The organism is Streptomyces ardesiacus, from assembly GCF_003112575.1.
Taxonomy (GTDB): domain Bacteria; phylum Actinomycetota; class Actinomycetes; order Streptomycetales; family Streptomycetaceae; genus Streptomyces; species Streptomyces ardesiacus.
This window is the reverse complement of record NZ_BEWC01000003.1, coordinates 57,672-172,337: the sequence shown is the minus strand read 5'-3', so window position 1 is coordinate 172,337 and position 114,666 is coordinate 57,672. Positions and strand designations below refer to the sequence as shown.

General features: G+C 72.7%; 98 protein-coding genes, 2 tRNA genes, 1 pseudogene and 1 riboswitch (2 of these 102 running past the window's edge). Of the genes and pseudogenes, 62 read left to right on the top strand and 39 right to left on the bottom strand.

All coding sequences use genetic code 11. The features are described 5' to 3' along the window. On the bottom strand, positions 1-37 hold the start of the coding sequence (locus Sdi02f_RS13670) for a MerR family transcriptional regulator (RefSeq protein WP_108933326.1). The gene continues 626 nt to the left of window position 1, outside the view; only the first 37 of its 663 coding nucleotides appear in the window; it begins with the start codon at positions 35-37; its stop codon lies beyond the left edge, outside the window. A gap of 151 nt (positions 38-188) precedes the next feature. On the opposite strand from Sdi02f_RS13670, the gene Sdi02f_RS13665 reads away from it, so the two are divergent. The 4 genes from Sdi02f_RS13665 (at position 189) to Sdi02f_RS13650 (ending at position 3,880) form a co-directional block, all read left to right on the top strand. Continuing rightward, complete coding sequence (locus Sdi02f_RS13665; RefSeq protein ID WP_031087185.1) at positions 189-1,742, top strand: flavin-containing monooxygenase; 1,554 nt, start codon at positions 189-191, stop codon at positions 1,740-1,742. Beyond that, entirely contained in the window at positions 1,739-2,683 is a 945-nt protein-coding gene (locus tag Sdi02f_RS13660; protein WP_031087183.1) for an alpha/beta fold hydrolase, read from the top strand. The genes Sdi02f_RS13665 and Sdi02f_RS13660 overlap by 4 nt, the downstream gene beginning before the upstream one ends. After that, a complete protein-coding gene (locus Sdi02f_RS13655) occupies positions 2,680-3,573 on the top strand; it encodes an SDR family oxidoreductase (protein ID WP_055468419.1) in 894 nt (297 codons plus the stop codon). Before Sdi02f_RS13660 ends, Sdi02f_RS13655 begins: the two co-directional genes overlap by 4 nt. Positions 3,574-3,661: 88 nt before the next feature. Further along, entirely contained in the window at positions 3,662-3,880 is a 219-nt protein-coding gene (locus tag Sdi02f_RS13650; RefSeq protein ID WP_030399223.1) for a hypothetical protein, read from the top strand. A gap of 87 nt (positions 3,881-3,967) precedes the next feature. On the opposite strand, the gene Sdi02f_RS13645 is transcribed toward Sdi02f_RS13650, so the two are convergent. Then, positions 3,968-7,363, bottom strand: a complete 3,396-nt coding sequence (locus tag Sdi02f_RS13645; RefSeq protein ID WP_108933325.1) for a S41 family peptidase — start codon at positions 7,361-7,363, stop codon at positions 3,968-3,970. 170 nt (positions 7,364-7,533) lie between these two features. Here Sdi02f_RS13645 and Sdi02f_RS13640 point away from each other — a divergent pair, with 170 nt between their 5' ends. The 5 genes from Sdi02f_RS13640 (at position 7,534) to Sdi02f_RS13620 (ending at position 12,310) form a co-directional block, all read left to right on the top strand. Continuing rightward, positions 7,534-8,133, top strand: coding sequence for a TetR/AcrR family transcriptional regulator (locus Sdi02f_RS13640; RefSeq protein ID WP_031087178.1), 600 nt, complete (start codon positions 7,534-7,536; stop codon positions 8,131-8,133). A gap of 101 nt (positions 8,134-8,234) precedes the next feature. Continuing rightward, positions 8,235-10,475 carry an MMPL family transporter gene (locus tag Sdi02f_RS13635; protein WP_108933324.1) on the top strand — a complete coding sequence of 747 codons (2,241 nt, stop codon included), beginning with the start codon at positions 8,235-8,237 and terminating at the stop codon, positions 10,473-10,475. 139 nt (positions 10,476-10,614) lie between these two features. Further along, positions 10,615-11,127 (top strand): YbaK/EbsC family protein, encoded by a 513-nt coding sequence (locus Sdi02f_RS13630; protein WP_030399219.1) that lies wholly within the window; start codon positions 10,615-10,617, stop codon positions 11,125-11,127. Further along, positions 11,124-11,969, top strand: coding sequence for an EamA family transporter (locus Sdi02f_RS13625; RefSeq protein ID WP_030399218.1), 846 nt, complete (start codon positions 11,124-11,126; stop codon positions 11,967-11,969). Before Sdi02f_RS13630 ends, Sdi02f_RS13625 begins: the two co-directional genes overlap by 4 nt. A 65-nt stretch (positions 11,970-12,034) precedes the next feature. After that, positions 12,035-12,310: a DUF1876 domain-containing protein gene (locus Sdi02f_RS13620; protein ID WP_030399217.1), complete on the top strand. Its 276-nt coding sequence runs from the start codon at positions 12,035-12,037 to the stop codon at positions 12,308-12,310. Here Sdi02f_RS13620 and Sdi02f_RS13615 read toward each other — a convergent pair. The 4 genes from Sdi02f_RS13615 to Sdi02f_RS13600 form a co-directional block, all read right to left on the bottom strand. After that, positions 12,290-13,498, bottom strand: coding sequence for a serine hydrolase domain-containing protein (locus Sdi02f_RS13615; protein ID WP_031087174.1), 1,209 nt, complete (start codon positions 13,496-13,498; stop codon positions 12,290-12,292). The two genes, Sdi02f_RS13620 and Sdi02f_RS13615, sit on opposite strands and share 21 nt — an antisense overlap. 77 nt (positions 13,499-13,575) lie before the next feature. Beyond that, positions 13,576-14,343 carry an energy-coupling factor ABC transporter ATP-binding protein gene (locus Sdi02f_RS13610; RefSeq protein ID WP_031087172.1) on the bottom strand — a complete coding sequence of 256 codons (768 nt, stop codon included), beginning with the start codon at positions 14,341-14,343 and terminating at the stop codon, positions 13,576-13,578. Further along, on the bottom strand, positions 14,331-15,122 hold the full coding sequence (cbiQ, locus tag Sdi02f_RS13605) for a cobalt ECF transporter T component CbiQ (protein ID WP_051783149.1): 792 nt from the start codon (positions 15,120-15,122) through the stop codon (positions 14,331-14,333). The genes Sdi02f_RS13610 and cbiQ overlap by 13 nt, the downstream gene beginning before the upstream one ends. A gap of 1 nt (position 15,123) precedes the next feature. Beyond that, positions 15,124-16,185 carry an energy-coupling factor ABC transporter permease gene (locus Sdi02f_RS13600; RefSeq protein ID WP_031186040.1) on the bottom strand — a complete coding sequence of 354 codons (1,062 nt, stop codon included), beginning with the start codon at positions 16,183-16,185 and terminating at the stop codon, positions 15,124-15,126. A gap of 226 nt (positions 16,186-16,411) precedes the next feature. On the opposite strand from Sdi02f_RS13600, the gene Sdi02f_RS13595 reads away from it, so the two are divergent. Next, positions 16,412-16,795 carry an SsgA family sporulation/cell division regulator gene (locus Sdi02f_RS13595; RefSeq protein ID WP_030399212.1) on the top strand — a complete coding sequence of 128 codons (384 nt, stop codon included), beginning with the start codon at positions 16,412-16,414 and terminating at the stop codon, positions 16,793-16,795. A gap of 38 nt (positions 16,796-16,833) precedes the next feature. Here the strand turns inward: Sdi02f_RS13595 and Sdi02f_RS13590 are convergent, their stop codons facing one another. The 4 genes from Sdi02f_RS13590 to Sdi02f_RS13575 form a co-directional block, all read right to left on the bottom strand. Next, positions 16,834-18,549, bottom strand: a complete 1,716-nt coding sequence (locus Sdi02f_RS13590) for a penicillin-binding transpeptidase domain-containing protein (protein ID WP_167458170.1) — start codon at positions 18,547-18,549, stop codon at positions 16,834-16,836. A 120-nt stretch (positions 18,550-18,669) separates the two neighbouring features. Then, the gene (locus tag Sdi02f_RS13585; RefSeq protein ID WP_108933322.1) at positions 18,670-20,295 is read right to left on the bottom strand and encodes a penicillin-binding transpeptidase domain-containing protein; all 1,626 of its coding nucleotides are present in this window, start codon (positions 20,293-20,295) and stop codon (positions 18,670-18,672) included. A 161-nt stretch (positions 20,296-20,456) separates the two neighbouring features. Further along, a complete protein-coding gene (locus tag Sdi02f_RS13580) occupies positions 20,457-20,669 on the bottom strand; it encodes a DUF397 domain-containing protein (protein WP_063839738.1) in 213 nt (70 codons plus the stop codon). Then, the gene (locus Sdi02f_RS13575) at positions 20,666-21,538 is read right to left on the bottom strand and encodes a helix-turn-helix domain-containing protein (protein ID WP_245962185.1); all 873 of its coding nucleotides are present in this window, start codon (positions 21,536-21,538) and stop codon (positions 20,666-20,668) included. Before Sdi02f_RS13575 ends, Sdi02f_RS13580 begins: the two co-directional genes overlap by 4 nt. Positions 21,539-21,848: 310 nt before the next feature. On the opposite strand from Sdi02f_RS13575, the gene Sdi02f_RS13570 reads away from it, so the two are divergent. Beyond that, the gene (locus tag Sdi02f_RS13570) at positions 21,849-22,085 is read left to right on the top strand and encodes a hypothetical protein (protein WP_051783145.1); all 237 of its coding nucleotides are present in this window, start codon (positions 21,849-21,851) and stop codon (positions 22,083-22,085) included. Next, positions 22,082-22,819 (top strand): ATP-binding protein, encoded by a 738-nt coding sequence (locus tag Sdi02f_RS13565; RefSeq protein WP_108933320.1) that lies wholly within the window; start codon positions 22,082-22,084, stop codon positions 22,817-22,819. Before Sdi02f_RS13570 ends, Sdi02f_RS13565 begins: the two co-directional genes overlap by 4 nt. 65 nt (positions 22,820-22,884) lie before the next feature. On the opposite strand, the gene Sdi02f_RS13560 is transcribed toward Sdi02f_RS13565, so the two are convergent. Then, entirely contained in the window at positions 22,885-23,457 is a 573-nt protein-coding gene (locus Sdi02f_RS13560; protein ID WP_108933319.1) for a hypothetical protein, read from the bottom strand. 148 nt (positions 23,458-23,605) lie between these two features. Next, positions 23,606-25,351, bottom strand: coding sequence for a dolichyl-phosphate-mannose--protein mannosyltransferase (locus Sdi02f_RS13555; RefSeq protein WP_108933318.1), 1,746 nt, complete (start codon positions 25,349-25,351; stop codon positions 23,606-23,608). Between the two features lie 96 nt (positions 25,352-25,447). On the opposite strand from Sdi02f_RS13555, the gene rsmI reads away from it, so the two are divergent. The 9 genes from rsmI to Sdi02f_RS13510 all read left to right on the top strand — a co-directional run bounded on the left by rsmI (position 25,448) and on the right by Sdi02f_RS13510 (position 36,866). Next, positions 25,448-26,350 carry a 16S rRNA (cytidine(1402)-2'-O)-methyltransferase gene (gene rsmI / locus Sdi02f_RS13550; RefSeq protein ID WP_053637581.1) on the top strand — a complete coding sequence of 301 codons (903 nt, stop codon included), beginning with the start codon at positions 25,448-25,450 and terminating at the stop codon, positions 26,348-26,350. Positions 26,351-26,534: 184 nt separating this feature from the next. Beyond that, a complete protein-coding gene (locus Sdi02f_RS13545; RefSeq protein ID WP_108933317.1) occupies positions 26,535-26,999 on the top strand; it encodes a hypothetical protein in 465 nt (154 codons plus the stop codon). Positions 27,000-27,042: 43 nt separating this feature from the next. After that, entirely contained in the window at positions 27,043-27,933 is an 891-nt protein-coding gene (locus tag Sdi02f_RS13540) for a TatD family hydrolase (RefSeq protein ID WP_030399203.1), read from the top strand. Positions 27,934-28,231: 298 nt separating this feature from the next. Beyond that, on the top strand, positions 28,232-29,098 hold the full coding sequence (gene rsmA, locus Sdi02f_RS13535) for a 16S rRNA (adenine(1518)-N(6)/adenine(1519)-N(6))-dimethyltransferase RsmA (protein WP_031186038.1): 867 nt from the start codon (positions 28,232-28,234) through the stop codon (positions 29,096-29,098). A gap of 7 nt (positions 29,099-29,105) precedes the next feature. Continuing rightward, positions 29,106-30,005, top strand: coding sequence for a 4-(cytidine 5'-diphospho)-2-C-methyl-D-erythritol kinase (locus Sdi02f_RS13530; RefSeq protein ID WP_030399201.1), 900 nt, complete (start codon positions 29,106-29,108; stop codon positions 30,003-30,005). Positions 30,006-30,062: 57 nt separating this feature from the next. Beyond that, complete coding sequence (locus tag Sdi02f_RS13525; protein ID WP_030399200.1) at positions 30,063-31,877, top strand: ABC-F family ATP-binding cassette domain-containing protein; 1,815 nt, start codon at positions 30,063-30,065, stop codon at positions 31,875-31,877. Positions 31,878-32,139: 262 nt separating this feature from the next. Further along, on the top strand, positions 32,140-33,975 hold the full coding sequence (locus Sdi02f_RS13520; protein WP_108933316.1) for an outer membrane protein assembly factor BamB family protein: 1,836 nt from the start codon (positions 32,140-32,142) through the stop codon (positions 33,973-33,975). Positions 33,976-34,057: 82 nt separating this feature from the next. Continuing rightward, on the top strand, positions 34,058-35,950 hold the full coding sequence (locus Sdi02f_RS13515) for an outer membrane protein assembly factor BamB family protein (protein WP_174843346.1): 1,893 nt from the start codon (positions 34,058-34,060) through the stop codon (positions 35,948-35,950). 241 nt (positions 35,951-36,191) lie between these two features. Continuing rightward, positions 36,192-36,866, top strand: coding sequence for a response regulator transcription factor (locus Sdi02f_RS13510; protein ID WP_030399197.1), 675 nt, complete (start codon positions 36,192-36,194; stop codon positions 36,864-36,866). A gap of 404 nt (positions 36,867-37,270) precedes the next feature. On the opposite strand, the gene Sdi02f_RS13500 is transcribed toward Sdi02f_RS13510, so the two are convergent. Then, the gene (locus Sdi02f_RS13500; RefSeq protein ID WP_030404913.1) at positions 37,271-37,579 is read right to left on the bottom strand and encodes a hypothetical protein; all 309 of its coding nucleotides are present in this window, start codon (positions 37,577-37,579) and stop codon (positions 37,271-37,273) included. 21 nt (positions 37,580-37,600) lie between these two features. After that, positions 37,601-39,289 carry a sodium:solute symporter family protein gene (locus tag Sdi02f_RS13495; protein ID WP_030404914.1) on the bottom strand — a complete coding sequence of 563 codons (1,689 nt, stop codon included), beginning with the start codon at positions 39,287-39,289 and terminating at the stop codon, positions 37,601-37,603. A 193-nt stretch (positions 39,290-39,482) separates the two neighbouring features. Here Sdi02f_RS13495 and galT point away from each other — a divergent pair, with 193 nt between their 5' ends. The 4 genes from galT to Sdi02f_RS13475 all read left to right on the top strand — a co-directional run bounded on the left by galT (position 39,483) and on the right by Sdi02f_RS13475 (position 43,810). Further along, positions 39,483-40,541 (top strand): galactose-1-phosphate uridylyltransferase, encoded by a 1,059-nt coding sequence (gene galT / locus Sdi02f_RS13490; protein ID WP_030404915.1) that lies wholly within the window; start codon positions 39,483-39,485, stop codon positions 40,539-40,541. Beyond that, positions 40,541-41,503 carry a UDP-glucose 4-epimerase GalE gene (gene galE / locus Sdi02f_RS13485; RefSeq protein ID WP_030404916.1) on the top strand — a complete coding sequence of 321 codons (963 nt, stop codon included), beginning with the start codon at positions 40,541-40,543 and terminating at the stop codon, positions 41,501-41,503. Before galT ends, galE begins: the two co-directional genes overlap by 1 nt. Before the next feature lie 38 nt (positions 41,504-41,541). Then, positions 41,542-42,705 carry a galactokinase gene (galK, locus tag Sdi02f_RS13480; RefSeq protein ID WP_030404917.1) on the top strand — a complete coding sequence of 388 codons (1,164 nt, stop codon included), beginning with the start codon at positions 41,542-41,544 and terminating at the stop codon, positions 42,703-42,705. A 190-nt stretch (positions 42,706-42,895) separates the two neighbouring features. Then, positions 42,896-43,810 (top strand): alpha/beta fold hydrolase, encoded by a 915-nt coding sequence (locus tag Sdi02f_RS13475; protein WP_030404918.1) that lies wholly within the window; start codon positions 42,896-42,898, stop codon positions 43,808-43,810. 80 nt (positions 43,811-43,890) lie between these two features. On the opposite strand, the gene Sdi02f_RS13470 is transcribed toward Sdi02f_RS13475, so the two are convergent. After that, complete coding sequence (locus Sdi02f_RS13470; RefSeq protein ID WP_030404919.1) at positions 43,891-44,346, bottom strand: GNAT family N-acetyltransferase; 456 nt, start codon at positions 44,344-44,346, stop codon at positions 43,891-43,893. A gap of 279 nt (positions 44,347-44,625) precedes the next feature. Between Sdi02f_RS13470 and Sdi02f_RS13465 the strand changes: the two genes are divergently transcribed. Beyond that, positions 44,626-45,393, top strand: a complete 768-nt coding sequence (locus tag Sdi02f_RS13465; RefSeq protein ID WP_030404920.1) for a response regulator transcription factor — start codon at positions 44,626-44,628, stop codon at positions 45,391-45,393. Here Sdi02f_RS13465 and tamR read toward each other — a convergent pair. Further along, positions 45,352-45,849, bottom strand: coding sequence for a MarR family transcriptional regulator TamR (gene tamR, locus Sdi02f_RS13460; RefSeq protein WP_007450665.1), 498 nt, complete (start codon positions 45,847-45,849; stop codon positions 45,352-45,354). The two genes, Sdi02f_RS13465 and tamR, sit on opposite strands and share 42 nt — an antisense overlap. A gap of 118 nt (positions 45,850-45,967) precedes the next feature. Here tamR and Sdi02f_RS13455 point away from each other — a divergent pair, with 118 nt between their 5' ends. Continuing rightward, on the top strand, positions 45,968-46,789 hold the full coding sequence (locus Sdi02f_RS13455; RefSeq protein WP_030404921.1) for a trans-aconitate 2-methyltransferase: 822 nt from the start codon (positions 45,968-45,970) through the stop codon (positions 46,787-46,789). A 78-nt stretch (positions 46,790-46,867) separates the two neighbouring features. On the opposite strand, the gene Sdi02f_RS13450 is transcribed toward Sdi02f_RS13455, so the two are convergent. Genes Sdi02f_RS13450 through Sdi02f_RS13440 form a run of 3 tightly spaced genes read right to left on the bottom strand, consistent with a single transcriptional unit; the run spans position 46,868 to position 49,743 of the window. After that, complete coding sequence (locus Sdi02f_RS13450) at positions 46,868-48,043, bottom strand: CaiB/BaiF CoA transferase family protein (protein WP_108933315.1); 1,176 nt, start codon at positions 48,041-48,043, stop codon at positions 46,868-46,870. Positions 48,044-48,061: 18 nt separating this feature from the next. After that, positions 48,062-48,736, bottom strand: a complete 675-nt coding sequence (locus Sdi02f_RS13445) for a TetR/AcrR family transcriptional regulator (protein ID WP_030404923.1) — start codon at positions 48,734-48,736, stop codon at positions 48,062-48,064. Beyond that, positions 48,733-49,743: an acyl-CoA desaturase gene (locus Sdi02f_RS13440; protein WP_030404924.1), complete on the bottom strand. Its 1,011-nt coding sequence runs from the start codon at positions 49,741-49,743 to the stop codon at positions 48,733-48,735. The genes Sdi02f_RS13445 and Sdi02f_RS13440 overlap by 4 nt, the downstream gene beginning before the upstream one ends. A 292-nt stretch (positions 49,744-50,035) precedes the next feature. Here Sdi02f_RS13440 and ppc point away from each other — a divergent pair, with 292 nt between their 5' ends. After that, a complete protein-coding gene (gene ppc, locus Sdi02f_RS13435; RefSeq protein ID WP_055468406.1) occupies positions 50,036-52,771 on the top strand; it encodes a phosphoenolpyruvate carboxylase in 2,736 nt (911 codons plus the stop codon). 97 nt (positions 52,772-52,868) lie between these two features. Here ppc and Sdi02f_RS13430 read toward each other — a convergent pair whose 3' ends face one another. From Sdi02f_RS13430 to Sdi02f_RS36385, 7 genes and pseudogenes are all read right to left on the bottom strand, one after another. After that, positions 52,869-53,432 carry a hypothetical protein gene (locus Sdi02f_RS13430; protein WP_108933314.1) on the bottom strand — a complete coding sequence of 188 codons (564 nt, stop codon included), beginning with the start codon at positions 53,430-53,432 and terminating at the stop codon, positions 52,869-52,871. Between the two features lie 52 nt (positions 53,433-53,484). Next, complete coding sequence (gene pth / locus Sdi02f_RS13425; RefSeq protein ID WP_030404927.1) at positions 53,485-54,081, bottom strand: aminoacyl-tRNA hydrolase; 597 nt, start codon at positions 54,079-54,081, stop codon at positions 53,485-53,487. A 110-nt stretch (positions 54,082-54,191) separates the two neighbouring features. Beyond that, positions 54,192-54,782: a 50S ribosomal protein L25/general stress protein Ctc gene (locus tag Sdi02f_RS13420; RefSeq protein WP_030404928.1), complete on the bottom strand. Its 591-nt coding sequence runs from the start codon at positions 54,780-54,782 to the stop codon at positions 54,192-54,194. A gap of 211 nt (positions 54,783-54,993) precedes the next feature. Continuing rightward, positions 54,994-55,968, bottom strand: coding sequence for a ribose-phosphate diphosphokinase (locus Sdi02f_RS13415; RefSeq protein ID WP_030404929.1), 975 nt, complete (start codon positions 55,966-55,968; stop codon positions 54,994-54,996). 132 nt (positions 55,969-56,100) lie between these two features. Then, positions 56,101-57,549, bottom strand: coding sequence for a bifunctional UDP-N-acetylglucosamine diphosphorylase/glucosamine-1-phosphate N-acetyltransferase GlmU (gene glmU / locus Sdi02f_RS13410; RefSeq protein WP_031087139.1), 1,449 nt, complete (start codon positions 57,547-57,549; stop codon positions 56,101-56,103). A gap of 119 nt (positions 57,550-57,668) precedes the next feature. Continuing rightward, positions 57,669-57,744, bottom strand: a tRNA-Gln gene (locus Sdi02f_RS13405). A gap of 143 nt (positions 57,745-57,887) precedes the next feature. Beyond that, a pseudogene (locus Sdi02f_RS36385) lies at positions 57,888-58,112 on the bottom strand (hypothetical protein); the annotation flags it as partial. Between the two features lie 133 nt (positions 58,113-58,245). Between Sdi02f_RS36385 and Sdi02f_RS13395 the strand changes: the two are divergent. Next, positions 58,246-59,565 carry a sensor histidine kinase gene (locus Sdi02f_RS13395; RefSeq protein ID WP_108933312.1) on the top strand — a complete coding sequence of 440 codons (1,320 nt, stop codon included), beginning with the start codon at positions 58,246-58,248 and terminating at the stop codon, positions 59,563-59,565. Positions 59,566-59,592: 27 nt separating this feature from the next. On the opposite strand, the gene Sdi02f_RS13390 is transcribed toward Sdi02f_RS13395, so the two are convergent. After that, positions 59,593-60,087: an SUKH-3 domain-containing protein gene (locus Sdi02f_RS13390; RefSeq protein WP_030404933.1), complete on the bottom strand. Its 495-nt coding sequence runs from the start codon at positions 60,085-60,087 to the stop codon at positions 59,593-59,595. A gap of 46 nt (positions 60,088-60,133) precedes the next feature. After that, positions 60,134-60,664, bottom strand: a complete 531-nt coding sequence (locus Sdi02f_RS13385; RefSeq protein WP_030404934.1) for a YwqJ-related putative deaminase — start codon at positions 60,662-60,664, stop codon at positions 60,134-60,136. Positions 60,665-60,955: 291 nt separating this feature from the next. Here Sdi02f_RS13385 and Sdi02f_RS13380 point away from each other — a divergent pair, with 291 nt between their 5' ends. The 6 genes from Sdi02f_RS13380 (at position 60,956) to mfd (ending at position 73,404) form a co-directional block, all read left to right on the top strand. Next, entirely contained in the window at positions 60,956-61,948 is a 993-nt protein-coding gene (locus Sdi02f_RS13380) for an SMI1/KNR4 family protein (RefSeq protein ID WP_063839802.1), read from the top strand. Between the two features lie 7 nt (positions 61,949-61,955). Next, positions 61,956-64,616 carry an SUKH-4 family immunity protein gene (locus tag Sdi02f_RS13375; RefSeq protein ID WP_108933311.1) on the top strand — a complete coding sequence of 887 codons (2,661 nt, stop codon included), beginning with the start codon at positions 61,956-61,958 and terminating at the stop codon, positions 64,614-64,616. Positions 64,617-64,804: 188 nt separating this feature from the next. Beyond that, on the top strand, positions 64,805-65,695 hold the full coding sequence (locus Sdi02f_RS13370) for a coiled-coil domain-containing protein (RefSeq protein WP_053639348.1): 891 nt from the start codon (positions 64,805-64,807) through the stop codon (positions 65,693-65,695). 429 nt (positions 65,696-66,124) lie between these two features. Beyond that, on the top strand, positions 66,125-66,913 hold the full coding sequence (locus Sdi02f_RS13365; RefSeq protein WP_030404938.1) for an ABC transporter ATP-binding protein: 789 nt from the start codon (positions 66,125-66,127) through the stop codon (positions 66,911-66,913). Further along, positions 66,910-69,477 (top strand): ABC transporter permease, encoded by a 2,568-nt coding sequence (locus Sdi02f_RS13360; protein ID WP_031087130.1) that lies wholly within the window; start codon positions 66,910-66,912, stop codon positions 69,475-69,477. Before Sdi02f_RS13365 ends, Sdi02f_RS13360 begins: the two co-directional genes overlap by 4 nt. 372 nt (positions 69,478-69,849) lie before the next feature. Further along, a complete protein-coding gene (gene mfd, locus Sdi02f_RS13355) occupies positions 69,850-73,404 on the top strand; it encodes a transcription-repair coupling factor (protein WP_030404940.1) in 3,555 nt (1,184 codons plus the stop codon). Between the two features lie 114 nt (positions 73,405-73,518). On the opposite strand, the gene Sdi02f_RS13350 is transcribed toward mfd, so the two are convergent. Continuing rightward, on the bottom strand, positions 73,519-73,716 hold the full coding sequence (locus Sdi02f_RS13350; RefSeq protein ID WP_030404941.1) for an antitoxin: 198 nt from the start codon (positions 73,714-73,716) through the stop codon (positions 73,519-73,521). 147 nt (positions 73,717-73,863) lie between these two features. Between Sdi02f_RS13350 and Sdi02f_RS13345 the strand changes: the two genes are divergently transcribed. After that, positions 73,864-74,637, top strand: a complete 774-nt coding sequence (locus Sdi02f_RS13345; protein WP_053666286.1) for an HNH endonuclease family protein — start codon at positions 73,864-73,866, stop codon at positions 74,635-74,637. Positions 74,638-74,662: 25 nt separating this feature from the next. On the opposite strand, the gene Sdi02f_RS13340 is transcribed toward Sdi02f_RS13345, so the two are convergent. Continuing rightward, positions 74,663-75,166 (bottom strand): hypothetical protein, encoded by a 504-nt coding sequence (locus Sdi02f_RS13340; protein ID WP_108933310.1) that lies wholly within the window; start codon positions 75,164-75,166, stop codon positions 74,663-74,665. 269 nt (positions 75,167-75,435) lie between these two features. Between Sdi02f_RS13340 and Sdi02f_RS13335 the strand changes: the two genes are divergently transcribed. The 14 genes from Sdi02f_RS13335 to Sdi02f_RS13270 all read left to right on the top strand — a co-directional run bounded on the left by Sdi02f_RS13335 (position 75,436) and on the right by Sdi02f_RS13270 (position 92,225). Then, positions 75,436-77,457: an N-6 DNA methylase gene (locus tag Sdi02f_RS13335; protein WP_108933309.1), complete on the top strand. Its 2,022-nt coding sequence runs from the start codon at positions 75,436-75,438 to the stop codon at positions 77,455-77,457. 132 nt (positions 77,458-77,589) lie between these two features. Further along, positions 77,590-78,156 (top strand): hypothetical protein, encoded by a 567-nt coding sequence (locus Sdi02f_RS13330; protein WP_108933308.1) that lies wholly within the window; start codon positions 77,590-77,592, stop codon positions 78,154-78,156. A 38-nt stretch (positions 78,157-78,194) separates the two neighbouring features. Further along, on the top strand, positions 78,195-79,685 hold the full coding sequence (pkaE, locus tag Sdi02f_RS13325) for a serine/threonine protein kinase PkaE (protein ID WP_391103634.1): 1,491 nt from the start codon (positions 78,195-78,197) through the stop codon (positions 79,683-79,685). 222 nt (positions 79,686-79,907) lie between these two features. Next, a complete protein-coding gene (locus Sdi02f_RS13320) occupies positions 79,908-80,555 on the top strand; it encodes a SurA N-terminal domain-containing protein (protein WP_031087014.1) in 648 nt (215 codons plus the stop codon). Between the two features lie 76 nt (positions 80,556-80,631). Then, positions 80,632-81,609, top strand: coding sequence for a nucleoside triphosphate pyrophosphohydrolase (locus tag Sdi02f_RS13315; protein WP_031087016.1), 978 nt, complete (start codon positions 80,632-80,634; stop codon positions 81,607-81,609). Then, positions 81,606-82,913 carry a cytochrome P450 family protein gene (locus Sdi02f_RS13310; RefSeq protein WP_030404376.1) on the top strand — a complete coding sequence of 436 codons (1,308 nt, stop codon included), beginning with the start codon at positions 81,606-81,608 and terminating at the stop codon, positions 82,911-82,913. Before Sdi02f_RS13315 ends, Sdi02f_RS13310 begins: the two co-directional genes overlap by 4 nt. Positions 82,914-83,056: 143 nt before the next feature. Further along, the gene (locus Sdi02f_RS13305; protein ID WP_108933306.1) at positions 83,057-84,091 is read left to right on the top strand and encodes a LysM peptidoglycan-binding domain-containing protein; all 1,035 of its coding nucleotides are present in this window, start codon (positions 83,057-83,059) and stop codon (positions 84,089-84,091) included. Positions 84,092-84,274: 183 nt separating this feature from the next. Continuing rightward, positions 84,275-84,441, top strand: a riboswitch (cyclic di-AMP (ydaO/yuaA leader). Between the two features lie 3 nt (positions 84,442-84,444). Then, complete coding sequence (locus Sdi02f_RS13300) at positions 84,445-85,176, top strand: transglycosylase family protein (protein ID WP_030404374.1); 732 nt, start codon at positions 84,445-84,447, stop codon at positions 85,174-85,176. 272 nt (positions 85,177-85,448) lie between these two features. Then, positions 85,449-86,729 carry a phosphopyruvate hydratase gene (gene eno, locus Sdi02f_RS13295; protein WP_030404373.1) on the top strand — a complete coding sequence of 427 codons (1,281 nt, stop codon included), beginning with the start codon at positions 85,449-85,451 and terminating at the stop codon, positions 86,727-86,729. A 98-nt stretch (positions 86,730-86,827) separates the two neighbouring features. Then, entirely contained in the window at positions 86,828-87,310 is a 483-nt protein-coding gene (locus Sdi02f_RS13290; RefSeq protein WP_030404372.1) for an FtsB family cell division protein, read from the top strand. A gap of 49 nt (positions 87,311-87,359) precedes the next feature. Continuing rightward, entirely contained in the window at positions 87,360-87,899 is a 540-nt protein-coding gene (locus Sdi02f_RS13285; protein WP_030404371.1) for a DUF501 domain-containing protein, read from the top strand. Continuing rightward, entirely contained in the window at positions 87,896-88,837 is a 942-nt protein-coding gene (locus Sdi02f_RS13280) for a Ppx/GppA phosphatase family protein (protein ID WP_108933305.1), read from the top strand. Before Sdi02f_RS13285 ends, Sdi02f_RS13280 begins: the two co-directional genes overlap by 4 nt. 441 nt (positions 88,838-89,278) lie before the next feature. Then, the gene (locus Sdi02f_RS13275; RefSeq protein ID WP_037800503.1) at positions 89,279-90,682 is read left to right on the top strand and encodes an NAD(P)/FAD-dependent oxidoreductase; all 1,404 of its coding nucleotides are present in this window, start codon (positions 89,279-89,281) and stop codon (positions 90,680-90,682) included. 226 nt (positions 90,683-90,908) lie between these two features. Further along, a complete protein-coding gene (locus Sdi02f_RS13270; RefSeq protein WP_108933304.1) occupies positions 90,909-92,225 on the top strand; it encodes an SAM-dependent methyltransferase in 1,317 nt (438 codons plus the stop codon). Between the two features lie 72 nt (positions 92,226-92,297). Here Sdi02f_RS13270 and Sdi02f_RS13265 read toward each other — a convergent pair whose 3' ends face one another. Next, complete coding sequence (locus tag Sdi02f_RS13265) at positions 92,298-94,829, bottom strand: ABC transporter permease (RefSeq protein ID WP_108933303.1); 2,532 nt, start codon at positions 94,827-94,829, stop codon at positions 92,298-92,300. A gap of 47 nt (positions 94,830-94,876) precedes the next feature. Continuing rightward, positions 94,877-95,647 carry an ABC transporter ATP-binding protein gene (locus Sdi02f_RS13260; RefSeq protein ID WP_030404366.1) on the bottom strand — a complete coding sequence of 257 codons (771 nt, stop codon included), beginning with the start codon at positions 95,645-95,647 and terminating at the stop codon, positions 94,877-94,879. A gap of 501 nt (positions 95,648-96,148) precedes the next feature. Here Sdi02f_RS13260 and Sdi02f_RS13250 point away from each other — a divergent pair. Beyond that, a tRNA-Leu gene (locus Sdi02f_RS13250) sits at positions 96,149-96,235 on the top strand. Between the two features lie 6 nt (positions 96,236-96,241). On the opposite strand, the gene Sdi02f_RS35615 is transcribed toward Sdi02f_RS13250, so the two are convergent. Next, positions 96,242-96,397, bottom strand: coding sequence for a hypothetical protein (locus Sdi02f_RS35615; RefSeq protein WP_159046829.1), 156 nt, complete (start codon positions 96,395-96,397; stop codon positions 96,242-96,244). A gap of 264 nt (positions 96,398-96,661) precedes the next feature. On the opposite strand from Sdi02f_RS35615, the gene Sdi02f_RS36725 reads away from it, so the two are divergent. The 3 genes from Sdi02f_RS36725 (at position 96,662) to Sdi02f_RS13240 (ending at position 99,261) form a co-directional block, all read left to right on the top strand. Next, positions 96,662-96,790: a hypothetical protein gene (locus tag Sdi02f_RS36725; RefSeq protein ID WP_267889861.1), complete on the top strand. Its 129-nt coding sequence runs from the start codon at positions 96,662-96,664 to the stop codon at positions 96,788-96,790. Between the two features lie 218 nt (positions 96,791-97,008). After that, positions 97,009-98,178: a 4-hydroxybenzoate 3-monooxygenase gene (locus Sdi02f_RS13245; protein ID WP_108933302.1), complete on the top strand. Its 1,170-nt coding sequence runs from the start codon at positions 97,009-97,011 to the stop codon at positions 98,176-98,178. A gap of 162 nt (positions 98,179-98,340) precedes the next feature. Further along, positions 98,341-99,261: a Bax inhibitor-1/YccA family protein gene (locus Sdi02f_RS13240; RefSeq protein WP_031186019.1), complete on the top strand. Its 921-nt coding sequence runs from the start codon at positions 98,341-98,343 to the stop codon at positions 99,259-99,261. Between the two features lie 91 nt (positions 99,262-99,352). On the opposite strand, the gene Sdi02f_RS13235 is transcribed toward Sdi02f_RS13240, so the two are convergent. Further along, positions 99,353-99,583, bottom strand: coding sequence for a DUF4287 domain-containing protein (locus Sdi02f_RS13235; RefSeq protein WP_030404352.1), 231 nt, complete (start codon positions 99,581-99,583; stop codon positions 99,353-99,355). Positions 99,584-99,685: 102 nt separating this feature from the next. Here Sdi02f_RS13235 and Sdi02f_RS13230 point away from each other — a divergent pair, with 102 nt between their 5' ends. Then, positions 99,686-99,997: a hypothetical protein gene (locus tag Sdi02f_RS13230; RefSeq protein WP_030404351.1), complete on the top strand. Its 312-nt coding sequence runs from the start codon at positions 99,686-99,688 to the stop codon at positions 99,995-99,997. 25 nt (positions 99,998-100,022) lie between these two features. Here the strand turns inward: Sdi02f_RS13230 and Sdi02f_RS13225 are convergent, their stop codons facing one another. The 3 genes from Sdi02f_RS13225 to Sdi02f_RS13215 form a co-directional block, all read right to left on the bottom strand. Beyond that, complete coding sequence (locus Sdi02f_RS13225; protein WP_108933301.1) at positions 100,023-100,823, bottom strand: hypothetical protein; 801 nt, start codon at positions 100,821-100,823, stop codon at positions 100,023-100,025. 282 nt (positions 100,824-101,105) lie between these two features. Beyond that, positions 101,106-102,326: an acetyl-CoA C-acetyltransferase gene (locus Sdi02f_RS13220; protein WP_030404349.1), complete on the bottom strand. Its 1,221-nt coding sequence runs from the start codon at positions 102,324-102,326 to the stop codon at positions 101,106-101,108. A gap of 299 nt (positions 102,327-102,625) precedes the next feature. Further along, positions 102,626-103,666 carry an SGNH/GDSL hydrolase family protein gene (locus tag Sdi02f_RS13215; RefSeq protein WP_030404348.1) on the bottom strand — a complete coding sequence of 347 codons (1,041 nt, stop codon included), beginning with the start codon at positions 103,664-103,666 and terminating at the stop codon, positions 102,626-102,628. Positions 103,667-103,833: 167 nt separating this feature from the next. Here Sdi02f_RS13215 and Sdi02f_RS13210 point away from each other — a divergent pair, with 167 nt between their 5' ends. After that, complete coding sequence (locus Sdi02f_RS13210; protein WP_030404347.1) at positions 103,834-105,219, top strand: cystathionine beta-synthase; 1,386 nt, start codon at positions 103,834-103,836, stop codon at positions 105,217-105,219. Between the two features lie 326 nt (positions 105,220-105,545). On the opposite strand, the gene Sdi02f_RS13205 is transcribed toward Sdi02f_RS13210, so the two are convergent. Beyond that, complete coding sequence (locus tag Sdi02f_RS13205; RefSeq protein ID WP_030404346.1) at positions 105,546-105,971, bottom strand: hypothetical protein; 426 nt, start codon at positions 105,969-105,971, stop codon at positions 105,546-105,548. Positions 105,972-106,134: 163 nt separating this feature from the next. Here Sdi02f_RS13205 and Sdi02f_RS13200 point away from each other — a divergent pair, with 163 nt between their 5' ends. Both Sdi02f_RS13200 and Sdi02f_RS13195 read left to right on the top strand, forming a co-directional pair. Continuing rightward, entirely contained in the window at positions 106,135-106,995 is an 861-nt protein-coding gene (locus Sdi02f_RS13200) for a MurR/RpiR family transcriptional regulator (protein WP_030404345.1), read from the top strand. Between the two features lie 94 nt (positions 106,996-107,089). After that, positions 107,090-107,677, top strand: a complete 588-nt coding sequence (locus Sdi02f_RS13195) for a hypothetical protein (RefSeq protein ID WP_030404344.1) — start codon at positions 107,090-107,092, stop codon at positions 107,675-107,677. An 85-nt stretch (positions 107,678-107,762) separates the two neighbouring features. Here Sdi02f_RS13195 and Sdi02f_RS13190 read toward each other — a convergent pair whose 3' ends face one another. Then, the gene (locus Sdi02f_RS13190) at positions 107,763-109,136 is read right to left on the bottom strand and encodes a type III PLP-dependent enzyme domain-containing protein (protein ID WP_037800558.1); all 1,374 of its coding nucleotides are present in this window, start codon (positions 109,134-109,136) and stop codon (positions 107,763-107,765) included. Between the two features lie 180 nt (positions 109,137-109,316). Here Sdi02f_RS13190 and hutU point away from each other — a divergent pair, with 180 nt between their 5' ends. The 4 genes in view from hutU to hutI are tightly spaced (at most 38 nt apart) and all read left to right on the top strand, a layout consistent with a single transcriptional unit that may run on beyond the window. Beyond that, positions 109,317-111,017, top strand: a complete 1,701-nt coding sequence (gene hutU / locus Sdi02f_RS13185; RefSeq protein ID WP_051783671.1) for a urocanate hydratase — start codon at positions 109,317-109,319, stop codon at positions 111,015-111,017. Further along, complete coding sequence (locus tag Sdi02f_RS13180; RefSeq protein ID WP_030404341.1) at positions 111,014-112,231, top strand: allantoate amidohydrolase; 1,218 nt, start codon at positions 111,014-111,016, stop codon at positions 112,229-112,231. Before hutU ends, Sdi02f_RS13180 begins: the two co-directional genes overlap by 4 nt. Further along, a complete protein-coding gene (locus tag Sdi02f_RS13175) occupies positions 112,228-113,577 on the top strand; it encodes a formimidoylglutamate deiminase (RefSeq protein ID WP_108933300.1) in 1,350 nt (449 codons plus the stop codon). Before Sdi02f_RS13180 ends, Sdi02f_RS13175 begins: the two co-directional genes overlap by 4 nt. Before the next feature lie 38 nt (positions 113,578-113,615). After that, a protein-coding gene (gene hutI, locus Sdi02f_RS13170; RefSeq protein WP_031186015.1) for an imidazolonepropionase crosses the window boundary here: on the top strand, positions 113,616-114,666 show its 5' portion. Its footprint extends 125 nt past the window's final position; 1,051 of the gene's 1,176 nt are visible here — the first part of the coding sequence; it begins with the start codon at positions 113,616-113,618; the stop codon falls past the right edge of the window.

Genomic DNA, 114,666 nt, shown 5'->3' with positions numbered 1-114,666 from the left:
CCAGTTCCTCCATGCGGTATTCGCGCTTCTCGGTCACGTCACGACCTTAGGGCGTACCCCCGGTAACTTTCCCGCGCGTACCCCCTACCCATGAGTACGGAGCTGTTCTACGCTCCCATTGCGCCAGTGTTCACTGGCATGGTTCGAGACGGGTTCCAGACGGTCCAGGCAAGCGTGGAGGCTCCGGGATGGCCGAGCACGAGCAGGTTCACGAACACGTACGGGTGGCGGTGGTCGGGTCCGGCTTCGGCGGGCTGGGGGCCGCCGTGCGGCTGCGGCGCGAGGGGATCACCGACTTCGTCGTCCTGGAGCGGTCCGGCAGCGTCGGCGGCACCTGGCGCGACAACAGCTACCCCGGCTGCGCCTGCGACGTACCGTCCCACCTGTACTCCTTCTCCTTCGCGCCCAACCCCGAGTGGCCGCGCACCTTCTCCGGGCAGGAGCACATCCGCGCCTACCTGGAGCACGTCACCGACACCTTCGGGCTGCGTCCCCACCTCCGCTTCGACTCGGAGGTCAAGCGGATGACGTGGGACACCGAGCGGCTGCGGTGGGAGATCGAGACCGTGCGCGGGACGCTGACCGCCGACGTCGTCGTGTCCGCGACCGGGCCGCTGTCCGACCCCAAGGTCCCCGACATCCCGGGGCTCGACTCCTTCCCGGGCAAGGTCTTCCACTCGGCCCGCTGGGACCACGACTACGACCTCACCGGCAAGCGCGTCGCCATGATCGGCACCGGCGCCTCCGCCATCCAGATCGTGCCGTCCATCCAGCCGAAGGTGGGCCGGCTCACCCTCTTCCAGCGCACCCCGGCCTGGGTGATGCCCCGCATGGACCGGGCCATCAGCGGCGTCGAACGCGCCCTGCACCGGGCCGTGCCCGCCACCACCAGGCTCCGCCGCGGGCTGCTGTGGGGCATCCGGGAACTCCAGGTGCAGGCCTTCACCAAGCACCCCGACGAGCTGGGCTTCGTCGAGCGGATCGCCAAGCGCAACATGGGCGCCGCCATCAAGGACCCGGCCCTGCGCGCCAAGCTCACCCCCGACTACCGCATCGGCTGCAAGCGGATCCTGCTGTCCAGCACCTACTACCCGGCGCTCGCCCGCCCCAACGTCGACGTGGTCGCGAGCGGGCTCGGCGAGGTGCGCGGGTCCACCCTGGTCGCCGCCGACGGCACCGAGGCCGAGGCGGACGCGATCATCTTCGGCACCGGCTTCCACGTCACCGACATGCCCATCGCCGAACGCGTCGTGGGCGCGGACGGACGCACCCTCGCCGAGACCTGGAAGGGCGGCATGGAGGCACTGCGCGGCGGCACGGCGGCCGGGTTCCCCAACTTCATGACCGTCATCGGCCCCAACACCGGCCTCGGCAACTCGTCCATGATCCTCATGATCGAGTCCCAGTTGAACTACATGGCGGACTACCTGCGCCAGTTGAACGTCCTCGGCGGCCGCACCGCCCTCGACCCGCGCCCCGCCGCCGTGCGCAACTGGAACCACCGCGTGCAGGAGCGCATGAAGCGCACGGTGTGGAACACCGGCGGCTGCACGAGCTGGTACCTGGACGCCAGTGGCCGCAACACCACCGTCTGGCCCGGCACGACCGCCGAGTTCCGGCGCGAGACCCGGCGCGTGGACCTCGCCGAGTACCAGGTGCTGCGCCCCGCCCCGGCCGAGAGCACGGCGACGGCCACGCCCACGGCGACGGCCGCCGACGCGGACGCCGGGGTGAGCGCGTGAGCCGCCTGCTGCACGTCGCCGACGGGCCGTACGCCCCGCCCGTGCCCGCCCACGAGCTGACCGTCACCGCCGCCGACGGCGCCCGCCTCCACGTCGAGGTGCACGGCCCCGAGGACGCCCCGGCGGTCGTCCTCGCGCACGGCTGGTGCTGCTCCACCGCCTTCTGGGCCGCGCAGATCCGCGAACTGGCCGCCGGGCACCGGGTCATCGCCTACGACCAGCGCGGCCACGGCCGCAGCCCCGCCAACCCGGCGTACGGCACCGAGCCGCTCGCCGACGACCTCGAAGCCGTCCTGGAGGCCACCCTCGCGCCGGGCGAGCGGGCGGTGATCGCCGGGCACTCCATGGGCGGGATGACGCTGATGGCGGCGGCGACGCGGCCCGCGGTGCGCGCACACGCGGCGGCCGTCCTGCTGTGCAGCACGGGCAGCGCGCGGCTGGTGGCCTCCGCCACCGTGGTGCCGATGCGGGCGGGCCGGGCGCGCACTTGGCTGACCCGGCGGATCCTCGGCTCCCGGGCACCGCTCGGCCCGGTCACGCCGCTGGCCCGGCGGATCCTCAAGTACGGGACGATGGGCCCCGGTTCGAGCCCGCACATGGTCGAGGCCTGCGCCAGGATCGTGCACGCCTGCCCGAGCCGGGTGCGGCACGGCTGGTCCCAGGTGCTCGACCTGCTCGACCTCGACCACGGCGTACGGGAGTTGCGCATGCCCGTGGAGATCGTCGTCGGCACGGCGGACCGGCTGACACCGCCCGTGCACGCCCGCGCGCTGGCCGCCGCGCTGCCCAACTGCGTGGGCCTGACCGAACTGCCGGGCCTCGGCCACATGACGCCGGTGGAGGCCCCGGACCTGGTCACCGGGAAGATACGGGCCCTCGCCGCCACCTACATACCGACCGCACGCCAGGAGCGTGCCGTACACGCCGAGGAGAGCGCATGAGCAGGGTGAGCCTGGAAGGGCGGGTCGCCGTCGTCACCGGAGCGGCGCGGGGCGTGGGGGAGTTGATGGCCCGCAAGCTGTCCGCGCGCGGGGTGAGGGTCGCGCTGGTCGGCCTGGAGCCCGACGAACTCAAGCAGGTCTCCGCGCGGTTGCACAGCGACAGCGACCACTGGCACGCCGACGTCACCGACCACGAGGCGATGGCGCGCGTCGCGGCGGAGGTCAAGGAGCGGTTCGGGAAGGTCGACATCGTCGTCGCCAACGCGGGCGTGGCCACCGGCGGTCCCTTCGTCGACTCCGACCCCGACGCCTGGCGGCGGGTCATCGAGGTCAACCTGATCGGCTCGGCCGTCACCGCCCGCGCCTTCCTGCCCGCGCTGCTGGAGACCCGCGGCTACCTGCTCCAGATCGCCTCGCTGGCGGCCCTCACCCCCGCCCCGATGATGAGTGCCTACTGCGCCTCCAAGTCCGGCGTCGAGGCGTACGCGCACAGCCTGCGCGGCGAGGTCGGACACCGGGGCGTGAAGGTCGGCGTCGGTTATCTGTCGTGGACCGACACCGACATGGTCCGCGGCGCCGACCGGGACGACGTGATGCGGGAGTTGCGGCAGCGGCTGCCCTGGCCGTCGAACAAGACCTATCCGCTGGGCCCGGCGGTCGACCGGCTCGTGGCGGGCGTCGAGCGCCGGGCCGCGCACGTGTACGGGCAGTGGTGGCTGCGCGGCATGCAGGGCGTGCGCGGCTACCTGCCGGCCGTCATCGGCACCGTCGGCCAGCGCGAGATGCGGCGCTTCGGGGACCGGCTCGACGGCCTGCGGGTCGGCCTCGTCGGCGCCGGCGGAGCGGCCGACGAACAGCGCCGGACCGGGGCGACTACGGTCGGTAAGTGATCGACATGCGCAGGGTCACGGCCCGTGTGAATCTGATCGAGCGCCCGGCCGATCCGGTCGGGCCCGATCACCACAGGAGTGAACCCACATGGGTATGAAGGACCAGTTCCAGGACAAGGCCGAGCGCATGCAGCAGCAGGGCAAGCAGCGTGCCGAGCAGGCGCGGGACCAGTTCCAGAACCGCGACCGCCGTCGCGGCGAGGACGAGGCGGACCCGGCCGCGCGCCGCCGCGAGTCGCAGCACCAGGACCCGTCCTCGCGCCGCCGCGACGAGGACGAGCAGCTCCAGGACAGCTTCGACGCCTGACGCGCCGCCGCTGCAGTGAGAGGGCGCCCCCCGTTCCGCGGGTGGGCGCCCTTTCCCGTGCCGCCGCGGGCCCCGCGGAGGAAGGCGCTACGCCCGCGGCGGCAGCGGCGGGCGCGAACGGTCCGGTACGGCGTCGTAACCGGGCGGTGTCGCGGGCGGGTTGGTCTCCAGCAGCTCCAACGCGAGGCGGACCGCCTCGTCGAGGACCGGGTAGCGGCCCTCCGCCCAGTCCAGCGGGGTGCGCAGCGCCTCGACGTCGGGGGCGACGCCGTAGTTCTCCACGGACCAGCCGTAGGCGTCGAACCAGGCCGCGTTCATCGGCACCGTGATCACCGTGCCGTCGCCGAGCCGGTGCCGGCCGGTCATGCCGACCACCCCGCCCCAGGTGCGCTGCCCGACCACCGGGCCGAGCCGCAGCAGCTTGAACGCCGCCGTGATCATGTCGCCGTCGGAGGAGGTCGCCTCGTCGGCCACCGCGACGACCGGTCCGCGCGGGGCGTTGGAGGTGTACGACACCGGCTGGGCGTCCCGGGTGAGGTCCCAGCCCAGGATCGTCCGGGTCAGCTTCTCGATGACCAGCTCGCTGATGTGTCCGCCCGCGTTGCCGCGCACGTCCACGATGAGCGCGGGCCGGGACACCTCCATGCGCAGGTCGCGGTTGAACTGCGCCCAGCCGGAGCCGCCCATGTCGGGGATGTGCAGGTAGCCGCAGCGTCCGCCGCTCAACTCCCGTACCACCTCGCGCCGTTTGGCCACCCAGTCCTGGTAGCGCAGCGGGCGTTCGTCGACGAGCGGGACGACGGCGACCCGGCGGGAGGGCCCCCGGCACCCCTCGGCTGGTGCGAAGGTCAGCTCCACCGTCGTACCGCCCGCGCCCGCCAGCAGCGGGGACGGGCCGAGGACCGGGTCGACCGGGCGGCCGTCGACGTGGGTGAGGACGGCCCCGTCGCGGATGCCCGTGCCGGCCAGCGGAGAGCGGGCCTTCGAGTCGGACGAGTCGCCCGGCAGGATGCGCCCCGCCACCCACCGCCCGTCCCGGTGGACGAAGTTGGCGCCGAGCAGGCCCTGCCAGCGCTGGTAGTGCGCCGGGCCCTCGTTGCGCCGGGCGGCGACGACGTAGGCGTGCGAGGTGCCCAGCTCGCCGAGCACCTCGCGCAGCAGGTCCGCGAACTCGTCGGGGGACGCCACCCGTTCGAGCAGCGGGCGGTACTGCTCCAGGACCGCGTCCCAGTCGATGCCGCACATGCCCGGGTCCCAGAAGTAGGCGCGGATCAGGCGGCCCGCCTCGTCGTACGCCTGGCGCCACTCGGCGGCCGGGTCGACCTCGTGCAGGATGCGCCGCAGGTCGATCCACGTGGTCGAGTCCCCGTCGCCGGCCTCGGTCGCCGGTACGGCGCGCAGGTCGCCCTCGTCGAGCACGACCAGGCGGCTGCCGTCGCCGCTGGCCCGGAACCAGTCCAGGTGGTCGACCAGTTCGGACTTCTTCGCCTTGGCCAGGTCGAAGTGCTCCAGCGTCGGCCGTTCGCTCGGGTCGGCCGGGTTGGCGAAGGTCTCCCCGAGCGCGCCCGAGATCGGCCAGCGCAGCCAGACCAGGCCGCCGCCCGCCACCGGCTCCAGCGCCGAGTACTTGGAGGCGGGGACCGGGAAGGGCGTCACCCGGTTCTCCAGCCCCTCGACCTCGACGGTCACCGCGCCGCCCTCGCCGCTCTCGTCCTCCAGGGGGTCCAGGCCCCCGGCCGCGGGACGGCCCTCGGGGTTGAGGGCGAAGGGGGAGGGGGTCGCCGAGGACAGCGGCACCAGGTAGGGGCGGCAGCCCAGCGGGAAGGACAGGTCGCCGGTGTGCACGTCGTACACCGGGTCGAAGCCGCGCCAGGACAGGAAGGCGAGGTAGCGGCCGTCCCGGGTGAACACCGGGTTCTCGTCCTCGAAGCGGCCGTTGGTGACGTCGACGACGAGGGTGCCCTCGGGGCCGTCGATCCGGGCCATTTTGATCTGCCGCAGGGTGCGTCCGATGCCCGGGTGCGACCAGGTGAGCCAGGCCCCGTCGGGGGAGAAGGCGAGGTCGCGCACGGGGCCGTTGACGGAGCGGATCAGCTCGGTGACGGTGCCCGTGCCGCCGGCGGTCGCGGGCGTGCCGGGACCGGCGCCGCCGTGCGGGGCACCAGCGTCCTCGGCGTCCTCGGCGTCCTCGGCGTCCGGCGCGAACCCCGCCTCCACCGCCTCCAGGGTCCGCGCGACCTCCGTGTCCGGTTCCGAGACGTCGAGGATCAGCAGGCGTCCGTCGTGCGAGGCGACGGCGAGACGGTCGCCCGCCGGGTCCGAGACCAGCTCCAGGACCCGGCCGAGGAGTCCCGAGGCGAGCCGCCGGGCCGCGCGGCCGCCGGTCGCCCGGGGCAGGTAGGAGATCTCGACCGCGTCCTCGCCCTCCGCGTCCGTCACGTAGGCGATCCGCCCGCTCTCCCCGAGCATCTCCGGCAGCCGCACCCGTACCCCCGGGGTGTCCGCGATGGTGCGGGCCGGGCCGTCGCGGTGGGTGAGCCAGTACAGGCTGCCCCGTACGACGACGGCGCTCGCCCGGCCCGTCTCGTCCACGGAGACGCCGCCCACGTGCTGCGCGGCCGGCACCTGGTACGTGCGCCGCCCCGCGCGCGGACCGCTCAGCCGCACGTCGAGCCGGCGCGGCGCCGAACCCGGCGCAAGGTCGTCCACGAGCCACAGGTCGCCCGCGCACTGGTACACCACCCGCGTGCCGTCGCTGGACGCGTTGCGGGCGTAGAACGCGTCGTGGTCGGTGTGGCGGCGCAGGTCGGTGCCGTCGTGGGCGCAGGAGTAGAGGTTGCCGACGCCCTCGTGGTCGGAGAGGAAGGCGATCCGGCCGCCGACGAACATGGGGGCGGCGAGGTGTCCGCCGAGGTCGGGCAGGAGCCGTTCGCCGTGCAGCCAGAGCCGGCCCGTGGCGCCGCCCCGGTAGCGCTTCCAGGCGGCGGGCTCGTGCGGCGGGGTGCCCGTCAGGAGCAGGGTCCTGCGCTCGCCGTCCAGGTCGGCGGCCTGGATGTCGGTGACCGGGCCCCAGGGCAGCTTGCGGCCGGGATCGCCGTCGGGGGTGACCTTGTAGGCCCAGGTCAGGTGCGAGAAGGGCTCGCCGTGCGAGGCGACGGCGAGGACGGCGGTGGTGCCGTCGGCGTCGGGGGGCGACCAGCCGCAGACCCGGGTGTCGAAGCCGCCCCAGTGGGTGAGCTGCCGTCCGGGACCGCCGTCGACCGGCACGAGGTGGACCTCCGGCACGAGGCTGCGCCAACTGGTGTAGGCGATGTGCCGGCCGTCGGGGGAGAAGCGGGGGTGACCGGCCTTGGTGCGGTCGACGGTGAGCCGCCAGGCCCGGCCCGGACCGTCGAGGGAGGCGAGCCAGAGGTCGTCCTCGGCCACGAAGCACAGACGGTCGCCACTGAGGTGCGGAAGGCGCAGATAACTCACCCGCCCCATGCTTTGACGGGTGCCGGGTACCGGCAACTTATGCGATGCCGACAACCGTGACCCAGAACACGAACGAAACCGTTTCGTTTCGCTAGGGGGGCGGGGTACATTCGTCATGTGCGAAACGGTGTCGTTCTGACGGACGCCGGACGGAACGGGAACGGAGAGGAGTGAGCGAGATGACCGAGGTCGCCACCGCGCGCCGCAGTCGGATCACTCCCGAGCGCGAGGCCGAGCTGTACGAAGCCGTGCTCGACCTGCTCCGCGAAGTCGGCTACGACGCCCTCACCATGGACGCCGTGGCCACCCGCACCCGCTCCAGCAAGGCGACGCTCTACCGCCAGTGGGGCGGCAAGCCGGAGCTGGTCGTCAAGGCCATGCGGCACAACAAGCCGGGCAAGGTCGGCGACGTCGACACCGGCTCGCTCCGCGGCGACCTGCACGCCCTCCTGGCGCGGGAGGACGACTGCACCATGGAACAGAACTCCGCGCTGATGCGGGGCGTCGCCATGGCGCTGCACCAGAACCCGGACCTGCGCCAGGCGTTCCGGGGCCAGCTCATCGAACCGGAGATGGCGGAGTTCCAGCGTGTGCTGCAGCGTGCCGTCGACCGCGGTGAGATCAGACCGGACTGTCCGGCCCTGGACTTCCTCGTCCACATGATGGTCGGCGGTTTCGCCACCCGCACACTGCTGGACGACCAGCCGCCCACCCGGGCGTTCCTCGTTTCCTACATCGACGCCGTGATCCTCCCCGCCCTCGGCGTCTCCACCCACTGACACGTCCCTGTAGCTGAGCCCCACCTGACGTAACCGCTCACGTCGTCGGGCCGATCATCCCTGCCCCGAAGATCCCACGACCTGACCGGGAGTACGCCCCCGTGGCCACGTTCCTCTACAAACTCGGCCGGCTGGCCTTCCGCCGACGGCACTTCGTCGCCCTGATCTGGGTGGCCCTGCTGACGCTCGCCGGCGTCGGCGCGGCCAGCGCCCCGCCCGCCGGCAACTCCTCCTTCTCCATCCCGGGAACGGAGGCCCAGAAGGCCTTCGACCTGCTGGAACAGCGCTTCCCCGGAGCGAGCGCCGACGGGGCGACCGCACGCGTCGTCTTCAAGGCACCGTCCGGCGAGAAGATGACGGACGCCGGCAACAAGGCGACCGTCGAGAAGACCGTCGGCGACCTCGCGGACGGTTCCGAGGTCGCCTCGGTCGCCGACCCCTACACCGGCAACGCCGTCAGCAAGGACGGCACGATCGCCTACGCCTCGGTGAAGTACGACGTCTCCGGCATGGAGCTGGAGGAGTCCACCAAGGACGCCCTGGAGGACGCCGCCCAGCAGGCGCGTGACGCCGGGCTGACCGTCGAGGTCGGCGGCGACGCGCTCCAGGCCGTCCCGGAGACCGGCGCCACCGAGGTCATCGGCATCGCGGTCGCCGCCGTCGTCCTGGTCATCACCTTCGGCTCGCTGGTCGCCGCCGGACTGCCCCTGCTCACCGCCCTGATCGGCGTGGGCATCGGCGTCTCCACGATCACCGCGCTGGCCAGCGCGCTCGAACTGGGCTCGACCACCTCGATCCTGGCCATGATGATCGGCCTCGCGGTCGGCATCGACTACGCCCTGTTCATCGTCTCCCGCTACCGCGCCGAACTCGCCGAGGGCCGGGAGCGCGAGGAGGCCGCCGGACGGGCGGTCGGCACGGCGGGCTCCGCGGTCGTCTTCGCCGGCCTCACGGTCGTCATCGCCCTGGTGGGCCTCGCGGTCGTCAACATCCCGATGCTCACCAAGATGGGCGTCGCGGCGGCCGGCACCGTCGCCATCGCGGTCCTGATCGCCCTGACGATGATCCCGGCGCTGCTCGGCTACGCCGGCCGCAGGGTCAAGCCGGCCGGTGCCAAGGGCAGGCTGCTCGGCCGTGCCCGCAAGAGCGGCGAGCCGAAGCCGGCGGAGACCGGCGGGCAGCCCAGGGCCAACCTCGGCACCCGCTGGGCGAGCTTCGTCGTCCGCCGTCCCCTGGCCGTGCTCCTCCTGGGCGTCGTCGGCCTCGGTGCCGCCGCCGTCCCCGCGGCCTCGCTGGAGCTGGGCCTGCCCGACGACGGCTCCCAGCCCACGTCCACCACCCAGCGCCGCGCCTACGACCTGCTCTCCGAGGGCTTCGGCCCCGGCTTCAACGGCCCGCTGATGGTCGTCGTCGACGCCAAGGGCAGCGACGCGCCCAAGGACGCCTTCCACGACGTCGCGGGCACGATCGAGGGCCTCGACGGCGTCGTGGCGGTGACCCCGCCCGCACCCAACAAGGGCGGCGACACCGCGACGATCACCGTGATCCCGGACTCCAAGCCGTCCTCCGTGCAGACCGAGGACCTGGTGCACGCCATCCGCGACGCGGGCGGCGACATCGAGGCCAAGACCGGTGCGGAGACCCTGGTCACCGGTTCGACGGCGATGAACATCGACGTCAGCGAGAAGCTCAACGACGCGCTCGTGCCCTACCTGGTCCTGGTCGTCGGCCTGGCCTTCCTGCTCCTGATCGTGGTCTTCCGCTCGATCCTGGTCCCGCTGAAGGCGGCCCTCGGCTTCCTGCTCTCCGTCATGGCGGCGCTCGGCGCGGTCGTCGCGGTCTTCCAGTGGGGCTGGCTGTCCGGCCTGATGGGCGTCGAGGAGACCGGTCCGGTCATGTCGATGATGCCGATCTTCATGGTCGGTGTGGTCTTCGGCCTGGCCATGGACTACGAGGTCTTCCTGGTCACCCGCATGCGGGAGGCCTTCGTCCACGGCGAGAAGCCCCACCAGGCGGTCGTCACCGGCTTCAAGCACGGCGCCCGGGTCGTCACCGCCGCGGCCGTGATCATGATGGCGGTCTTCGCGGGCTTCATCGGCTCCAGCGAATCCATGGTCAAGATGATCGGCTTCGGCCTCGCGATCGCCGTCTTCTTCGACGCGTTCGTCGTCCGCATGGCCATCGTCCCGGCGGTCCTCGCGCTGCTCGGCAAGCGCGCCTGGTGGCTGCCGAAGTGGCTGGACCGCGCGCTGCCCAACGTGGACGTCGAGGGCGAGGGCCTGCGCACGGCCGACGAGCGGGGCGCCGACCCCGACGAGGACCGGGAGCTGGTACGCGCCTGACCCGCCGCCTCTGAACGGAGGACGACGAAGACCAGCCGGTGAGGGCCCGTGGGGACGGGGCTGCCCTCACCGGCTTCCTCCGTTCCGGGCCCCGCAACCCGGTCGCCCGGGGGACGCCAGGCCCGCTACGGTGCCCCTCATGACCACCACCGACGACGCCTCCGAGTCCTCCGCCGCCCACCCCCGCTTCGCCGCCGCCCTGCGCGAACTGGGCCTCGGCGAACTGGCCGTGCGGGCCCGGCGCTTCCCGGAGGCCACCCGCACCGCCGCCGAGGCCGCCGCCGCCATCGGGTGCGGGCTGAGCCAGATCTGCAAGTCGCTCGTCTTCGCCGCCGACGGCGTCCCCGTGCTCGTCCTCATGGACGGCGCCTCCCGCGTCGACCTGGACCGGGTCCGCGAGGAACTCGGCGCCGGGAAGGTCACGCGGGCCAAGGCCGACGTCGTGCGGGAGACCACCGGGTTCGCGATCGGCGGGGTGCCGCCCTTCGGGCACCGGACCCGCACGCGGGTCCTCGCCGACCGGTCGCTGCTCGCCCACGACGTCGTGTGGGCCGCCGCCGGCACGCCGTACGCCGTCTTCCCGATCGAGCCCAAGGAACTCGTCGCCACCGCCGGTGCCACCCTCGTGGACGTGCGCGAGCGCTCCGAGTGACCCCCCTGGTCACCGCCGCCGTGCTGCTCGCGGCGGTCACCCACGCCAGCTGGAACGCCATCGCCCACCGGATCACCGACAAGCTGACCGGCTTCGCGCTGATCTCCGGCGGCGGGATGCTCATCGGGCTCGCCCTGCTGCCGTTCACGGCGTTCCCGGCGGCCGGGGCGTGGCCGTACCTCCTGGCCTCCGCCGCCGTCCACATCGCGTACTACGTCCTGCTGATGCGCTCCTTCCGGCTGGGCGACTTCGGCCAGGCCTACCCGATCGCCCGCGGCAGCGCGCCGCTGCTGGTCACCGTCCTCGCCGCCCTCTTCGCCCACGAGGTGCCCGACGGCTGGGCGGCCGGGGGCGTCCTGGTCTCCTGCGCGGGGCTGACCGGCGTCGCCCTGTGGGGGCTGCGCGGGCGCCGGCCCGACTGGGCGGCCATCGGCGCGGCCCTGGCGACCGGTGTGACCATCGCCGCGTACACGGTCGTCGACGGCCTGGGCGTACGCGCCTCCGGCTCCTCCCTGGGGTACATCGCCTGGCTGATGGCGTTGCAGGGGGCGGTCCTCCCCGCGTACTTCCTCCACCGGCACCGCGCCGGGTCCTGGGCGCTGCTGCGGCCGCACGCCCGCCTCGGACTGCTCGGCGCGGCCCTGTCCGTGGCCGCCTACGCCCTGGTCCTGTGGGCGCAGACCCGCGCCGAACTCGCGCCCATCGCGGCCCTGCGCGAGTCGTCCATCCTGGTCGGCGCCGCCATAGGAGCCGTCTTCTTCAAGGAGCGGTTCGGCGCCCCCCGGATCGCGGCCGCGGGCCTGCTGGTCCTCGGGATCGGGCTGATGCTGCACACCGGCTAGCCGGGGCCGTGCGGACCGCCGCGCCGAGGCGCACCCTGGAAGGAGACGTTCCGGAGGTGATCCTCATGATGCACACCACAGTGGGTTGGCACGTCGAGATGGAGTTCATGGAGGACGACCAGCACACGCGGGCGGTCGCCATGGTGCGCCTGCCCGACGGCACCGAGATGCGCGCGCACGGCCACGCCAGCCGTCACCGGGTCGACTCCCAGCAGCCACGGGTCGGCGAGGAGGTCGCGGGGGCACGCGCGTTGAACGAACTGGCGATGCGCCTGCTCACCAAGGCGCACGAGGAGATCGACGCCGCGTCCGGCCGGACCTCACACCCCATCCACGTCTGAGCCGGACCCGGCGAGCGACGCGCGTACCGCCCGGACCAGCGCCTGCGCGCGCGGGTCCGCCGTCACGGTCTTGCGGAAGCCGTTGGTGACGTAGCCCAGGGCGATGCCGGCCTCCGGGTCGGCGAAGCCGAGGGAGCCGCCGCGGCCCGGGTGGCCGAAGGAGCCGGCGGACAGGAACGGGGACGCGCTGCCGTGCAGCATGTAGCCGAGGCCGAACCGGGTGTTCACGACCAGGACCCGGTCCGGCCCGGCGGACTCCTCGGCGCGGGCCAGCTCCGTCGTCGCCGGGTCGAACAGCCGCACGCTCCGCGTCACGCCGTCGACCTCGCCGATCAGCGCCGCGTAGAAGCGGGCCAGACCGTCCGCCGTCGCGATGCCGTTGGCGGCCGGGAGGGCGGCGGCGCGGTACACCGGGTCGTTCTGGTCCGGGAACGGGGTGATCGCGGCGAAGGCGCGGCGGGTGAGGGAGTCCGGGTCGCCGTAGGCCTCGGTCACCGCGCGCTTGGGCCGCAGCCGCGGGCCGTTCGCCGACGGCTCGGGCTCCTCCAGGCGCCCGACGCGACCGGCCCGGCCGGCCGCCTCCTCCGCCGCCGGCAGCCCCACCCACAGGTCCAGGCCGAGCGGGCCGGCGATCTCGTCCGCGATCCACTCTCCCGCGCCCCGCCCGCCGGTCACCCGGCGGACCAGCTCGTCGAGCAGCCAGCCGTAGGTCAGCGCGTGGTAGCCGTGGTCGGTGCCCGGCTCCCACACGGGCGCCTGCGCGGCGACGGCCGCCGGACCCCGCAGCGGGTCGAGCACGTCCTCGGGGGTGAGCGGACGGTCCAGGACCGGCAGTCCGGCCCGGTGGTTCAGCACGTGCCGGACCAGTACCCGCTCCTTGCCGTGCGCCTTGAACTCCGGCCAGTACTCGCCCACCGGCGCGTCCAGGTCCAGCTCCCCGCGCCGGTGCAGCAGCAGCGGTACGGCGGCGGCGACGCCCTTGGTCGCCGAGCGGACCACCTGGGCGGTGCCCCGGCGCCAGGGCGCGGTGCCGTCGACGTCCCGGGTGCCGGCCCACAGGTCGACGACCTTGCGCCCGTCCCGGTAGACGGCGACGGCCGCGCCCCGCTCGCCGAGCGCGGTGAAGTTCCGCACGAACGCGTCCCTCACCGGCTCGAAGCCCCCGGCCACCGTGCCGTGCACGTCCACGTCCGCTCCCACTACCGTCCGTCCCTTCCGGTCCCTGGCGACAGTGGGTGCAACGGCCGCGGACCGTCCCCCATTCCTCAGCCGCCCGCCGGCACCGACCGCGGGTCGAAGCCGAACGGCAGCTCCAGGCGGTGGGCGCGCATCAGCGCGTCGTCCGACAGCAGCCGTGCCGTCGGACCGTCGGCCGCGATCACGCCGTCGCTGAGGATCAGGGCGCGGGGGCACAGCTCCAGGGCGTAGGGCAGGTCGTGGGTGACCATCAGCACCGTGACGTCCAGGGACCGCAGGATGTCGGCGAGTTCGCGGCGGGAGGCCGGGTCGAGGTTGGAGGAGGGCTCGTCCAGGACCAGGATCTCCGGCTCCATGGCGAGCACGGTCGCCACGGCCACCCGGCGCCGCTGGCCGAAGGAGAGGTGGTGCGGCGGCCGGTCCTTGAACTCCGCCATGCCGACCAGGGTGAGCGCCCGGTCCACGCAGGCCTCCAGCTCCGGCCCCTTCACCCCGGCCGCCGCCGGTCCGAAGGCCACGTCCTCGCGCACCGTCGGCATGAAGAGCTGGTCGTCGGGGTCCTGGAAGACGATGCCGACCCGGCGCCTGATCTCGGCCATGTTCCGCCTGTCGACCGGCAGTCCGGCGACGGAGACCGTGCCGGTGCCGCCGGTCAGGATGCCGTTGAGGTGGAGGACGAGGGTGGTCTTGCCCGCGCCGTTCGGCCCGAGCAGCGCGACCCGCTCGCCGCGCGCGACGGAGAAGTCCACGCCGAACAGGGCCTGGTGCCCGTCGGGGTAGGCGAAGGCGAGACCGGAGACGTCGAGGGACGCCGGGAGAGCTGTCACAGCACCCATCCCAGCAGACACACGACGAGGGCCGCACAGGGGAGGGCCAGCGCGGACGACCACTGCGCCCGGGACGCGGTCGCCTCGTCGATCACCGGCATCGCACCGGCGTAGCCGCGGCTGACCATGGCCAGGTGGACGCGTTCGCCGCGTTCGTAGGAGCGGATGAACAGCGCCCCCGCCGACTTGGCGAGCACGCCCCAGTGCCGTACGCCCGTCGCCTCGAAGCCCCGGGACTCCCGGGCGATCCGCATCCGCCGCATCTCGTCCGTGATCACGTCGCCGTACCGGATCATGAACGAGGCGATCTGCACCAGCAGCGGGGGAAGTTTCAGCCGCTGGAGGCCCAGCAGGAGTTCCCGCAGCTCGGTCGTGGCGGCCAGGAGCACGGAGGCGGCAACGCCCAGGGTGCCCTTGGCCAGCACGTTCCAGGCGCCCCACAGGCCGTTGACGCTCAGGGACAGACCCAGCACGTCGATCCGCCCACCCTCCGCCACGAACGGCATGAGCACCGCGAACGCGACGAACGGCACCTCGATCAGCAGCCGTTTGAGCAGGAAGGCGGCCGGGACGCGGGCCGCGTACGCCACCGCCGCGAGCAGCAGCGCGTACACGCCGAAGGCCCACATCGCCTCGCGCGGTGTGGAGACCACGACGACCACGAAGGCGAAGGCCGCGGCGAGTTTGGTGTGCGGCGGCAGCCCGTGCACGGGGGAGTGTCCGTGCCGGTAGAGCCGGTGGGCTCCCCCACCGCTGAACGCGTGGGAGGTACCTCCGACGGCGCCCACGTCAGACGGTCGTTTCCGTGCGGGCCGGGGAGGCGTCGTCGCTGCGGCGCCTGCGCACCGCCCAGAACACGGCGCTGCCCGCGACGACGGTGACGCCGACGCCGATCACGCCCGCGAGGCCGCCGGAGATCCGGGCGTCGGCGACGTCCTTGACGCCGTAGTCGGCGAGCGGGGAGTCGGCGGAGGCGTGCTCCTCGGCCTTCTTGTCGATGCCCTTGTCGGAGGCGACCTTCTCCAGGCCGTCGGGGTCGGCGGAGGCGTAGAAGCTGACGAAGCCGGCCAGGACCAGGGAGGCGACGAGGCCGGTGAGCCACACCGCGCGGTGCGAGCGGGCGGCGGCGGGCGCGGGGGCCGGGGACGGCGCGGAACCGTTGGCGTCGACCAGCTCGCCGTTGACCCGCAGCCTGAGCCGCTGCCGCAGCCCGCGCGCCCCGTACACCAGGTCCGGGCGTACGGCGACGACGGCGCCGACGGTCAGGGCGGTGATCACGGCCTCGCCGATGCCGATGAGCACGTGCACGCCGATCATCGCGGTGGCGACCTTGCCGATGGCGACGTCGGTGGTGCCGCCGATCCAGTACAGGAGCGTGAAGGCGAGGGCGGCGGCCGGGACGGAGACGAGCGCGGCGACGAAGGAGGCGACGGTGACCGAGCGCCGGGTGCGCGGCAGGACCTTCACCAGGCCCCGGAAGAGGGCGTAGGCGACGACGGTGGTGACGATCGCCATGTCGGTGATGTTCACGCCGAGCGCGGTCAGGCCGCCGTCGGCGAAGAGGATGCCCTGCATGAGCAGGACGACGGAGACGCACAGCACGCCTGTGCAGGGACCCACGAGGATGGCGGCCAGCGCACCGCCGAGCAGGTGCCCGCTGGTCCCGGCCGCGACCGGGAAGTTCAGCATCTGCACCGCGAAGATGAACGCCGCGACCAGCCCGGCCAGCGGCGCCGTCCGCTCGTCCAGTTCGCGGCGCGCGCCGCGCAGGCTGACCGCGATGGCGCCCGCGGCGACGACTCCGGTCACCGCGGAGGTCGGGGCGTTGATGAATCCGTCGGGTACATGCACGGTCCGATGATAGGGACCAATTGCAACTCGTTCGCAAGAGCGAGGTAAAGGCTGGTGCGCGCTCCGGTGTGCGCGAGGATGCGCGAGCGGTCCGATCCCGCACGCGAGCGGCCCGATCTCACATGTGATATTCGGCCCACAGGGCGTGAGCCGGGAAATATGGGACATTGGAGTGGGGGTGGACGCACAGCTTCAACACAGGTGGCAGAGCGTAAGGGGCGACCCCATGTCCGTAGTCGAACAGTACGCACGAGCCCACATCCTGACGGACGCGGATCTCCCCGACCAGGACGACGGCGGAGCGATACCCGTCGTCCTGCGCTACGACCCCGAGCGGGACCCCTCGACGGTGCGCGTCGCCCTCCCGGGCAGGGGCGGCCGTGCCTCCCGCTCCCGCGAGTGGACCTTCTCCCGCGCGCTGCTGGAACAGGGGCTGCGCGCGCCGGCCGGAGAGGGCGACGTGCGGGTGTGGCCGTGCGGGCGGGTGCAGGCCGTGATCGAGTTCCACTCCCCGCAGGGCTGCTCGGTGGTCCAGTTCGAGAACAAGGCACTCGTGCGGTTCCTGCGCCGCACCCACCAGGCCGTCGCCGCCCAGCCGGTGGCCCACTGAGCGCCGCCCAGCCGGTGGCCCGCTGAGCGAAGGGCCCGTCAGCCGGCCGCCTTGAGCAGGGCCGCGACGATGGGTCCCGCCGTGTCGCCGCCGTGCCCGCCCTGCTGGACCACGCCCGCCGCGGCGACGTCGCCCCGGTACGCCGTGAACCACCCGTTGGGCTGCTCCTGCCCGTCGACCTCCGCCGAGCCGGTCTTCGCGCCGACGTCACCGCCGACCCCGGCCATCGCCTCCGCCGCGGTGCCGTAGGCCGCCGTGTAGGACATCAGCTCGCGCAGCGCGCCGAGGGTGGCGGCCGACATCGTCCGGGAGGCCGTGGCGAGCGCCCGCCCGTCCACCGACGGGGCGACCAGGTACGGCTGGTGGAAGCTGCCCGACTTCACGGTCGCCGACACCGACGCCATGTTCAGCGGGTTCATCCGCACGCCGCCCTGGCCGATGAGGGAGGCCGCCATCTGGGCCTTGCTCTGCACCGGCACCCGGCCGTCGAAGGTGGGCACGCCGACCGACCAGTTGTTCATGGACAGGCCGAAGACCTGCTCGGCCTGCCGGGTCAGGTCGTCGTCCTTCAGCTCCGGGGCCTGGCTGATGAAGGCGGTGTTGCAGGAACGGGCGAAGCTCGCCTTGAAGGTGCCGTCCTTGATCTCGAACTCGTCGTCGTTCTGGAACTTCCAGCCGCCGTAGCTGAAGTACTTCGGGCACGGGTGCTTCTCGTTCACGGACGCCAGGTCCTTCTCGAGCAGCATCGAGGCGGTGACGACCTTCATGGTGGAACCCGGGGCGAGCGAGCCGAGGAAGGCGGTGTTGAAGCCGTGCCCGCCGTTGGCCACCGCGAGGATCTCGCCGGTGGAGGCGCGCAACAGGACCACCGACGCACCCTTCTTGCCGTCCACCTGGTGCTCGGCGGCGGCCTGGAGGGCGGGGTCGAGCGTCGTCTTCAGCGTGCCGGGCGTGCCCTTGCTCAGCTCCAGCAGCGTCTTGTCGGCGACGTCACCGGCCCCGGAACCCTTGGCTTCCTTGGATCCCTTCCCGTCACCGTCCGCCGCCTTCGCGCGCACCACGCGGAGTTCGACGCCGGGGGTGCCGCCGGCCTTCTTGCCGTACTTGTCGCGCAGGCCGTCCAGGACGGTGCCGAGGGAGGGGTAGGCGGCGGCGGTGATCTCCCCGCCGTTGCGGTCCAGCGCCTTCACCGGCGGGTCGCCTGCCTTCCCGGTGACCAGCCGGTCGCCGTCGCGCAGGTCCGGGTGCACGACGGCGGCGTGCCAGTCGACGCGGGGTTCGCCGTCGCCGGCCCGGCGGACGACGGTCAGCGCGCTGTCGTACGCGAGCGGCGCGGTCTTCTCGTCGTAGGCGACGGTGGCCTTCACGGAGAACGGGACCTTCTCCCCGGCCGGGGTGCCCGCGGTGAAGGCGGCGTCCTTGATGCGGGCGTCCTTGGCGTACCCGGTGAGCAGGGCCTTCGCGGCCTCGGCGTCGTCGGTCGCGGCGGCGGCGCCGGCCACGTCGCCCTGCTGCCAGGCGGTGAGGAACCGCTGGGCCGTCGAGGTGACCTCGGCCGCCGTCAGCGGACCGGACTTCACCTTCTCCGCGGCCGCCGCGGACCTGGTGCGGGCGCCGTCGTCGTCACCCGCCCCGCCGCCGTACATCGCGTAGGCACCGAAGCCGGCTCCGGCCACGACCACCGCGGCGACGCTGCCGATCACGGCGGGTTTCGTCCTGCGCCGCTCGGCGGCGGCGCCCCTTCTGCTGCCCACGGTGTCCGTTCCTCGGTGCCTTCGATGCGGTGCCCACGTGTCTACGGGGACGCGCGGGGCTTCGGTGCCGGTTCCGGCAACGGCGACCACAGTACGGCCATCCATGGCCACCGGTCTGCGTCAGCCGCCGACTCGTAGCACGTCCGCGACGATCGGTCCGGCCGCGTCGCCGCCGTGGCCGCCCTCCTCGGTCATCGCCGCCGCCGCGACGTCGTTGCGGAAGCCGGTGAACCAGCTGTTGGAGACCGCCTGCCCGTCGACCTCGGCCGACCCGGTCTTGGCGCCGATGTCGCCGCCCAGCCCGGACATGGCCTCGACGGCGGTGCCCTGGGTGGCGGTGAGCCGCATCATCTGCTTGAGCTGGGCGACGGTGCTCTGCGGCAGTCCCTTGGCGGTGGCCGGCTTGCGGTCGTCGAGGTCGAACGGGACCAGGTGGGGCTGGCGGAACGCGCCGGTGACGGCGGTCGCGGTGACCGAGGCCATGTTCAGCGGGTTCATCTGGACCTGGCCCTGCCCGATGGCGTTGGCGGCGCGGTCGGGGCCGCTCACGGCGGGGACCTTGCCGTCGAAGGAGGTGATTCCGGTCTGCCAGTTGTTCCGCCCGAGCCCGAAGCGCTCCTCGGCCTCCTGGGTCAGGGAGGAGTCGGTGAGCGGCTCCTCGTCGATGAGCTTGATGAAGCCGGTGTTGCAGGAGCGCATGAAGGTGGTGGCCAGGGTGGCGCTCAAGTCGGGCTTCATCGTGGTGATGTTGCGGAAGGTCTGACTCTGCCAGGTCGCCGTCTCGGGGCAGGGCGCCGGGCCGTTCATCGAGGTCACGCCGTTGTCGATGAGCATGGCCGCGGTGATGATCTTCATGGTGGAGCCGGGCGCGACGGTTCCCTGGAAGGCCGCGTTGAACCCGTCCTCGCGGTGGTTCGCCACGGCCAGGACCTCGCCGGTGCTGGGCTTCACGGCGACCACGGAGGACTCGCCGTACCGTTTCACCGCCTTCTCGGCCGCGGCCTGGACGCTCGCGCTGAGCGTGGTGCGCAGCTTCCCGGGCCTGCCCTCGGTCAGCGTCAGCAGCGGGGTGTCCGGAGCCTCCGTGGTGGTGTGCCGGACCGCCAGTTCGACGCCGGGGGTGCCGCCGGCCTGGTCGCCGTACTTCTCCCGGAGTTTGGCGAGGATCGGACCGAGCGAGGGGTACTTCTCCCTGCTCAGCACGGCACCGTCCCGTCCGACGGCCTGGATCTGCGGCGTCGCCGACTCCGCGGTGACCAGGGTGTCCCCGTCCTTGAGGTCCGGGTGGACGACGGACGGATCCCAGTCGACCAGCGCGCGTCCCGTGGTCTCCCCGCGCACCACGGTCAGTCGGCTCGCATAGCTGAGCGGCTTGGCCGTCCCCTCGTACGACACCTTCGCCTTCACGGTGAACGGCACGGAGGTCCCGGCCGCCGTGCCCGGCGTGATCTGCACGCCGGTGATGTGGGCGTCCTCGCCGTAGGCGGTCAGCAACGGCCCGGCAGCGGAGGCGTTGTTGGTGTACGAGGCGGCACTCGTCGCGTCGCCCTTCTCCCAGGCCGCGAAGAACTTCTCGGTCGTCTCCGCGACCTCGTCCCCACTCGGCGGCCCGCTCTTGGCCTCCGACCCGGCGGACCCCCCGCCCCCGTCCAGCGCCGACACCACGTTGTAGGCGCCGTACCCGGCACCGCCCACCATCACGGCCAGCACCCCGCCTATGACGGCGGCCTTCACCCCCCTGCCCATCGGCAGTCCCCTCCCCGTCGGACCTTCCGCCCGCCTTCTTGAACGCGTTCAGAAGTAGTTGTAGGTCGCACCCTATGCGGCGGGGGTGAACGGCGGTACGGGTGTTGCCGTTTGGTGGCCGAAAGGAGACCGGGGGCGGCGCGTGCCGGGATCGCAGGCGATCAGCGATGAGCGTTCGACAGGCCTTCGACGAATGCGACGAAGACGGGGGTGGAGAAGGTGAGGGTCTTACGAGGCGCCTTCGAGTCTCGGATCGCCACCCGCGGACCGCGGTCGGCGACTTCGACGCACTCGTTGCCCTCGCCGCCGCTGTAACTGCTCTTGAACCACTGTCCGCTCGTGGGTTCGGGCGGGGAAGGCGCTATGCCGGTCATGAGGACAGCTCCTGACGTGCTCTGGCGACCAGCCGCGACGAGAGGGTGACGTCGGCAGCCTGCGAACGAAGGTAGTCGAACGTCAACTTATAGGCACTGACGTCCTCCGCGTCATCCAGATATACGCCGCGACGGCGCATCTCGATGTACACGACCGCCATGGAGTTGAGCGGTTCCCTCTCGTCGTCACGTCCGAGGATCACGAAGTGCCCGGCCCCGGCGGCGTGCGCCCCCGCGCTGAACGGCAGGATCTGAAGGTCGACGTTGGGGCTCTCGGCCGTCTCGTGCAGATGCTTGAGCTGCCGGTCCATGACGTCGGGGTCTCCTACGGTCCTGCGAAGCACCGCTTCGTCCAGGACCACCCACAGGTGCAGGGCCGGATCGCGCATCAGGATGGTTTGACGTTGCATGCGCGCCTCGACCATCCGCTCGATGCTCTCGTTCGGGCTGCGAACCTCCCTGGCCTGATGGATGGCGAGGGCGTACTCCCGTGTCTGCAACAGGCCCGGAACTACGGTGTTCGCGAAGACGTGTTCGTAGGCCGCCTGGTGCTCGAACGAGACGAGCGGATCCAGCCACTCGGGCACGGCGTTATTGCCGACCCACCATCCGTCGGCTTGCGACTTGGCCACTGCTACGAGGGCGTCGCGTTCCTGGGGTGTGGCGTCGCATGCGTCGGCCAGGGCCTTCACCGTTGCCCAGCGGATGCGGGCGCGATCCTGCCATGCCTCATGCCGGCTGACCGTGGTGGTGCTGACGCCCGCACGGGCCGCCACTTGCGTCTGGGTGAGTCCGCATCGTTCGCGCAGTGAGGTCAGGCCCCGTGCGATCTGCATCCGACCGGCCGGTCCCGTCTGCGTGGCGCTCACGTCGCATCCCCCTCCGCCTGTGAAACGTGCGGCTCGGCTTGCCGGCGCCGGCCAACGCCCCGACCCTATGGACTTCTCCAGAACGTCGGACGGGGATTCGAGCTTCGTCACCCACATCAGTGAACTCCCCTCATGAGGGCGCCCATTATGGGAATCCCATGAGAGTTTTCCCCTGCATTGTTCCCGGAGGTGACGAGGAGTTGAGGGCATGGCTGGACTTACGCGATTCCTGATCCGTTGGCTGGGAGCGGTGGTCCTACCTTCTGGGCGCCATCGAGCGAGACGGCCGCCGAAGGTGCGTCCCGTCGACATGCCCGCCGGTGCGCCTGCCGCGGCGCCATCGCGCTTCCGCGCCTCCGCCGCCCGCCACTGGAACGAGCCGATCGACGGTACGTCCACCCCCCTCGTCCGCCCCTACCTCACTGCCTACGAGCGCGACGAGAAGGCCCGTATCCAGCGGCTGCGTCGCGACATCCTCTGGTGCGCCACGTACGGCGTCGACCTCGACACCCGTGACATCCACGCCCGTCCGGAGGTGGCGGCGTGAGCGCCGGGGCGGGCCGCGTACGGATCCTGCCGCGCGCTGACGGGCAAGGGCGCACCGCCCTGCTGCTCACGGACGGGGACGGTCCCGTTTCCCGGCTCGCCGACCGTATGGAGGTGGCGCAACTGGGCTTGGGAGAGCGGCTCCTCGCCAAGGCACGGGCAACGCTGGAGGAGCAGCGACCGACGGTCCGGGAACTCCGGCTCCTGACCGGCCAGTTGACGGACGCGCTGGCGGACACCCTGCTCATCGCCGAGTCCCGGGGCGCTCGCCTCAGGGATACGGAACCCGAGCCCGTGGACGCACACTTGGCGGAACTCCGTGCGTACGCCATGCTTGCGCTCCCCGGTGAGGACCTGGCCTCCGCCCGAACCGCACGGCACTACGTCCGTGACACGTGCCGGTCGTGGTGTCTGCCGACCGGCATGACGGACGACCTTGTGTCCGTCACCGGGGAATTGGTCGCCAACGCCCTGGAACACACGGACAGCCCCACCATCGCGATCACCTGCTGTCTCACCGGCGACACCGCCACGCTCGGCGTGACCGACGACGGCAGAGGCGGCGGTACGCCGGTGATCTCCGCGTCGACCGGTGCGTGCGAAGGCGGACGAGGGCTTCTGATCACCGACGCGCTGGCCACCCGGTGGGGGACGCGGCGAACGGGCGGAGGGCTGACGGTCTGGGCCGAGTTCGCCATCGGGGCCGGTGCGGATACGCCGGCCTGTCTCGGTTGAGCCCCGCTCGGATCCTCCGTCGGCGGACACGGGGGCGGGGCGAGTCCCTCATACCCGGCGGGCCGTCAGGGACCGGTGGGATCGGAGGGGCCGACGGGATCGGCGGGACCGGCCGAGGTTATCGCCCCGGTCACCGCCCGCCGCAGCGCACGGCTCGTGATCCAGCTGTTCTTCCCGCCGGTGAGGGACACCACGGCGCGGCCCACCCATTCCGGGTCACCGAGGAGCTGAGGCCTTCCTTCGTCCACGAGCTGCCGCATCAGACTCTCCAGCCGGAGGGCGTCCACCGCCCGGTAGGGGCGCTCGTGCTGGTCGAAGCGCAGCGCCTGGTCCTCGTACGGGTGGCGCAGCGTCAGGTGCATCCAGCCGCCGGCGCGCCCCGCGACCGTCCCCTTCAGCGTGTACATGCCCCGGCTGTTCGTGCTCCAGGAGTGCTTGCCCCAGGTGAGCCGGACGCCGGTCATGATCCTCGGCCAGGGGATCGACCGTCCCTCGGAGTCCGGCTCGTGCTGGTGGAGTCCGTCCGGGCGGAACTCCACCCAGTGGGTGTCCGGGCGGGAGGCGTCACCGACTCCCCAGCGCCCGCCGAACAGTTCCAACGGCCCCAGCGACGTACCGTCCCCCACCATGCGCGTCATTGAATCACGCGTTCCGCCCACGCGTGCGCGGTCGGGCGGCCCGCTCCGTCGGCGGCCCGGTGGCGGGTGCCCGTGGGGTGCGTCCGGTACCGGCGACGACCGTCAGGGCACGCCGCCGTGCCGCCGTGCCCCTGGCATCCGCGGCCGTCTAGACCCACGTGTCCAGCCACATCCGCGCTCTCCACTCCTCCATCGGGATCGCCGTGCCCGTGTACAGGGGCCAGAAGTAGATGAAGTTCCACGCGATGAGGAGGACCAGGACGCCCGCTCCCGTAGCGCCCGCGACGCGGCGAGTGTCGCTGCAGCCCGGGCGGCCGATGATCGCCCCCAGGAGCATCGCCACCGCCAGGCACAGGAACGGGACGAAGACGACGGCGTAGAAGAGGAAGATCGTGCGCTCCTGGTACAGGAACCAGGGCAGGTACCCGGCGGCCAGGCCGCAGGCGATCGCGCCCGCGCGCCAGTCGCGGCGGAAGAACCAGCGCCACAGGACGTAGAGGAGGGCGAAGCAGCCCACCCACCACAGCAGGGGCGTGCCCAGGGCCAGGACCTCGCGGGCGCACTTCTCGCCCGCGTCGACCGGGCAGCCGTCCGAGCCCGCCGACGGGGACTCGTAGAAGTAGGAGACCGGGCGGCCCAGGACGATCCAGCTCCACGGGTTCGACTGGTACGTGTGCGGCGAGGTCAGGTGGGTGTGGAATTCGAGCACCTGGGTCTCGTAGTGCCACAGGCTGCGCCACCAGTCGGGGAACAGCCACGACCAGGAGCTGTGCGCGCCGTCCTTCGCGGCCCAGTCGCGGTAGTAGCCGCCGGTGCCGTCGGAGGGGGAGAGGATCCAGCCGAGCCAGGACAGGAGGTACGTGGCCAGGGCCACCGGGACGGTGGAGAGGAAGGCCCAGCCCAGGTCGTGGCGGAGTACGGCGCGGTAGGGGCGGGGGGCGCCCGCGACCCGGCGGGAGCCGACGTCCCACAGGACGGCCATCACGCAGAAGGCCGCCATGACGTACAGGCCGTTCCACTTGGTGGCCGCCGCCAGGCCCAGCATCAGGCCCGCCGTCAGCCGCCAGGGACGCCACCCCAGGCGCAGGGTCTGGGCGACGTGCGCGTCGGGGCGGACGCGGCCGTCCTCGTCCACCGGGAGGGCGGCGGCGAGCCGGGCCCGCGCTCGGTCGCGGTCCACGACCAGGCAGCCGAAGGCGGCCAGGACGAAGAACATCAGCACGCTGTCCAGCAGCGCGGTGCGGCTCATCACGAAGTGCAGGCCGTCCAGCGCCATCAGGGCGCCCGCCAGGCAGCCGAGGAAGGTCGAGCGGAACAGGCGGCGGCCGATCCGGCACAGCAGCAGCACCGAGAGGGTGCCGAGCAGCGCGGTCATGAAGCGCCAGCCGAACGGGTCGAAGCCGAACAGCAGCTCGCCCAGGCCGATGACGTACTTGCCGACCGGCGGGTGCACCACGTACGCCGCGTCGGTCGGGATCGGGACGTGGCCGCCCGAGTTCAGGATCAGGTCGTTGGCGTTCTTGTCCCAGTTGACCTCGAAACCGCGGTGGATCAGCGCCCACGCGTCCTTGGCGTAGTACGTCTCGTCGAATATCACCGCCTTCGGGCTGCCCAGGTTCCAGAACCGCAGCACGCCCGCGAGCAGCGCCACCAGCAGCGGCCCGCCCCACGCCGACCAGCGCACGAGCCGGTCGGCGAGCGGCTTCGACAGGCCCAGGAAGGCCCACAGGCGCGGACTCGGACTCGTGTACGGCGGCACCAGCCGGTCGCGGACGTCGTCGGCCGCGGGCCCCGCGGTGTAGCCGAAGCGGCGCAGCCGCTGCTGCCAGGTGGGCCGCTCGTCGTGCGGGGCCTGGCCCTGCCGGGTGTCCGTGGAGGACGCGGTACTGGTCACCGCGCCATCGTAGGGAACCGCGCTGTGCGCGTCCCGCGCACGGGCCTGCCGGGTGCGGCTGCGTTCCCCTTCCGGGTGGGCTGGGAGGATGGAGGCGTGACTGGAACCCTTGTACTCGCGGGCACTCCCATCGGCGACGTCCAGGACGCCCCGCCCCGGCTCGCCGCGGAACTGGCCGGTGCGGACGTCGTCGCCGCCGAGGACACCCGGCGGCTGCGCCGGCTCACCCAGGCGCTCGGCGTCGCACCCGCGGGGCGTGTCGTGTCCTACTTCGAGGGCAACGAGTCCGCCCGTACGCCCGAGCTGGTGGAGGAGCTGGCCGGCGGGGCGCGGGTGCTGCTGGTCACCGACGCCGGGATGCCGTCCGTGTCCGACCCCGGGTACCGGCTGGTCGCCGCCGCCGTCGAGCGCGGCGTGCGCGTCACCGCCGTCCCCGGTCCCTCCGCCGTGCTGACCGCGCTCGCCCTGTCGGGGCTGCCGGTGGACCGGTTCTGCTTCGAGGGCTTCCTGCCCCGCAAGTCCGGCGAGCGGCTGACCCGGCTGCGCGAGGTCGCCGAGGAGCGCCGCACCCTCGTCTACTTCGAGGCCCCGCACCGCCTCGACGACACCCTCGCCGCCATGGCCGAGGTCTTCGGCGCCGACCGGCGGGCCGCCGTGTGCCGCGAGCTGACCAAGACGTACGAGGAGGTCAGGCGCGGGGGCCTGGGCGAGCTGGCCGCGTGGGCCGCCGAGGGGGTGCGGGGCGAGATCACCGTCGTCGTCGAGGGCGCCCCGGACAAGGGGGCCGAGGAGGTCGACGCGGGGGAACTGGTGCGCCGGGTGCGGGTGCGCGAGGAGGCGGGGGAGCGGCGCAAGGAGGCGATCGCCGCGGTGGCGGCCCAGGCGGGTGTGCCCAAGCGGGAGGTGTTCGACGCGGTCGTGGCGGCCAAGAACGCCGAGAACGCCAAGAACGCCGAGAACGCCAAGAAAGCGGAGAGGAACTCCCCGGAGGAGGGGTGAGAACGAGGGGTTCCGAAGGGCTCGGCTTGACCTGGAACCCCCTGCGCTTGACCCGTCCCTGACCGTGCGGGCCCTCCTGCCAAGGGCGGCCCAAATCGGGCCAAATACTCGGCCGTACCTGGTGCTTTCCGGCCGGTGGAGGAGTCCACTGGAGGAAGGAACGGAACGAGCCGAAGGAGCCGGGATGAGCATGAGTGAGAGCGCCGTGCGGGCCGGAACGCGTGCCGGTGCCACCGCCGTCGTCCACGAGTCGTACTCCTTTGCCTGCATGCGCTGCGGGCACGGCTGGGAGCAGTCGTACGAGATCGAGCACCACACGGACGCCGACGGCCAGGCGTACGTGCGCTACGTCGCGGACGGCCGCGTCGTCCCCTCCCCGCTGACCCGGCCGACCTGCGCCATATGCGACAACCACGTCGTACGGATCATGCGCCCCGGGCGGGTCGCCTCGGTGCGCGGCACCACCTACGGTGGGCGCCGGGTGCCGCCGGCCGGTCCGCTGGAGGTGCCCCTGGTGCCGCAGGTGTCCGAGGCGCCCGAGGTGCCCGAGGCGCCCGGACCGGGGGCGCCGGGGCTCCGCGCCGGGCACCGGCCGTGGCACCTGAGCGACCTGCTGCACGCCCTGCGCCTCCACCGCCGGGCGGGCTAGCCGACCCGTCGGGGGAGCGCGGGAGCTTCCGTAGGATCGAGGCATGCCTTCGAACGCCTCGGGCCGGTCCGACAAGGACGCCGCGCCCCCGCTCCCCGAGCCCCTCCGGGTGCCGGTCGCCGACTCGCACACCCACCTCGACATGCAGTCCGGCACGGTGGACGAAGCGCTCGCCAAGGCCGCGTCCGTCGGCGTCACGACCGTCGTCCAGGTCGGCTGCGACCTCGCGGGGTCCCGCTGGGCCGCCGAGACCGCCGCCGCGCACGACGCCGTCCACGCCACCGTCGCCCTGCACCCCAACGAGGCGCCGCGCATCGTCCACGGCGATCCCGACGGCTGGTCCCGGCAGGGAGCGCGGCGGCCCGGCGGGGACGCGGCGCTCGACGAGGCACTGGCCGAGATCGACCGGCTCGCGGCGCTTGCGCAGGTCAAGGGCGTCGGGGAGACGGGACTCGACCACTTCCGCACCGGCCCGGAGGGCAAGGAGGCGCAGGAGCGTTCCTTCCGCGCCCACATCGAGATCGCCAAGCGGCACGGCAAGACCCTCGTCATCCACGACCGCGAGGCCCACGCCGACGTCCTGCGCGTCCTCAAGGAGGAGGGCGCCCCCGAGCGCACCGTCTTCCACTGCTACTCCGGCGACGCCGAGATGGCCGAGGTCTGCGCCCGTGCCGGGTACTACATGTCCTTCGCCGGCAACGTCACCTTCAAGAACGCCCAGAACCTGCGCGACGCCCTCGCCGTCGCCCCGGCGGAACTGGTCCTGGTGGAGACCGACGCGCCGTTCCTGACCCCCGTGCCCTACCGGGGGCGGCCGAACGCGCCCTACCTGGTGCCGGTCACGGTGCGGGCCATGGCGGAGGTGCGGGGCGTCGACGAGGACACCCTGGCGGGCGCCCTGGCCGCGAACACGGCCCGCGCCTTCGGCTACTGAGGGCCGCGCGAACGGCCCGCCACGCTGTGCAGCGGTGCGGCCCGGGAGAGCGACGGACCCCGCCAGGTTCCGGCGGCCCGATCCGGGCCCCTGGAGCGTGTCGGTGCGAGCGGAACGCGGTTCGAGCCGGCGGCGTACGCGGACCGCGCACCCGGGAGGAGGGCGTGCGCGACCGGCCGTCGTACCGGGCCCCCGGGCGGTGTCCGGCCCCGGGTGGCGTCCGGCCGCCGGGCGGGAGGCCGTTCGCCGTGCCCGGCTGCGGGCCGGAGCCCCACGTGCCCCCGGCTACCCTTGCGGGGTGAGCAGCCCCACCCCCGACGCCCTTCTGGGTCCCGCCGACGTCCGTGAACTCGCGGCGGCCCTCGGCGTACGCCCCACCAAGCAGCGCGGCCAGAACTTCGTCATCGACGCGAACACGGTCCGCCGTATCGTCCGCACCGCCGAGGTACGCCCCGACGACGTGGTGGTCGAGGTGGGACCGGGTCTCGGCTCGCTCACCCTGGCCCTCCTGGAGGCCGCCGACCGGGTCACCGCCGTCGAGATCGACGACGTGCTCGCCGGTGCCCTGCCCGCCACCGTCGCCGCCCGCATGCCCGAGCGCGCCGACCGGTTCGCGCTCGTGCACTCCGACGCCATGCACGTCGCCGGACTGCCGGGCCCCGCCCCGACCGCGCTGGTCGCGAACCTCCCGTACAACGTCGCCGTCCCCGTCCTCCTGCACATGCTCGACACCTTCCCGAGCATCGAGCGCACCCTCGTCATGGTGCAGGCCGAGGTCGCCGACCGGCTCGCCGCCGGACCCGGGTCGAAGGTGTACGGCGTGCCCTCCGTCAAGGCGAACTGGTACGCCGAGGTGAAGCGGGCCGGTTCCATCGGGCGCAACGTCTTCTGGCCCGCGCCCAACGTCGACAGCGGGCTCGTGTCACTCGTCCGGCGGACCGAGCCGCTGAAGACCACCGCGTCCAAGGCCGAGGTCTTCGCCGTCGTCGACGCCGCGTTCGCCCAGCGCCGCAAGACCCTGCGGGCCGCGCTCGCCGGCTGGGCGGGGTCGGCCGCCGCCGCCGAGGCCGCGCTCGTCGGCGCGGGGGTGTCGCCCCAGGCGCGCGGAGAGGCGCTGACCGTGGAAGAGTTCGCGCGTATCGCCGAGCACAAGAACCAGGGGTGACGAGCACGTGAGCGTGAGGGTCCGCGTCCCGGCCAAGGTCAACGTCCAGCTCGCGGTCGGCGCCGCCCGCCCCGACGGCTTCCACGACCTCGCCAACGTCTTCCTCGCCGTCTCGCTGTACGACGAGATCACCGCGACCCCGGCCGCCGACGGGCTCCGCGTCACCTGCGAGGGCCCGGACGCCGGCCAGGTCCCGCTCGACCGCACCAACCTCGCCGCCCGCGCGGCGCTCGCCCTCGCCGACCGGTACGGCCGCGCACCCGACGTCCACCTCCACATCGCCAAGGACATCCCCGTCGCCGGCGGCATGGCGGGCGGCAGTGCCGACGGCGCGGGCGCGCTGCTGGCCTGCGACGCCCTGTGGGGCACCGGCGCCTCCCGCGAGGAACTCCTCGACATCTGCGCCGAGCTGGGCAGCGACGTGCCCTTCAGCCTGGTCGGCGGGGCCGCGCTGGGCACGGGGCGGGGGGAACGGCTGACGGAGCTGGAGGTGGGCGGCGACTTCCACTGGGTGTTCGCGCTGGCCGCGCGGGGGCTGTCGACCCCGGCCGTCTTCCGCGAGTTCGACCGGCTGGGGGAGGGCCTGGAGATCCCGGAGCCGGCCGCCGACCAGGCGGTCCTCGACGCCCTCGCCAAGGGCGACGCCGCCGCGCTCGCCGTCGCCGTCTCCAACGACCTCCAGCCCGCCGCGCTCTCCCTCTTCCCCGAGCTGTCCGACACCCTCGCGGCGGGCCGGGCGGCGGGAGCCCTGGCGGCCCTGGTCTCGGGTTCGGGGCCGACGACGGCCTTCCTCGCGACCGACGCCGGGTCGGCCTCCGACATCGCCGGGGTGCTGCGGGCCTCGGGGACCTGCCGCGACGTGCGTACGGCGGCCGGGGCGGTGCCGGGGGCGACCGTCCTGGAATGAGGCCCGCGGCGGCCGGACTACCCTGGAGGGTCGAGCGATCCCCCAGGCAGGAGAGAAATGGCCGTCAATCTGGTCAATGTCGAGAACGTCAGCAAGGTGTACGGCACCCGTGCCCTCCTCGACGGCGTGTCCCTCGGCGTCTCCGAGGGGGACCGCATCGGTGTCGTCGGGCGCAACGGCGACGGCAAGACGACCATGATCCGGATGCTGGCCAGGCTGGAGGAGCCCGACACCGGGCGGGTCACCCACTCCGGCGGGCTGCGGCTCGGCGTGCTCACGCAGCACGACTCCCTCGACCCCGCCGCCACCGTCCGGCACGAGGTCATCGGTGACCTGGCCGACCACGAGTGGGCGGGCAGCGCCAAGATCCGGGACGTGCTGACCGGGCTGTTCGGCGGGCTTGACATGCCGGGGTTCCCGCAGGGGCTCGACACCGTCATCGGGCCGCTCTCCGGCGGTGAGCGCCGCCGGATCGCCCTGGCCAAGCTGCTCATCGAGGAACAGGACCTGATCGTCCTCGACGAGCCCACCAACCACCTCGACGTCGAGGGCATCGCCTGGCTGGCCCAGCACCTGCGCGAGCGCCGGTCCGCGCTCGTGTGCGTCACCCACGACCGGTGGTTCCTCGACCAGGTCTGCACCCGCATGTGGGACGTCCAGCGCGGCGACGTCTACGAGTACGAGGGCGGCTACTCCGACTACGTCTTCGCCCGCGCCGAGCGCGAGCGCATCGCCGCCACCGAGGAGACCAAGCGGCAGAACCTGGTCCGCAAGGAGCTGGCCTGGCTGCGCCGCGGCGCCCCCGCCCGCACCTCCAAGCCCCGCTTCCGCGTCGAGGCCGCCAACGAGCTGATCGCCGACGTGCCGCCGCCCCGCGACAGCAGCGAGCTGATGAAGTTCGCCTCGTCCCGGCTCGGCAAGACCGTCTTCGACCTGGAGGACGTCACCGTCCAGGCCGGTCCCAAGGTGCTGCTCAAGCACGTCACCTGGCAGCTCGGCCCCGGCGACCGCATCGGCCTGGTCGGCGTCAACGGCGCCGGCAAGACCTCCCTGCTGCGCGCCATGGCCCGGGCCGCCCTCAGCGAGGGCGAGGAGCAGCCGGCGGGCGGGCAGGTGCGGGTCGGCAGGACCGTCAAGCTGGCCTACCTCTCCCAGGAGGTCGCCGAGCTGGACCCCGACTGGCGGGTCCTGGAGGCCGTGCAGCGCGTCCGTGAGCGCGTCGACCTCGGCAAGGGCCGCGAGATGACCGCCGGGCAGCTCTGCGAGACCTTCGGCTTCGGCAAGGAGAAGCAGTGGACGCCGGTCGGCGACCTCTCCGGCGGTGAGCGGCGGCGGCTGCAGCTGCTGCGGCTGCTGATGGACGAGCCCAACGTCCTCTTCCTCGACGAGCCCACCAACGACCTCGACATCGAGACCCTCACCCAGCTCGAGGACCTCCTCGACGGCTGGCCCGGCTCGATGATCGTCATCTCCCACGACCGGTTCTTCGTCGAGCGGACCACCGACCGGGTCTTCGCCCTGCTCGGCGACGGCGCCCTGCGGATGCTGCCGCGCGGCATCGACGAGTACCTGGAGCGGCGGCAGCGGATGGAGGAGGCCGCCGCGTCGAGCGCCCCGGCCGTGGCGGCCGGGCCCGCCGCCGCCGTGCCCGAGAAGAGCGCCGCCGACGTGCGCGCCGCCAAGAAGGAACTGCAGAAGATCGAGCGGCAGTTGGACAAGATCTCCCAGAAGGAGACCACGCTGCACGCCCGGATCGCCGAACACGCCACGGACTTCGCGAAGGTGGCCGAACTGGACGCCGAGCTGCGCGAACTGGTGGGGCAGCGCGACGAGCTGGAGCTGCGCTGGCTGGAACTGGCCGAGGACGCCTGAGCTCTCGCGTGCGGCGGGCGCAGGTGATGTAAAGGGCGGGTGAAGGCTCGTAACAGAGGCATCACGGGCCGGTCCTCCCTTGGGAACAGCGGTGGACGCGGCCCGGTGGGGGCTTCGCCGCGGGTGATAGAAAGGCCGTCCGAGGACTGCCCGAGCACGGTGCGAGGCAGTTCCGACGATCGCCTTCGACGACTCCGGGGCCAGCGTGTGACCCGGGGCGTGGCTAAAAATCAGTGAGTGAGTACTAAGGGGGAACGCGCTGATGAGCCAGCCGCCGAATCAGCCGCCGCAGCCGGGTGGCTTCGGAGCACCGCAGGACCCGCCTCCGGGAGGCTTCGGGGCACCGACCCCGCCGCCCCCGCAGGGCCCGCCGCCGCAGCAGCCGGGCTACGGCTACCCGCAGCAGCCCGGCCAGCCCGGCCAGCCCGGCCAGCCCGGCCAGCCCGGCCAGCCCGGCCAGCCCGGTCAGCCCGGTCAGCCGGGGCCGTACGCGCAGCCCGGACCGTACAACTCCGGCCCGTACGCCCAGCCGCAGCAGCCGGGGCAGCAGCCGGGGCCGTACGGCCAGCAGCCCGGCTACGGCTACCCGCAGCAGCCGTACCCCGGCATGCCCGGCGCCCCCGGTACCCCGCCCCCCGGCGGCCCGGGGTCGCGCAACCCCTTCAAGGGCAAGCCCGCCCTCGCCGTCACCGCGGCGGTCGCGGCCCTGCTCGTCATCGGCGGCAGCGTGTGGGCGGTCACCGCGAGCGGCGGTGACGACGACAAGGACAAGAAGCCCGTCGTCGCCAAGAGCGACGACCCCAAGCCCTCCGGCTCCAAGGGCGGCGCCCCCGTCGACTCCGGTGACGGCAGCGGCGACGGAGCCGAGGAGGCCCAGGACCTCAACAAGGACCGCCAGGACGGCGAGTCCAAGGTGCTCTGGTACAAGGAGGCGCCCGACGCCCCCGGTTCCGGCGCCGACGCCGACGGCATGTGGATCACCGACAAGGCCGCCGTGAAGGCCGCGTACAAGCAGGTCTTCGCCTACAACGTCGACGACGGCAAGCCCACGTGGGCGCCGGTCGACTTCCCGCAGAAGATCTGCGCGGTCACCCCGGAGAAGACGGCCGCCGACAAGATCGTCGTCGCCTACATGAGCGGCTCCAGCGACCGTGCCAAGTGCAACCAGCTCCAGGAGATCGACCTCGCCACCGGCGCGAAGGGCTGGACGGAGAAGGTCGCCGAGGGCGACCTCTTCGACTCCACGCTCTCCCTCGAACTCTCGCTCAGCGGCGACGTCATGATGGTCGGCCGCTCCCAGTCCGGCACCGCCTACGACGTCCGCAGCGGCAAGAAGCTCTACGACAAGAAGAAGTACGGCGACGCCTGCTTCCCCGCCGGATTCGCGAGCGGCGCGAGCAAGCTCGTCCAGGTCGCCTCCTGCGGCGCCGGCGGCAACAACGCGCACGACGAGCTTCAGGGGCTCGACCCCAAGACCGGCAAGGTCCTGTGGACCTACAAGTACGAGAAGGGCTGGCGGGTGGCCCGTGCCTACTCCGTCGACCCGCTCGTCATCTACGCCACCAACGAGGACAAGAAGGTCTGGAACATCTCCACCTTCACCTCCGGCGGCAGGGTCCTCGAACAGGTCGGCGTCGACGAGGACTTCGCCCCCGAGTGCGGCTGGGCCATCATGGAACGCGACCTCCAGGGCTGCACCGGCGTGACCGTCGCCGGGGGCACCCTCTACCTGCCGACCAAGGCGACCAGCGGCGCCAACGAGATCGTCGCGATCAACCTCACCACCGGCAAGGAGAAGTGGCGCACCAAGTCCCCCGCGGACGAGCCGATGACGCCGATCAAGGCCGAGGGCGACCAGCTCATCGCCTACGTCCAGCCGTCCTACGACGCGGGCGGCCAGGTCGTGTCCATCCCGACCGGCGGCGGCAGCCACCAGCCGGCCAAGCTGCTCCAGAACCCCGAGAGTGTCGCGGAGATCGAGAACGGCTTCTACTCCAAGGACATCGACTGGGTCGACGGGCGGTTCTACATCTCCACCACCCGCCTGAACGGAAACGACGAGTCGAAGGAGAAGTTGATGCTCGCCTACGGCAAGTGACCTCTTCTCCGGCCGCTTTCCCGGCCGCGCTCCCGCGGCCCGTTCCGCTCCCGTCGTTCCCGCTTCCCGAGGTGCTCACGTCATGACCCAGCCGCCGCCCCCGCCGCCCCACCAGCCCCCGCAGGGCGGCGGCTTCGGCCCGCCGCAGGACCAGCCGCCGCAGAACCAGCCGCAGCCGCCCGCGTCGCCCTCCGGACCCGGCTTCGGCAAGGCGCCCGAGCCGGGCTACGGCTACCCGCAGACGCCGGGTACGCCCCCGCCGGCCCCGCCGCAGGCCCCCGCCGCTCCGCCGGCGCCGCCCTCGGGGCCGCCGCCGCAGCAGCCGGGGTACGGGTATCCGCAGACCCCGCCGCAGCCCCAGCCGGGGTACGGCTACCCCGGTCAGCCGCCCGCTGCGTACGGGCAGCCGACGCCGGCCTACGGGCAGCCGGGGCAGCCCGGGTACGGCTACCAGCCCGGTCACCAGCCGCCGACCATGCCCATGCAGCCGCAGGGCGCGGGCGGCGGCGGACGGAAGCTCAACGCGCAGGTCGCGATCATCGTGGCGGCCGTCGTCGCGATCGCGCTGATCATCGGCGGCGGCGTCTGGTACGCGGGTTCCTCCGGCAAGGACGACGGCAAGAAGGACACCGCCGGCTCCAGCGGCGGCAAGGGCGGCGACGGCGGCACCGACCAGAAGGGCGGCGACGGCGGCAAGACCTCCGGCGCCCAGGAGAAGGCGCCCGCCGACCCCGCCGCGAAGGTGCTCTTCCAGGTGCCCATGCCCGCGCTGCCCAAGGACGACGACAGCGTCGTCGTCTCCGGCTCGTGGCTCACCGACACGGTCTACGCCAAGAGCGGCATCGCCGAAGTCGTCGGCTACGACCGGGACAAGGGCAGCAAGAAGTGGTCGATCAAGCTGGAGGGCCCGGTCTGCGCGGTCACCCCGCGCGTCACCGACGACAACAAGACGGTGATCATCCACCAGCCCGCCATGCCGACCAAGGCGGAGCCCTCGCACGGCTGCACCCAGGTCGCGGTCCTCGACCTGGACGCCGGGAAGAAGGTGTGGACCAAGACCGCGGGCGAGGGACCGATCTCCTTCAACAACGTCACGATCAGCGGTGACACCGTCGCCGTGGGCAGCACCGACGGCGGCGTCGCCTTCGACATCGCCAAGGGCGACATCCTCTGGTCCCCGAAGCCGGGCGACTCCTGCTACGACGCGGGCTACGGCGGCGGCGAGAAGCTGGTCGCGGTGCGCAAGTGCGGCTCGTACGACGCGCGGGAGCTGCACATCCAGACCATCGACCCGAAGAGCGGGAAGGTGCTCTCCGAGTACAAGATGGCCAAGGGCATCGAGTACGCGGGCATCGTGTCGACGAACCCGCTGGTCGTGGCCGCCGACGTCGGCGACTCCGCCGGTGACGGCAGCGGCATCTCGGACTTCTTCTCCATCGACAACAAGACCGGCAAGCTGCTGACCCGCATCTCGGCGCCGGGCGACCAGTACGGCGCCCGCTGCGACAGCATCACCAAGCCCGAGGACTGCAAGGGGCTCGCGGCCGGCAACGGCAAGCTCTACATCGCCACCGAGGAGCACGAGGGCAGCGGCAAGTCCTACAGCCGGGCCAACGAGGTCGTCGCCTTCGACCTCGCCACCGGCAAGCAGACCGGCCAGCGTGCGGACTCCGGCGACGACTACACGATCACCCCGCTGCGCATGGACGGCGGCAACGTGCTCGCCTACAAGCGCCCGCCGTACGACAAGGGCGGTCAGATCGTCAGCATCGACGGCTCCACGTTCAAGCAGACGACGCTGATGGAGAACCCGGCGACGGAGGCGGTGCGGGACGTCGAGTCCAGCATGTCGCCGGACTACTCGGAGCTGATCTACGAGCAGGGGCACCTGTACATGTCGCAGGTGTACGCCAGCGAGCCGAGCAGCGCGCGTGACAAGGAGTACCTGGCGATCGGGTTCGGCACCAGCGGCTGACGCCGGCGCCGGTTCCCGGGTGAGTGTTCCGGCCCCGTCCCCGTTCTGGGGGCGGGGCCGGCTGCGTTGAGGGCCGGCCGGCTGCGTTGGGGTGGGGGAGGGGCGGAGGGGCGGTGGGGGATTTCGGCGCTTCGGGGCGGTTCTCGCCGGTAGGGGCAGCGCGCGGGCGGTCCAGCGTGTAGCTTCCGGGGACATGCCGGGGGGACGCCGGGGTGGGACAGGGTGACTGGGGGGTTGCTCCATGGGAGTACGGCTCATGGTGGTCGACGATCACCGATTGCACGCCGAGGCGCTCGCCTCGGCGCTGAAGCTGCGGGGGCACCGGGTGCTGGCCGCGGCGGCGCCGGCCGCGGGGGCGGCGGAGCTGGTGATCAGCAGGGCGCCGGAGGTGTGCCTGCTGGGGACGGCGGCGCCGGCCGAGCCGGGGATCTTCGACCCGGTGGTGCGGGTCAAGCGGGAGCGTCCGCAGGTGGCGGTGCTGGTGCTGGGCCCGGTGCCCAGCCCGCGCGGCATCGCGGCGGCGTTCGCGGCGGGGGCGTCGGGGTACGTGCGGCACGACGAGCGCATAGAGGGGGTCGAGCGGGCGATCATGAAGGCGCGGGCCGGGGAGGCGGCGGTGGCGCCGGCGTTGCTGCAGGGGGCCTTCGGTGAGCTGCTGAACCCGGCGGCCCAGCCCGACGACGAGGGTCAGCGGCTGCTGCAGATGCTGACCCCGCGGGAGGTGGAGGTGCTGGTGCGGGTCGCGGACGGCGAGGACACGCGGCTGATCGCGGCCGGGATGGGCATCGCGCCGTCCACGGCCCGTACGCACGTCCAGCGGGTCCTGATGAAGCTGGGCGTCGGCTCCCGCCTGGAGGCGGCGGCGCTGGCCGCCCGGACGGGGTTGCTGGACCGGGCGGGGGCCTCCGGCGGTTGAGCGTTTGCCTGCGGCGCCTGTGCGGGGTGGGTGGGGGTGCGCGTTCTCGCGGTGGGGTGCGTTGGGGGTCGGGGCCGCGCCGGGGGGTGTCCGTCCTCGGAACGGCGCGGAATCGGTCGGCCACAGATCTTTGCGGCGTTGACGCGCCAACCGCTGCGGGCGGACACCCCCCGACACGTCCCCTTCTCGCCGTACGCGGCTGCCCCGCCGCGTCGCCCCCGCAGCTGCGGGCAGTCGCCACGCCCCTCAGCTAGTCGTGCCTCCCCCAGTGCCTGAACGGCCTGGGAGGTACCCCCAGGCGGCACGGGTGGGCGCAGCGGCACCCCGCTGGCGCCGGGCCGCGCTCCCCCCGCCCGCACACACCCGCGGCACCGGTCAACGCCGGGTCACGCCCCCCGCCGCCGTCACTCCTCGCCGGGCTCCTCCAGCGGCGGCGCCGGCGGTGCCGTGGGCCGCAGCTTCAGCCAGGCCAGGAAGAAGAGACCCAGGACCAGCATCCCCACCCCGGTCCACAGATTGATGTTCACCCCCTGCGCCTTGTCGATCTCGGCGTCCGACGCCGCGAAGCCCGCGATCGTCACGATGACGCCGTAGATCACGAACAGCCCGCCGATGATCCGCCGGATGTCGAACAGCCGCGCGGCGGTGACGGACTTGGTCTCCAGCTCGGAGACCTCGTCCTGGAGGTTCTTGTCGGAGTAGGAATCAGACATGCTCTCTCAATCCTCCCGCGATCAGAACGAGAACGGGATGTAGCAGGCGGCGGCCAGGACGACCGCCCCCCAGCCCAGCAGCGCCGGCCGGCGGTACCACGCGTCGTCGCCCTTGGCCGGCGGCTCCGCCATGCCGGGGGACGTGGTGCCGTAGACCAGGCCCTGGAGCTCGGCGACCGGCTTCGGCCGGGTGAACAGGGACACCGCGACCATGACCACCGCACCGGCGACGAAGCCCGCGATCGCGGAGACGAAGTTGGCGCCCTGGTCGGAGGGGATGTCGACGATGCCCTGCTTGTAGATGACGAAGTAGTTCACCATCGCGGCGGTGGTTCCCGCGACCAGGCCCCAGAAGCCGGACTTCATGGACGCCCGCTTCCAGAACATGCCGATGATGAAGACCACGAACATCGGCACGTTGAAGAAGGAGAAGAGCGTCTGGAGGTAGCTCATGATGTTGGAGAAGGACGAGGCCAGGAACGCCGTGCCGATGGAGGCCAGGACGCCGATCACCGTGATCAGGCGGCCGAAGCGGACGTAGTAGCCGTCCTCGCGGTCCTTCGCCACGTACTTCTGCCAGATGTCGGTGGTGAAGACCGTGTTGAAGGAGGAGATGTTGGCCGCCATGCCCGCCATGAAGGCGGCCAGGAGACCGGTCACCGCGATGCCCAGGACGCCGTTGGGCAGCAACTGCTGCATGAGGTACGGGATCGCGTCGTTGTACTGGAGGTCCGAGCCGGGGGTGCCGATCTTCGGGACGAGGACGGCGGCGACCAGGCCCGGGATCATCACGACGAAGACGATGAAGATCTTCGGGAAGGCCGCGATCAGCGGGGTGCGCTGGGCCGCCGAGAGGTTCTTCGCCGACAGGGCGCGCTGCACCTCGGCGAAGTTCGTCGTCCAGTAGCCGAAGGAGAGGACGAAGCCGAGGCCGAGCACGATGGTCAGCCAGTTGGCGCCCAGCGGGTTGTCGCTGCCGATGCCCGTGCCGCCCCAGGCCGTCATGAAGTCGGAGCCGTGGGAGTGGGAGAGGGAGTCCGACAGGCCGTCCCAGCCGCCGACCTTCTTCAGGCCCAGGACGGTGATCGGGATGAGGCCGGCCAGGATCACGAAGAACTGGAGGACCTCGTTGTAGATGGCCGAGGACAGGCCGCCCAGGGTGATGTACGCCAGCACGAAGAAGCCGGCCACCACGATGGCGACCCACTCCGGCCAGCCGAGGAGGGCCTCGACGACGATCGCGAGGGCGTAGAGGTTCACCCCGGCGATGAGGATGGCCGCGACGGCGAACAGGGCCGAACTGAGGAGGTGGGAGGCCCTGTCGAAGCGGAGCAGGAGGAACTCCGGGACCGAGCGGACCTTCGAGCCGTAGTAGAACGGCATCATCACCAGGCCGAGGAAGACCATCGCCGGGATGGCGCCGATCCAGTACCAGTGGGTCGTGTAGACGCCGTACTGGGCGCTGTTGGCGGCCATGCCGAGGATCTCGGTGGCGCCCAGGTTGGCGGCGACGAAGGCGAGACCGGTGACCCAGGCGGGCAGCGAACGGCCGGACAGGAAGAAGTCCAGGCTGGTCCTGACCGAGCGGCGGGCCGCGAAGCCGATGCCCAGCACGACCAGGAAGTAGATCCCGAGGATCGTGTAGTCGAGCCAGTTGGTGGGGAGTCGAAGCTCGGCGGCCAGATATGTGGGACTTGTGGGGGTTTGCATTGAGCACTCGCTTCGTTCGCGAACTGATCCGCAGCGGAACCTACGCCTCCGCGTTCAGAAATTGAACAGTTGTGGTGATGAACTTTGTTTGATTGTGATGAAGGGAGGGCGCGAAGGCGGGTGTGGTGGGTTGTGACGTGTTATGTTTGATTGTGTTTGGTGATGGGACGGGTGGGCGCAGAGGAGTGCGGCAGTGAAGAAGACCTCGACCCGGCTGGCCGACGGCCGTGAGCTGGTCTACTACGACCTGCGGGACGACACCGTCCGGGACGCCGTGGACCGCCGTCCGCTGGAGCGGACCGTCACCACCTCCGAGGTCCGCCGCGACCTGCTGCTCGGCGACTCGGTGGCCGTCGCCTCGCACCGCCAGGGCCGCACCTACCACCCGCCGGCCGACCAGTGCCCGCTGTGCCCGTCGGACGGGGAGCGGCTGAGCGAGATCCCGGACTCGTCGTACGACGTGGTGGTCTTCGAGAACCGTTTCCCCTCGCTGGCCGGCGACTCCGGCCGCTGCGAGGTCGTGTGCTTCACCTCCGACCACGACGCCTCCTTCGCCGATCTGACCGAGGAGCAGGCCCGGCTCGTGCTCGACGCCTGGACCGACCGCACCTCCGAGCTGTCCCATCTCCCCTCCGTCGAGCAGGTGTTCTGCTTCGAGAACCGGGGCGCCGAGATCGGTGTGACGCTGGGTCACCCGCACGGGCAGATCTACGCCTACCCGTTCACCACCCCCCGCACCGCCCTGATGCTCCGTTCCCTCGCCGCCCACAAGGACGCGACCGGCGGGGAGAATCTGTTCGACGCCGTCCTGGCCGAGGAGCTCTCCGGTGAGCGGGTCGTCCTGGAGAGCGAGCACTGGGCCGCCTTCGTGCCGTACGCCGCGCACTGGCCGTACGAGGTGCACCTCTACCCCAAGCGCCGGGTGCCCGACCTGCTCGGGCTCGACGAGGCGGCGCGCACAGAATTCCCCCAGGTCTATCTGGAACTGTTGAGGCGCTTCGACCGGATCTTCGGCGAGGGCGAGCCTCCGACGCCCTACATCGCGGCCTGGCACCAGGCCCCCTTCGGGCACCTGGAGGAGTTCGACGGTGTGACGCGGGACGACTTCGCGCTGCACCTGGAGCTTTTCACCATTCGCCGTACGTCCGGCAAGCTGAAGTTCCTCGCGGGTTCCGAGTCCGGTATGAACGTCTTCATCAACGACGTGCCGCCGGAGCGCGCGGCCGAGCGACTGCGAGAGGTAGCGAGTTGATGAGCGGGAAGTACCTGGTGACGGGCGGGGCCGGATATGTCGGCAGCGTCGTCGCCCAGCACCTGGTGGAGGCCGGGCACGAGGTCGTCGTGCTCGACAACCTGTCGACCGGCTTCCGCGAAGGCGTGCCGACGGGCGCCTCGTTCGTCGAGGGCGACATCCGCGACGCCGCCAAGTGGCTGGACGGATCGTTTGACGGCGTCCTGCACTTCGCCGCCTTCTCGCAGGTCGGCGAGTCGGTCGTGAAGCCCGAGAAGTACTGGGACAACAACGTCGGCGGGACCATGGCCCTGCTGGAGGCCATGCGCGGCGCGGGCGTGCGGCGGCTCGTCTTCTCCTCCACCGCCGCCACCTACGGCGAGCCGGAGCAGGTCCCCATCGTCGAGACCGCGCCGACGAAGCCCACCAATCCCTACGGCGCCTCCAAGCTCGCCGTCGACCACATGATCACCGGCGAGGCGGCGGCCCACGGGCTGGGCGCGGTCTCGCTGCGGTACTTCAACGTCGCGGGCGCCTACGGGGAGTACGGCGAGCGCCACGATCCCGAGTCGCATCTGATTCCGCTGGTCCTCCAGGTGGCGCAGGGCCGGCGGGAGGCCGTCTCCGTCTTCGGCGACGACTACCCGACGCCGGACGGCACCTGCGTGCGCGACTACATCCACGTAGCCGACCTGGCCGAGGCCCATCTGCTGGCCGTGGCCGCCGCCACCCCGGGCGAGCACCTCATCTGCAACCTGGGCAACGGCAACGGCTTCTCGGTCCGCGAGGTCGTCGACACGGTGCGGCGGGTGACGGGCCACCCGATCCCCGAGGTCGTGGCCCCGCGCCGGGGCGGCGACCCGGCGGTCCTGGTGGCGTCGGCGGACACCGCCCGCGAGAAACTGGGCTGGAGCCCGTCGCGCGCGGACCTCGCGGGGATCGTGTCGGACGCGTGGGAGTTCGCGCAGCGGCGCGCGGGCTAGTACTTACCGCAGTTACCGGAAGGGCGAGGGGTCAGGGCATGGGCGAGGCTGTCGCGGGGACCGTCGGCGAGCGGTTCCGGGAGCTGTACGGGGCGGAGCCGGAGGGGGTGTGGGCGGCGCCGGGCCGGGTGAACCTCATCGGCGAGCACACCGACTACAACGACGGCTTCGTCATGCCCTTCGCCCTGCCGCACCAGGCCGTCGCGGCCGTCTCCCGGCGCGACGACGGCATCCTGCGCCTGCACTCGGCCGACGTCGCCGCCGACCCCGTCGACCTGCGCGTCGCCGACCTGGCTCCCGGCTCGGACAAGTCCTGGACGGCGTACCCCTCGGGCGTCGTCTGGGCGCTGCGCGAGGCGGGCCACGAGCTGACCGGTGCCGACGTCCACCTGGCCTCGACGGTCCCGTCGGGCGCGGGGCTCTCGTCCTCGGCGGCCCTGGAGGTCGTGGTGGCACTGGCGTTGAACGACCTGTACTCCCTCGGCCTGCGCGGCTGGCAGCTGGCCCGGCTGTGCCAGCGCGCGGAGAACGTCTACGTCGGCGCCCCCGTCGGCATCATGGACCAGACGGCCTCCGCCTGCTGCGAGGAGGGCCACGCCCTCTTCCTGGACACCCGCGACCTCTCCCAGCGCCAGATCCCCTTCGACCTCGCCGCCGAGGGCATGCGCCTGCTGGTCGTCGACACCCGCGTCAAGCACTCCCACAGCGAGGGCGAGTACGGCAAGCGCCGCGCCGGCTGCGAGAAGGGCGCCGCGCTGCTGGGCGTCGACGCCCTGCGCGACGTGCCGTACGACGGCCTGGACGCGGCACTGGAGCGGCTGGGCGACGAGGAGGAGGTGCGCCGCCTGGTCCGGCACGTCGTCACCGAGGACGAGCGCGTCGAGCGGGTGGTCTCGCTGCTGGAGTCCGGCGACACCCGGGCCATCGGCCCCGTCCTCGTGGAGGGTCACGCCTCGCTGCGCGACGACTTCCGCATCTCCTGCCCCGAGCTTGACCTGGTCGTCGACACGTCCCTCGCCTCCGGCGCCCTGGGCGCCCGGATGACCGGCGGCGGCTTCGGCGGCTCGGCGATCGTCCTGGTGGAGGCCGCCGACGTGGACGCCGTCACCAAGGCGGTCGAGGAGGCCTTCGCCGCCGGGGGCCTCCAGGCGCCGCGGGTGTTCGAGGCGGTGCCTTCGGCGGGGGCCCGGCGGCTGCTCTGACCGGGGCCGGGGCCGTGGCCCGGGGGCTTGTCCCCCGGGGGAGCTACGGGCAGGTGTCCACCGCGGGGTGACGATCGGGGGCCGCCGGGTTCCTAGAGTCTTCCTCAGTCGCCGGGAACGACAACCGGCCGGCCGAGCAAGCCCCTTGAGCACCCGACACCCGCCCCGTCCCTGCCCGCTGGAGGCCCCCATGTTCCGCACCCTCGCCAAGGCGACCGCCGCGATCGCCGTCGTCTCCACCGTGGCCGGCGCGGGCCTGGTCCTGGGCGAGCAGTACGCCAGCGCCGACGCGAAGGCCAAGGACGCCGCCCCCGCGCACGCGGCCGGGGCCTCCTTCACCGGCGAGAAGAAGATCCGCGTCGGCGGCCACACGGTCAACGTCTCCTGCTCCGGCCGCAGCACGCACCGCCACGAGCCGCTGGTGATGCTGATGGCCGGCGGCGGCGAGGGCCTGGACAACATGGCCCCGCTCCAGAAGACGCTGAGCAGGACCCACCGGGTCTGCTCCTACGACCGCCTCGGCGAGGGCAGGAGCGACAAGCCCGCGCCGGGCACCCTGCAGACGGCGGACGACACCGGCGCCCTGCTCACCAAGGTCCTCGACCGCCTCGCCGGAGACCGTCCCGTCGTCCTGGCCGGGCACTCCCTCGGCGGCTACATCGCCGCCCGCTACGCCCCCGGGCACACCGACCGCGTCAAGGGCCTGGTCCTCCTCGACGCCACCATCCCCCACCTCACCCGCGACATGAACCGCACCGTCCCCGCCGACGCCACCGGCGTGGCCGCCCAGCTCCGCGACGGCGCCCTCGCCGTCAACCAGGGCCAGAACCCCGAGCAGTTCGTCATCGCCGACGGACCGGTCCGCTCTGCCGGACGCATCCCGGTGGAGATCCTCAAGCACGAGTCGCAGTACGCCGAGGTCCCCCAGTACGGCCCCGCCCTCGAAGAGATGTGGGCCGAGGGCCAGCGCGAGTGGCGCAAGCTCTCCCGCGACAGCCGGCTCACCACGGCCGGGGGCAGCGGCCACTACATCCACACCGACCGCCCCGACCTCACGGTCAAGGCCATCGACAAGGTCACCCGCCACGCCGCCCGCGCCCACTGAGCCGCCACCCCCTGACCGGCCCCGGGCCCCGGCTTCCCCCGCCGCGGCCCGGGGCCTTCCGGCAGCTCACTCCCGCGGCCTCACCCCCACCGCTTCACCAGCGTGTACTCCGTGATTCCGGGCGGGTAGTCGGGGATGACGCACCGTACGTCGTAGCCGCGTCCGGTGTAGAAGCCGGGGGCCTGGAAGTCCCAGGTCTCCACGCGGGCGGCGGTGCAGCCGCGTTCGGTGCGGGCGGTGTGCTCGGCCGCGTCGAGGAGGGCGGAGCCCAGACCCGAGCCGCGGTGGCGGCCGTCCACCCACAGGTACGTGACGTGGAGCCAGGTCGCCCAGGTGTGGCCGACCAGGCCGCCCGCCAGGTCTCCGGTCTCGTCCAGCACCCAGACGTGCAGCGGGAATTCGCGTTCGTGAGGGGTTCCGCGCAGGGAACGCAGGACGGAGGAGGCCGCCGTGTTCGTCTCCCGCAGGCGGGTGCGCAGCAGATCACGCCGTTCCTTGTCGACTTCTGTCACAAGACGAAACATGCGGCACACCATAAACGCGCGGGGGAGTCAGTTCTGCAAAGAGCCTTCCGCTCCCGGCGCCCGCCCGTACTCTGATGAGCAGCACCGGTGGGGGCCGGTGCCGTTCAGGGGGCGAGACCGCCGGGTACGACGCCCGGGCGGGGGGTAGCAGTTACCACACGGCACAGGTGCGTGCGGGGTCCGGACACGGGGCCCCGGGCGCCGTCCCGTACCCGTGCCGGTGGCGCCATCCGAGGACGGACAGACGATGGGTATCCCCTGCTCCGCGTGGAGCTCGGGGGAGGGGGTTTCGTGGTTCGTATCCGAGTCCTGGTCGTCGACGACCACCGCATCTTCGCCGAGTCGCTCGCCGCCGCCCTGGCCGCCGAGCCCGACGTCGAGGTCTCCGCGGCCGGCAGCGGCCCGGCCGCACTGCGCTGCCTGGAACGCGCCGCGTCCGAGGGGCGGCGGTTCGACGTCCTGCTCGTCGACGCCGACCTGGGCGGCCACGTGCCCGGCGCCCGGCCCGCCGTACCCGTGCGCGACGGCAACGAGGACGGGCTGGTGGACGGGATCTCCCTGGTCGCCGGGGTGCGCTCGGGACAGCCGGGCGTCCGGGTCGTCGTCCTCGCCGAGAAGGACGACCCGAGACGGGCCGCGCTGGCGCTCGGGGCCGGGGCCTGCGGCTGGGTGGCCAAGGACTGCTCCCTGTCCCGGCTGCTCAGCGTCGTCCGGGGCGTGCTGCGCGACGAGACGCACCTGCCGCCCGCCCTGCTCACCGGCGTCCTGCGCGAGCTGACCGCCGCCCGCAAGCACCGCACCGAGAGCGAGCTGCTGGTGGAGTCGCTGACCCCGCGCGAGCGCGAGGTGCTGCGCTGCATGGTCGCCGGCCTCGGCCGCAAGGCGGTCGCCGAGCGGCTGTACCTGTCCCCCCACACGGTGCGCACCCACATGCAGAACGTCCTGGGCAAGCTGGGGGTCCACTCCACCCTGGCCGCCGTGGCGCTGGCGCGCCGGGCCGGAGTGGGGCCCGCCGACCTAACCGGGGATGTTGTCGAACGGGGCGGTCAGCTGGCGTAGCAGGGCCGCCAGTTCGCTGCGCTGGGCGCGGGACAGCTCCCCGAGGATCGCGCGCTCCTGGGCCAGCAGGCCCGCCAGCGACTGGTCGGCGCGGTCACGGCCCTCGTCCGTGAGCCGGACCAGGACACCGCGCCGGTCGCTGGGGTCGGGCAGGCGCTCGACCAGGCCCTTCTTGGCCAGCCGGTCGATGCGGTTGGTCATCGTGCCCGACGTGACCAGGGTCTGGGTGAGGAGCTGTCCCGGAGAGAGCTGGTACGGGGTGCCGGCCCGGCGCAGGGCCGTCAGCACGTCGAACTCCCACGGCTCCAACTGGTGCTCGGAGAAGGCCAGCCGCCGTGCGCGGTCCAGGTGCCGGGCCAGCCTGCTGACGCGGCTCAGCACCTCGAGCGGTTCCACGTCGAGGTCCGGGCGCTCCCGGCGCCACGCTGCGACCAGCCGATCGACCTCGTCCTCCATGACGATCAGTGTAGTGGTTGTGTCGACGTGAAGTCTCTTGATGTCGACTCTCTTGACGTCGAGACAGTGTGGGCGTGACGCTGGGTACCCGTTCCGCACGGACACCCCTGGAGGCCCCATGCCCGCCACCGCCCCCACCTGGGACCCCGCGCAGTACCTGCGCCACGCCGGCCCGCGCGCCCGCCCCTTCACCGACCTCCTCGCCCGTATCCCCGACCTCCCCGCCGACCCGCCCCGCATCGCCGACCTGGGCTGCGGACCCGGCAACGCCACCGTCCTCCTCGCCGACCGCTGGCCCACCGCCCGCATCACCGGCTACGACAACTCCCCCCGGATGCTCGAACGGGCCCGGCAGTACGCCGGTCCCACCCCCGGCGGAGGCCACCTCGACTTCGCCGCCGCCGACGCCCGCACCTGGGCCCCCGAGGAGCCGTACGACCTCCTCGTCAGCAACGCCACCCTCCAGTGGGTCCCCGGGCACGCCGACCGCTTCCCCGACTGGATCGACCGCCTCGCCCCCGGCGGCACCCTCGCCGTCCAGGTGCCCGGCAACTTCGACGCCCCCAGCCACCGCCTGATGCGCGAACTCGCCGAGTCCCGGCGCTGGCGGGACCGCCTGGCCGGCGTCCTGCGCCACGACGACGCCGTCCTCACCCCCGAGGCCTACCTCGCCCGCCTCACCGCCACCGGCTGCACCGCCGACGTGTGGGAGACGACGTACGTCCACCTGCTGCCCGGCGACGACGCCGTCCTCGACTGGGTGAAGGGGACGGGGCTGCGGCCCGTACTGGACGCCCTCGCCGACGACCCGGCCGCCCGCGACGCCTTCGTCGACGAGTACCGGGCCGTCCTGCGCGCCGCCTACCCCGCCCAGGCGCACGGCACCCCGTTCCCCTTCCGCCGCGTCTTCGCCGTCGCGCGGAAGGGAGACGGCCGCTGAGCACCGGCCCCGGCCGAGACGGCCGCTGAGCACCGGCCCCGGCCAGGTGCGGCCCGCCGCGCCGCTCCGGGCTCCGGCTCACACCACGCCGTCGGCGGCGAGCGCGTCGATGTCCTCCTCCGACAGACCGAGACCGCCGAGCACGGCGCGGGTGTGCTCGCCCAGCGCCGGGACCGCCTCCATGCGCGGCGCCCCGCCGGTCGGGCCGGGCAGGGCCAGCGCCGGGACCGGACCCGCCGGGGTGGGCACCTCGTACAGGCGACCGCGCGCGGCGAGCTGAGGGTGGTCCCACACCTCGGCGAGCGTGTTCACCCGGGCGTTGGCGACCGGCACCGCGTCGAGCAGCGCGATCGCCTCGGCACCGGTCAGCTCCGCGAACCGGGCCGCGATCAGCCCGTCCAGCTCCTCCCGGTGCGCGTCGCGGTCCGCGTTGGTGGCGTAGTGCGGATGACCGGCCAGCTCCGGGCGGCCCAGGAAACCCGCGCAGAACCCGCGCCACTCGCGCTCGTTCTGCACCGCCGTCATCACGACCGTCCCGTCGCCCGCCGTGAACGGGCCGTAGGGACAGATCGTCGCGTGCGCCGCGCCCGCCCGCGGCGGCGGCCCGGCACCGTCGAAGGAGTAGTAGAGGGGGAAACCCAGCCACTCCACCGTCGCCTCCAGCATCGACACGTCCAGGTGCGCGCCGTGCCCCGTCCGGCCCCGTTCGAGCAGCGCGGCGAGGACCGAGCTGTACGCGTACATCCCGGCGGCGATGTCCGCCACCGGGATGCCCGCCTTCGCCACCTCCCGCGGCGTGCCCGTGACCGACAGCAGCCCCGACTCGGACTGCACCAGCAGGTCGTACGCCTTGCGGCTGGCGTAGGGGCCCGGCGTGCCGTAGCCCGAGATGTCGCAGACGATCAGCCCCGGATGGGCCGCCCGCAGCTCCCCGGCGCCCAGACCGGCCCGGGCCGCCGCGCCCGGCGCCAGGTTCTGCAGGAAGACGTCGGCCCGCCCGATCAGCCGGCGCAGCAGCTCCAGGCCCCGCGGATCCTTGAAGTCCAGGGTGAGGGACTCCTTGTTGCGGTTGACCCACACGAAGTGCGAACTCAGCCCCCGCACCCGGGTGTCGTACGCCCGGGCGAAGTCCCCCGTCCCCGGGCGCTCCACCTTGATCACCCGCGCGCCCAGATCGGCGAGCTGACGGCTCGCGTACGGAGCGGCGATCGCCTGCTCCAGCGAGACGACGGTGACTCCGCGCAGCGGCTGCATGTCCTCGCCCCCCGGCGTCTAGCTCTTGCGGTGCCCGATCAGCCGCGGCTTCGGCTCCAGGCCGTCCAGGCCGTGCCAGGCCAGGTTCACCAGGTGCGCCGCCACCTCCGCCTTCTTCGGACGCCGCACGTCCAGCCACCACTGGCCGGTCAGCGCCACCATGCCGACCAGCGCCTGCGCGTACAGCGGGGCCAGCTTGGCGTCGAAGCCGCGGCTCTTGAACTCGCGGCCGAGGATGTCCTCCACCTGGGTGGCGATGTCCGAGATGAGAGAGGCGAAGGAGCCCGTCGACTGCGGGATGGGGGAGTCGCGGACCAGGATGCGGAACCCGTCCGTGTACTCCTCGATGTAGTCCAGGAGCGCGAAGGCCGCCTGCTCGCACAGCTCCCGCGGGTGCCCCGCGGTCAGGGAACCGGTCACCATCTCGAGCAGCCGCCGCATCTCGCGGTCCACGACCACCGCGTACAGGCCCTCCTTGCCGCCGAAGTGCTCGTAGACCACCGGCTTGGAGACCCCGGCCTTCGCCGCGATCTCCTCCACGGACGTGCCCTCGAAGCCCTTCTCCGCGAAGAGGGTGCGGCCGATCTCCAGCAACTGCTGGCGGCGCTCGGCGCCGGTCATCCGGGTGCGACGTGCGCGCCGCGGCTTCTCGTTGCTTGGGGTGCTGCTGGAGGTCGCCACGGCGTCAATCATGCCGCCTTCGCCGTCTCCTTCCGGCGGCGGGCGTCGTCCTGCTCCGTGGTGCGGCGCGAATCGATGCGCGAACGTGACGGCCAGCGCACGTCGTACGCCCATCCCAGCCGCTCGAACCAGCGGATCAGCCGCGCGGAGGAGTCCACCTGCCCGCGCATCACCCCGTGCCGCGCCGACGTCGGGTCCGCGTGGTGCAGGTTGTGCCACGACTCGCCGCAGGACAGGACCGCCAGCCACCACACGTTGCCCGAACGGTCCCGGGACTTGAACGGGCGCTTGCCCACCGCGTGGCAGATCGAGTTGATCGACCACGTCACATGGTGCAGCAACGCCACCCGGACGAGTGAACCCCAGAAGAACCCGGTGAACGCCCCCCACCAGGACATCGTGACCAGCCCGCCGATCAGCGCCGGCAGCGCCAGGGACACCACCGTCCACAGCACGAACTGGCGGGAGACCGCCCGCAGCGCCGGGTCCTTGATCAGGTCCGGGGCGTACTTGTCCTGCGGCGTCTGCTCCTCGTCGAACATCCATGCGATGTGGGCCCACCACAGGCCCTTGAGCAGCGCGGGCACCGTCTCGCCGTACCGCCACGGCGAGTGCGGATCGCCCTCGGCGTCCGAGAACTTGTGGTGCTTGCGGTGGTCGGCCACCCAGCGCACCAGCGGCCCCTCGACCGCCATCGACCCGGCGATCGCCAGCGCGATCTTCAACGGCCGCTTCGCCTTGAAGGAACCATGGGTGAAGTGGCGGTGGAAGCCGATCGTGATGCCGTGGCAGCCCAGGAAGTAGAAGAAGACCAGCAGCCCCAGGTCCAGCCAGCTCACGCCCCACCCCCACGCCAGTGGCACCGCCGCCACCAGCGCGAGGAACGGAACGGCGATGAACAGCAGCAGCGTGATCTGCTCGATCGAACGCTTCTGTTCACCGCCCAGCGTGGCGGAGGACGCCGCGGCGGAGCCGGCCGGCTGCGGAGCGTCTGGAATCACATCGGAACTCGTGGTCATGCGCGTCCCCTGTGGGGTCGAGGGTGGGTCCGGTGCCGGGCTCCGGAAACCCGCGCGGTTTTCCTACGGTTCCGTAACCTACGGCGACGTAAGTATGGCAGTGCGTGGCCGCACGGCAAGAGCCCCAGAGCCTGCGCGTCCCGGCCGACACCTATCCTGGGAGTCGGTCGGACAGCGCGGTCCGCTCTGATTACTTCCCGGACGTCCGGACCGGTAAGCGGCGCCCCGCCGCGCGAGACGGCCGTCCGGGTTCCCTCCCAGACGAGCTTCAACACTGCAAGGAGCCGCACCTGTGAGCAGTGCCGACGACCAGACCACCACGACGACCAGCAGCGAGCTGCGCGCCGACATCCGCCGGCTGGGTGATCTCCTCGGGGAGACCCTCGTCCGCCAGGAGGGCCCCGAGCTGCTGGAACTCGTCGAGAAGGTACGCCGACTCACCCGCGAGGACGGCGAGGCCGCCGCCGAACTGCTGCGCGGCACCGAACTGGAGACCGCCGCCAAGCTCGTGCGCGCCTTCTCCACCTACTTCCACCTCGCCAACGTCACCGAACAGGTCCACCGCGGCCGCGAACTCGGCGCCAAGCGCGCCGCCGAGGGCGGACTGCTCGCCCGCACGGCCGACCGGCTCAAGGACGCCGACCCCGAGCACCTGCGCGAAACGGTCCGCAACCTCAACGTGCGCCCCGTCTTCACCGCGCACCCCACCGAGGCCGCCCGCCGCTCCGTCCTCAACAAGCTGCGCCGCATCGCCGCCCTCCTGGACACCCCGGTCAACGAGTCCGACCGCCGCCGCCTGGACACCCGCCTCGCCGAGAACATCGACCTGGTGTGGCAGACCGACGAACTGCGCGTCGTACGGCCCGAGCCCGCCGACGAGGCCCGCAACGCCATCTACTACCTCGACGAACTCCACGCCGGTGCCGTCGGCGACGTCCTGGAGGACCTCACCGCCGAGCTGGAGCGCGCCGGCGTCAAGCTCCCGGACGACACCCGCCCCCTCACCTTCGGCACCTGGATCGGCGGCGACCGCGACGGCAACCCCAACGTCACCCCCGACGTGACCTGGGACATCCTCATCCTCCAGCACGAACACGGCATCAACGACGCCCTGGAGATGATCGACGAGCTGCGCGGCTTCCTCTCCAACTCCATCCGCTACGCGGGCGCCACGGACGAACTGCTGGCCTCCCTCCAGACCGACCTGGAGCGGCTGCCCGAGATCAGCCCCCGCTACAAGCGCCTCAACGCCGAGGAGCCGTACCGGCTCAAGGCCACCTGCATCCGGCAGAAGCTGGAGAACACCAAGCAGCGCCTCGCCAAGGGCACCCCCCACGAAGAGGGCCGCGACTACCTCGGCACCGCCCAGCTCATCGACGACCTGCGCATCGTCCAGACCTCCCTGCGCGAGCACCGCGGCGGCCTCTTCGCCGACGGCCGCCTCGCCCGCACCATCCGCACCCTGGCCGCCTTCGGCCTCCAGCTCGCCACCATGGACGTCCGCGAACACGCCGACGCCCACCACCACGCCCTCGGCCAGCTCTTCGACCGGCTCGGCGAGGAGTCCTGGCGCTACGCCGACATGCCCCGCGAGTACCGCACCAAGCTCCTCGCCAAGGAACTGCGCTCCCGCAGGCCGCTGGCCCCCACCCCGGCCCCCGTCGACGCCCCCGGCGAGAAGACCCTCGGCGTCTTCCAGACCGTCCGGCGCGCGCTGGAGGTCTTCGGCCCCGAGGTCATCGAGTCCTACATCATCTCCATGTGCCAGGGCGCCGACGACGTCTTCGCCGCGGCCGTGCTGGCCCGCGAGGCCGGGCTGATCGACCTGCACGCCGGCTGGGCCAGGATCGGCATCGTGCCGCTGCTGGAGACCACCGACGAGCTCAAGGCCGCCGACACCATCCTGGAGGACCTGCTCGCCGACCCCTCCTACCGGCGCCTGGTCGCCCTGCGCGGCGACGTCCAGGAGGTCATGCTCGGCTACTCCGACTCCTCCAAGTTCGGCGGCATCACCACCAGCCAGTGGGAGATCCACCGCGCCCAGCGCCGCCTGCGCGACGTCGCCCACCGCTACGGGGTGCGGCTGCGCCTCTTCCACGGCCGCGGCGGCACCGTCGGCCGCGGCGGCGGCCCCACCCACGACGCGATCCTCGCCCAGCCCTGGGGCACCCTGGAGGGCGAGATCAAGGTCACCGAACAGGGCGAGGTCATCTCCGACAAGTACCTCATCCCGGCGCTCGCCCGGGAGAACCTGGAGCTGACCGTCGCGGCCACCCTCCAGGCCTCCGCCCTGCACACCGCACCCCGCCAGTCCGACGAGGCCCTCGCCCGCTGGGACGCCGCCATGGACGTCGTCTCCGACGCCGCCCACACGGCCTACCGCAAGCTCGTCGAGGACCCCGACCTGCCGACCTACTTCCTGGCCTCCACGCCGGTCGACCAGCTCGCCGACCTGCACCTGGGCTCGCGGCCCTCCCGCCGCCCCGGCTCCGGCGTCTCCCTCGACGGACTGCGCGCCATCCCGTGGGTGTTCGGCTGGACCCAGTCCCGGCAGATCGTCCCCGGCTGGTACGGCGTCGGCTCCGGCCTCAAGGCCCTGCGCGAGGCCGGTCTGGACACGGTGCTGGACGAGATGCACCAGCAGTGGCACTTCTTCCGGAACTTCATCTCCAACGTCGAGATGACCCTCGCCAAGACCGACCTGCGCATCGCCCAGCACTACGTCGACACCCTCGTCCCGGACGAGCTCAAGCACGTCTTCGACGCCATCAAGGCCGAGCACGAGCTGACGGTCCGCGAGGTCCTGCGCGTCACCGGCGAGAAGGAACTCCTCGACGCCGACCCGGTCCTCAAGCAGACCTTCACCATCCGCGACGCCTACCTCGACCCCATCTCCTACCTCCAGGTCGCCCTCCTGGGCCGCCAGCGCGAGGCCGCCGCCGCGGGCGAAACCCCCGACCCCCTCCTCGCCCGCGCCCTCCTCCTCACGGTCAACGGCGTAGCCGCGGGCCTGCGCAACACGGGCTGACCGCGGCCCACCCGCGCCCACCCCGGCGCCCCGCACGTGACACACCGGTGCCCCGAGCTCACCGAGCCCGGGGCACCTCACGTCGTACGCCGCAACCTCACACCGCGAAGAACGCCGCCGTCAGCAGCGCGAGACCCGCCGCCGCCATCCCCCACGCCGCCCGAGTCCGCCGCAACCCGCCCGCCACGATCACCGACGCCAGCAACAGCGCCCCGCCCAACGGCACCCAGGCGTACAGGATCCCGGCCGGACCCGACCGCACCGCGCCGTCACCGCCGGGCTTCAGCACCACGCTGTACGTCCGCCCCTCCGCCACCGCGACCGAGTCCTCGACGACGACCCGCTCCCGCGCCTGCGACCCCGCCGACACCGGCGTGTACGGCCCGCTGCACGTCCCACCGCCGCACCGCGTCACCTCGATCGTGCCCTGCTCCCGCCCCTTGGTCAGCAGCACGTGCTGCGCCGTGCCCCAGGACGCCCAGACCCCCGCGATCAGGATCAGCGCCGTCACCGTCCCCATCGCCGCGACCCGGCCGAACGTCAGCAGGGCGGAGGAGGCGGCGGACGTGGAAGACACAGCGGACGCGGGCGACGCGGAGGACGACGACGGGGCCTGACGGGCCCGAGCGGCGGCGGCGGAGGCAGGCATGGCGGGGATCATTGGCCATGTCCGCACGCCCGGTCAACTCACCCGCGCACCATCGGGGGACAAGTCAGGAGTTGTACGCGCTCTGCGCCCGCTCCAGCCCCTCGATCACCAGCGCCTCCACCGCGTCGGCCGCCCGGTCCACGAAGTAGCCCAGCTCCTTGCGCTCCGCCGACGAGAAGTCCCGCAGCACGAAGTCCGCCACCGGCATCCGCCCCGGCGGCCGCCCGATCCCGAAGCGCACCCGGTGATAGTCCGGACCGAGCGACTTCGTGATCGACTTCAGCCCGTTGTGCCCGTTGTCCCCGCCGCCCAGCTTCAGCCGCAGGACGCCGTAGTCGATGTCCAACTCGTCGTGCACCGCCACGACGTTGCCCACCGGGACCTTGTAGAAGTCCCGCAGCACCGTCACCGGACCGCCCGACACGTTCATGAACGACATCGGCTTCGCCAGGATCACCCGCCGGTTCGCGGGGCCGGGGGGACCGATCCGCCCCTCCACCACCTGCGCCTGCGCCTTGCCGTGCCGCTTGAACCGCGCCCCGATCCGCTCCGCCAGCAGATCCGCCACCATGAAACCGACGTTGTGCCGGTTCGCGGCGTACTCACCGCCCGGATTGCCGAGGCCGGCCACCAGCCACGGCGCACCCGCGTCCGTCGTCACGTCCCTGTCTCCTTCGCGTCCCTCGAACCCGTGCCCGCCCCTCCACACATACGCGTCGGCCGCTGCCCCGCACGGGAACAGCGGCCGACCACGATGACCTCGGGGGAGGATCAGGCCTCGGCGGCCTCGTCGCCCGCACCCTCGGCCGGGGCCTCCTCGGCCTGCGCCGACAGGACCTGCAGCACCACGGTCTCCGGCTCGACGGCCAGCTTCACGCCGGACGGCAGCTCGATGTCCTTGGCGAGGACCGAGGCCGGCGCCTCCAGGCCCGCCACCGACACGGTGACCTGCTGCGGGATGTGCGTGGCCTCGGCCTCGACCGGCAGCGCGTCCAGGACGTACTCCAGCAGGTAGCCGCCCGGGGCCAGCTCGCCCTCGGCCTGCACCGGGATGTCGACGGTCACGGTCTCGCCGCTCTTGACCATCAGCAGGTCCACGTGCTCCAGGAAGCCCTTGATCGGGTCGCGCTGCACCGACTTCGGGATCACCAGCTGGTTGCTCTTGCCGTCGATGAGCAGGTTGATCAGGACGTTCGGCGTACGCAGCGCCATCAGCAGGTCGTGACCCGGCAGCGTCACGTGCAGCGGCTCCAGGCCGTGCTCGTACACCACACCGGGGACCTTGTTGTCACGGCGGATACGACGCGCGGCACCCTTGCCGAACTCGGTGCGCGTCTCGACGGCGATCTTCACCTCGGGCATGAACACTCCTCGTGGAAAACAGGAACGGACGTGGTCACCCGGCCACGAACGGCCTGCTACGAAGAGCGCGTCGATAACGGAGACCCACACCCGCGAACACGAGTACGGCCTCCCTCGCCGAGCAACTCCAGCAGTCTACTCGGACAGGAAGGCCGTACCCAAAACGATCAACAGGCGAGGTCGCAGCCTGCAGAACGGTTACTGCACAAGCTCACTGCTCGTCGAACAGGCTCGTCACCGAACCGTCCTCGAACACCTCGCGCACCGCACGCGCGATCGTCGGCGCGATCGACAGCACCGTGATCTTGTCCAGCTCCAGCTCGCTCGGCGTCGGCAGCGTGTTCGTGAACACGAACTCGCTCACCTTCGAGTTCTTCAGCCGGTCCGCCGCCGGACCCGACAGCACACCGTGCGTCGCCGTCACGATGACGTCCTCCGCACCGTGGGCGAACAGCGCGTCCGCCGCCGCACAGATCGTGCCACCCGTGTCGATCATGTCGTCCACCAGGACGCAGATACGCCCCTTCACATGACCCACGACCTCGTGCACCGTGACCTGGTTCGCCACGTCCTTGTCCCGCCGCTTGTGCACGATCGCCAGCGGCGCGCCCAGACGGTCGCACCAACGGTCGGCCACCCGCACCCGGCCGGCGTCCGGCGAGACCACCGTCAGCTTCGAACGGTCCACCTTCGCGCCCACGTAGTCCGCCAGCAGCGGCAGCGCGAACAGGTGGTCCACCGGGCCGTCGAAGAAGCCCTGGATCTGGTCCGTGTGCAGATCCACCGTCAGAATCCGGTCCGCACCCGCCGTCTTCATCAGGTCCGCGACCAGACGCGCCGAGATCGGTTCACGGCCGCGGTGCTTCTTGTCCTGCCGCGCGTAACCGTAGAACGGCACGATCACGGTGATGGAGCGGGCCGACGCGCGCTTCAACGCGTCGATCATGATGAGCTGCTCCATGATCCACTTGTTGATCGGAGCCGTGTGGCTCTGGATCAGGAAACAGTCCGCACCACGTGCAGACTCCTGATACCGCACGTAGATCTCGCCGTTGGCGAAATCGAAGGCCTTCGTCGGGACGACCCCGACACCCAACTGCTGGGCGACCTCCTCGGCAAGCTCGGGGTGTGCGCGGCCGGAGAAGAGCATCATCTTCTTCTCGCCGGTCGTCTTGATCCCGGTCACAGCACTTTCTCCTCAGAGGTTCGCAGCTGAGCGACATGGGCGCTCACCCGACTGACCGCGGGGGCGTCTCAGCTTGTGGGGTGCGGATGTGCACTTATCACGGTACGCCGTGTCCGACGCGCCGGTTTCCGGTCAGTCTTCGCCGTCAGCCTCGCGGGACGCCGCCTCGGCCGCCTTCGCCGCCGCGCTCCCCGGACGCTTGCGGGCCACCCAACCCTCGATATTCCGCTGCTGGCCACGGGCCACGGCCAGCGAACCGGGCGGCACGTCCTTCGTGATCACCGAGCCGGCGGCGGTGTAGGCACCGTCCCCGACCGTGACAGGAGCCACAAACATGTTGTCCGAACCGGTACGGCAGTGCGAGCCGATCGTCGTGTGGTGCTTGTCCTGCCCGTCGTAGTTCACGAACACGCTCGCGGCACCGATGTTCGTGAACTCGCCGATCGTCGCGTCACCCATGTACGACAGGTGCGGGACCTTCGTCCCCTCGCCGATCGAGGCGTTCTTCGCCTCGACGAACGTACCGATCTTCGACTTGAGACCCAGCCGGGTCCCGGGCCGCAGATACGCGTACGGACCCACGGATGCCTGCGGACCGACGTGGGCGCCGTTGGCGACCGTGTTGTCCACCCGCGCCCCCGCCTCGACGCGGGTGTCCGTCAGACGGGTGTTGGGGCCCACCTCGCAGCCCTGCGCCAGATGCGTCGCCCCGTGCAACTGCGTGCCCGGGTGGACGACCACGTCCTGCTCGAACGTCACCGTCACGTCCACCCACGTCGTCGCCGGGTCCACCACCGTCACGCCGGCCAGCATCGCCCCGGTCAGCAGCCGGTCGTTGAGGATCCGGCGCGCCTCGGCGAGCTGCACCCGGTTGTTGATCCCCGCGATCTCGCGGTGGTCGCCGGCCACCGACGCACCCACCCGGTGCCCCGCCTCGCGCAGGATCCCGAGCACGTCCGTCAGGTACTCCTCGCCCTGGCTGTTGTCCGTGCGCACCTTGCCCAGCGCGTCCGCGAGCAACTGGCCGTCGAAGGCGAAGACACCCGAGTTGATCTCCCGGATCGCCCGCTGCGACTCCGAGGCGTCCTTGTGCTCCACGATCGCCGTGACGGCGCCCGAGGCCCCGTCCCGCACGATCCGGCCGTACCCGGTCGCGTCCGGCACCTCGGCCGTCAGCACGGTGACGGCGTTCCCGTCGGCGGTGTGGGTGGCGGCGAGGGCCTTGAGCGTCTCGCCGGTGAGGAGGGGAGTGTCCCCGCAGACCACCACCACGGTCCCGTCCACGGCACCGCCCAGCGCCTCCAGACCCATCCGCACGGCGTGCCCGGTGCCGTTCTGCTGCTCCTGGACGGCGGTGCGGACGCCGGGGGCGACCTCGGCGAGGTGCGCGGTGACCTTCTCGCGGGCGTGCCCGACGACGGCGACCAGGTGCTCGGGGTCCAGCTCACCGGCGGCGGCGAGCACGTGCCCGACGAGGGACCGGCCGCACAGCTCGTGCAGGACCTTGGGTGTGGCCGACTTCATACGGGTGCCCTCACCCGCTGCGAGAACGACGACGGCTGCCGGGCGAATGGCGCTCACGGGATGCCCTTCGGCTGTTGAGGAGGTGGGGACATCCGCAGGATACCGGGGCGGTTTGCGGGGGACATGAGTGCGGGCCCCGACGGTGGAGTCAGGGCCCGCGAAGAGGTCACGCGCAGTGGCTCCCCCGCAAGGATTCGAACCTTGTCCTGCTAGATCCAAAATCTAGTGTGCTGCCGGTTACACCACGGGGGAACGTGCGTCAGACCTTACCGGAGTCGTGTGACGGCGTCAGCGACGATTCCCGTCCACCAGCCTTCGGTCCGGCGGTACAACTCAGCACTCCGGCGCACGGTGAGCACGAGACAACCGCGGCAGTCGTCGCCCGTGTTCCTGCGTTGGAGGCGTAGCTCCCTGGCCTTCGCACGCAGGTCGTCCTTGGCGCGCGGCCGCTTCGTCCACTCGGGAGGCGGCTCGCCCTTCACGAGCCGGTTGAGGATGTCGTTGTTGAAGACCTTCAGCTCGTCGCGGATCCGCCGAAGGCTGTAGCCGGCCCGCCGCAGCGCCCCCGCCCGCTCCCGCAGCCCTGCGAAGTCCGCGTACTTGTTCTGTGAACGTGCCATGGGCGTACCGTCCGGCCGGAATCATCGCCTCCGGAGGTGAACGGTGGGGGTTCTCCAGTTCGAGGGATATCGCGTCCTATCGTTTGTCGAAAGTCACCGGAAAAGGGGCGGTCGGCGCCCGTAGGCTGGAGGCATGACCACGACGGGGGAAGACCACGTGCCGGCCCGGGGCGGGCCCGCGTGGTGGGACAGGCGGCGCGGTGCGGTGCTCGACGTGAGCCTCGGGGCCGTGTCCGCGCTGGAGTGTGCGGCGGAGGGGGTTCCGTTCGCGCGGGACGCCGGGATCCCGGTGGGGACGGGGGTCCTGTTCGGACTGCTGGCCGGTTCGGTGCTGGTGGTGCGGCGGAAGTGGCCGATCGCGGTGGTGCTGGTGGCGCTGGCCATCACGCCGGCCGAGATGGGCTTCCTGCTGGGTGTCGTCGGCCTGTACACACTGGCGGCGTCGGAGCTGCCGCGGCGGATCATCGGGGCCCTGGCGGGGATGACGTTCCTGGGGACGTTGATCGTGACGTTCGTGCGGCTGCGGCAGGACATGGGCCGGGACGGCGTGGACGTGGGGGACTGGTTCTTTCCCTTCGCGTCGATCGGGACGTCCCTGGGCATGACCGCGCCGCCCCTGCTGCTCGGCCTCTACGTGGGGCAGCGGCGCCGGCTGATGGAGAGCCTGCGGGAGCGGGCGGACAGCCTGGAGCGGGAGCTGCAACTGCTCGCCGAGCGGGCGGAGGAGCGCGCGGAGTGGGCGCGCGGCGAGGAGCGGACGCGCATCGCGCGGGAGATGCACGACGTGGTCGCGCACCGGGTGAGTCTGATGGTGGTGCATGCCGCCGCGCTCCAGGCGGTGGCGCGGAAGGACCCGGAGAAGGCGGTGAAGAACGCGGCACTGGTGGGGGACATGGGGCGGCAGGCGCTGACGGAGCTGCGGGAGATGCTCGGGGTGCTGCGCAGCGGTGGGGGCGGTGCGCGTGCGGAGCGGGCGTCGGTGCCGTTGGCGGCGGTGGGCGTGGCCGCCGCGGTGGCGGCTTCGCGGGCGGCGGAGGGCGGGGAGGCGTCGTCGGACGGGCCGTGTCTGTCGGAGCTGGACGAGCTGATCGGGCAGTCGCAGGCGGCCGGGATGGTCGTAGACCTGTCGGTGGAGGGGGAGACGCGGCCGTACGCGGCGGAGGTGGAGTCCACCGCGTTCCGGGTGGTGCAGGAGGCGTTGACGAACGTGCACAAGCACGCGGCGGGCGCGAAGACGTATGTGCGGCTGGCGCACCGGGTCTCGGAGATCGCGATGCAGGTGGAGAACGAGCCGCCGCCGGAGCCGTCGGGGGAGGCGTCGGCGCGGCTGCCGTCCGGGGGCAACGGTCTGGTGGGGATGAAGGAGCGGGTGGCCGCTCTGGGGGGTGTCTTCGTGTCGGGGCCGACCGATGCGGGGGGTTTCCGGGTGTCGGCGGTGATTCCGGCGTCGTAGGTCCGGCGGCGTGGGCGCCGAGCGGTCTCAGCCCGTGGTGAGGCGGGTGGGCTGGGTGCCGGCGACCAGGGTGGCGAGGGCGGCGTCGATGGTGGGGCCGAGGTACCAGTCGCCGGAGTGGTCGAGGGCGTAGACGCGGCCTTCGGTGTCGATCGCGAGGAGGGCGTGGCTGTCGGTCTCGGTGCCGAGGGGGCAGGTCTGGGTGTCCAGGGCGCGGCCGAGGTCGCCGAGGGTGCGGGCCATGTGGAGGCCGTGCAGGGGGTCGAGGTGGAGGGCGGCGGGGGCGATCTGGCGGCCGGGTCCGGTGGGGGTGACGTGCAGGCCGCCGAATTCCGCCCAGGCTTCGACGGCGGCGGGGAAGACGGTGTGGCGGTGTCCTGCGGGTGAGGTGTGTGCGCGCAGGGTGTCGGCCCAGATCTCGGCCTGCTTGATGTCCCAGCGTCCGGGTTGCCAGCCGGCGTCGCGGAGGGCGGCGTCGACGGGGACGGGGAAGCGGGTGGTGGAGGTGCGGTCGGCTTGCATCTGCCCTTGGTTCGTCTCGTCGGCTGGTTCGGCTCGGTCTGTTCGGTCAGTCCTGGTCGGCCGTGGGGTCGACGACGCGGACGCCGAAGTGGGCGGTGAGGGCGGTGCAGGCGCGGCAGGGCGCGGCGAAGGCGCCGTGGAGGGGGTCGCCGTCCTCGCGGATGCGGCGGGTGGTGAGTTTGGCGTGTTTGAGCGCTTTGCGGGCTTCGCCGTTGGTCATGGGTTTGCGTGCGGCGCGCTTGCTGCGTGCGGCGTCGGCGGTGGCGAGGTGCCGGGAGATGAGGATGGTCTCGGCGCAGCGTCCGGTGTAGCGGTCGCGTTGGCCGCTGGTGAGGGTGTCGAGGAAGTCCTGGACGAGGTGGTGCAGGGCGGGCGGTGTGTCGGCACGGGTGGCGGTGCCGGTGAGCGTGGTGCCGCGTACGGAGAGGGCGGCGGCGACGGTGGGGAGTATGCCGTCGCGGCGGTGCCGGAGGGTGGGGGCCTGGGCGGCGTCGGTGCTGCTCCAGCCGATGCGGGGGTCGCCGCCGCGGGGGTCGTCGGACCGCGCGGTGTCGGGTCCCGTCTGTGTCGCACTCATGATCGTTTCCCCTCCTGAGCATCCCCCCGGAGGTCACAGGGTGCCAAATCGCGTGGCTGCTGTGGAAGCTGGGGCGTGGCGACACGCCCGGGTATGGGCGGTGTGTCACGGGAGGGTGACGGCTGGTCACGGAAGTGGGGCGGGCGGGTGGCGGGTGCGGGGTCCGGTGCCGGTGACCCCTCCGGCGCTACCGCATAGGCTGTCGGCACCGCGCTCGGACGCGGAGAACCAGACAGTGCAGGCAGATCAGACGGATCTGGCAGCAGACAGACGCCGCAGGGGGCAACCGCCATGACGACAGGTCGGCTCGGGCAAGCAGCCGCGCCGCCGAACGCGGCCTATGCCGGGCAGGTCGTGCATTTCCCGGATCCGGTGCGGGCGGCCCGTCACCCGAGAGGGGTACGGGTGGACGCGGGTGGTTACCCCGATTTCTCGCCGTACGCGCGTGCGGTCGCCGAGATCGCGGATCCGCCGGAGGGGTTCGGGGTCGACGAGTTGCGGCTGACGGACTACGTGTCGGCGAACGCGGCGCTGTCGGCGTCGGGGCACGAGCTGTGGGACACGGTGCCGGCGGTGGCGACGCCGCACGGCTGGACGTGGCACCACGTGGCGGGTTCGCGGCGGATGGAGCTGGTTCCGGTCGAGGTGAAGGCGTTGTTGCGCCATCACGGCGGGATCGCGACGGCGGCGGTGGACCAGGGCAAGCGGGGCACGCGGCCGTTGCAGGAGACGCGTCCGGCGCACTTCGGTCTGCCGAAGTCGGGTGTGGCCGTCACCGAGCAGCAGGTGCAGGGCGTCGAGGAGGACCTCGGGTACCGGCTGCCGGGTGCGTACCGGTCGTTCCTGAAGGCGGCGGGCGGGTGCGCGCCGGTGGGTACGGCGCTCGACGCGGAACTGGGGCTGCTGGTGGACCAGCCGTTCTTCACGGTGCGTGAGGAGGCGGCGGTCAACGACCTGGTCTACGTCAACAAGTGCCTGCGGGACCACCTGACGAAGGACTACCTGGGTGTCGCGTTCGTCCAGGGCGGTCTCCTCGCGGTGAAGGTGAAGGGCGAGCGGATCGGTTCGGTGTGGTTCTGCGCGTACGACGACGTGCGGGACGTGGATCCCGCGTGGCCGCCGGCGGAGCGTGTGGAGCGGCTGCTGCTGCCGTGCGGTGAGGATTTCGACGCGTTCCTGTCGCGTCTGGCGGGCTCCCCGCCGGAGTTGGAGACGGTGGCGAACCTGATGGTGGACGGCGGGTTCGCGCGTGCGGTGCCCGCGTCGGCGTCGGTAGGGGAGTGAGCTGACGATGGTGACGTTCGCGCAGGCGCAGGAGCGCGCGGAGGAGTGGGTCAACGGCGAGTTGCCGGCCTACCAGCACCGTGAGGTGCGGGTGCGGGAGTTCGACCTCGGGTTCGTGGTGTGGGCCGAGGACCGTGCGGACGGCCCGCGTTCGGACGGGGGCGCGCAGCGGCTGGTGATCGCCCGGGACAGCGGCGAGGCGACGCTGTGGCCCTCGTTGCCGGTGGGTGAGGTGATCCGCCGGTACGAGGAGGAGTACGGCCGTCCCGACGAGGACCAGGCGCCGGTTCCGGCGCCCGCGGCGCGGGTGGACCTGAATCAGACGTCGTTCTTGCTGAGTCCGCCGGAGTGGTTGCAGGAGGCGGCGGACCGGATCGGCATTCCGGATCGCCGCCGGGGGGACGGGGACGAGGGGAGCGGCGACTCCGGGGGCACCGGGCCGGGTGCCGGTGGTGCGCTGCCCGAGACGCAGGCCGGGGTGCCGTCGGCCCCGGCGGCCTCGGCGGACGCCTCGTCCGGGAGCGGTGCGGGGTGGCCGGGCGCGGGTGCGTCCGGTGCGCCGGGTGCGCCCGCCGGGGCGACTCCGTGGACGGGGACGGACACCAACGCGGATGCCGGTGAGGACCGTTCCGTGCCGCTGCCCCAGACCGTGTTCGCGCCGCCGTTGAGCGGTGCCGACGACGACACGCCGCCGCCCTCGACGACGTCGGACGCCAAGACGGCGCTGATGTCGGGCGGCAGTCAGCTTCCGCCGACGGCGCTCGCTCCGGCGATCGGGGATCCGAGCACGCCGGGCGGTCCGCACGCGCCGGGTGCGCCCGCCGGGGCGGGTACGCCGACGCTGCCGCCCGCGGGCGGCGGGAGCAGTACGCCGCCGCCCGCGCCGTCGACGCCGCCCGCGGGGCAGCCGTCCGCCGGTGCGGGTGCGCCCGCCGCGCCGTCCCAGCCGCCCGCGGCGCCCGCCGGGGACATCGCCGACGCCGCGACCAGCAAGGCGACGCCTCCGCCGCGCCGTGGCGCCGGCGCGTCCACGCCGCATCCGCCGGGCGCCCCGGGTGTGCCGGGCGCGCGTCCGGGGAGCACGCCCGCGCCGGGCACGCCGGCGGGTGGCTACGTGCCGACGCAGCTCGTGTCGTCGCTCGGCCCCGAGGGACCGGAGGGCGGTCCCGGCACGCCGCCTCCGCCCAGCGCTCCCGGTACACCGCCTCCGCCCAGTGCTCCCGGCACGCCGCCTCCGCCCAGTGCCCCCGGTACGCCGCCTCCGGCCGCGCCGGGTACGCCGCCTCCGCCGAGTGCGCCGAACGCTCCGGGTGGGACACCGCCGGGCGGGATGCACCACGCCGCCACGATGCTGGCCGACCCGGGCCGGCCGGGGGCTCCCGGCGCCCCGCAGCCTCCCGGGCCGCCGCCCGCGGCGCCGCGTGCGCCCGGCGCCCCCGGGGCTCCCGGTGCTCCTTCCGGTCCGGGTACGCCACCGCCGCCCCCGGCGGCTCCCGGCGCTCCCGGTGCCGTGCACCATGCGCAGACGATGCTGGCGTCGCCCTCCCTGGGCGGTCCCGGCGGTGTCGGCACGCCTCCGCCGCCGCCCGGGGCCCCCGGTGCTCCGGGTGCCCCCGGCGCCGTACCGCCGCCTCCCGGGCAGCCGGTGCCGGGGCAGCCGCCGGCGTACGGCTATCCGCCGCAGCCCACCGGTCAGCCGACCGTCGGCCCCGGCTACCAGGCCGTGCTGCGCTACCGCGCGCAGGACGGTTCCGAGCAGCAGCTGATCCGGCGTTCCGCGCCGGGCACGCCGCACCCGGAGTGGCAGATGTTCCACGAGCTGCGCTCCATGAACGTGCCGCCGGACCAGGTGCTCGAACTGCACACCGAGCTGGAGTCGTGCGAGCTGCCGGGCGCCTACTGCGCGCGGATGATCCGGGAGCAGTGGCCGCAGGCGCGGATCACCTCGATCGCGCCGTACGGCCCGGATCACGCGAGCCGGCAGCAGGGCATGCAGCAACTGCTGGCACACCAGGGCGAGTTGCACCAGGTGGCCGACGGTCCCGCGCGTCCGGCGCCGGTGCGGGCGCCGCTGCCGCAGGTGCAGCCCGCGCCGCCGGTTCCGCCGGAGGGCATCGGGCAGGAGCTGGCGGCGGCGTTCGGGCCGGGTGTCTTCCGGTTCGAGCAGGCGGCGGTGTCCCGGCAGGGCGTGCCGCCGGTCGTGGCGCACACGCTGGTGGCCGCGGGGCTGCCGATGGACATGGGTCCGTTCTTCTGGGCGCAGGCCCAGCCGGGGCGCCCGGTGCCGACGCTGGCGGAGCTGGCGGCGGAGCGCGGGGTGCAGCCGGCCTCGGACGCCGGGTCGTACCTCGTCGTGGGCAGCGACTTCGGCCGGGCGGTCTGTGTGCAGTACGGCACGGCGGCCATCGTGGCGGTGCCGGTGGAGGCGGGGCCTGGCGGTGCGCCGGTGCCGCCGCAGTTCGTGAACACGGGGCTGCCGGAGTTCGCGCGCTGCCTGGCGCTGCTGGGCCGGATGTGGCGGCTCAGGTTCGGTCTGAACCAGGAGCAGGCGGGCCGCTGGACGGTGGACTTCCAGGCGCAGTTGGCCGCGCTGGACCCGGCGGCGCTGGGGTCGCCGGAGAGCTGGTGGTCGGTGCTGCTGGAGCAGATGTGGGACGGGCTGCTGTGAGGCGCTCGCGCCGCTGACACGCCCGAGGGGCGGGGCCCGGCCGACCGGTGAGTCGGCCGGGCCCCGCCCTTTTGTGTGCGGTGTGTCGGATTATGTGGGCTTACATCCGGTCCATAGAGTCGGACGGGTCCATGTGATGCGGCAGGTTCACCCCGAGGTGGGCCTCGGGTGATGCAGGGGTGATGGGCATGAGCGGTGCATCGGCGTCTCCCCACGGCTTCGTGACCGTACGCGGGCGCGGGCGCGGTTACCGTCCCGAGCAGGTCGACGCGTACGTCGCGGCCCTCTCCGACGAGCGTGACGCGGCCTGGGAGCGGGCCGCCCGGCTCACCGTGCTGGCCAGGGAGATGGAGGCGGACCTCGGGGACCTGGAGGAGACGGTCGAGCAGCTCACCTCGCAGGACTACGAGGTGCTGGGGGAGCGGGCCAGGGAGTTGTTCCGGCTCGTCGAGGTGGAGGCCGAGGCGGTGCGGGAGCGGGCGCGCGAGGCCGCGGCGGAGCTGATGGCGGACGCGCGGGCGCACGAGGCCGGGGTGCGCGAGGCGGCCCGGGCGCATGCCGGCGCCGTACGCGCCGAGGCCGACGAACGGGCCCGGCAGGTGCTGCTCGCGGCACGCGCGGAGGCCGACGAGGCGAGGATCGAGGCGCGGCGCGAGGTGAAGGCGGGGCGCGCGGAGGCGCTGAACACCCTGCGGGAGGCGCGCGGGCGCACCGCCCGGATCGTGGCCGAGCAGGAGCGGGAGCTGGCCGAGCGGTGGGCCGCCGCCGAGCAGGACGAACAGGAGCGCGCGCGGGCCCTGGACGCCCGCCACGCGGAACTGCTGGGGCGTGCGGAGCAGGCGGTGCGCGAGGCCGAGCGGGAGCTGGCCGAGGCCCGGCAGGCGGCCGGGCGGCGCCAGGAGGAGGCCCGGGACCGGGCGGACGGGCTGCTCGCCGAGGCTCGGGCACGTCAGGAGCGCATCGCCCGCGACACCGAACGGGTGCTGCGCGAGCACGGGGAGCGGTGGGACGAACTGCAGGCCCAGATGGACTCCGTGCGCAGCAACCTCAGTTCGCTGACGGGCCGCACGGTGGAGTGACGCCCGCGCGGAACGGGCGGGCCGGTGCGCGGCCGAGCCCGGACGCACCCGGCCCCGCTTGCCCCTGACGCCGCGTCAGGGTGGAGACTCGGTGCGCCCCAGGGAGGAGGGCAACCCCGAGACCCGCTCCACCGAAGGGTGGAGTGCCCCTAGGGGTACCTCCGTACTACGGGTCGGGGAGGGTTCGTACCGGCGGAGGACGAGAGGGGCCCGGTGCGGTCCTTAGTCTGGCTTTACGCCGCTGGGGGGCGGCGAACCGGACCCGCGGGGGTGGGGTTTTCCCCAGCAGAAGACTGCGCTGAGCACCAGCGCGGCCGGCCCCCGGTTCCGGCCAGACTCTTCGAGACGGCAGCACGGCACATGCGCGGCGGCACGGACGCCGCGCAGGGCACCGGCGGCCCACTCGATGACCGACATAGGAGACTTGACATGACATCGGCCGTGAGGATTCCCCCGCACGGGAGCACGGGAGGGCGTACGGCCGTTGCCGCGCGGGCGCGGCAGGTCGTGAAGGCCTACGGAACGGGCGAGACCCGGGTGGTCGCCCTCGACCACGTGGACGTGGACATCGCCCGCGGTCAGTTCACCGCGATCATGGGTCCCTCGGGGTCCGGCAAGTCCACGCTGATGCACTGCCTGGCCGGTCTGGACACCGTCACCAGCGGTCAGATCTTCCTGGACGAGACCGAGATCACCGGGCTGAAGGACAAGAAGCTCACGCAGCTGCGCCGGGACCGGATCGGGTTCATCTTCCAGGCGTTCAACCTGCTCCCGACGCTCAACGCGCTCGAGAACATCACGCTGCCCATGGACATCGCCGGCCGCGGTTACGACCGCGCGTGGCTGGAGAGGGTGGTGGAGACCGTGGGGCTCGCCGGGCGGCTCAAGCACCGGCCCACCCAGCTCTCCGGCGGCCAGCAGCAGCGGGTCGCGGTGGCGCGGGCACTGGCCGCCCAGCCCGAGATCATCTTCGGCGACGAGCCAACCGGAAACCTCGACTCGCGCGCCGGCGCCGAGGTGCTGGGCTTCCTGCGCCGCTCGGTCACCGAACTGGGCCAGACCATCGTGATGGTCACCCACGACCCGGTGGCCGCCAGCTACGCGGACCGGGTGCTCTACCTCGCCGACGGCCGGATCGTGGACGAGATGCACCAGCCCACCGCGGAGGCCGTCCTCGACCGCATGAAGGACTTCGACGCGCGGGGGCGCACGTCATGACCGTCGTGAAGACCTCGATGCGCAACTTCTTCGCGCACAAGGGCCGCATGGCGCTCTCGGCGGTGGCGGTGCTGCTGTCGGTGGCGTTCGTGTGCGGCACCCTGGTGTTCACCGACACGATGAACACCACCTTCGACAAGCTGTTCGCGGTCACCTCGTCCGACGTGACGGTCTCCCCGAAGGACGCCAAGAGCGAGGAGACCCCGCAGAACGGGGTGCCCGAGTCGCTGCCGGCGTCCACGCTGGAGAAGATCCGTTCGGCCGACGGCGTCGAGTCCGTCGAGGGCGCGGTCGTCTCGATGAACGTGACCGTCGTCAACGCCGACAACGACAACGTGGGGGCCACCAGCGGAGCCCCGACCCTCGCCGGGAACTGGACCAGGAACGACCTGCGCTCCATGGAGATCACCTCGGGCCACGCCCCGCGCGGTCCGACCGAGACGATGGTCGACTCCGACACCGCCGACAAGCACGACCTGAAGATCGGCGACGAGCTGCGCACCATCGCGCAGACCGGCGACTTCAAGGCGAGGATCGTCGGCATCGCCTCCTTCACCGTCACCAACCCCGGTGCCGCGGTCGTCTACTTCGACACTCCCACCGCGCAGCGCCAGCTGCTCGGCGGGGCCGACCGGTTCAGCCAGTTCAACGTCACCGCCGCGTCCGGCGTCACCGACGCGCAGCTCAAGCGGAACGTCTCCGGCGCCCTCGGGGACGGCGCGTTCAAGGTCCAGACGGCCAAGGAGGCGTCGGACGAGGGCCGCGCGGACGTCGGCGAGTTCATGGACGTCATCAAGTACGCCATGCTCGGCTTCGCCGGGATCGCGTTCCTGGTCGGCATCTTCCTGATCATCAACACCTTCTCCATGCTGGTCGCCCAGCGCACCCGCGAGATCGGCCTCATGCGGGCCATCGGCTCCTCCCGCCGGCAGGTCAACCGCTCGGTGCTGGTCGAGGCGCTCCTCCTCGGCGTCGTCGGCTCGGTCCTCGGCGTCGCGGCCGGTGTCGGGATCGCGATCGGCCTGATGAAGCTGATGTCGGCCGCGGGCATGAACCTGTCCACCGACGACCTGACCATCAAGACGGCGACCCCGGTGATCGGCCTGGTCCTCGGTGTCGTGGTCACCGTCCTGGCCGCCTACCTGCCGGCCCGCCGGGCGGGCAGGATCTCCCCGATGGCCGCCCTGCGCGACGCCGGCACCCCGGCCGACGCCAAGGCCGGCTGGATCCGCGGTGCGATCGGCCTGGTGCTCACCGGCGCCGGCGTCGCGGCCCTGCTCACGGCCGCCTCCGCCGACAAGGCGAGCGAAGGCTCGCTGATGCTCGGCGCGGGCATCGTCCTCTCGCTCATCGGCTTCGTCGTCGTCGGCCCGCTGCTGGCCGGCGTCGTGGTCCGGGTGATCAGCGCGGTGCTGCTGCGGGCCTTCGGCCCGGTGGGGCGCCTGGCCGAGCGCAACGCCCTGCGCAACCCGCGCCGCACCGGCGCCACCGGTGCCGCCCTGATGATCGGCCTCGCGCTGGTGGCCTGCCTGTCCGTCGTCGGCTCCTCCATGGTCGCCTCGGCCACCGGAGAGCTGGACAAGACGGTCGGCGCGGACTTCATCGTCCAGGGCAACCAGCGGATCGTCCCGCAGGCCGAGAAGGCCATGACCGGCACGCCCGGCCTGGAGCACGTCACCCGCTACAAGGTCCTCGACGCCACGCTGACCTCGCCCGACGGCAAGACGGACGACGACGGCCTCACCGCCGCCGACCCCACCTACGCCGAGGACGTGCGCCGCGCGACGACGGAGGGCACGCTCTCCGACGCCTACGGCACCGACGCCATGTCGGTCGGCTCGGACTACGCCGAGAAGCACGGCGTGCACGTCGGCGACACCGTCACCGTCGCCTTCAAGGGCGGCGAGACCGCGAAGCTCAAGGTCGCCGCGATCACCAGCGACGACGTGGCCATCGACCAGGGCGCCCGGTACATCAGCATCGAGACGATGGAGAAGTACCTGCCGGCCGACAAGGTCCCGCCGAACATGATCATGTTCGCCAAGGCGAAGGACGGCCAGGCCGACCAGGCGTACGCCGCGCTGAAGAAGTCGCTGGACGCCTACCCGCAGTACCAGGTGGCCGACCAGACCGACTACAAGCAGGAGCTGAAGGACCAGGTCGGCCAGCTGCTGAACATGGTCTACGGCCTGCTCGCCCTCGCGATCATCGTCGCCGTCCTCGGCGTCGTGAACACCCTGGCGCTGTCGGTGGTCGAGCGGACCCGGGAGATCGGCCTGATGCGGGCCATCGGCCTCTCCCGCCGCCAGCTCCGCCGCATGATCCGCATGGAGTCCGTGGTCATCGCCCTCTTCGGTGCCCTGCTCGGCCTCGGCCTGGGCATGGGCTGGGGCGCCACGGCCCAGAAGCTGCTCGCCCTGGAGGGACTGAACGTCCTCGACATCCCGTGGCCGACGATCATCGGGGTCTTCATCGGCTCGGCCTTCGTGGGCCTGTTCGCCGCGCTGGTCCCGGCCTTCCGGGCGGGCCGCATGAACGTCCTGAACGCCATCGCGACGGAGTAGCACCCGTCCCGACAGCCACCGCACACGGGGGTTGCGGGGGAGGGCCCGGCGCCGACGTCCCAGGGGGGCGGGGGCGCCGGGCCTCTTTTCGTGGGGACTTCTCAGCCCACCGAGACCGGCGGTGGGCGGGCGCGGGGCCAGGGGCTCGGGGGACGGAGCCCCCGGTACGCCCGCCGCGGCCCCGGCCCGCCCGGTACGGGCGTCGTGCCCGTCTCGTACCGGCGTCGTGCCCGTCCCGTACCGGCGTCGTGTCCGCGTCGTCCACAGCCCCCGACGCCGACGAGCGGACCGACGTAACCTGGACACCCCCGACCCTCACCGAGTCGGGCTACTCGCGTTGCCCCACCCCCCCCCGCACGGAAAGCGCCCCGAATGAGCCTGCACGGTCTGCTCGACGCCGTAGTCAAGGACACCGCCCTCGCGGAAGCGATCTCGGCCGCCGCAGACGGCAACCGCATGCACGTCGACCTGGTCGGCCCGCCCGCGGCCCGCCCCTTCGCGATCGCCGCCCTGGCCCGCGAGACGGGCCGCCCGGTGCTGGCGGTCACGGCGACGGGACGCGAGGCGGAGGACCTGGCGGCGGCCCTGCGCTCCCTGCTGCCGCCCGAGGGCGTCGCGGAGTACCCCTCCTGGGAGACCCTCCCGCACGAGCGGCTCAGCCCCCGCAGCGACACCGTCGGCCGCCGCCTCGCCGTGCTGCGGCGCCTGGTCCACCCCCGCCCCGACGACCCCGAGACCGGCCCCGTCTCCGTCGTCGTGGCACCCGTGCGCTCCGTGCTCCAGCCCCAGGTCAAGGGCCTGGGCGACCTGGAGCCGGTCGCCCTGCGCACCGGGCAGAGCGCCGACCTGGAAGAGGTCGTCGAGGCGCTGGCGGCAGCGGCGTACGCGCGCGTGGAGCTGGTCGAGAAGCGCGGCGAGTTCGCCGTGCGCGGCGGCATCCTCGACGTGTTCCCGCCGACCGAGGAGCACCCGCTCCGGGTCGAGTTCTGGGGCGACGACGTCGAGGAGATCCGCTACTTCAAGGTCGCCGACCAGCGCTCCCTGGAGGTCGCCGAGCACGGCCTGTGGGCCCCGCCCTGCCGCGAGCTGCTGCTGACCCCGGACGTGCGCGAGCGGGCCGCCGCCCTCGCCGAGGACCACCCCGAGCTGGGCGAACTGCTCGGCAAGATCGCCGAGGGCATCGCCGTCGAGGGCATGGAGTCGCTGGCCCCTGTCCTCGTCGACGACATGGAACTGCTCCTGGACGTCCTGCCCAAGGGGTCGATGTCGGTGGTCTGCGACCCGGAGCGGGTGCGGACCCGGGCCGCCGACCTGGTGGCGACCTCGCAGGAGTTCCTGCAGGCGTCCTGGGCGGCCACCGCCGGCGGCGGCGAGGCGCCCATCGACGTGAACGCCGCCTCCCTGTGGTCCATCGCGGACATCCGGGAGCGGGCCCGCGAGCTGGGCATGATGTGGTGGTCGGTCTCGCCCTTCGCCGCCGACGAGAGCCTGACGTCCGCCGCCGACGCGGAGGGCGACCAGGACACCCTCAAGCTCGGCATGCACGCCCCCGAGACCTACCGCGGCGACACCGCGAGGGCGCTGGCCGACACCAAGGGCTGGCTCGCCGACGGCTGGCGCGCGGTCTACCTCACCGAGGGCCACGGCCCGGCCTCCCGCACCGTCGAGGTCCTCGGCGGGGAGGGCATCGCCGCCCGCCTCGACCAGGACCTCGGCACGCTCAGCCCCTCCGTCGTGCACGTCTCCTGCGGCTCGATCGACCACGGCTTCGTCGACCAGGCCCTCAAGCTGGCCGTGCTCACCGAGACCGACCTGACCGGCCAGAAGGCCGCCGGGCGCGAGGGCGCGCGGATGCCGGCCCGGCGCCGCAAGACCATCGACCCGCTCACCCTGGAGGCGGGCGACTACATCGTCCACGAGCAGCACGGCGTCGGCCGCTACATCGAGATGGTGCAGCGCACCGTCCAGGGCGCCACCCGCGAGTACCTGGTCGTGGAGTACGCCCCCGCCAAGCGCGGCCAGCCCGGCGACCGGCTCTACATCCCCACCGACCAGCTCGAGCAGATCACCAAGTACGTCGGCGGCGAGGCCCCCACCCTGCACCGGCTCGGCGGCGCCGACTGGACCAAGACCAAGGCCCGCGCCAAGAAGGCGGTCAAGGAGATCGCCGCCGACCTGATCAAGCTGTACAGCGCGCGGATGGCGGCGCCGGGACACGCCTTCGGCGCCGACACCCCCTGGCAGCGCGAGCTGGAGGACGCCTTCCCGTACGCGGAGACGCCCGACCAGCTCACCACGATCGCCGAGGTCAAGGACGACATGGAGAAGACGGTCCCAATGGACCGCCTGATCTGCGGCGACGTCGGCTACGGCAAGACCGAGATCGCGGTCCGTGCCGCCTTCAAGGCCGTCCAGGACGGCAAGCAGGTCGCGGTGCTGGTGCCGACGACCCTGCTGGTGCAGCAGCACTTCGGGACGTTCAGCGAGCGGTACGCGCAGTTCCCGGTGAACGTGCGGGCGCTGTCCCGCTTCCAGACCGACACCGAGTCGAAGGCGACCCTGGAGGGGCTGCGCGACGGCTCGGTGGACATCGTCATCGGCACCCACCGCCTGTTCTCCTCCGAGACCAGGTTCAAGGACCTGGGCCTGGTCATCGTCGACGAGGAGCAGCGCTTCGGCGTCGAGCACAAGGAGCAGCTGAAGAAGCTGCGCGCCAACGTCGACGTGCTGACCATGTCCGCGACGCCGATTCCGCGCACCCTGGAGATGGCGGTCACCGGCATCCGCGAGATGTCCACGATCACCACCCCGCCGGAGGAGCGCCACCCGGTGCTGACCTTCGTCGGGCCCTACGAGCACAAGCAGATCGGCGCCGCGATCCGCCGTGAGCTGCTGCGCGAGGGCCAGGTCTTCTACATCCACAACCGGGTCGAGTCCATCGACCGCGCGGCGGCCAAGCTGCGCGAGATCGTGCCCGAGGCGCGCATCGCCACCGCCCACGGCCAGATGTCGGAGCAGGCGCTGGAACAGGTCGTCGTCGACTTCTGGGAGAAGAAGTTCGACGTGCTGGTCTCCACGACCATCGTCGAGTCCGGCATCGACATCTCCAACGCCAACACCCTCATCGTCGAACGCGGCGACAACTTCGGCCTCAGCCAGCTCCACCAGCTGCGCGGCCGCGTCGGCCGGGGCCGCGAGCGCGGATACGCCTACTTCCTGTACCCGCCGGAGAAGCCCCTGACGGAGACCGCGCACGAGCGGCTCGCCACCATCGCCCAGCACACCGAGATGGGCGCGGGCATGTACGTGGCGATGAAGGACCTGGAGATCCGCGGCGCGGGCAACCTGCTGGGCGGCGAGCAGTCCGGCCACATCGCCGGCGTCGGCTTCGACCTGTACGTGCGGATGGTCGGCGAGGCCGTCGCCGACTACCGGGCCTCGCTGGAGGGCGGCGTGGAGGAGGAGCCGCCGCTCGAGGTCAAGATCGAACTGCCCGTCGACGCGCACGTCCCGCACGACTACGCGCCCGGCGAGCGGCTGCGGCTCCAGGCGTACCGGTCGATCGCCTCCGCCAACAGCGAGGAGGACATCAAGGCCGTCCGGGAGGAACTCGTCGACCGCTACGGCAAGTTGCCGGAGCCGGTGGAGAACCTGCTGCTGGTAGCGGGCCTGCGCATGCTCGCGCGGGCGTGCGCCGTCGGCGAGGTCGTGCTCCAAGGCAACAACATCCGGTTCGCACCGGTGGAGTTGCGCGAGTCCCAGGAGCTGAGGCTCAAGCGGCTCTACCCCGGCAGCGTCATCAAGGCGGGCACGCACCAGGTGCTCGTACCGCGCCCGAAGACCGCGAAGGTGGGCGGCAAGCCGCTGGTCGGCCGGGAACTGCTCGGCTGGGTGGGCGAGTTCCTGACCTCCATCCTGGGGTCGTAGCGCTCGCTCGCGCCGGACGTCCCCATCCGTCGTGGAAGGCGGAGGACGCCCGGAAGCCGCCCACGGAGGAAGTGCCGTGGGCGGCTTCCGTGCGTCCGGGCAGGGGGAGCGCGCCTACTGGTGCTCCGGTCCGCCGCCCCGCTCGCGTCCGAAGCCGAGCTTGCCCTCGGCCTGCTGCTGCGCGGCGTCGACCTGCTTCTCGTACTTGCCGCCGGTCCTCTGGTTGACCTGGCGTTCGGCGGCGTCGGACACCTTCCTGGACTTGTCCTTGTCCTTGCCGGCCATGCTCTTCATCTTGTCGAGGATGCCCATGCAGAGCTCCTTCCGAGACGTGACTCACTGTCGACCGTACGACAGATATGTCCCGCGTGCCCATTAATGCCCGACTGACGCCCCCTATGGCCTCGACCTCTCCCTCGCTACGGTGGTCTCTGCGAAACGGCAAGGGGAGGGGCGCGCATGAGGCGGCACCGCAGGATTCGTACCGGAGGGGCCGCGGGCGCGGTCCTCGCCCTGGCTCTGGTGACCGGCTGCGAGGGCCTGGGGGCGGACGGCGACGCCCCGGCCTCGGGCGCCGGTGCCGAGGCCCCGGCCTCGGGTCATGCCGTCAGCCCGCTGAAGAACCCGGACGGGACCGCTCCCGGCCTCGCCCCGGTGACGGGGGACGGCCCGCAGGCCGAGGCCCGCAAGCTGATCGACGGACTGGCCACCAAGGGGCGCGGCCCGAAGACGGGGTACGACCGCGACAAGTTCGGCTACGCCTGGATGGACACCGCCGACGGTGTCCCGCTCGCCCGCAACGGCTGCGACACGCGGAACGACCTGCTGAAGCGCGACGGTCAGAAGGTGCGCTTCCGGTCCGGCTCCGACTGTGTGGTCATCGCGATGACGCTGGACGACCCGTACACCGGGACGAGCATCGAGTGGCGCAAGCAGAAGGCGGGCGAGGTCCAGATCGACCATGTCGTGCCGCTGTCGTACAGCTGGCAGATGGGCTCCTCGCGGTGGCCGGAGAGCAAGCGCCGGCAGCTGGCCAACGACCCGCTCAACCTGCTCCCCGTCGAGGGCCGCGCCAACTCCGCCAAGCGTGACGCGGGCCCGGCCACCTGGCTGCCGCCCAGCAAGCCGGTGCGCTGCGCCTACGCGGTGCGGTTCGCGCAGGTGGCCGCCAAGTACGAACTGGCCGTGACGAAGGCGGACAAGGCGATGATGTCCGAGCAGTGCCAGGGCTGACACGGCCTGAATACGGCGGCGGCCCTCAGAACTGGCCGTTGCCGAGGATCTCGCCGTCGGCGTCGTAGATGGTGACGAGGCCGTTGTCGCTGTCCTTCCAGTCGGCGAACGCGGAGGCGATGAGCTTGGCCGGCCCCGTGCCCTCGCCCATGATGCCGCCGGTGAAGTCGGTGTAGACGTCGGCGGCGTCGAGGATGTCGTTCTGCTCGTCGGCTCCCTGCACCTTGGTGACGTGGGCGACGGCGTCCTTCTCGTTGGGTGTGCCGTTCTTCTGCACGAACGCCTTGAACCGGTCGGCCTGGGAGGCCTTTTCGGCGGCCTTGTCCTCGGCGGGCTTCGCGTCGGCGGCGCCGTCCGCCTTCGCGCCGCCGTCCCCCTTCGTGCCGCCGGCCGCGTTCTCGCCCGCGCTCGCCGAGGTGCGGCTGTCGCTCTTGGTGTCGCCGTCCCCGTCGCCCGAGTTCGCCGACAGCGCGCCGATGACGGCGATCCCCACCACGGCACCCAGCGCGATCTTGGTCTTCATGCCCATGACGTCAGTCCTCTCCCCAGAGACTCGGTCGACCGTGAACCGAGGCCCATCGCCTCGGCCGGCCCGACGCGTCAATAAGACCAGAGGCTGTGAACCGAGTCAACACGGTTCACGTGAGCCGGGCGGTACACGGTGTGAATCAGGGTGCGCCCGTGTTCCTCGGTAGGATCGGCCTCACACGACCAGGACGAGGGGGCCCGAGCGTGCGGGACAAGGGGACAGGCGGGACAGGCGGTACTGGCGGGACGGCCGGGACGGACGGGGCAGAGGTGACCGCCGCCGTGATCGCGCGGCTCGCCGGCGTCGGCCGCGCCGCCGTCAGCAACTGGCGCCGCCGGCACGCGGACTTCCCCCAGCCCGTCGGCGGCACCGAGACCAGCCCGTCCTTCGCCCTCGCCGACGTCGAGGCCTGGCTGCGCGCCCAGGGCAAACTCGCCGAGGTCCCCCCGCGCGAACGCGTCTGGCAGCAGGTCGCCGGCCACCCCGAGGGACCGGCCGCCGCCCTGGCGCACGCCGGCTGCGTCCTCCTGCTCATCCACGACCGCCCGCCCCTGTGGCTGGAAGCGAGCGCCGGCTCCGACGAACGCCTGGCCGCCATGCTCCCCGCCGCCCTCGACCACGTCCTCGACGCCCGCTTCGGCCCGGCCCCCGAGCGCACCGTCCCCACCCCGATCGCCCCCAGCCTGCTCCCCTCCGTCCCCCTCCTGCGCGGCGCCGCCGAACTCGCCGCCGGGCCGGGCGCCCGCAAGACCTTCGCGTTCCTGCTCGGCCGGCACCTCGACGCCAGCCCGCGGCAGTACACGCTCACCCCGGACCCCCTGGCCGAGCTGATGGCCGAACTCGCCGGCCCCGCCCGCACGGTCCTCGACCCCGCCTGCGGCACCGGCACCCTGCTGCGCGCCGCTGCCGCCGCCACCCGCCCCGGACAGGAGCTGTACGGCCAGGACGACGACCCCGCCCTGGCCACCCTCACCGCCCTGCGCCTCGCCCTGAGCACGGACGCCACCGTCCGCGTCGCCGCCGGCGACAGTCTGCGCGCCGACGCCCTCCCCGGCCTGCGCGCCGACGCCGCCCTGTGCCACCCGCCGTTCAACGAGCGCAACTGGGGCCACGACGAACTCGCCTACGACCCCCGCTGGGAGTACGGCTTCCCGGCCCGCACCGAGTCCGAACTGGCCTGGGTGCAGCACGCCCTGGCCCGCGTCCGGGACGGCGGCACCGCCGTCGTCCTCATGCCCCCCGCCGCGGCCTCCCGCCGCTCCGGCCGCCGCGTCCGCGCCGACCTGCTGCGCCGCGGCGCCCTGCGCGCCGTGATCGCCCTGCCGGCCGGGGCGGCACCGCCGTACAGCCTGCCCCTGCACCTGTGGGTGCTGCGCCGGCCCGAGAAGGCGCCCGCGCAGCCCGAGGTGCTGCTCGCCGACGCCGGGCAGTTCGCCGGGGAGGGGCGCGGCGGACCGGACTGGCGGTCCGTGCGGGAGGCCGTGCTCGACGCCTGGGGCGCCTTCGACCGCACCGGCCGGCTCGACGAACGGCCGGGCCTGGCCCGCACCCTGCCCGTCATCGAACTCCTCGACGACGACGTCGACCTGGCCCCCGCCCGCCACCTGCCGCCCCCCACCGCCACCGGCGACGGCGGACGGCTCACGGACGTGCGCGAGCGCCTGGACGAAACCCTGCGCCTGACCGCCGAACTGACCCCGGCGGCCCCCGCCCCCGGCCGCGCCGCGCCCCGCCGGCCGCTCACCACCGTCGGCGAACTCGCCCGCGGCGGCGCCCTGACCCTGCGCACCGGCACCCACGGCGGCCGGGCGCGCGTCCCCGTCCTCACCGACCACGACGTCCTCGCCGGCACCGCCCCCTCTGGCACCCTCCCGGAGAGCGACGAGGAACCCGTCCTGACCGAACCCGGCGACGTCGTCGTGCCCGTCCTCGGCGGCGGCACGGTCGCGCGCGTCGTCGACGCCACCACCGCCGGCGCCGCCCTGGGGCGCAACCTCGTGCTCCTGCGCCCCGACCCCGCCGCCCTCGACCCCTGGTTCCTCGCCGGCTTCCTGCGCGGCACCGCCAACCACCGGCAGGCCAGCAGCTACGCCTCCACCGCCACCCGCCTGGACGTGCGGCGCCTCCAACTGCCCCGCCTGCCCCTCGACGCCCAGCGCGGCTACGGCGACCGGTTCCGCGCCCTCGACGAGTTCGAACGCGCGCTGCGGCTCGCGGGCCGGCTCGGGGAGCAGTTGGTGCGGGGCCTGTACGACGGGCTCACGGACGGCACGGTGGACCCCGGGCGCTGACCCGCCGCCGGGCGGAGCGGCAACGGTTCGGCACATCCGTGACCCGTTGTCCGTCCGGGCCTATACGCTCGGATCTCCACTCGAACGGCCCGGTCCGTTCGGCACGTCGGCATCACCGGTCCAGGAGCAGTCATGTACGGCAACAGCGCCGGGCCGCCGCCCTCCCGCGGCGCGGCCACCGTCATCACCCTGCGCGTGCTGTACGCCGCCGCCGGCTTCCTGACCTGCGGCCTGCTCGCGTGCGTACCGCTGTTCCGGGTCGCCGTCCTGCGCGGCCGCTGGTACGACTGGACGGCCGCCTGGGTGAGCCTGCCGCTGTCCATCGCCTGCCTGGCCGTGGTCGGTTCGCTGCCCGAGACGGACCACCGCACCGACGCCGCGCTGGCCGCGGCGCTCCTGCTCGGGGCGGCGGCCACCGCGCACTTCCTGGTGCTCGACATACGCCTGCACGCCGCACCCCGCGCCTTCACCGGCCACCCGCGGCCCCCCGTCCACGCCCCCGTCGCGGCCCCGCACCAGGGCCCGGCCCACCCGGCGGGATTCCACCCGCCGCACCCCGCGGCCCCCCACCCCTACGCCCCGCCGCCGTACCACCCCGCACCCGCACCCCTCGACCAGGTCCGCGCCGAACTGGACGAACTCAGCGACTACCTGCGCCGGCACGAGGGCCGCGACGGCCGGCCCGAGGGCGGAAGGTGACCGTGGCGACAGGACGCGTCGTCGCCGGCCGGTACGAGCTGTCCACGCTCATCGGCCAGGGCGGCATGGGCCAGGTCTGGACGGCCTACGACCGGCGCCTGGACCGGCGCGTGGCGGTGAAACTGCTGCGCCCCGACAAGGTGGCGGGCGCGGAGGCCGACGAACTGCGCCGCCGCTTCGTGCGCGAGTGCCGGGTCACCGCCCAGGTCGACCACCCCGGCCTGGTCACGGTGCACGACGCGGGCAGCGAGGACGAGGACCTCTTCCTCGTCATGCAGTACGTCGACGGCGCCGACCTCTCCGACCACCTCGCCGAGCACGAGCCCTACCCGTGGCAGTGGGCCGTCGCGGTCGGCGCCCAACTGTGCGCCGTCCTCAGTGCCGTGCACGCGGTGCCGATCGTCCACCGCGACCTCAAACCGCGCAACGTGATGATCAGGCAGGACGGCACGGTCACCGTCCTCGACCTCGGCGTCGCCTCCGTCATGGACGCCGACACCACCCGCCTCACCCACACCGGCACCCCCGTCGGCTCGCCCGCCTACATGGCACCCGAGCAGGCCATGGGCGGCGCCGTCGGCCCGTACACCGACCTGTACGCGCTCGGCGTCCTGCTGCACGAACTGCTCAGCGGCGACGTCCCGTTCGCCGGTTCCACCGCGCTCGGCGTGCTCCACCGGCACCTGTACGAGCCCCCGCTGCCCGTGCGCCGCATCCGCCCGGAGGTCCCCGAGGCGCTCGAAACGCTGGTCCTGCGCCTGCTCGCCAAGGACCCGCAGCACCGCCCCGCCTCCGCCCAGGAGGTCTACGAGCACCTGTCGCTGCTGCTGCCCGCGCGCGGCGTGCCCACCGGCGGCCCCCTCGACCCCACCCGCCCCTTCGTGCGCCCGCACGCCCCCTGGCCCGACCGCGCCCGCACCCCCGCCCCGCAGCCGGCCCCGGCCGCGCCCGCCGCCGACGCCGGGAAGCCCGACGTCGCCCGCGCCGTCGACGACGTCAACCGCCTCCTCGGCGAGGGCCGCATCACCCAGGCCGTCGACGTCCTCGGCGCCATCCTGCCCGCCGCCGCCGAACAGCACGGCGAACGCTCCCCGGTCGTGCGCACCCTGCGCAAGCAGTACGCGGCGACCCTCATGAACGACGGCCAGTACCGGCGCGCCCTGCCCGAACTGCGCCGCCTCGCCGACGAACGCGCCGCCGAGGCCGGGCAGGCCGACCCGCAGTCCCTGCGCCACCGCCACGACGCCGCCCAGTGCCTGGAACAACTCGGCGAACCGGCCGCCGCCCTCGCCGAGTACCGCGCGCTGCTGCCGTACTACGAGAACCAGTACGTCGCCGGCGACCCCGACCTCGCCCACGACGTCCGCCGCCGCGTCGGCCACCTCCTGCTCGCCCTCGGCGACCGCGCCGCCGCCCACGACACGCTGGTCCGGCTGCTGCACGACGTGGACCGCGTCCACGGCCCCGGCCACCCGCTCGCCGCCGACGTCCGGCGCACGCTGCACTGGCTCGGCCGGATGCACGGCTGACGCGCGCCGCCGCCGCGCGGGCCGGGAGCGGGGCGGGCGTGGGCCGGGCGTGGGGCGCCTCGCCCGGTGAGGCACCGCCCGGCGGGGCGCCGCTCCGCGAGGCGGTGCCGGAAGTCCCGATGAATCGTTGGTCCAATGGGTTGGCCAGAGCCGGGCCACTGCCTAACATCGATCACCGCAAGACTTTGTGCACCGTCGCACAATCTCCAACGGGAGGTTCCCTTGCACCGCCGCCGTCGCTCCGCGCTCCTCCTCACCGCCGCGATCGCCGCCGCGGCCCCCCTGCTCACCGCCTGCGGCAACGACGCGCACCCGGGCGCCGCGGCCGTCGTCGGCGACCAGCGGATCACCGTCGCCCAACTGGAGAGCCGCGTCGACGAGGTCCGCGAGGCGCAGCGCGCCGCCGTCCCCGACGCCACCCAGTACGAGCAGGTCGTCGCCAGGACCGGCACCCTCACCCGCGACACCCTGCACGGCATGGTCCTCGACCGCGTGCTGCACCGCGCCGCCCAGGACGCCGGCGTGACCGTCAGCCGCAAGGAGGTCCAGCAGATGCGCGGCGCACTGGAGAAGCAGGCCGGCGGCCCCGAACAGCTCGGGACGGCCTGGCTCCAGCAGTACGGCGTCGCCCCCGAGCGCCTCGACGACAACCTCCGCGTCCAGCTGGAGGCCCAGAAGCTCGCCCAGAGCCTCGGCACCGACACCAGCCGCCCCGAGTTCTGGCAGGCCCTGTCCGAGGCCTCCAAGAAGCTCGACGTCGACCTCAACCCGCGCTACGGCACCTGGGACGTCCAGAAGAGCAGCCGCGTCGACGCGCGGACGCCCTGGGTGCGGGAGATCGCCCCCGCGGGCCCCGAGCAGCCGGCCTGACGCCGCCGGCCCGCGGCGATACGGCCCCCTGTGGACAACTCGGGGGGCCGTCTGCGGTGTGCGTTAGGTTCGGAGAGTGAACGCGAAGACCGCCGACCCGACCGTCCCCGACCAGGGCCGCATCGTCCTGCTGACCACCAGCCACCGGGTCGCCCCCGGCCTGCTGTCCTGGCCCGCCTGGCAGGCCCTGCGCACCGCCGACCGGGTCCTGTGCGCCGACGCGGCCCACCCGCAGCTCCCCTACCTGCGCGAGGCGGGCGTACGGGTCGACGAGGCGGCCCCCACCGCCGAGGAACTGGTGGCCGCCTGCGCCGGCGGCCGCACGGCCGTGGTCGTCGCCACCGGCGAGGGCGACCCCGCGCTCACCGACGGCCTCGCCCGCCTCGCCGGCTCCGGCCGCGTCGCGATGCCCGAGCTGGAACTGCTCCCCGCCTCCTACGACCTCCCGGGCGCCCGCCTCCTCGACCTCGTCCAGGTCATGGACCGCATCCGCCTCGCATGCCCCTGGTCCTCGCGGCGCACCCACAAGGACCTGGCCAAGTACGCCATCGAGGAGGCGTACGAACTGGTCGAGGCCATCGAGGACGGCGACCGCGACGAACTGCGGGAGGAACTGGGCGACGTCCTCCTCCAGGTCGTCTTCCACGCCCGCATCGCCGAGGAGGACCCCGACGCCCCGTTCTCCGTCGACGACGTGGCCGGCACCCTCGTCGACAAGCTGATCCACCGCCACCCCCACGTCTTCGGCGACGAGACGGCCACCACCCCCGAGGAGGTCCGCGCGCACTGGCTGCGCACCAAGGCCGCCGAGAAGCAGCGCACCTCGGTCACCGAAGGCGTCCCCGTCGGCCAGCCCGGCCTCGCCCTCGCCGCCAAGCTCCACTCCCGCGTCCGCACCGCGGGCCTCGACGTCCCCCTGCCCACCGGAGAGGGCATCGGCTACGACCTCCTCGCCCTCGCCACCCGGGCCGAGGCCGAGGGCACCGACCCCGAGGCGGCCCTGAGAGCGGCGGCCCGCGCCTACCGGGACGCGATCAGGGCGGTCGAGGGATGACCGGCCGCGCACCCGTCTCCGGCCCCGCCCCCGAGCTGTTCACCTGGGAGTTCGCGAGCGACCCCTACCCGGCGTACGCCTGGCTGCGCGACCACGCCCCCGTGCACCGCACGCGGCTGCCCAGCGGCGTCGAGGCCTGGCTGGTCACCCGGTACGCCGACGCGAAGCAGGCCCTCGCCGACCCCCGGCTGTCCAAGAACCCGGCGCACCACGACGAGCCCGCGCACGCCAGGGGGAAGACCGGCATCCCCGGGGAGCGCAAGGCCGAGCTGATGACCCACCTGCTGAACATCGACCCGCCGGACCACACCCGGCTGCGCCGACTGGTCAGCAAGGCGTTCACACCCCGCCGGGTGGCCGAGTTCGCCCCCCGGGTGCAGGAGCTGGCCGACGGCCTCATCGACCGGTTCGCGGAGACCGGCTCCGCCGACCTGATCCACGAGTTCGCCTTCCCGCTGCCCATCTACGCCATCTGCGACCTGCTGGGCGTCCCCCGGGAGGACCAGGACGACTTCCGGGACTGGGCGGGCATGATGATCCGTCACGGCGGAGGGCCGCGGGGCGGGGTCGCGCGGTCGGTGAAGAAGATGCGCGGCTACCTCGCCGACCTCATCCACCGCAAGCGCGCCGCGCTGCCGCCCGAGCCCGCCCCCGGCGAGGACCTCATCTCCGGCCTGATCCGCGCCTCCGACCACGGCGAGCACCTCACCGAGAACGAGGCCGCGGCCATGGCCTTCATCCTGTTGTTCGCGGGTTTCGAGACCACGGTCAACCTCGTCGGCAACGGCACCTACGCCCTGCTCACCCACCCCGAGCAGCGGGAGCGGCTGCAGACGTCCCTCGCCGCCGGGGAGCGCGGCCTGCTGGAGACCGGCGTCGAGGAACTCCTGCGCTACGACGGCCCGGTGGAGCTGGCCACCTGGCGCTTCGCCACCCGCCCGCTGAGCATCGGCGGGCAGGAGGTCGCGGCGGGCGACCCCGTGCTCGTCGTCCTGGCCGCCGCCGACCGGGACCCGGAGCGGTTCACCGACCCGGACACCCTCGACCTCGCCCGCCGGGACAACCAGCACCTCGGGTACGGCCACGGCATCCACTACTGCCTCGGCGCCCCGCTCGCCCGGCTGGAGGGGCAGACGGCGCTGGCCACGCTCCTCACCCGGCTGCCGGACCTCAGCCTCGCCGCGGACCCGGCCGAACTCCGGTGGCGCGGCGGCCTCATCATGCGGGGTCTGCGCACGCTGCCCGTGTCGTTCACACCGTCCGCCTCGTCGGCCGGCAACGGCCGGGCGTCCACGCAAACGTGACACGCGCTCAACTTTGTGATCTTCACGTGATCTGCGCGGCATGAACTTGTGACAAGTGATGATCTCCCTATACGTTCACGGATCAACGTGGTGTCGAGCGTCATCCGCCGCGTGGCCCCCGTCGTCTCGTGAAAGGTCCTCGCATGCTCTCCGGGAACGGTCGTCACCGTCGCCCCCGCCAGGCTCCCGCCCTGGTCGTCGCCGCCGGAGTGACCGGCTCCGCCATCGCGATCCCGCTGCTCGGCGCCACCGGCGCCCACGCGGCCGGTCCGGGGACCTGGGACCAGGTGGCCGAGTGCGAGACCGGCGGCGCCTGGAGCCAGAACAGCGGCAACGGGTACTACGGCGGCCTCCAGCTCTCCCAGGAGGCCTGGGAGCGCTACGGCGGCCTCGACTACGCCCCCAGTGCCGACGAGGCCAGCCGCTCGCAGCAGATACGCATCGCCGAGAAGATGTACGCGGACCAGGGCATCGCCGCCTGGCCGACCTGCGGCCTGCTCGCCGGCCTGGGCAACGGTTCGGGGACCACCGGCGGCTCGGACGCGACGGGTGACGGGGCGTCGGAGGGCTCGGGCACCTCGGGGAAGACGGACGGTGCCGAGTCGTCCCCGTCGTCCGGGACGCCCAGGACCACCGGAACGCCCGAGTCGTCGCAGTCGCCCGAGTCGTCCCCGTCGGCGGACGCGGAGGGCTCGACCGGTGCGCAGGAGACTCCCGAGTCGGCGTCCGGAGCGCCCTCTTCGTCCCCTTCGCCCTCTTCTTCGCCGTCGTCCGGCTCCCCTTCCGGGACCGCGTCCCAGGATGCGGATTCCTCCACCAAGTCGGACACATCCACTGATTCCGACCCGGGTTCCCGGGCCGAACAGCCGGGCGCCGAAGGGTCGTCCGGCTCCGGCCGGCACCGCGGCGACAGTGCGGACGAGGGCACCGCGGACCGGGGCCGTACCGACGGCTCGGCGGGGCGGCACGCCTCGCGCGACGGCGAGCCCCGCGAGGTCGAGGACGGCTCGTACACGGTCCGCTCCGGCGACAACCTCTGGGCCATCGCCGACTCCCTTGAGCTCGACGGCGGATGGCGCGCGCTCTACGCCCACAACAAGAAGGTCGTCGGCGCCGACCCGGACCACATCCTCCCCGGTCAGACGCTCACGGTCGCGGGCGAATCGGGCGAAAAGTAGGGGGAGTTCACGTCACGGTTAGAGACTGTATGTCCCTTTTGGATCTCGTGAGAGATAGGTCTCAGAAGCCGTGATCGTCTTTGAAAATCCGCGGAGCGCGTGTCTACGGTCATGACCGCTCGCCACCGCGGGCCCCGACAGCCGCAACGCCGAATCCTGCCAGCGGCCGTACGGGAACAGTCGTCGCGTCAAGCGCCGCAGGCAGGAGCGGGGGACCCAAGGTAAGCGCCGCACCGGGCAGTTGAGCCGGAGCGGCTAGGGGTGAAGCCGAGTTCCGCGAGGAACCCGGCCGGGCAACTCAACCGGCCCGAACCCGACAGCTCACCTCGCAGGCGTCGGTGAGGGGATCAACCATGCTGTTTTCCGGCAAGGGCAAGCACCGTCGTCCGTCCAAGGCCACCCGTGTCATCGCCGTCGCCGGTGTCGCCGGTGCCGCCGTCGCCGCCCCGCTGATGGCGGCCGGCAACGCCTCCGCCGCCACCGCGTCCGAGTGGGACGCCGTCGCCCAGTGCGAGTCCGGCGGCAACTGGTCCATCAACACCGGCAACGGTTACTACGGCGGTCTGCAGTTCTCCGCCTCCACCTGGGCCGCCTACGGCGGTACGCAGTACGCCTCCACCGCCGACCAGGCGAGCAAGGCCCAGCAGATCCAGATCGCCGAGAAGGTGCTCGCGGGCCAGGGCAAGGGCGCCTGGCCGGTCTGCGGCACCGGCCTGTCGGGCGCCGCGTACACCGGTGGCGGCTCCCAGGACAGCGGCTCCGGCAGCTCCCAGAGCGGGCAGAGCCAGAGCAGCGGCTCCACCGCCGAGCGCTCCACCGAGCAGAAGGCCTCCCGCTCCTCCGAGCGCCCCGCCCCGCAGCAGAAGAGCGAGCCGAAGGCCGAGAAGAAGACCGTCACCACCCCGACCGGCAAGAAGGTCGAGAAGGGCGACGGCGAGTACAAGGTCGTCAAGGGCGACACCCTCAGCTCGATCGCCGACGAGCACGACGTCAAGGGCGGCTGGGCGAAGCTGTTCAAGCTGAACGACGACATCGTCGACGACGCCGACCTGATCTACCCGGGCCAGATGCTGCACCTCAAGTAAGAGGCGCGGCTCCCGCGACTCCCGCCCCGGTGCGTGTTCCCCCGTACGCACCGGGGCGGGATTTTTCACGTCCCGTGCCCGCGGGGGCGCCGTCCGGTTTCCGGAAACGTCTTTGTTCCGTTCGGAAACAATTTACTCTCGGTTCTGTCCAGCGGGTGGGCGATCGGCTGGCCGATCGCCCGGAGCCGGTTAGGCTCGGTCCCGCAGAGCCGCCGCGGTCCCGCGGGACCCGCGCGTCACACCGAAGCGTCACATTGAAGAAGGAGATGCTCGTGCCGTCCATCGACGTCGTCGTAGCCCGGGAAATCCTGGACTCCCGAGGCAACCCCACGGTCGAGGTCGAGGTCGGCCTCGACGACGGCAGCACGGGGCGTGCCGCCGTTCCGTCCGGCGCCTCCACCGGTGCCTTCGAGGCCATCGAACTCCGTGACGGCGACCCGGGCCGTTACCTCGGCAAGGGCGTGGAGAAGGCCGTCCTCGCCGTCATCGAGCAGATCGGCCCGGAGCTGGTCGGCTACGACGCCACCGAGCAGCGCCTGATCGACCAGGCCATGTTCGACCTGGACGCCACCGACAACAAGGGCTCGCTCGGCGCCAACGCCATCCTCGGCGTCTCCCTGGCCGTCGCCCACGCCGCCTCCGAGGCGTCCGACCTGCCCCTCTTCCGCTACCTGGGCGGCCCGAACGCGCACCTGCTGCCGGTGCCGATGATGAACATCCTGAACGGCGGCTCGCACGCCGACTCCAACGTGGACATCCAGGAGTTCATGATCGCCCCGATCGGCGCGGAGTCCTTCTCCGAGGCGCTGCGCTGGGGCGCCGAGGTCTACCACACCCTCAAGAAGGTCCTGAAGAACAAGGGCCTGGCCACCGGCCTGGGCGACGAGGGCGGCTTCGCCCCGAACCTCGGTTCCAACCGCGAGGCCCTCGACCTCATCCTCGAGGCGATCAAGGAGGCCGGCTACACCCCCGGCGAGCAGATCGCCCTCGCGCTCGACGTCGCCGCGTCCGAGTTCTACAAGGACGGCTCCTACACCTTCGAGGGCAAGGAGCGCACCGCCGCCGAGATGACCGAGTACTACGCCGAGCTGGTCGAGGCGTACCCGCTGGTCTCCATCGAGGACCCGCTGTTCGAGGACGACTGGGACGGCTGGAAGACCATCACCGCCAAGCTCGGCGACAAGGTCCAGCTCGTCGGCGACGACCTGTTCGTCACCAACCCGGAGCGCCTGGCCCGCGGCATCGAGGAGAACTCGGCCAACGCCCTGCTGGTCAAGGTCAACCAGATCGGTTCGCTGACCGAGACCCTGGACGCCGTCGAGCTGGCCCAGCGCAACGGCTTCAAGTGCATGATGTCCCACCGCTCCGGCGAGACCGAGGACGTCACCATCGCCGACCTGGCCGTCGCCACCAACTGCGGCCAGATCAAGACCGGCGCCCCGGCCCGCTCCGAGCGCGTCGCCAAGTACAACCAGCTGCTGCGCATCGAGGAGATCCTCGACGACGCCGCGGTGTACGCCGGCCGCAGCGCGTTCCCCCGCTTCAAGGGCTGATGGCCCGGTAGAAGGCAGCGTCGTACGTACGTCCCCGTACTCGGTCCCGTACCGTGTGCGGGGACGTACGCACGTGTGGACTGAAGGCGGGGACAGGCATGGCGGTGAAGGACCGGGACCGTTTCTCCACCGCGACCAGGATCCGGATCATCGGGGAACAGACCGCGGCCCGGGTCTACCGCTCGCAGACCAGGCGCCAGGCGCGGCGCTCCCGGCTGACCGGCCGGGCCGCGCTGCTGGCGATGGTGCTCTGCTCGCTCGTCGTGGCCCTCGCCTATCCGATACGGCAGTACGTCGCCCAGCGCGCCGAGATCGCCGATCTGAGGCAGCAGCAGCGCGAGGCCCGGCAGCGGGTCGAGGAGCTGCGCGACCTCAAGGCACGCTGGCAGGACGACGCCTACGCCGAGCAGCAGGTCCGGCTGCGGCTGCACTACGTGATGCCGGGGGAGACGGGGTTCGTCGTCGTCGACCCGGACGGGGCCGAGCAGGCCCGCGCCGACGCCGGCGCCGCCGACCGGCCCTGGTACCGCAACGTGTGGGACGGGGTCGACAAGGCCGACGCCGCCGCCGTCCGGCAGTGAAACGACCGCGCCGGCAGTGACTCAACAGGAAGACCAGCAGAAGACAGTCATGCAGACTCCCCCGCCCACCACCCCGCGCACCGAGCCGACCGACGCGGACGTGGCGGCCTTCAAGCAGCAGCTCGGACGTCCCCCGCGCGGTCTGCGCGCCATCGCGCACCGCTGCCCGTGCGGACAGCCGGACGTCGTGGAGACGGCGCCGCGGCTGCCCGACGGCACGCCCTTCCCCACGCTGTACTACCTGACGTGCCCGAGGGCGGCCTCCGCCATCGGCACGCTGGAGGCGAACGGCGTGATGAAGGAGATGACCGAGCGCCTGGCCGCCGACCCGGAGCTGGCCGCCGCCTACCGCGCCGCGCACGAGGACTACGTCCGGCGCCGCGACGAGATCGAGGAGCTGACCGGCTTCCCGAGCGCGGGCGGCATGCCGGACCGCGTGAAGTGCCTGCACGTGCTGGTCGCCCACTCGCTGGCGGCCGGTCCCGGCGTCAACCCGCTGGGCGACGAGGCGATCGCGATGCTGCCCGAGTGGTGGCGCAAGGGGCCGTGCGTGACGGTCCCCGGGACCGAGGGGGAGGACGCCCAGTGACCCGGGTCGCCGCCATCGACTGCGGAACGAACTCCATCCGGCTGCTGGTCGCCGACGCCGACCCGGCCACGGGCACGCTGACGGACCTGGACCGGCGCATGACCATCGTGCGGCTCGGCCAGGGCGTCGACCGCACCGGGCGGCTGGCGCCCGAGGCGCTGGAGCGGACCTTCGCCGCCTGCCGGGAGTACGCCGAGGCCGTCAAGGCGCACGGTGCCGAGCGGCTGCGCTTCGTGGCCACCTCCGCCTCCCGCGACGCGGAGAACCGGGACGACTTCGTGCGCGGGGTGCTGGACATCCTGGGCGTGGAGCCGGAGGTCATCTCGGGCGACCAGGAGGCCGAGTTCTCCTTCACCGGCGCCACCAAGGAGCTGACCGGCCGCGCCGACATCGACCGGCCCTGCCTGGTCGTCGACATCGGCGGCGGCTCCACAGAGTTCGTCGTGGGCGACGACCACGTGCGGGCCGCCCGCTCCGTGGACGTCGGCTGCGTGCGGATGACCGAGCGGCACCTGGTGCGCGACGGCGCGGTGACCGACCCGCCCACCGAGGCGCAGGTCGCGGCGATGCGGGCGGACATCGGGGCCGCCCTGGACCTCGCGGAGCAGACGGTGCCGCTGCGGGAGGCGCGCACCCTGGTGGGTCTGGCCGGCTCCGTGACGACGGTGTCCGCGATCGCGCAGGAGCTGCCGGAGTACGACTCGGCCGCCATCCACCACTCCCGCGTCTCCCGCGACCGGGTCCGTGAGATCACCGACTGGCTGCTGCGCTCCACCCACGCCGAGCGCGCGGCGGTCCCCTCCATGCACCCGGGCCGCGTCGACGTGATCGGTGCCGGCGCCCTGGTCCTCCTGTCGATCATGGAACGCACGGGCGCGCAGGAGGTCGTCGTGAGCGAGCACGACATCCTCGACGGCATCGCGTGGTCGCTCGCGTAGGGCGTTTCGCGGCGGTGGCCGGACGGCCGCGCGGCGGCCGTCTGAGCAGGACCGACGACGAGTGAGCGGGTGCCGGGGGGTCTCGCGGGCCCCCCGGCGACATTCCGTCGGCAAAGTTCGTGAAGTTCTTCACAAGGAATTGGGCCCCGTCGGACGACGAAGGCGCGCCCGTTGACCCTTTTGGGGTTTCAACTGCCCTTTGAACGTGTTCAGTACGGTGTCGCGAGCGCCCCCGGCACGCGCCTCACGAAAGGGTGGTCCACCGTCCCGGCGGCGCGGAGGTGCAGCTCAAGAGGCATGGACAACGGGGAGCCCCCGCCGCCGGTTCCGTCCCGCACCATGATCTCCGTCACTTTGGCGGCGGATGGTAGCACAGCCTCCACCGAACCTTGTGAAGGGGCGCACGATCGACCCCCCTGGGTCGGGTGGATACTCGATGCCATGAGCACCACGGAGCGTCCCAGGATCCTCGTAGTAGGCGGTGGGTACGTAGGCCTGTACGCAGCTCGACGCATCCAGAAGAAGATGCGTTACGGCGAGGCGACCGTCACCGTCGTCGACCCGCGGTCGTACATGACCTACCAGCCCTTCCTCCCCGAAGCCGCCGCCGGCAGCATCTCCCCGCGGCACGTCGTCGTCCCCCTGCGACGCGTGCTCCCGAAGGCGGAGGTCCTCACCGGCCGGGTCACCACCATCGACCAGGACCGCAAGGTCGCCACCGTCGCGCCGCTGGTCGGCGAGGCGTACGAGCTGCCCTTCGACTACCTGGTCATCGCGATGGGCGCGGTCTCCCGCACCTTCCCGATCCCCGGCCTCGCCGAGCAGGGCATCGGCATGAAGGGCATCGAGGAGTCCATCGGCCTGCGCAACCACGTCCTGGAGCAGCTCGACAAGGCCGACTCCACCACCGACGAGGAGATCCGCCGCAAGGCGCTCACCTTCGTCTTCGTCGGCGGCGGCTTCGCCGGCGCGGAGACCATCGGTGAGGTCGAGGACATGGCCCGCGACGCGGCCAAGTACTACAACAACGTCTCCCGCGAGGACATGCGCTTCATCCTCGTGGACGCCGCCGACAAGATCCTCCCCGAGGTCGGCCCCAAGCTCGGCCAGTACGGCAAGGAGCACCTCGAGGGCCGCGGCGTCGAGGTCTACCTGTCCACCTCCATGGACTCCTGCGTCGACGGCCACGTGGTGCTGAAGAACGGACTGGAGGTCGACTCCAACACCATCGTGTGGACGGCCGGCGTCAAGCCCAACCCGGCGCTGGCCCGCTTCGGCCTGCCGCTGGGCCCGCGCGGTCACGTCGACACCCAGGCGACCCTCCAGGTCCAGGGCACCGACTACATCTGGGCCGCGGGCGACAACGCCCAGGTGCCCGACCTCGTCGGCCGCAAGGCGGGCAACGAGAACGCCTGGTGCCCGCCCAACGCCCAGCACGCGCTGCGTCAGGCCAAGGTCCTCGGCGACAACGTCATCTCCGGCATGCGGGGCTTCCCGCAGAAGGAGTACAGCCACGCCAACAAGGGCGCGGTGGCGGGCCTCGGCCTGCACAAGGGCGTCGCGATGATCGTCATGGGCAAGATGAAGATCAAGCTCAAGGGCCGTCTCGCCTGGTACATGCACCGCGGCTACCACGGCATGGCGATGCCGACCTGGAACCGCAAGATCCGCGTCTTCGCGGACTGGACGCTCGGCATGTTCCTCAAGCGCGAGGTCGTCTCCCTCGGCGCGATGGAGACGCCGCGCGAGGAGTTCTACGAGGCCGCCAAGCCGGCCCCGAAGCCCGCCGCGGCGAAGGCCGCCGACGACAAGCCGGCCGAGAAGACCGAGGCCAAGGCCTCCTGACCCCGGCCGCTCGCGGCAGTACGCGCAGCAGGAGCAGTTCCCCGAAGGGGCCGTCCGCCATCCGTGGTGCGGACGGCCCCTTCGCGCTGCGCCGTTCGGCCGACAAATCCGTTGGTGTGTACAGCTATTTTGCCGAGTCGTAACGCGCGCCGGGGACTGTACGGCGGGCTCCCAGGTGTTTACGTGGTGTTGGACATTCCGGGATCGCTCGTCACGGAGGTACGCCATGGCTGACGCCGCGCTGCGGCTGCAGAACCTCTTCGAACAGTTGCTGGGAGCACCACTCCCGGTGCGCATCCGCGCCTGGGACGGTTCGCAGTCGGGTCCGCCGGGCGCTCCGGCCCTGGTCGTCCGCAACCGCAGGGCACTGCGCCGCCTGCTGTTCAAACCCGGTGAACTGGGCCTGGCCCGTGCCTGGGTGGCCGGCGACCTCGACATCGACGGCGACCTCTACACCGCGCTCGACCTCATGGCCGGCCTCGTCTGGGAGCGCGGTGAGGACGCCCGCGGCCTGGTCGAGGCCTTGCGCGACCCCGAGGTCCGGGCCGCCGTACGCGGTCTGGTGAAGCTCGCCGGGCCGCCGCTGCCGCCCGCGCCGCCGCCGGAGGAGGTCCGACGGGTCCGCGGCCACCTGCACACCAAGCGCAGCGACAAGCGGGCCATCAGCCACCACTACGACGTCGGCAACGACTTCTACGAACTCGTCCTCGGCCCCTCCATGGTCTACTCCTGCGCCTACTGGCCCGCCCCGCCGTCCGAGGGCGGCACCCTGGAGACCGCCCAGCGCGACAAGCTCGAACTGGTCAGCCGCAAGCTGGACCTGAGCCCCGGTCAGCGCCTCCTCGACGTGGGCTGCGGCTGGGGCTCCATGGCGATCCACGCGGCCCGCGAGCACGGCGTGCACGTCGTCGGCGTCACCCTCTCCCAGGAGCAGGCCGCCTACGCCCGCAAGCGCGTCGCCGACGAGGGACTCACCGACCGGGTGGAGATCCGCGTCCAGGACTACCGGGACGTCGCGGACGGCCCCTACGACGCCACCTCCTCCATCGGCATGGCCGAACACGTGGGCGCCGAGCGCTACCTGGAGTACGCCACCGACCTGCACAAGCTGCTCAAGCCCGGCGGACGGCTGCTGAACCACCAGATCGCGCGACGCCCCCAGCAGGACGAGGGCGCCTACCACGTCGACGAGTTCATCGACGCCTACGTCTTCCCCGACGGCGAACTGGCCCCCGTCGGCACCACCGTCACCCAGTTGGAGCGCGCCGGGTTCGAGGTCCGCGACGTGGAGTCGATCCGCGAGCACTACGCGCTCACGCTGCGCCGCTGGGTCGCCAACCTGGAGTCCGACTGGGCGACGGCCCTGCGGCTGGTCAGCCCCGGCCGCGCCCGGGTCTGGCGGCTCTACATGGCCGCCTCCGCGCTCTCCTTCGAGCGCAACCGCATCGGCGTCAACCAGGTCCTCGCCGTGAAGACCCCCGCCTCGGGAACCTCGGGCCTGCCGCTGCGCTCCCGCGTGTGGGGCGCGCCCGGCCCGGCCTGATCCGCACGGCCCGAAGGGCCGGGCCCCGTGCGGGGGCCCGGCCCTTCGGTGTGCCGCGGCGCGGCCGGTGGGTCACTCGGCCTTGATCGCGTTCAGCATGTTCAGCCGGGCGGCGTTGCGGGCCGGCCACATGGCGGCCAGGACGCCCACCAGTCCGGCCAGCACCACGAAGATCCCGATCCGGTCCCAGGGCAGCACCAGCGCGTACCCCGGGATCTCGGTGGCGACGGTCTCGCCGATCGCCCAGCCGAGGAACGTGCCGAGAACGATGCCGACCACCGCGCCGAACACCGAGATGACGACGGCCTCCAGCCGCACCATCCGCTTCACCCGGCGCCGGTCCAGACCGATCGCGCGCAGCATGCCGATCTCCTGCTGCCGTTCGAAGACGGACATCGCCAGGGTGTTGACGACACCGAGGACCGCGATGATCAGCGCCATCGCGAGCAGGCCGTACATGACGTTCAGCAGGGTGTTGATGGCGCCGCCGAACTCGTCGCGGATGTCCTGCCGGTCCATCACGGTGATCGCGGGGTTGTCGCCGAGCGCGTCGACGAGGGCCTTCTCGTTCGCCGCCGACTGGCCGCCGTCGACCTTCACGAAGATCTGCCGGATGGACGGCTTCGCCTCGTGCCGGTCCATGACCTTCCGGTCCACGAGCACGGGGGAGAGGAACTCGCTGTCCTTGTAGACGGCGCCGACCGTCAGCGTCGCCCTCTGGTCGTCGTCGAAGGTGACGGAGACGCTGTCGCCGGGCTTCCAGCCCCTGCTCTCGGCCGTCTTCTCGGCGACGGCGATCCGGCCCTGGGCCAGCGAGCCGGCGTCGCCGCTGACGACGTCGACGGCCAGGACCTTCTCGATGTCGCCCGGGGTGACCGCCGAGGCGGACACGAAGTCGCCGTCGACCCGGAAGTAGGCGTCCTGCTGCGGCGACACCGCGGACACGCCGTCGGCCTTCTCCAGGGCCGTCAGCGCGGACCCGTCCAGGTCGCCCCCGTTGGCCATCGTGACCATGTAGTCGGCCCTGATGTTGTCCGTGGTCATCTTGTCGATGGCCGTGCCCACCGTGACGCCGAGCACCGACAGGCCGGTCACCAGCGTCAGTCCGATCGCCAGCGCCGAGGCCGTGGCGCCGGTGCGGCGCGGGTTGCGGACGGCGTTCTGGCCGGCCAGCTTGCCCGCCACCCCGAAGGGCCCCACGAGCAGCGGACGGACGAGTGCGATCACGGGCCGGGACAGCAGCGGGATCAGGACGATCACGCCGATCAGCGCGAAGAACGCACCCGCCCCGATGTACATCCGGCCGTCGTCGCCGCCGGCCGAGGCACCCGCCACGATCCCGGCCGCGCCGAGGGCCGTGACGGCCGCGCCGATGGAGTTGCGCACCACCAGCGACTTGGTGGTGGCCACCGCGTGGATGCTGTTCATGGCCGCCACCGGCGGGATCTTCGCGGCCCGGCGGCCCGGCAGCCAGGCGGCGAACACCGTGATCAGCACACCCACCGCGAACGCCGCGACCACCGGCGTGGCGGACAGGACCAGCGGACCGGCCGGCATCTTCATGTCGAACGCGGCCATGCCGGAGCGCAGTGCGACGGCCAGACCGACGCCGAGGGCGAAGCCGACGGCCGAGGCCACCAGGCCCACCAGCGCGGCCTCGGCGAGCACGGAGCGGGTGATCTGCCTGCGGGACGCGCCGACCGCGCGCATCAGGGCGATCTCCTTGGTGCGCTGGGCGACCAGCATCGTGAAGGTGTTGGAGATCAGGAAGATCCCGACGAAGAGCGCGATGCCCGCGAAGCCGAGCAGGACCTGCTTCAGGTTGCCCAGGCCCTGTTCGATCTGGTCGGCCTGCTCGTCCGCGAGCGCCTTGCCGGTCCGGGCCTCGGCGCCGTCCGGCAGCAGCGGCTCGACCGCGGCCAGGATCCGCGCGTCGTCGGCGCCGGGGGCGGCGGTGACGGTGGCGCTCTCGAAGTAGCCCGGCCGGAGGTACTGCTTCTGGGCGACGGCGGTGTCGAACAGGACGAGGCTGCCGCCGGCGTTGACGGCACCGTCCTCGGTGGTGAACACCCCGCTGAGGGTGTACTCCTTCACCGGGCCGTTGGTCGCGACGCGCACCCGGTCGCCGACCTCGTACTCGCCCTTGGCGGCCGTGTCCTCGTCCAGGGCGATCTGGCCGTCCTGCACCGGGCCGGAGCCGTCGGTGAAGGTGTAGGCGGCGTCCTTGCCGTCCTTGCCCGGGGCGAAGTTCGAGCCCTTGTTGGACCAGCCGACGCCGATCAGCTTCCCGTCGGGGTCGGCGACCCCGGCGAAGCCCTCGACGCGGCCGTACACCCCGGTGACGCCGTCCACGGCGGAGAGCCGGTCGAGGGTCTTGCCGGAGAGGCCGTACTCCTTCTCGGAGGTGTCCGAGCCGGCGTACGAGGTGACGGCGACGGCGACGTCGTCGTAGCTCTTCGCCGACTGGTTGCGGAAGGCGTTGGAGAGGGTGTCGGCGAAGACCAGGGTGCCCGAGACGAACGCCACGCCGAGCATTACGGCGAGCACGGTCATCAACAGCCTGGCCTTGTGCGCGAAGACGTTGCGCAAGGCGGTACGGAACATGGGTCTTCTCTGTCCGGAGGTAGGTACGAGTCAGGGGCGGGGACGGGTCAGCTCGTGCGGCCCTTGGCGTCGAACCGCTTCATGCGGTCGAGCACCGAGTCGGCCGTCGGCCCGTACACCTCGTCGACGATGCGTCCGTCCGCGAGGAAGACCACCCGGTCCGCGTAGGCGGCGGCCACCGGGTCGTGGGTCACCATCACCACGGTCTGGCCCATCTCCCGCACGGAGTTGCGCAGGAAGCCCAGGACCTCGGCGCCGGAACGGGAGTCGAGGTTGCCGGTCGGCTCGTCGCCGAAGATGATCTCCGGCCGGGACGCCAGCGCCCGCGCCACGGCGACCCGCTGCTGCTGCCCGCCGGAGAGCTGGGAGGGACGGTGACCGAGGCGGCCGGACAGGCCCACCATCCGGATCACGGAGTCCAGCCACTGCTTGTCCGGCTTGCGGCCCGCGATGTCCATCGGAAGGGTGATGTTCTCCAGCGCGGTCAGCGTCGGCAGCAGGTTGAACGCCTGGAAGATGAAGCCGATCTTGTCCCGGCGCAACTTGGTGAGCTGCTTGTCCTTGAGCGAGCCCAGCTCGGTCTCGCCGATGCGCACCGAGCCGGACGAGAAGGTGTCCAGGCCCGCGACACAGTGCATCAGCGTGGACTTTCCGGACCCCGAGGGGCCCATGATCGCGGTGAGCTCGGCCTGCCGGAAGTCGATGGAGACCCGGTCCAGGGCCACCACCTGGGTCTCGCCCTGGCCGTAGATCTTGGAAAGCTCCGTGGCGCGCGCGGCCACGGAGGTGGACCGGTCGGCGATGGGTGCGGTGGTCACGGGAAGGGCACTCCTGTCGGTACGACGTGCGGGGACCGGCACGGTGTGTGCGACCGGCACGGGCAGGTGGGGTCGGCACGGTGGGTGCGGTCGGCACGGTGTGTGCTCGGGGACGTCATCCATCGTCCCGGCCGCAGGGCGCCGTGTAGTCAGCCGCTGTTCCGGTTCCGGGGGGCGACTTCGGTCGGACGGGCGGCGCCGGTGTCATACCTGCGGATGACGGGCGACCCCGAGGGACCCCACCGCGTGCGCCGGAGCGCCGGAGTGGTCCGGGAGGAGCGCGAGAACGGGGCGGGCGCCCTTGTTGAGACGGTGAAATCCCGTCATTCCGCATACGCCGTGCACCGCGGCACGCCAGGCTGTTGGCATGTGCTGACGGCCTGCCCCGGCATCTGATGCCCCCTCAGGCGCCAATAAAATAAGACAACATCGGGTCTCCCGCCCAAGGTCAGGAGGGGCGTCCCGATAGGGTCGAGGCGCGCGACGCGGAGCCCATGGCCTGCCCGGATGGTGGAATGCAGACACGGCGAGCTTAAACCTCGCTGCCCCTTAGAGGGCGTGCCGGTTCAAGTCCGGCTCCGGGCACCATCACTGCTACCCGGCGTGGCCAGTGGTGACAGCCCCGCCGCGTCGATTGACGACGTCGTCCGCCGAGTCGTTGCAGGCCGCGAGGCTGCCGTCGGACAACCGGGAGCCCCCGGAGCCCGCGGTGGGGCAGCGCTGCTGGTCGTCGTCCACGTTGGGCAGCATCAGCGCACCGCTCGCGGCTCCACTCGTCCTCGCGGGCGTCGTCGTCCGCGGTGATTCAGTCCGTCCCGGTCGGTGTCCGCCCGAAGCGTGGGCAGCGGCGGCACCGCCTGAGCCGCCGTCACCGGCAGGCTCCCCGTCGCGGCCACTGCCAGGAGGGCCGCCGCCCGCCTGCCGGCTCGTGCCGGGCGACGGGGCGGCGCCGGCGGCTGCCGGGGGCGCCGATCAGGACGGAGGGAGAATCGCCGTGGTTCATGACTCCTGGCCGTGGCCGCCTGCTCCTGCGTCCTGACCTGGATCCTCGCCAGGGCCGTGGACGTCGTCGTCGGCGTCGCCGACAAGGAGTCGTACGCCGCCGAGATCCAGCGGCTGCCGAGGGAACACCGGGAGGGCTGACGCGGACGCCTCGCCGGGCCGGGGAGGCGTGCCTCCCGGAGACCCGGAGACCCGGAGACCCGGAGACCCGGAGGAAGGGCTCCGCGAGGATGTCCGGTTCGCCCGTTGACAGGGGTGCGTGGGAGGCCGAGACTCGGCGCATCGAGGGTGAAGGAAACTTCACCAGACGAACATGCGGGTTCGAGCAAGGCAACGACGCCGATCGAAGGGAACGACCGATGCGCACCACCGTCGGCATCATCGGGGCAGGCCCCGCCGGGCTGCTGCTCGCCCGGCTGCTGCACAACGCCGGAATCGACTCGGTCGTCCTGGAGAGCCGCGACCGTTCCTACGTCGAGCGCAGGCAGCGCGCCGGGATCCTGGAGCAGGGCACGGTGGACGTGCTGCGCGAGGCCGGGGCCGGGGAGCGGATGGACCGCGAAGGGCTGCGCCACGACGGCATCGAGCTGCGGTTCGACCGGCGCCGCCACCGCGTGGACTTCCCCGCGCTCACCGGCGGCAGGTCCGTCATGGTCTACGCGCAGACCGAGGTCTGCAAGGACCTCATCGCCCTCCAGCTCAAGGAGGGCGGGCCGCTGCTGTTCGAGGCCGAGGCGCTGGCCGTGGAGGGCGCCGAGACGGACCGGCCCCGCATCCGCTTCCGTCACCAGGGCGCCGAGGACGTGCTGGAGTGCGACTACGTCGTCGGCTGCGACGGCTTCTGGGGCGTGGCCCGGGCAGCCGTGCCGGACGGGCGCACCTTCGAGCGGACGTACCCCTTCGGCTGGCTCGGCATCCTCGCCGACGTCGCCCCCTCGCACGACGAGCTGGTCTACGCCCGCCACGACCGGGGCTTCGCCCTGCTGTCCATGCGCTCCCCGTCCGTCTCCCGCCTCTACCTCCAGGTCCCCGCGGACACCGACGCCGACGACTGGAGCGACGAGCGGATCTGGGACGAGCTGGAGCGCCGCTTCGAGACCGACGACGACTGGACGCTGCGGCGCGGCCCCCTCACCCAGAAGTCGGTCACGCCGATGCGCTCCTACGTCCACGAGCCCATGCGGCACGGCCGCCTCTTCCTGGCCGGTGACGCCGCGCACATCGTGCCGCCCACCGGCGCCAAGGGCCTCAACCTCGCCGTCGGCGACGTCGTCACCCTCGCGCGGGCGCTGGTCCACCGCACCGCGACCGGCTCCGACGAACTGATCGACGCCTACTCCGCGACCTGCCTGCGCCGCGTCTGGCAGGCCGAGCGGTTCTCGTACGACATGACGACCCTGCTGCACACCGCCCCGGACGCGACCCCGTTCGAGAACCGGCTCCAGGTGGCCCGCCTCGAGCGGATCACCTCCTCCCGTGCCGCCGAGACCGACCTCGCCGAGGCCTACACCGGCTTCCCGATCGGCTGAGCGGCGCCCCCGCGCGACCCCGGGCGTGAGGGGAATCACTGATCGGCGTAGCGTGTTGAGCCGCAGGGCGAGGGAAAGATCCTCCTCAAGCAGTAGGGTCATTCCTTTGCCGTTCTATTACTCTTGAGCCAAGGCTGCGCCGTGTGGCCATGGAGGAGTGAAATGAGGAGCAGAAACCCGGTCTTCTCGCGACGGGGGTTCAGCCGCGACAACGGCTACGCGGGCTTCAACGCCGCGCCGCAGGCCGGGGGACCCGCCGTCGCCACGCAGGGGAACCCGTACGCGCAGGGCGCGCAGGGCAATCCGTACGCCCAGCCCGCCGGCAACCCGTACGCGCAGAACCCGTACGCCCAGCAGGACCTTCAGTACGGCGCGCCGCCGCAGGCGCCCGCCACCGCCGGCCGGATGACGATGGACGACGTCATCATCCGTACGGCGAGCACGCTCGGCGTGCTCGTGGTGACGGCCGCGCTCGCGTGGGCGCTGCTGCCGGTGGACGACGCCAACATCGGCCGCTCGTACGGCATCGGTATCGGTGCCGCGCTGGTCGGCATGGTCCTGGCCCTCGTCCAGTCCTTCAAGCGCAAGCCCACGCCGGCGCTGATCCTGTCGTACGCGGCGTTCGAGGGTGTCTTCCTCGGTGTCGTCTCCAGCGTCGTCGACAACCGCATCGCCGACGGTGCGGCCATGCAGGCCGTGATCGGCACGATGGCGGTCTTCGCCGCGGTGCTGGTGGCCTACAAGGCGGGCTGGATCCGCGTCAACCGGCGCTTCTACGGCTTCGTGATGGCCGCCGCGCTCGGCTTCGTCCTGCTGATGATGGTGAACCTGCTGTTCGCCGTCTTCGGCGGCGGTGACGGCCTCGGCTTCCGCAGCGGTGCGCTCGGCGTCGTCTTCGGCGTCATCGGCGTCATCCTCGGCGCGTGCTTCCTCGCCCTGGACTTCAAGCAGGTCGAGGACGGGCTCGCCTACGGCGCCCCCCGTGAGGAGTCCTGGTTCGCCGCGTTCGGCCTCACGCTGACGCTGGTCTGGATCTACCTGGAGTTCCTGCGCCTGATCGCGATCCTGAACAGCAACGACTAGCGGTCACCGGCGCCGACCCAAGGTCGCGCAGGAGAAGGGCCCCGGGCTTCGTGCCCGGGGCCCTTCGTCGTCGTGGGGGCGGCGCGCCGGCTCACAGCAGTCTGCGGGCGGCCCTTCTCAGGTCGTATTCGTGGACGATCGCCTTCGCGTGGCCGTAGGCGAGGTTGTGTTCGTGGCGGAGCCAGCTCACCTTCTCCTCGAAACGGAGGAGGGCGGGGCCGTCCTCGACGGCGCGCAGCCAGTCGGAGATCTCACGGCCGGTGCACTGGGGGATACGGGCGAGCAGATTGCGATGGGTCTCCTCGGAGAAGACTTGGGACATCGGCGCCTCCGGGTGAAAGGGTCGTAGGCCGGTCCTTCAGGTCACCGTGCCCGAGGGTTCGTCCGTTGGCAACAGTCCCGGAGGGCCGCGTACGCTCGCGCCGTGGTTGATACGACGCCTTTGACCCGTGCCGTGGACGACTTCGCCGACCGGCTGCGGGCCGCCCCGCAGAGCAGGCTGCAGCGCGGTGCCGCCGCGGAGGCGCTGGAGCTGGCCAGGGAGTTGGCCCGGCGTGCCCAGCTCGTGGAGGAACCGGGGGCCGAGCCCCGTGAGATGCCGGACGCGGGCATGTTCGCCGCCGCCGACCAGATCGCCGTCGCCGCACACGACTTGGCCCTCGTCCTGGAGGACGAGGGCCAGGTGGAGGAGGCGGCGGGGCTGGTGGAGGAGGCCCGCAAAAGGGCCGGGGTCTGACCCGGCCCGGTGACTGCGACGGCTCCTACAGGGACGCTATGACGCGGTCCGCCAGGATGTACACGTTCTCCTCGCCGCAGGCGAAGGTCAGCGTGTAGGCGCCGGAGATCCCGGAACCGCCCAGGAGGTACGGCGTCTGGCCCGCGCCCAGCGCGGCGGACAGGCGCTCCGCGGTCTCGCGGTGGCCCGGGGTCATGCACAGGGTGGTGCCGTCGGCGAAGACGTACACGTCGAGGGTGCCCAGCGGGCCCGGGCGGACGTCCGCCAGCGCGACGCTCGACTCGGCCAGCTCCTCCAGGGCCGCCACGGTGCGGTCGTGGTCGTTCACGGCCGGGGGCGGGTTCGGTACGAAGTCCGGGTGCGAGGGGTGCCGGCGGCGGGCGGCGGCCAGCTCGGCGGACTCCCTGGGGCCCGAGTCCGGGGCGGACGGCTCCTCGGTGTCCGCGACCGGCTCGATCGCGGGCTCCAGGCCCACGAGGTCGGCCTGGCGGGGCAGGAACAGCTCGCTGTCGGACAGGCCGAGCAGCAGGGGCGCGTCGGAGGCGTCCCGGGTCTCCTGGGCGGCCCAGAAGGCCCGCGCCTCGGCGAGTTCCCGCTCGCGCTCGTCGGCGAGCGCCTCCGCGACGGCGGCGCGTATCTCCTCGGTGTCGGCGGTGGTGCGGGCGGCGGGCACCCGGCCCCGCGCGGCGCTGGCCCGGCTCTCGGCCAGCTCGGTGCGCAGGGCGGTCACCTGGCGGCGCAGCACCAGGATGCTGCGCAGGACGGCGACGCCCACGGCGCCGGTGGCGGCCGTGGTGAGCAGCAGGGCGATCGGCATGGCGCTCACTGACGTACTCCCGGTTCAAAGTCGACCCCCGACTTCCTACATCAGCTTGAAGGGAGGACTAACCGCCTGTCAGTGCGTAACGTCACGAAACGGACAGGACTTTGGGCCCGGAAGGAAGGGGTGGTGCTGGTCTGACCTGCGTAAATCCAGGTTACGGGAGAGGTAGGTCACATCCTGGGGGAGTTTGGGTCACGAAACGGCCCGGAACCCCGGGGTGAACAGGGTCCCGGGCCGCCTCGTCACACTGGGTCCGCCGGACGCTACTGACGGTCCCTCAGTGGGTCAGCTCAGGCGCTCGATGACCATGGCCATGCCCTGGCCGCCGCCGACGCACATGGTCTCCAGGCCGAACTGCTTGTCGTGCGTCTGGAGGGAGTTGATCAGCGTGCCGGTGATGCGGGCGCCGGTCATGCCGAAGGGGTGGCCGACGGCGATGGCGCCACCGTTGACGTTCAGCTTCTCCAGCGGGATGCCGAGGTCCCGGTAGGAGGGGATGACCTGCGCGGCGAACGCCTCGTTGATCTCGACCAGGTCGATGTCGCCGACGGTCAGCCCGGCGCGGGACAGGGCCTGCTTGCTGGCCTCGACCGGGCCCAGGCCCATGATCTCGGGGGAGAGGCCGGAGACGCCGGTGGAGACGATGCGGGCGAGCGGGGTCAGGCCCAGCTCGCGGGCCTTGGTGTCACTCATGATCACCAGGGCGGCGGCGCCGTCGTTGAGGGGGCAGCAGTTGCCGGCGGTGACCAGGCCGTCGGGGCGGAAGACGGGCTTGAGGCCCGCCACGCCCTCCAGGGTGACGCCGGCGCGCGGGCCGTCGTCCTTGCTGACGACCGTGCCGTCGGGCAGCGTGACCGGGGTGATCTCGCGCTCCCAGAAGCCGTTCTTGATGGCCTCCTCGGCGAGGTTCTGCGAGCGGACGCCGAACTCGTCCATCTCCTGCCGGGTGATGCCCTTGGCCCGGGCGAGGTTCTCGGCGGTCTGGCCCATCGCGATGTACGGGTCGGGGACGAGGCCGTCCTCGCGCGGGTCGTGCCAGGTGGTGCCCTCCTGCTGGGCGACCTCGGCGGTGCGGGCCTCGGCCTCGGCGAAGAGCGGGTTGTGGGTGTCCGGCAGGCTGTCGGAGTTGCCCTTGGCGAACCGGGAGACCATCTCGACACCGGCCGAGACGAAAACGTCGCCCTCGCCGGCCTTGATGGCGTGCAGGGCCATGCGGGAGGTCTGCAGGGACGAGGAGCAGTACCGGGTGATCGTGCAGCCGGGCAGGTGGTCCATGCCCATCTCGACGGCGACGATCCGGCCGAGGTTGTTGCCCTGCTCGCCGCCGGGCAGGCCGCAGCCGAGCATCAGGTCGTCGATGTCCCGGGGGTCCAGCTCGGGGACCTTCGCGAGGGCCGCCTGGATGATCGTGGCGGCCAGGTCGTCGGGGCGCAGGTCCTTCAGGGAGCCCTTGAAGGCGCGGCCGATGGGGGAACGGGCGGCAGAGACGATCACGGCTTCGGGCATCACGGCTCCATGGGCGAGGCGTACGGGGGCGGGCAGGGCTGGTTGGGAAGTTACCCGGCCGTACGGCCGGGGTCACGGCTCTGGACGTGTGACATGGGCCGCAACTGTCTAAGCGCTTGCTTTTGCCTCCGGCGGTGGGGTGGCGGGGCGGTGCCGGGCGGGACCGGGGGGTGCCGGGCCGTGCCGGGCGGGTCCGGGGGGCCGGGCCGTGCGGGGCGGGTCCGGGGGGCCGGGCCGTGCGGGGCGGGTCCGGGGGGGGCGGTGCCCCCGGGCCCCCTTCGGCCGGGACGGCCTCGTCCTCAGACTCCCCCGGAGGGGGCGCCCCCCACCGGGCTGGTGGGTTCCGCCTCCGGCACGCGGCGCCGCCTCCGGCGCTTCAGCAGCGCCCAGGGCCCCCGCGGCCCCGTGGGCATCGCGGCGGCGACCTCCGTACCGGCCTCCTCCGCCGCCTCCGCCGCGGCACGGGCCACCGGCAGGAAGCCCTCGCGGCGCAGCGCGTCCGGGCGCTCCTCCTCGGCCGGCCACAGGCCGAGCGCGGCGCACACCGACGGCAGTACCGCCATCGCGGCCGTGGCGTACCCCTCCGCCGAGGGGTGGTAGTTGTCCGGCCCGAACAGCTCCCGCGGGTTCTGCGCGAACTCCGGGCCCAGCAGGTCGCCCAGCGACACCGTGCGCCCGCCCTGCTCGACGACGCCGATGGTCTGCGCCGCCGCGAGCTGCCGAGAGGCCCGCCGGGCCAGCCAGCGCAGCGGCTGCCGCACCCGCTCGATGGTGCCCAGGTCCGGGCAGGTGCCGACCACCACCTCCGCGCCGGCCGTGCGCAGCCGCCGGACCGCCGCGGACAGGTGCCGCACGGAGCGGGTCGCCGGCATCCGGTGGGTGACGTCGTTGGCGCCGACCATGATCACGCAGATGTCCGGCACCCGGCCAGGATCCGCCAGTGCCAGCGTCACCTGCCGGTCCAGGTCGTCCGAGCACGCCCCCGGCAGCGCGACCGACCCCAGCCGCACCGGCCGCTCGGCCACCGCCGCGAGCCCCGACGCCAGCAGCGCGCCGGGCGTCTGACCTGCCCGGTGCACGCCCTGCCCGGCGGCCGTGGAGTCGCCCAGCATCATCAGCCGCAGCGGCGGCTCACCGGCCGTGGGCAGGGTGCCGCCGTACAGTCCCTGCGCGTTCGGCACCCGGTCCGGTGTGCCCACGCCCACCCGGCGCCTGGCCAGCTGCACCTCGGCCACCACCAGGCCGATCGCCGCCGCACCGGCCAGTCCGATGCCTCCGCCGCCGTACGCCGCGCCGGCCGCGATCCGCCGGGCCACCCGCGCCTTCGACATGCTCGTCATACGTCGCCGCCACCTCCCGAAACCCGTACACCCACTCCTTGCCCCGTACGGACGGTCGCCCAATCTCAACGCAGGGTGAACGACCGTCACGGGGCACGCCCGGGGCGGCAGGCCATAGGCTGGCGGGACCGATACAGACCTTTCCTTTGCGGCATCCGGAGACCACGGTGCAATTCCACGACTCGATGATCAGCCTCGTCGGCAACACCCCGCTGGTGCGGCTCAACAGCGTGACCAAGGGGATCAGGGCGACCGTCCTGGCCAAGGTGGAGTACTTCAACCCGGGCGGCTCGGTGAAGGACCGCATCGCCCTGCGCATGATCGAGGCCGCGGAGAAGAGCGGGGACCTGCAGCCGGGCGGCACGATCGTCGAGCCGACCAGCGGCAACACCGGCGTCGGCCTCGCCATCGTCGCCCAGCAGAAGGGCTACAAGTGCATCTTCGTCTGCCCTGACAAGGTGTCCACGGACAAGATCAACGTGCTGCGCGCATACGGCGCCGAGGTCGTCGTCTGCCCGACCGCGGTCGACCCCGAGCACCCCGACTCCTACTACAACGTCTCCGACCGGCTGGTCCGCGAGACGCCGGGCGCCTGGAAGCCGGACCAGTACTCCAACCCGAACAACCCTCTCTCCCACTACCACTCCACGGGTCCCGAGCTGTGGGAGCAGACCGAGGGGAGGATCACCCACTTCGTGGCCGGCGTCGGCACCGGCGGCACCATCTCCGGCACCGGCCGGTACCTGAAGGACGCCAGTGACGGCGCGGTGAAGGTGATCGGCGCCGACCCGGAGGGCTCCGTCTACTCCGGCGGTTCCGGGCGGCCGTACCTGGTCGAGGGCGTGGGCGAGGACTTCTGGCCGACGGCGTACGACCGCGAGGTCGCGGACGAGATCGTCGCCGTCTCGGACAAGGACTCCTTTCAGATGACCCGCCGCCTCGCCAAGGAGGAGGGCCTGCTGGTGGGCGGCTCCTGCGGCATGGCGGTCGTCGCGGCCCTCGAGGTGGCGGCCCGGCTCGGGGAGGACGACGTGGTGGTCGTCCTGCTCCCGGACAGCGGGCGCGGCTACCTCAGCAAGATCTTCAACGACGAGTGGATGGCCGACTACGGCTTCCTGGAGGACACGGGCCCCAGCGCCCGCGTCGCCGAGGTCCTGAACCACAAGGAGGGCGGCCACATCCCCTCCCTCGTCCACATGCACCCGGACGAGACCGTCGGCGAGGCCATCGAGGTGCTGCGCGAGTACGGCGTCTCGCAGATGCCGATCGTCAAGCCCGGCGCCGGCCACCCGGACGTGATGGCCGCCGAGGTCGTCGGCTCGGTCGTGGAGCGCGAACTGCTGGACGCGCTGTTCGCCAAGCGCGCCTCGCTGGAGGACCCGCTGGAGAAGCACATGTCCGCCCCGCTGCCCCAGGTCGGCTCCGGCGAGCCGGTCGCGGACCTGATGTCGGTGCTCGGCGGCGCCGACGCCGCGATCGTCCTCGTGGAGGGCAAGCCGACCGGCGTGGTGAGCCGGCAGGACCTGCTGTCCTTCCTGGCCAAGGGCAAGTAGGACCGGCGGGACGCGTGCCCGGTCCGGTGATCTTCGTGGACTTCGCGGAAGTGGAACGCGTACGTCACGTGCGCGCAGCAGTCGCTTAACACGGGACCGGCAGAGTACGGGGTGTCGGCAGGGAAGGGAGCGGCTCCCCGGCCCCGCCGGCGCCGAACGGCGTCACGGACCTTCCGGAGCGGCTCCCGGACCTCCAAGGACGCCACGGACGCGCCGCCCCGGCCGCGAGGCCCGGCACCGCGCGCGTCCCCCGCGGGGACCGCCGTCGTCCCGCCCCCCAGCGATGGGGGTGCGGCGGTCCCCGCGCAGTCTTTCCCCCGCGGGCCTCAGTCCTCCCAGGCGTCGCCCCTGCCGGTGCGAGGGCGACGTCCGAACAGGGCCGGGTTGATGCGGGCGGCCTGGACGACGTTGACCCCGACGATGCCGGCCCAGGCGACCAGCATCCCCGGCAGGTGCGCCACGCCGCCGCCGATCGCGGACAGCGGGATGGCCAGCACCAGCGAGACGATCCCGAAGCCGAAGCGCTCGCCGAAGGAGTCCGTGGGCGTCGGCGAACGGCTGTCCCGGGCCGCCGTCATCTGCTGCTCGGCGAGCTGCCGGCGCACCCGGCGGTCCACCGCCGAGTCGATGCGCTGGTCGACCTTCTCCAGGAAGGAGTCGACCAGCGCCGACTCGTACTCCTCACCGAGCTCCCTGCGGGTCCGCAGGGTCGCGTCGAGGTCCTTCTTGAGATCGGCGTCGTGTGCGTCCATTCCCGTCATGGCGTCCACGGTAGGCAGCCGGGGCCGCCCGGACACTGGGGACAGCCCCCGTTTCGGGCGGGGGCGGGCCGGTACGGGTCGGCCGGTGCCGCCGCCTCGCTGTATAACGGTATGCAGAATCCGGGGCGTCTGAATAGACCGAGGGGGCCACGTCATGAACGGGACGGGCGGGACGAAGGGGACCGACGGTCCGGCCGCGCGGCTGCAGGCGCTCTTCGAGGGGCACCGGCTCACACCGACCCAGCGGCGCATCGCGCACAGCATGGTGCGCCGGGCCGCCGACGTGCCCTTCCTCTCCAGCGTGGAGCTGGCCGAACTGGCGGGGGTCAGCCAGCCGTCCGTGACCCGCTTCGCCGTCGCCCTCGGCTTCGACGGCTATCCGGCGCTGCGCCGCCACCTGCGCGAGGTCGCCCCCGCGGAACCCGTCCCGGACACCGGCGCCGTCAACGAGTACCAGCAGGCCGTGGCGGCCGAGATCGAGAACCTGCGGCACCTCGCGGAGGTGCTGGCCGACCCGGGGCCGGTGCGGGAGGCGGGCCGGCTGCTCGCCGGGAGCCGGCCGCTGCCGGTGCTCGGGCTGCGGGCCGCCGCCGCCCAGGCGCACGGCTTCGCCTACTTCGCCGCCAAGGTCCACCCGGACGTCCGGTTCCTCGGCGAGGGCGGCACGATGCTCCACGACCGCATCGACGCCGCCGTCCGGGCCGGGGCGGAGACCCTGCTCTGCTTCGCCCTTCCCCGGCACCCGCGCGAGGTCGTCGAGGCGCTCGCCCACGCCAAGGAGGCGGGGCTCACCGTGGTGACCGTCGCCGACTCCGCGTTCGCGCCGGTGGCCAAGGTGTCCGACCTGCTGCTGCCCGCCGCCGTCGGCACCGGCCTCGCCTTCGACACCGCCTGCGCGCCGATGCTGCTCGGCCGGGTGCTCCTGGAGGCGATGTGCGACGACCTGCCGGACGCGCAGGCCCGGCTGGAGGAATTCGACGCCAAGGCCGCGGCGCGGGGGCTCTTCGTGGAGTGACCCGGGCGGCGGACGGGTTCTCAGATTCGTCTCAGCTTGCCCCGTTACAGTGCGGCGCCTGCGACACCCTTCGGACGGGAACAGGAGGCAGGACGTGGCGCGCGGAGGACAGGTGGGGCTGGCTCGGGTCGCCGTCGTCGTACGGGCCGGTGCCGCACCACTGTGGTGGCTGGGCGTTTTCGCGGCGGGCATCGGAGTGCTGGTGCCGGGACTCACCGGACGCCGGATCGGGGTGCTGGCCGGGGCCGCGCTCTTCGTCGTCACGACCGCCGTCGTGGCGTGGGTGCGCCGGCGGCGCTACACCGCCCTGGCCGGTTCGGCCGCCCGCGCGGGCAAGCACGACGTGCTCCAGGACCGCGGGGTCACCGTGCGCAACTGGCGCCGGGGCCACCGCTGGTGGCTGCTCCTCGCCTTCCTCGCCGCCCTCGGCAGCGCCTTCGCCGTCCCCGCGGCGGGCGGACTGCTGCTGGCCGGCTGCGGCGCCGGACTCTGGCTCAAGTCCGCCTGGATCGGCCGCCGGGAGCAGTCCCGGGACGCCCTGCTGTGGGTCCGCGTGGACTGGCTCGCGGGCAACGCCGGCCGCCCGGCGGGCAAGGCGGTCAAGGGCTACCGCACCACGGGCATCGCGGCGGGCGACGCGGCGCCGGGCGGCGCGAGGCGGAAGACGGCGGCGGCGGTCTGACGGGGATGCGGGGCGGAGGCGGGGGCGCGCAGCCCCCGCCCAGGGGCGCGGGGAACCGCGCGACCGGCCACGCCGAACGCGCGCCCTACAGGGCGCCCGCGTCGTCACGGCGAAACGCGACGGTCAGCGAGTCGCCGTACTCCCCACCCGCCTCGGCCACGATCTCCTCGACCGCCTGTGCCCTGCGCACCGGCGCGAAGACGACACCCCCGTCCCCGCCCCCGGCGAACCCGTACACCGCGGGCCGCGCCAGCGAGTTGTACGCGTAGTGGTGCGCGAAGTAGTACGCCCCCGTGTCCAGCGCCGCCGCGTAGTCCCCCTGCGCGAGCAGCGGCATCGCCCGGCCCACGGCCAGCAGGTCGCCCGCGAAGCACGCCGGACCGGCCACGTCCTGCACCACGTCGGGCCCCGTCTTGGGCAGGCCCTTGCCGTCGTACGCGGCGATCCGCAACGGCCACGCCTGCGGCGCGTACACCGTCCGCGTCGCCACCTGCACGCCCGCGTGTGTCACGGCGACGGGCCGCCCGCCGGCGCTCTTGGCGTACTCCACGCGCGCCACGACCGTGCCGTGCTTGGCCAGCAGTGACCGCCCGAACTCGGTGACCAGCCCGTACCGCCCGTCGAACAGCCCCGGCACCGTCTCGCTCAGCACGCGCGCGTACGCGGCGTACGTCGGCGCCGTCTCCTCCGACGCGAAGTTCACCGGGAGGCCGCCGCCGATGTCGAGCGTGTCGACCTGCCTGCGGCCCGCCCGCTCGTTGATCTCCTCGGCGAGGGCGTACGCCTCCCGCACGCCCTCGGCCATCAGGGCCAGCGGGATGCCCTGGGAACCGGTGTGCGCGTGCAGCCGGGTCAGCCACGGCCGGTCCAGGTACGCCCGCACCACCCACTCGCGCGCCCCCTCGTCGCGCAGGGCCACCCCGAACTTCGAGGTCGCCGTCGCCGTCGACAGCGCCTCGATGGAGCCGCCGCCGACCTGCGGATTGACCCGGATGCCGAGCGGGGAGGCGCTCGCCCCCCGGGACACCAGGCCGTCGAGCCGCTCCAGCTCCTGGGGGTTGTCCGCGTTGAGGGCGATGCCCAGCGCCAGGGCCTCGCGCAGCTCGTCCGGGGTCTTGGCGGGCGAGTCCAGCACCGTCCGCCCCGCCGGCACCCCCGCCGCCCGCGCCAGGGCCAGCTCGCCCGGGCTCGCGACCTCGGCGCCGATGCCCGCCTCGTGCAGCAGCCGCAGCACCGGGACCAGCGGGGACGCCTTCACCGCGAAGGCGTGCAGCACGGGTGTCCCCGGCGCCGTCACCGCCTCGAACGCCGAGCGCAGGGCCGCGGCCGACTCCCGTATCCCGGTGACGTCCAGCAGCCCGACGATCGGTGTGCCGGGCCCCAGCAGCCCCTGCTCCACGGCCGCCCGCACCGCCCGGTCCCGCCGTGCCGCCCGCTGCGCCCCCGGGTCGCCGCTCATGTCCGTGTCCTCGCTCACGCCGCCTCCATACCGTCGCTGCCTGCCTGCCCGGCACGTCCCTCCCCACACTCGCACGCGCGCCGCGCGGGGCACGACCCTGTTGACTAGCTCTATTCACGAAGCGAGGATGTGAATATCCGTAGCAACATCCGCCGGGAGCGAACCACCAGGAGGCAGACCATGTCCGGACCCCGCCCTGTCCGCGCGCCACGCGGGACGACGCCGAGCGCCCTGGGGTGGCAGCAGGAGGCCGCTCTGCGGATGCTGCAGAACAACCTCGACCCCGAGGTCGCCGAGCACCCCGACAAGCTCGTCGTCTACGGCGGCACCGGCAAGGCGGCCCGTGACTGGCGTTCCTTCGACGCGATGGTCCGCACCCTGCGCACCCTCAAGCAGGACGAGACGATGCTCGTCCAGTCCGGCCGCCCGGTCGGCGTCATGCAGACCCACGAGTGGGCGCCGCGCGTCCTCATCGCCAACTCCAACCTGGTCGGCGACTGGGCCAACTGGGAGGAGTTCCGCCGCCTGGAAGCCCTCGGTCTGACCATGTACGGGCAGATGACGGCCGGCTCCTGGATCTACATCGGCACCCAGGGCATCCTCCAGGGCACCTACGAGACCTTCGCCGCCGTCGCCGCGAAGAAGTTCGGCGGCACGCTGGCCGGGACCATCACCCTCACCGCCGGCCTCGGCGGCATGGGCGGCGCCCAGCCCCTCGCGGTCACCATGAACGACGGCGTCGTCCTCTGCGTCGACTGCGACCCCCGCGCCATCGACCGGCGCATCGAGCACCGCTACCTCGACGTGAAGGCCGACTCCCTCGACCACGCGCTCCGGCTGGCCACCGAGGCGCGGGACCGGCGCGAGCCGCTGTCCATCGGCGTCCTCGGCAACGCCGCCGAGCTGGTCCCGCAGCTCCTCGCCATGGGCGCCCCCATCGACATCGTCACCGACCAGACCTCGGCCCACGACCCGCTGGCCTACCTCCCCACCGGCATCGCCTTCGAGGACATGGCCGACGCCGCCGCCAAGGACCCGGCCGGCTTCACCACCCGCGCCCGCGAGTCCATGGCCCGGCACGTCGAGGCCATGGTCGGGTTCCAGGACGCCGGTGCCGAGGTCTTCGACTACGGCAACTCCATCCGCGGCGAGGCCCAGCTCGCCGGCTACGGCCGGGCCTTCGACTTCCCCGGCTTCGTCCCCGCCTACATCCGCCCGCTCTTCTGCGAGGGCAAGGGCCCCTTCCGCTGGGCCGCCCTGTCCGGCGACCCCGCCGACATCGCCAGGACCGACCGGGCGATCCTCGACCTCTTCCCCGAGAACGAGTCCCTGGCCCGCTGGATCAAGATGGCGGGGGAGCGGGTCCACTTCCAGGGCCTGCCCGCCCGCATCTGCTGGCTCGGCTACGGCGAGCGCGACAAGGCGGGCGAGCGGTTCAACGACATGGTCGCGAGCGGCGAGCTGGCCGCCCCGATCGTCATCGGCCGCGACCACCTCGACTGCGGCTCCGTCGCCTCCCCGTACCGCGAGACCGAGGCCATGCTCGACGGCTCCGACGCCATCGCCGACTGGCCCCTGCTCAACGCCATGGTCAACGTGGCCTCCGGCGCCTCCTGGGTCTCCCTCCACCACGGCGGCGGCGTCGGCATGGGCCGCTCCCTCCACGCCGGGCAGGTCACCGTCGCCGACGGCACCCCGCTCGCCGGGGAGAAGATCCGCCGCGTCCTCACCAACGACCCCGGCATGGGCGTCATCCGGCACGTCGACGCCGGGTACGACATCGCCGAGTCGGTCGCCGGGGAACGGGGCGTGCGGGTACCCATGCGCGAGGGTGACGAGGCCCCCGTGAGCGACGCGACGCCCGAGGGTGACGGCGCGTGAGCTTCCACAGCATGTGGGCGGAGCTGCTGCCGGTCGGCCGCAGCCCCGCCTCCGGCGGCTACCGCCGCTACGCCTGGACCGGCGCCGACGCCGACTGCCGGACCTGGTTCCAGGAGCAGGCCGAGGCGCGCGGCCTCGCCTTCGAGACCGACCGCAACGGCAACCAGTGGGCCTGGCTCGGCGACCCCGCCGCCGGGAACGCCGTCGTCACCGGGTCCCACCTGGACTCCGTGCCCGACGGCGGCGCCTTCGACGGGCCGCTCGGCGTGGTCTCCGCCTTCGCCGCCCTGGACGAACTGCGCGGCAGGGGAGCGCGGTTCACCAGGCCGGTCGGCATCGTCAACTTCGGCGACGAGGAGGGCGCCCGCTTCGGCCTCGCCTGCGTCGGCTCCCGCCTCACCGCCGGCGCGCTCACCGTCGAGCAGGCCCACCGCCTCACCGACGGCGACGGCATCACCCTCCCGCAGGCGATGGAGTCCGCCGGGTACGACCCGGACGCCCTCGGCCCGGACCCCGAACGGCTCGCCCGCATCGGCGCCTTCGTCGAACTCCACGTCGAACAGGGCCGCGCCCTCGACCTGAGCGGCGACCGCATCGGCATCGCCTCCGCCATCTGGCCGCACGGACGCTGGCGGTTCGACTTCCGCGGCGAGGCCAACCACGCCGGGACCACCCGGCTCGCCGACCGCCACGACCCGATGCTGTCGTACGCCGAAACCGTCCTCGCCGCCCGCCGCGAGGCCGAGCTGGCCGGTGCCGTCGCCACCTTCGGCAAGATCGGCGTCGAGCCCAACGGCGTCAACGCCGTCCCCTCCCTGGTACGCGGCTGGCTCGACTCCCGCGCCGCCGACCAGGCGAGCCTGGACACCGTCGTCACCGGCATCGAGAAGGCGGCCCGCGCGTACGCCGCCGCCCACGGAGTGGACCTCGACGTCGTGCGCGAGTCCTTCACGCCCGTCGTCGAGTTCGACCACGCCCTGCGCGACGAACTCGCCCGCATCCTCGGCACGGGGACGGAACTGAGGGTCCCCGTCCTCGGCACCGGCGCCGGACACGACGCCGGGATCCTCTCCGGCCGCGTCCCGACCGCCATGCTGTTCGTGCGCAACCCCACCGGGGTCTCGCACTCCCCGGCCGAGCGCGCCGCCGAGGACGACTGCGTGGCCGGGGTGACCGCACTCGCCGACGTACTGGAAGGGCTGGCCTGCACGTGACCTCCACCGAACGGACCCGTACGTACTGGCTGGAGCACGCCTGGCTCGGCACCCACGTCGAGCCGGGCGTGGCCGTCGACGTGGGCGACGGGCGTGTCACGGCCGTCCACCAGGGCGTCCCCACCCCGCCGCCCGGCGCGGAGATCCTGCGCGGACTGACCCTGCCGGGGCTGGCCAACGCCCACTCGCACGCCTTCCACCGCGCCCTGCGCGGCACCGTCCAGGTCGGCTCCGGCACCTTCTGGACCTGGCGCGAGGTCATGTACTCCGTCGCCGACCGGCTGACCCCGGACACCTACCACGCCCTCGCCCGCGCCGTGTACGCCGAGATGGCCCTGGCCGGCATCACCACCGTCGGCGAGTTCCACTACGTGCACCACGCGCCCGGCGGCGCGCCCTACGCCGACCCGAACGCGATGGGCGAGGCGCTGGTGGAGGCCGCCGACGAAGCCGGTGTCCGCATCACCCTCCTCGACACCTGCTACCTGTCCTCCGGCTTCGGCGAGCCCCCCAACACCCACCAGCTCCGCTTCTCCGACGGCACGGCGGAGGGCTGGGCCGAACGCTGTTCAGTTCTCAAGGAACGGGATCACGCACGGATCGGGGCCGCGATCCACTCCGTACGGGCGGTGCCCGCGGACCAGTTGGCGACCGTGGCGCAGTGGGCCGAGGCGCGGCGGGCCCCGCTGCACGTGCACCTGTCCGAGCAGACCGCCGAGAACGACGCCTGCCGACAGGCCCACGGGCGCACACCCACCCGGCTCCTCGCCGACCACGGCGTGCTGGGCCCCCGCACCACCGGCGTCCACAACACCCACCTCACCGACGAGGACGTCGCGCTGCTGGGTGACAGCCGCACCGGCACCTGCATGTGCCCCACCACGGAACGGGACCTGGCCGACGGCATCGGCCCGGCGGCCGCGCTCCAGCGGGCGGGGTCACCGCTCTGCCTCGGCTCCGACAGCCACGCCGTCGTCGACCTGCTGGAAGAGGCGCGCGCCATGGAGCTGAACGAGCGCCTGCGCACCCGCGCCCGCGGTCACTGGACCGCCGCGGCCCTGCTGCGCGCCGCCACCGCCGACGGCCACGCCGCACTCGGCTGGGACGACGCGGGACGCATCGAGGCCGGAGCCCGGGCCGACCTCGCGACGATCGCGCTGGACTCGGTCAGAACGGCGGGGCCACTGCCCAGGCTCGGCGCCGAGACGGCCGTATTCGCCGCGACGGCAGCGGACGTACGGCACACGGTCGTGGGCGGGCGGCACGTCGTACGCGACGGGGCGCACGCCCTCGTGCCGGACGTGCCGCAGGCCCTGGCGCGGGCCGTCGACGCCCTGCACGCCTGACGACCAGACCCCGCCCCCACGAGGACATCAGGGACCCCATGAGCAGCAGCACCGTCATCACCAACATCGCCGCACTCGTCACCAACGACCCCTCCCTCGGCGACCACTCCCCGCTCGGTCTGGTCCGGGACGCGGCCGTCGTCATCGAGGGCGACCGCGTCGCGTGGACCGGTGAATCAAGCAAAGCACCCGCCACTGACAACCGGGTCGACGCCGGGGGCCGGGCGGTCCTCCCCGGCTTCGTGGACTCCCACTCCCACCTGCTCTTCGCGGGCGACCGCACCGAGGAGTTCAACGCCCGCATGTCCGGCCGCCCCTACAGCGCGGGCGGCATCCGGACCACCGTCGCCGCCACCCGGGCCGCGAGCGACGCGGAACTGGAGGCCGGTCTCACGCGCTACCTCGCCGAGGCGCTGCGGCAGGGCACCACCACCTTCGAGACCAAGTCCGGCTACGGCCTGACCACCGCCGACGAGTCCCGCGCCCTGCGCGTCGCCGCCCGCCACACCGACGAGGTCACCTTCCTCGGCGCCCACATCGTCGCCCCGGAACTCGCCGACGACCCCGCCGCCTACGTCGACCTGGTCACCGGCGAGATGCTCGACGCCTGCGCCCCGCACGCCCGTTGGATCGACGTGTTCTGCGAGAAGGGCGCCTTCGACGGCGACCAGGCCCGCGCGATCCTCACCGCGGGCCGGGCGAAGGGCCTGCACCCCCGCATCCACGCCAACCAGCTCTCCTACGGCCCCGGCGTGCGGCTCGCCGTCGAACTCGACGCCGCCAGCGCCGACCACTGCACCCACCTCACCGACGCCGACGTGGACGCCCTGGCGAGCAGCCGTACGGTCGCGACCCTGCTGCCCGGCGCGGAGTTCTCCACCCGTGCCCAGTGGCCGGACGCCCGGCGCCTGATCGACGCCGGGGCCACGGTCGCCCTGTCCACCGACTGCAACCCCGGCTCGTCCTTCACGTCCTCCGTGCCCTTCTGCATCGCGCTCGCGGTGCGGGACATGGGGATGACGCCGGACGAGGCGGTCTGGGCGGCCACTGCGGGCGGAGCCGCCGCCCTGCGCCGCGACGACGTCGGCC

Excerpts from the sequence above, each read along its gene's own strand:
- Sdi02f_RS13450 (WP_108933315.1), bottom strand. The coding sequence starts at position 48,043 with ATGCAGCCGCTGCGCGGAGTCACCGTCGTCTCGCTGGAGCAGGCGATC.
- Sdi02f_RS13470 (WP_030404919.1), bottom strand. The coding sequence starts at position 44,346 with ATGGTGTGCCGCATGTTTCGTCTTGTGACAGAAGTCGACAAGGAACGG.
- Sdi02f_RS13370 (WP_053639348.1), top strand. The coding sequence starts at position 64,805 with ATGAGCGGTGCATCGGCGTCTCCCCACGGCTTCGTGACCGTACGCGGG.
- Sdi02f_RS13570 (WP_051783145.1), top strand. The coding sequence starts at position 21,849 with ATGCCCGCCGGTGCGCCTGCCGCGGCGCCATCGCGCTTCCGCGCCTCC.
- hutU (WP_051783671.1), top strand. The coding sequence starts at position 109,317 with ATGTCCGGACCCCGCCCTGTCCGCGCGCCACGCGGGACGACGCCGAGC.
- Sdi02f_RS13665 (WP_031087185.1), top strand. The coding sequence starts at position 189 with ATGGCCGAGCACGAGCAGGTTCACGAACACGTACGGGTGGCGGTGGTC.
- Sdi02f_RS13525 (WP_030399200.1), top strand. The coding sequence starts at position 30,063 with ATGGCCGTCAATCTGGTCAATGTCGAGAACGTCAGCAAGGTGTACGGC.
- Sdi02f_RS13630 (WP_030399219.1), top strand. The coding sequence starts at position 10,615 with ATGACCACCACCGACGACGCCTCCGAGTCCTCCGCCGCCCACCCCCGC.
- Sdi02f_RS13440 (WP_030404924.1), bottom strand. The coding sequence starts at position 49,743 with ATGACCACGAGTTCCGATGTGATTCCAGACGCTCCGCAGCCGGCCGGC.
- Sdi02f_RS13540 (WP_030399203.1), top strand. The coding sequence starts at position 27,043 with ATGCCTTCGAACGCCTCGGGCCGGTCCGACAAGGACGCCGCGCCCCCG.
- Sdi02f_RS13235 (WP_030404352.1), bottom strand. The coding sequence starts at position 99,583 with ATGTCCCAAGTCTTCTCCGAGGAGACCCATCGCAATCTGCTCGCCCGT.
- Sdi02f_RS13455 (WP_030404921.1), top strand. The coding sequence starts at position 45,968 with ATGCCCGCCACCGCCCCCACCTGGGACCCCGCGCAGTACCTGCGCCAC.
- Sdi02f_RS13330 (WP_108933308.1), top strand. The coding sequence starts at position 77,590 with ATGTACGGCAACAGCGCCGGGCCGCCGCCCTCCCGCGGCGCGGCCACC.
- Sdi02f_RS13390 (WP_030404933.1), bottom strand. The coding sequence starts at position 60,087 with ATGCAAGCCGACCGCACCTCCACCACCCGCTTCCCCGTCCCCGTCGAC.
- Sdi02f_RS13270 (WP_108933304.1), top strand. The coding sequence starts at position 90,909 with ATGGCTGACGCCGCGCTGCGGCTGCAGAACCTCTTCGAACAGTTGCTG.
- Sdi02f_RS13360 (WP_031087130.1), top strand. The coding sequence starts at position 66,910 with ATGACCGTCGTGAAGACCTCGATGCGCAACTTCTTCGCGCACAAGGGC.
- Sdi02f_RS13305 (WP_108933306.1), top strand. The coding sequence starts at position 83,057 with ATGCTCTCCGGGAACGGTCGTCACCGTCGCCCCCGCCAGGCTCCCGCC.
- Sdi02f_RS13265 (WP_108933303.1), bottom strand. The coding sequence starts at position 94,829 with ATGTTCCGTACCGCCTTGCGCAACGTCTTCGCGCACAAGGCCAGGCTG.
- Sdi02f_RS13245 (WP_108933302.1), top strand. The coding sequence starts at position 97,009 with ATGCGCACCACCGTCGGCATCATCGGGGCAGGCCCCGCCGGGCTGCTG.
- Sdi02f_RS13610 (WP_031087172.1), bottom strand. The coding sequence starts at position 14,343 with ATGGGTGCTGTGACAGCTCTCCCGGCGTCCCTCGACGTCTCCGGTCTC.
- Sdi02f_RS13310 (WP_030404376.1), top strand. The coding sequence starts at position 81,606 with ATGACCGGCCGCGCACCCGTCTCCGGCCCCGCCCCCGAGCTGTTCACC.
- Sdi02f_RS13190 (WP_037800558.1), bottom strand. The coding sequence starts at position 109,136 with ATGAGCGGCGACCCGGGGGCGCAGCGGGCGGCACGGCGGGACCGGGCG.
- mfd (WP_030404940.1), top strand. The coding sequence starts at position 69,850 with ATGAGCCTGCACGGTCTGCTCGACGCCGTAGTCAAGGACACCGCCCTC.
- Sdi02f_RS13380 (WP_063839802.1), top strand. The coding sequence starts at position 60,956 with ATGACGACAGGTCGGCTCGGGCAAGCAGCCGCGCCGCCGAACGCGGCC.
- Sdi02f_RS13475 (WP_030404918.1), top strand. The coding sequence starts at position 42,896 with ATGTTCCGCACCCTCGCCAAGGCGACCGCCGCGATCGCCGTCGTCTCC.
- Sdi02f_RS13580 (WP_063839738.1), bottom strand. The coding sequence starts at position 20,669 with ATGACCGGCATAGCGCCTTCCCCGCCCGAACCCACGAGCGGACAGTGG.
- Sdi02f_RS13275 (WP_037800503.1), top strand. The coding sequence starts at position 89,279 with ATGAGCACCACGGAGCGTCCCAGGATCCTCGTAGTAGGCGGTGGGTAC.
- Sdi02f_RS13285 (WP_030404371.1), top strand. The coding sequence starts at position 87,360 with ATGCAGACTCCCCCGCCCACCACCCCGCGCACCGAGCCGACCGACGCG.
- Sdi02f_RS13430 (WP_108933314.1), bottom strand. The coding sequence starts at position 53,432 with ATGATCCCCGCCATGCCTGCCTCCGCCGCCGCCGCTCGGGCCCGTCAG.
- Sdi02f_RS13640 (WP_031087178.1), top strand. The coding sequence starts at position 7,534 with ATGACCGAGGTCGCCACCGCGCGCCGCAGTCGGATCACTCCCGAGCGC.
- Sdi02f_RS35615 (WP_159046829.1), bottom strand. The coding sequence starts at position 96,397 with ATGCTGCCCAACGTGGACGACGACCAGCAGCGCTGCCCCACCGCGGGC.
- Sdi02f_RS13215 (WP_030404348.1), bottom strand. The coding sequence starts at position 103,666 with ATGACGAGCATGTCGAAGGCGCGGGTGGCCCGGCGGATCGCGGCCGGC.
- Sdi02f_RS13510 (WP_030399197.1), top strand. The coding sequence starts at position 36,192 with ATGGGAGTACGGCTCATGGTGGTCGACGATCACCGATTGCACGCCGAG.
- Sdi02f_RS13240 (WP_031186019.1), top strand. The coding sequence starts at position 98,341 with ATGAGGAGCAGAAACCCGGTCTTCTCGCGACGGGGGTTCAGCCGCGAC.
- Sdi02f_RS13495 (WP_030404914.1), bottom strand. The coding sequence starts at position 39,289 with ATGCAAACCCCCACAAGTCCCACATATCTGGCCGCCGAGCTTCGACTC.
- Sdi02f_RS13520 (WP_108933316.1), top strand. The coding sequence starts at position 32,140 with ATGAGCCAGCCGCCGAATCAGCCGCCGCAGCCGGGTGGCTTCGGAGCA.
- Sdi02f_RS13340 (WP_108933310.1), bottom strand. The coding sequence starts at position 75,166 with ATGGGCATGAAGACCAAGATCGCGCTGGGTGCCGTGGTGGGGATCGCC.
- Sdi02f_RS13290 (WP_030404372.1), top strand. The coding sequence starts at position 86,828 with ATGGCGGTGAAGGACCGGGACCGTTTCTCCACCGCGACCAGGATCCGG.
- galE (WP_030404916.1), top strand. The coding sequence starts at position 40,541 with ATGAGCGGGAAGTACCTGGTGACGGGCGGGGCCGGATATGTCGGCAGC.
- Sdi02f_RS13395 (WP_108933312.1), top strand. The coding sequence starts at position 58,246 with ATGACCACGACGGGGGAAGACCACGTGCCGGCCCGGGGCGGGCCCGCG.
- Sdi02f_RS13385 (WP_030404934.1), bottom strand. The coding sequence starts at position 60,664 with ATGAGTGCGACACAGACGGGACCCGACACCGCGCGGTCCGACGACCCC.
- Sdi02f_RS13350 (WP_030404941.1), bottom strand. The coding sequence starts at position 73,716 with ATGGGCATCCTCGACAAGATGAAGAGCATGGCCGGCAAGGACAAGGAC.
- Sdi02f_RS13420 (WP_030404928.1), bottom strand. The coding sequence starts at position 54,782 with ATGCCCGAGGTGAAGATCGCCGTCGAGACGCGCACCGAGTTCGGCAAG.
- Sdi02f_RS13500 (WP_030404913.1), bottom strand. The coding sequence starts at position 37,579 with ATGTCTGATTCCTACTCCGACAAGAACCTCCAGGACGAGGTCTCCGAG.
- Sdi02f_RS13205 (WP_030404346.1), bottom strand. The coding sequence starts at position 105,971 with ATGGACGCACACGACGCCGATCTCAAGAAGGACCTCGACGCGACCCTG.
- Sdi02f_RS13650 (WP_030399223.1), top strand. The coding sequence starts at position 3,662 with ATGGGTATGAAGGACCAGTTCCAGGACAAGGCCGAGCGCATGCAGCAG.
- Sdi02f_RS13300 (WP_030404374.1), top strand. The coding sequence starts at position 84,445 with ATGCTGTTTTCCGGCAAGGGCAAGCACCGTCGTCCGTCCAAGGCCACC.
- Sdi02f_RS13545 (WP_108933317.1), top strand. The coding sequence starts at position 26,535 with ATGAGCATGAGTGAGAGCGCCGTGCGGGCCGGAACGCGTGCCGGTGCC.
- Sdi02f_RS13655 (WP_055468419.1), top strand. The coding sequence starts at position 2,680 with ATGAGCAGGGTGAGCCTGGAAGGGCGGGTCGCCGTCGTCACCGGAGCG.
- Sdi02f_RS13200 (WP_030404345.1), top strand. The coding sequence starts at position 106,135 with ATGAACGGGACGGGCGGGACGAAGGGGACCGACGGTCCGGCCGCGCGG.
- Sdi02f_RS13620 (WP_030399217.1), top strand. The coding sequence starts at position 12,035 with ATGATGCACACCACAGTGGGTTGGCACGTCGAGATGGAGTTCATGGAG.
- Sdi02f_RS13585 (WP_108933322.1), bottom strand. The coding sequence starts at position 20,295 with ATGGGCAGGGGGGTGAAGGCCGCCGTCATAGGCGGGGTGCTGGCCGTG.
- Sdi02f_RS13345 (WP_053666286.1), top strand. The coding sequence starts at position 73,864 with ATGAGGCGGCACCGCAGGATTCGTACCGGAGGGGCCGCGGGCGCGGTC.
- Sdi02f_RS13560 (WP_108933319.1), bottom strand. The coding sequence starts at position 23,457 with ATGACGCGCATGGTGGGGGACGGTACGTCGCTGGGGCCGTTGGAACTG.
- Sdi02f_RS13645 (WP_108933325.1), bottom strand. The coding sequence starts at position 7,363 with ATGGGGCGGGTGAGTTATCTGCGCCTTCCGCACCTCAGTGGCGACCGT.
- Sdi02f_RS13375 (WP_108933311.1), top strand. The coding sequence starts at position 61,956 with ATGGTGACGTTCGCGCAGGCGCAGGAGCGCGCGGAGGAGTGGGTCAAC.
- galK (WP_030404917.1), top strand. The coding sequence starts at position 41,542 with ATGGGCGAGGCTGTCGCGGGGACCGTCGGCGAGCGGTTCCGGGAGCTG.
- Sdi02f_RS13365 (WP_030404938.1), top strand. The coding sequence starts at position 66,125 with ATGACATCGGCCGTGAGGATTCCCCCGCACGGGAGCACGGGAGGGCGT.
- Sdi02f_RS13220 (WP_030404349.1), bottom strand. The coding sequence starts at position 102,326 with ATGCCCGAAGCCGTGATCGTCTCTGCCGCCCGTTCCCCCATCGGCCGC.
- Sdi02f_RS13445 (WP_030404923.1), bottom strand. The coding sequence starts at position 48,736 with ATGATTGACGCCGTGGCGACCTCCAGCAGCACCCCAAGCAACGAGAAG.
- Sdi02f_RS13595 (WP_030399212.1), top strand. The coding sequence starts at position 16,412 with ATGTCCGTAGTCGAACAGTACGCACGAGCCCACATCCTGACGGACGCG.
- Sdi02f_RS13515 (WP_174843346.1), top strand. The coding sequence starts at position 34,058 with ATGACCCAGCCGCCGCCCCCGCCGCCCCACCAGCCCCCGCAGGGCGGC.
- tamR (WP_007450665.1), bottom strand. The coding sequence starts at position 45,849 with ATGGAGGACGAGGTCGATCGGCTGGTCGCAGCGTGGCGCCGGGAGCGC.